This is a genomic window from Sandaracinus amylolyticus (genome assembly GCF_000737325.1).
GTDB lineage: Bacteria > Myxococcota_A > Polyangia > Polyangiales > Sandaracinaceae > Sandaracinus > Sandaracinus amylolyticus.
In genome coordinates this window covers 57,672-173,014 of sequence record NZ_CP011125.1, presented here as the reverse complement: position 1 = coordinate 173,014, position 115,343 = coordinate 57,672, and the positions used below count along the sequence as shown (strand labels likewise).

General features: G+C 72.4%; 95 protein-coding genes (2 of these 95 cut by a window edge). 43 read left to right on the top strand and 52 right to left on the bottom strand.

Annotation, left to right across the window (positions count from 1 at the left end; translation table 11 throughout):
- Positions 1-1,405, bottom strand: the 5' portion of a protein-coding gene (ltrA, locus tag DB32_RS00690) for a group II intron reverse transcriptase/maturase (protein WP_205627013.1). Its footprint begins 47 nt before the window's first position; only the first 1,405 of its 1,452 coding nucleotides appear in the window; its start codon is at positions 1,403-1,405; the stop codon falls past the left edge of the window.
- Positions 1,406-2,106: 701 nt separating this feature from the next.
- Here ltrA and DB32_RS00685 point away from each other — a divergent pair.
- Positions 2,107-5,358 carry a vWA domain-containing protein gene (locus tag DB32_RS00685; protein ID WP_053230473.1) on the top strand — a complete coding sequence of 1,084 codons (3,252 nt, stop codon included), beginning with the start codon at positions 2,107-2,109 and terminating at the stop codon, positions 5,356-5,358.
- Positions 5,355-7,760: a MopE-related protein gene (locus tag DB32_RS00680; protein ID WP_053230472.1), complete on the top strand. Its 2,406-nt coding sequence runs from the start codon at positions 5,355-5,357 to the stop codon at positions 7,758-7,760. Before DB32_RS00685 ends, DB32_RS00680 begins: the two co-directional genes overlap by 4 nt.
- A gap of 15 nt (positions 7,761-7,775) precedes the next feature.
- Here DB32_RS00680 and DB32_RS00675 read toward each other — a convergent pair whose 3' ends face one another.
- The 7 genes from DB32_RS00675 to DB32_RS00640 all read right to left on the bottom strand — a co-directional run bounded on the left by DB32_RS00675 (position 7,776) and on the right by DB32_RS00640 (position 19,409).
- Positions 7,776-8,369, bottom strand: coding sequence for a DUF1444 domain-containing protein (locus tag DB32_RS00675; protein WP_053230471.1), 594 nt, complete (start codon positions 8,367-8,369; stop codon positions 7,776-7,778).
- A gap of 52 nt (positions 8,370-8,421) precedes the next feature.
- Positions 8,422-13,035 carry a DUF7003 family protein gene (locus DB32_RS44875; protein ID WP_053230470.1) on the bottom strand — a complete coding sequence of 1,538 codons (4,614 nt, stop codon included), beginning with the start codon at positions 13,033-13,035 and terminating at the stop codon, positions 8,422-8,424.
- Positions 13,036-13,166: 131 nt separating this feature from the next.
- A complete protein-coding gene (locus DB32_RS00665; RefSeq protein WP_053230469.1) occupies positions 13,167-13,367 on the bottom strand; it encodes a hypothetical protein in 201 nt (66 codons plus the stop codon).
- Positions 13,368-13,807: 440 nt separating this feature from the next.
- Positions 13,808-16,627: a MopE-related protein gene (locus DB32_RS00655; RefSeq protein WP_053230467.1), complete on the bottom strand. Its 2,820-nt coding sequence runs from the start codon at positions 16,625-16,627 to the stop codon at positions 13,808-13,810.
- A gap of 45 nt (positions 16,628-16,672) precedes the next feature.
- Positions 16,673-17,854 (bottom strand): hypothetical protein, encoded by a 1,182-nt coding sequence (locus tag DB32_RS00650; RefSeq protein WP_053230466.1) that lies wholly within the window; start codon positions 17,852-17,854, stop codon positions 16,673-16,675.
- Positions 17,851-18,792 (bottom strand): hypothetical protein, encoded by a 942-nt coding sequence (locus tag DB32_RS00645; RefSeq protein WP_053230465.1) that lies wholly within the window; start codon positions 18,790-18,792, stop codon positions 17,851-17,853. Before DB32_RS00645 ends, DB32_RS00650 begins: the two co-directional genes overlap by 4 nt.
- Positions 18,789-19,409 carry an MYXO-CTERM sorting domain-containing protein gene (locus DB32_RS00640; RefSeq protein ID WP_157068556.1) on the bottom strand — a complete coding sequence of 207 codons (621 nt, stop codon included), beginning with the start codon at positions 19,407-19,409 and terminating at the stop codon, positions 18,789-18,791. Before DB32_RS00640 ends, DB32_RS00645 begins: the two co-directional genes overlap by 4 nt.
- A gap of 68 nt (positions 19,410-19,477) precedes the next feature.
- On the opposite strand from DB32_RS00640, the gene DB32_RS00635 reads away from it, so the two are divergent.
- On the top strand, positions 19,478-19,882 hold the full coding sequence (locus tag DB32_RS00635; RefSeq protein WP_053230463.1) for a hypothetical protein: 405 nt from the start codon (positions 19,478-19,480) through the stop codon (positions 19,880-19,882).
- Between the two features lie 211 nt (positions 19,883-20,093).
- Positions 20,094-21,053 carry a hypothetical protein gene (locus tag DB32_RS00630; RefSeq protein ID WP_053230462.1) on the top strand — a complete coding sequence of 320 codons (960 nt, stop codon included), beginning with the start codon at positions 20,094-20,096 and terminating at the stop codon, positions 21,051-21,053.
- Positions 21,054-21,066: 13 nt separating this feature from the next.
- Here DB32_RS00630 and DB32_RS00625 read toward each other — a convergent pair whose 3' ends face one another.
- Entirely contained in the window at positions 21,067-22,035 is a 969-nt protein-coding gene (locus DB32_RS00625; RefSeq protein ID WP_053230461.1) for an extracellular catalytic domain type 1 short-chain-length polyhydroxyalkanoate depolymerase, read from the bottom strand.
- A 57-nt stretch (positions 22,036-22,092) separates the two neighbouring features.
- Between DB32_RS00625 and DB32_RS00620 the strand changes: the two genes are divergently transcribed.
- A complete protein-coding gene (locus tag DB32_RS00620; protein ID WP_053230460.1) occupies positions 22,093-22,776 on the top strand; it encodes a hypothetical protein in 684 nt (227 codons plus the stop codon).
- A gap of 15 nt (positions 22,777-22,791) precedes the next feature.
- Here the strand turns inward: DB32_RS00620 and DB32_RS00615 are convergent, their stop codons facing one another.
- The 3 genes from DB32_RS00615 to DB32_RS00605 form a co-directional block, all read right to left on the bottom strand.
- A complete protein-coding gene (locus DB32_RS00615) occupies positions 22,792-24,108 on the bottom strand; it encodes an IS701 family transposase (protein WP_075097411.1) in 1,317 nt (438 codons plus the stop codon).
- Positions 24,109-24,255: 147 nt separating this feature from the next.
- Positions 24,256-26,160: a TolB-like translocation protein gene (locus DB32_RS00610; RefSeq protein WP_157068555.1), complete on the bottom strand. Its 1,905-nt coding sequence runs from the start codon at positions 26,158-26,160 to the stop codon at positions 24,256-24,258.
- A 329-nt stretch (positions 26,161-26,489) separates the two neighbouring features.
- A complete protein-coding gene (locus DB32_RS00605) occupies positions 26,490-28,070 on the bottom strand; it encodes a TolB family protein (RefSeq protein WP_053230458.1) in 1,581 nt (526 codons plus the stop codon).
- A gap of 91 nt (positions 28,071-28,161) precedes the next feature.
- Here DB32_RS00605 and DB32_RS00600 point away from each other — a divergent pair, with 91 nt between their 5' ends.
- Together DB32_RS00600 and DB32_RS00595 are read left to right on the top strand one after the other, a co-directional pair.
- On the top strand, positions 28,162-28,455 hold the full coding sequence (locus DB32_RS00600; RefSeq protein WP_053230457.1) for a hypothetical protein: 294 nt from the start codon (positions 28,162-28,164) through the stop codon (positions 28,453-28,455).
- Entirely contained in the window at positions 28,452-28,616 is a 165-nt protein-coding gene (locus DB32_RS00595; protein WP_169791281.1) for a hypothetical protein, read from the top strand. The genes DB32_RS00600 and DB32_RS00595 overlap by 4 nt, the downstream gene beginning before the upstream one ends.
- Here the strand turns inward: DB32_RS00595 and DB32_RS00590 are convergent, their stop codons facing one another.
- Positions 28,617-29,861 (bottom strand): alpha/beta hydrolase family protein, encoded by a 1,245-nt coding sequence (locus tag DB32_RS00590; RefSeq protein WP_169791280.1) that lies wholly within the window; start codon positions 29,859-29,861, stop codon positions 28,617-28,619.
- A gap of 55 nt (positions 29,862-29,916) precedes the next feature.
- On the opposite strand from DB32_RS00590, the gene DB32_RS00585 reads away from it, so the two are divergent.
- Complete coding sequence (locus DB32_RS00585) at positions 29,917-31,572, top strand: serine/threonine-protein kinase (protein WP_053230454.1); 1,656 nt, start codon at positions 29,917-29,919, stop codon at positions 31,570-31,572.
- Between the two features lie 63 nt (positions 31,573-31,635).
- On the opposite strand, the gene DB32_RS00580 is transcribed toward DB32_RS00585, so the two are convergent.
- Positions 31,636-32,559: a hypothetical protein gene (locus DB32_RS00580; protein ID WP_157068552.1), complete on the bottom strand. Its 924-nt coding sequence runs from the start codon at positions 32,557-32,559 to the stop codon at positions 31,636-31,638.
- A gap of 242 nt (positions 32,560-32,801) precedes the next feature.
- On the opposite strand from DB32_RS00580, the gene DB32_RS00575 reads away from it, so the two are divergent.
- Complete coding sequence (locus DB32_RS00575; RefSeq protein ID WP_053230452.1) at positions 32,802-34,589, top strand: tetratricopeptide repeat protein; 1,788 nt, start codon at positions 32,802-32,804, stop codon at positions 34,587-34,589.
- Positions 34,586-35,320, top strand: coding sequence for a glutathione S-transferase (locus DB32_RS00570; RefSeq protein ID WP_053230451.1), 735 nt, complete (start codon positions 34,586-34,588; stop codon positions 35,318-35,320). The genes DB32_RS00575 and DB32_RS00570 overlap by 4 nt, the downstream gene beginning before the upstream one ends.
- A 4-nt stretch (positions 35,321-35,324) precedes the next feature.
- On the opposite strand, the gene DB32_RS46195 is transcribed toward DB32_RS00570, so the two are convergent.
- Complete coding sequence (locus tag DB32_RS46195; protein ID WP_157068551.1) at positions 35,325-35,588, bottom strand: hypothetical protein; 264 nt, start codon at positions 35,586-35,588, stop codon at positions 35,325-35,327.
- Between the two features lie 154 nt (positions 35,589-35,742).
- On the opposite strand from DB32_RS46195, the gene DB32_RS00560 reads away from it, so the two are divergent.
- Positions 35,743-36,783, top strand: a complete 1,041-nt coding sequence (locus tag DB32_RS00560) for a D-alanine--D-alanine ligase family protein (RefSeq protein ID WP_083457049.1) — start codon at positions 35,743-35,745, stop codon at positions 36,781-36,783.
- A 219-nt stretch (positions 36,784-37,002) separates the two neighbouring features.
- Positions 37,003-37,488, top strand: coding sequence for a hypothetical protein (locus DB32_RS00555; protein WP_053230449.1), 486 nt, complete (start codon positions 37,003-37,005; stop codon positions 37,486-37,488).
- Here DB32_RS00555 and DB32_RS00550 read toward each other — a convergent pair.
- Genes DB32_RS00550 through DB32_RS00530 form a run of 5 tightly spaced genes read right to left on the bottom strand, consistent with a single transcriptional unit; the run spans position 37,469 to position 43,090 of the window.
- Positions 37,469-38,737 carry a dicarboxylate/amino acid:cation symporter gene (locus DB32_RS00550; protein WP_053230448.1) on the bottom strand — a complete coding sequence of 423 codons (1,269 nt, stop codon included), beginning with the start codon at positions 38,735-38,737 and terminating at the stop codon, positions 37,469-37,471. The two genes, DB32_RS00555 and DB32_RS00550, sit on opposite strands and share 20 nt — an antisense overlap.
- 6 nt (positions 38,738-38,743) lie before the next feature.
- Complete coding sequence (locus DB32_RS00545; RefSeq protein WP_053230447.1) at positions 38,744-39,742, bottom strand: hypothetical protein; 999 nt, start codon at positions 39,740-39,742, stop codon at positions 38,744-38,746.
- 40 nt (positions 39,743-39,782) lie between these two features.
- A complete protein-coding gene (locus DB32_RS00540) occupies positions 39,783-40,385 on the bottom strand; it encodes a YdeI/OmpD-associated family protein (protein WP_053230446.1) in 603 nt (200 codons plus the stop codon).
- 2 nt (positions 40,386-40,387) lie between these two features.
- Positions 40,388-42,250, bottom strand: a complete 1,863-nt coding sequence (locus DB32_RS44870) for a serine/threonine-protein kinase (RefSeq protein ID WP_053230445.1) — start codon at positions 42,248-42,250, stop codon at positions 40,388-40,390.
- Between the two features lie 36 nt (positions 42,251-42,286).
- Positions 42,287-43,090, bottom strand: coding sequence for a HugZ family pyridoxamine 5'-phosphate oxidase (locus DB32_RS00530; RefSeq protein WP_053230444.1), 804 nt, complete (start codon positions 43,088-43,090; stop codon positions 42,287-42,289).
- A 53-nt stretch (positions 43,091-43,143) separates the two neighbouring features.
- Here DB32_RS00530 and DB32_RS00525 point away from each other — a divergent pair, with 53 nt between their 5' ends.
- The gene (locus tag DB32_RS00525; RefSeq protein WP_053238644.1) at positions 43,144-44,256 is read left to right on the top strand and encodes a CapA family protein; all 1,113 of its coding nucleotides are present in this window, start codon (positions 43,144-43,146) and stop codon (positions 44,254-44,256) included.
- Here the strand turns inward: DB32_RS00525 and DB32_RS00520 are convergent.
- The 5 genes from DB32_RS00520 to DB32_RS00500 all read right to left on the bottom strand — a co-directional run bounded on the left by DB32_RS00520 (position 44,219) and on the right by DB32_RS00500 (position 51,544).
- The gene (locus DB32_RS00520) at positions 44,219-44,563 is read right to left on the bottom strand and encodes a hypothetical protein (RefSeq protein WP_075097417.1); all 345 of its coding nucleotides are present in this window, start codon (positions 44,561-44,563) and stop codon (positions 44,219-44,221) included. The genes DB32_RS00525 and DB32_RS00520 overlap by 38 nt on opposite strands.
- 65 nt (positions 44,564-44,628) lie before the next feature.
- The gene (locus DB32_RS00515) at positions 44,629-45,243 is read right to left on the bottom strand and encodes a bleomycin resistance protein (RefSeq protein WP_053230443.1); all 615 of its coding nucleotides are present in this window, start codon (positions 45,241-45,243) and stop codon (positions 44,629-44,631) included.
- 3 nt (positions 45,244-45,246) lie between these two features.
- A complete protein-coding gene (locus tag DB32_RS00510) occupies positions 45,247-45,693 on the bottom strand; it encodes a MarR family winged helix-turn-helix transcriptional regulator (protein WP_053230442.1) in 447 nt (148 codons plus the stop codon).
- 107 nt (positions 45,694-45,800) lie between these two features.
- Positions 45,801-50,084 carry a thrombospondin type 3 repeat-containing protein gene (locus DB32_RS00505; RefSeq protein WP_157068550.1) on the bottom strand — a complete coding sequence of 1,428 codons (4,284 nt, stop codon included), beginning with the start codon at positions 50,082-50,084 and terminating at the stop codon, positions 45,801-45,803.
- Between the two features lie 107 nt (positions 50,085-50,191).
- A complete protein-coding gene (locus DB32_RS00500; protein ID WP_169791279.1) occupies positions 50,192-51,544 on the bottom strand; it encodes a wax ester/triacylglycerol synthase family O-acyltransferase in 1,353 nt (450 codons plus the stop codon).
- Between the two features lie 156 nt (positions 51,545-51,700).
- On the opposite strand from DB32_RS00500, the gene DB32_RS00495 reads away from it, so the two are divergent.
- Genes DB32_RS00495 through DB32_RS47825 form a run of 5 tightly spaced genes read left to right on the top strand, consistent with a single transcriptional unit; the run spans position 51,701 to position 54,526 of the window.
- The gene (locus tag DB32_RS00495) at positions 51,701-52,930 is read left to right on the top strand and encodes an NAD(P)/FAD-dependent oxidoreductase (RefSeq protein ID WP_053230439.1); all 1,230 of its coding nucleotides are present in this window, start codon (positions 51,701-51,703) and stop codon (positions 52,928-52,930) included.
- A gap of 57 nt (positions 52,931-52,987) precedes the next feature.
- Complete coding sequence (locus tag DB32_RS00490) at positions 52,988-53,374, top strand: ArsR/SmtB family transcription factor (RefSeq protein WP_053230438.1); 387 nt, start codon at positions 52,988-52,990, stop codon at positions 53,372-53,374.
- A complete protein-coding gene (locus DB32_RS00485) occupies positions 53,371-53,808 on the top strand; it encodes an SRPBCC family protein (protein ID WP_053230437.1) in 438 nt (145 codons plus the stop codon). The genes DB32_RS00490 and DB32_RS00485 overlap by 4 nt, the downstream gene beginning before the upstream one ends.
- Entirely contained in the window at positions 53,805-54,164 is a 360-nt protein-coding gene (locus DB32_RS47830) for an MmcQ/YjbR family DNA-binding protein (RefSeq protein WP_053230436.1), read from the top strand. The genes DB32_RS00485 and DB32_RS47830 overlap by 4 nt, the downstream gene beginning before the upstream one ends.
- Positions 54,161-54,526: a nuclear transport factor 2 family protein gene (locus DB32_RS47825; RefSeq protein ID WP_053230435.1), complete on the top strand. Its 366-nt coding sequence runs from the start codon at positions 54,161-54,163 to the stop codon at positions 54,524-54,526. The genes DB32_RS47830 and DB32_RS47825 overlap by 4 nt, the downstream gene beginning before the upstream one ends.
- A 7-nt stretch (positions 54,527-54,533) precedes the next feature.
- Here DB32_RS47825 and DB32_RS00470 read toward each other — a convergent pair whose 3' ends face one another.
- Positions 54,534-56,708: an ATP-binding protein gene (locus tag DB32_RS00470; protein ID WP_169791278.1), complete on the bottom strand. Its 2,175-nt coding sequence runs from the start codon at positions 56,706-56,708 to the stop codon at positions 54,534-54,536.
- A gap of 131 nt (positions 56,709-56,839) precedes the next feature.
- On the opposite strand from DB32_RS00470, the gene DB32_RS00465 reads away from it, so the two are divergent.
- Positions 56,840-58,345 carry a gluconokinase gene (locus tag DB32_RS00465; protein ID WP_075097778.1) on the top strand — a complete coding sequence of 502 codons (1,506 nt, stop codon included), beginning with the start codon at positions 56,840-56,842 and terminating at the stop codon, positions 58,343-58,345.
- Complete coding sequence (gene gnd, locus DB32_RS00460; protein ID WP_053230432.1) at positions 58,345-59,247, top strand: phosphogluconate dehydrogenase (NAD(+)-dependent, decarboxylating); 903 nt, start codon at positions 58,345-58,347, stop codon at positions 59,245-59,247. The genes DB32_RS00465 and gnd overlap by 1 nt, the downstream gene beginning before the upstream one ends.
- A gap of 4 nt (positions 59,248-59,251) precedes the next feature.
- On the opposite strand, the gene DB32_RS00455 is transcribed toward gnd, so the two are convergent.
- The 4 genes from DB32_RS00455 to DB32_RS00440 all read right to left on the bottom strand — a co-directional run bounded on the left by DB32_RS00455 (position 59,252) and on the right by DB32_RS00440 (position 62,490).
- Positions 59,252-59,842: an HPF/RaiA family ribosome-associated protein gene (locus DB32_RS00455; protein WP_053230431.1), complete on the bottom strand. Its 591-nt coding sequence runs from the start codon at positions 59,840-59,842 to the stop codon at positions 59,252-59,254.
- A gap of 57 nt (positions 59,843-59,899) precedes the next feature.
- Positions 59,900-60,796: a phosphatase PAP2 family protein gene (locus DB32_RS00450; protein ID WP_169791277.1), complete on the bottom strand. Its 897-nt coding sequence runs from the start codon at positions 60,794-60,796 to the stop codon at positions 59,900-59,902.
- Between the two features lie 135 nt (positions 60,797-60,931).
- The gene (locus DB32_RS00445) at positions 60,932-61,186 is read right to left on the bottom strand and encodes a hypothetical protein (RefSeq protein WP_053230429.1); all 255 of its coding nucleotides are present in this window, start codon (positions 61,184-61,186) and stop codon (positions 60,932-60,934) included.
- Positions 61,186-62,490, bottom strand: coding sequence for an esterase/lipase family protein (locus tag DB32_RS00440; protein ID WP_053230428.1), 1,305 nt, complete (start codon positions 62,488-62,490; stop codon positions 61,186-61,188). The genes DB32_RS00445 and DB32_RS00440 overlap by 1 nt, the downstream gene beginning before the upstream one ends.
- 94 nt (positions 62,491-62,584) lie before the next feature.
- Between DB32_RS00440 and DB32_RS00435 the strand changes: the two genes are divergently transcribed.
- Complete coding sequence (locus tag DB32_RS00435; RefSeq protein WP_053230427.1) at positions 62,585-63,244, top strand: phosphoribosyltransferase; 660 nt, start codon at positions 62,585-62,587, stop codon at positions 63,242-63,244.
- Positions 63,245-63,306: 62 nt separating this feature from the next.
- Here the strand turns inward: DB32_RS00435 and DB32_RS00430 are convergent, their stop codons facing one another.
- On the bottom strand, positions 63,307-63,777 hold the full coding sequence (locus tag DB32_RS00430) for a CBS domain-containing protein (RefSeq protein WP_075097416.1): 471 nt from the start codon (positions 63,775-63,777) through the stop codon (positions 63,307-63,309).
- Between the two features lie 49 nt (positions 63,778-63,826).
- Positions 63,827-64,684, bottom strand: a complete 858-nt coding sequence (locus DB32_RS00425) for a hypothetical protein (protein ID WP_053230426.1) — start codon at positions 64,682-64,684, stop codon at positions 63,827-63,829.
- Positions 64,685-64,890: 206 nt separating this feature from the next.
- Here DB32_RS00425 and DB32_RS46185 point away from each other — a divergent pair, with 206 nt between their 5' ends.
- Entirely contained in the window at positions 64,891-65,049 is a 159-nt protein-coding gene (locus tag DB32_RS46185; protein WP_157068547.1) for a hypothetical protein, read from the top strand.
- 34 nt (positions 65,050-65,083) lie between these two features.
- Positions 65,084-65,998: a DUF1444 domain-containing protein gene (locus DB32_RS00420; protein WP_053230425.1), complete on the top strand. Its 915-nt coding sequence runs from the start codon at positions 65,084-65,086 to the stop codon at positions 65,996-65,998.
- Positions 65,999-66,104: 106 nt separating this feature from the next.
- Here the strand turns inward: DB32_RS00420 and DB32_RS43930 are convergent, their stop codons facing one another.
- Positions 66,105-67,142 carry a glutaminyl-peptide cyclotransferase gene (locus DB32_RS43930; RefSeq protein WP_075097415.1) on the bottom strand — a complete coding sequence of 346 codons (1,038 nt, stop codon included), beginning with the start codon at positions 67,140-67,142 and terminating at the stop codon, positions 66,105-66,107.
- Between the two features lie 68 nt (positions 67,143-67,210).
- On the opposite strand from DB32_RS43930, the gene DB32_RS00410 reads away from it, so the two are divergent.
- Entirely contained in the window at positions 67,211-68,527 is a 1,317-nt protein-coding gene (locus tag DB32_RS00410; protein ID WP_157068546.1) for a protein kinase domain-containing protein, read from the top strand.
- Between the two features lie 98 nt (positions 68,528-68,625).
- Here DB32_RS00410 and DB32_RS00405 read toward each other — a convergent pair whose 3' ends face one another.
- Positions 68,626-69,171 (bottom strand): DMT family transporter, encoded by a 546-nt coding sequence (locus DB32_RS00405; protein WP_053230423.1) that lies wholly within the window; start codon positions 69,169-69,171, stop codon positions 68,626-68,628.
- A gap of 171 nt (positions 69,172-69,342) precedes the next feature.
- On the opposite strand from DB32_RS00405, the gene DB32_RS00400 reads away from it, so the two are divergent.
- Genes DB32_RS00400 through DB32_RS00380 form a run of 5 tightly spaced genes read left to right on the top strand, consistent with a single transcriptional unit; the run spans position 69,343 to position 83,546 of the window.
- Entirely contained in the window at positions 69,343-72,429 is a 3,087-nt protein-coding gene (locus DB32_RS00400) for an NAD(P)-binding protein (RefSeq protein WP_053230422.1), read from the top strand.
- Between the two features lie 5 nt (positions 72,430-72,434).
- The gene (locus DB32_RS00395; RefSeq protein WP_053230421.1) at positions 72,435-77,813 is read left to right on the top strand and encodes an AAA family ATPase; all 5,379 of its coding nucleotides are present in this window, start codon (positions 72,435-72,437) and stop codon (positions 77,811-77,813) included.
- Complete coding sequence (locus DB32_RS00390) at positions 77,780-79,243, top strand: TolC family protein (RefSeq protein ID WP_157068545.1); 1,464 nt, start codon at positions 77,780-77,782, stop codon at positions 79,241-79,243. The genes DB32_RS00395 and DB32_RS00390 overlap by 34 nt, the downstream gene beginning before the upstream one ends.
- Positions 79,240-80,430, top strand: coding sequence for an efflux RND transporter periplasmic adaptor subunit (locus tag DB32_RS00385; RefSeq protein WP_053230419.1), 1,191 nt, complete (start codon positions 79,240-79,242; stop codon positions 80,428-80,430). The genes DB32_RS00390 and DB32_RS00385 overlap by 4 nt, the downstream gene beginning before the upstream one ends.
- An 11-nt stretch (positions 80,431-80,441) precedes the next feature.
- A complete protein-coding gene (locus DB32_RS00380; protein ID WP_053230418.1) occupies positions 80,442-83,546 on the top strand; it encodes an efflux RND transporter permease subunit in 3,105 nt (1,034 codons plus the stop codon).
- Positions 83,547-83,554: 8 nt separating this feature from the next.
- Here DB32_RS00380 and DB32_RS00375 read toward each other — a convergent pair whose 3' ends face one another.
- The 3 genes from DB32_RS00375 to DB32_RS00365 form a co-directional block, all read right to left on the bottom strand.
- Positions 83,555-84,385: a M48 family metallopeptidase gene (locus DB32_RS00375; RefSeq protein WP_053230417.1), complete on the bottom strand. Its 831-nt coding sequence runs from the start codon at positions 84,383-84,385 to the stop codon at positions 83,555-83,557.
- Positions 84,386-84,666: 281 nt separating this feature from the next.
- Positions 84,667-85,107: an ABA4-like family protein gene (locus DB32_RS47820; RefSeq protein WP_053230416.1), complete on the bottom strand. Its 441-nt coding sequence runs from the start codon at positions 85,105-85,107 to the stop codon at positions 84,667-84,669.
- Position 85,108: 1 nt separating this feature from the next.
- Entirely contained in the window at positions 85,109-85,918 is an 810-nt protein-coding gene (locus DB32_RS00365; RefSeq protein ID WP_205627012.1) for a DUF1295 domain-containing protein, read from the bottom strand.
- Between the two features lie 85 nt (positions 85,919-86,003).
- Here DB32_RS00365 and DB32_RS00360 point away from each other — a divergent pair, with 85 nt between their 5' ends.
- Positions 86,004-86,531 (top strand): GNAT family N-acetyltransferase, encoded by a 528-nt coding sequence (locus DB32_RS00360; protein WP_053230415.1) that lies wholly within the window; start codon positions 86,004-86,006, stop codon positions 86,529-86,531.
- Positions 86,532-86,544: 13 nt separating this feature from the next.
- Here the strand turns inward: DB32_RS00360 and DB32_RS00355 are convergent, their stop codons facing one another.
- The 6 genes from DB32_RS00355 to DB32_RS00330 all read right to left on the bottom strand — a co-directional run bounded on the left by DB32_RS00355 (position 86,545) and on the right by DB32_RS00330 (position 92,125).
- Complete coding sequence (locus DB32_RS00355; RefSeq protein ID WP_053230414.1) at positions 86,545-86,982, bottom strand: hypothetical protein; 438 nt, start codon at positions 86,980-86,982, stop codon at positions 86,545-86,547.
- Between the two features lie 18 nt (positions 86,983-87,000).
- On the bottom strand, positions 87,001-87,789 hold the full coding sequence (locus DB32_RS00350) for a tetratricopeptide repeat protein (protein WP_053230413.1): 789 nt from the start codon (positions 87,787-87,789) through the stop codon (positions 87,001-87,003).
- The gene (locus DB32_RS00345) at positions 87,789-88,997 is read right to left on the bottom strand and encodes a BMP family ABC transporter substrate-binding protein (RefSeq protein WP_053230412.1); all 1,209 of its coding nucleotides are present in this window, start codon (positions 88,995-88,997) and stop codon (positions 87,789-87,791) included. The genes DB32_RS00350 and DB32_RS00345 overlap by 1 nt, the downstream gene beginning before the upstream one ends.
- Before the next feature lie 70 nt (positions 88,998-89,067).
- Complete coding sequence (locus DB32_RS00340; RefSeq protein ID WP_053230411.1) at positions 89,068-90,813, bottom strand: serine/threonine-protein kinase; 1,746 nt, start codon at positions 90,811-90,813, stop codon at positions 89,068-89,070.
- A 92-nt stretch (positions 90,814-90,905) separates the two neighbouring features.
- The gene (locus tag DB32_RS00335) at positions 90,906-91,427 is read right to left on the bottom strand and encodes an FHA domain-containing protein (RefSeq protein ID WP_053230410.1); all 522 of its coding nucleotides are present in this window, start codon (positions 91,425-91,427) and stop codon (positions 90,906-90,908) included.
- Between the two features lie 59 nt (positions 91,428-91,486).
- On the bottom strand, positions 91,487-92,125 hold the full coding sequence (locus DB32_RS00330) for a hypothetical protein (protein WP_053230409.1): 639 nt from the start codon (positions 92,123-92,125) through the stop codon (positions 91,487-91,489).
- Positions 92,126-92,228: 103 nt separating this feature from the next.
- On the opposite strand from DB32_RS00330, the gene DB32_RS00325 reads away from it, so the two are divergent.
- Positions 92,229-92,855 carry a DNA-3-methyladenine glycosylase I gene (locus DB32_RS00325; RefSeq protein ID WP_275935449.1) on the top strand — a complete coding sequence of 209 codons (627 nt, stop codon included), beginning with the start codon at positions 92,229-92,231 and terminating at the stop codon, positions 92,853-92,855.
- Here DB32_RS00325 and DB32_RS00320 read toward each other — a convergent pair whose 3' ends face one another.
- Positions 92,856-94,217: a hypothetical protein gene (locus DB32_RS00320; protein WP_053230407.1), complete on the bottom strand. Its 1,362-nt coding sequence runs from the start codon at positions 94,215-94,217 to the stop codon at positions 92,856-92,858.
- 78 nt (positions 94,218-94,295) lie between these two features.
- On the opposite strand from DB32_RS00320, the gene DB32_RS00315 reads away from it, so the two are divergent.
- Genes DB32_RS00315 through DB32_RS00300 form a run of 4 tightly spaced genes read left to right on the top strand, consistent with a single transcriptional unit; the run spans position 94,296 to position 96,876 of the window.
- Entirely contained in the window at positions 94,296-94,844 is a 549-nt protein-coding gene (locus DB32_RS00315) for an NUDIX hydrolase (protein ID WP_053230406.1), read from the top strand.
- Positions 94,845-94,883: 39 nt separating this feature from the next.
- Entirely contained in the window at positions 94,884-95,477 is a 594-nt protein-coding gene (locus tag DB32_RS00310) for a TetR/AcrR family transcriptional regulator (RefSeq protein WP_053230405.1), read from the top strand.
- Positions 95,478-95,506: 29 nt separating this feature from the next.
- Entirely contained in the window at positions 95,507-96,427 is a 921-nt protein-coding gene (locus tag DB32_RS00305) for an alpha/beta hydrolase (RefSeq protein WP_053230404.1), read from the top strand.
- Between the two features lie 32 nt (positions 96,428-96,459).
- The gene (locus DB32_RS00300; protein ID WP_053238640.1) at positions 96,460-96,876 is read left to right on the top strand and encodes a VOC family protein; all 417 of its coding nucleotides are present in this window, start codon (positions 96,460-96,462) and stop codon (positions 96,874-96,876) included.
- 9 nt (positions 96,877-96,885) lie between these two features.
- On the opposite strand, the gene DB32_RS00295 is transcribed toward DB32_RS00300, so the two are convergent.
- The gene (locus tag DB32_RS00295; RefSeq protein ID WP_240481142.1) at positions 96,886-97,545 is read right to left on the bottom strand and encodes an RluA family pseudouridine synthase; all 660 of its coding nucleotides are present in this window, start codon (positions 97,543-97,545) and stop codon (positions 96,886-96,888) included.
- A 159-nt stretch (positions 97,546-97,704) separates the two neighbouring features.
- On the opposite strand from DB32_RS00295, the gene DB32_RS47815 reads away from it, so the two are divergent.
- Positions 97,705-98,127, top strand: a complete 423-nt coding sequence (locus tag DB32_RS47815; RefSeq protein WP_169791276.1) for a helix-turn-helix domain-containing protein — start codon at positions 97,705-97,707, stop codon at positions 98,125-98,127.
- Positions 98,128-98,147: 20 nt separating this feature from the next.
- Here the strand turns inward: DB32_RS47815 and DB32_RS00285 are convergent, their stop codons facing one another.
- Entirely contained in the window at positions 98,148-99,818 is a 1,671-nt protein-coding gene (locus DB32_RS00285) for an amidohydrolase family protein (protein ID WP_053230401.1), read from the bottom strand.
- A 104-nt stretch (positions 99,819-99,922) separates the two neighbouring features.
- Here DB32_RS00285 and DB32_RS00280 point away from each other — a divergent pair, with 104 nt between their 5' ends.
- Positions 99,923-100,708, top strand: a complete 786-nt coding sequence (locus tag DB32_RS00280) for a hypothetical protein (protein ID WP_053230400.1) — start codon at positions 99,923-99,925, stop codon at positions 100,706-100,708.
- Position 100,709: 1 nt separating this feature from the next.
- Here the strand turns inward: DB32_RS00280 and DB32_RS00275 are convergent, their stop codons facing one another.
- Positions 100,710-101,174: a SecDF P1 head subdomain-containing protein gene (locus DB32_RS00275; RefSeq protein WP_053230399.1), complete on the bottom strand. Its 465-nt coding sequence runs from the start codon at positions 101,172-101,174 to the stop codon at positions 100,710-100,712.
- Between the two features lie 62 nt (positions 101,175-101,236).
- Here DB32_RS00275 and DB32_RS00270 point away from each other — a divergent pair, with 62 nt between their 5' ends.
- Together DB32_RS00270 and DB32_RS00265 are read left to right on the top strand one after the other, a co-directional pair.
- Positions 101,237-101,956: an iron-containing redox enzyme family protein gene (locus DB32_RS00270; RefSeq protein ID WP_053230398.1), complete on the top strand. Its 720-nt coding sequence runs from the start codon at positions 101,237-101,239 to the stop codon at positions 101,954-101,956.
- 466 nt (positions 101,957-102,422) lie between these two features.
- On the top strand, positions 102,423-102,713 hold the full coding sequence (locus tag DB32_RS00265; RefSeq protein ID WP_157068541.1) for a hypothetical protein: 291 nt from the start codon (positions 102,423-102,425) through the stop codon (positions 102,711-102,713).
- A gap of 5 nt (positions 102,714-102,718) precedes the next feature.
- Here DB32_RS00265 and DB32_RS00260 read toward each other — a convergent pair whose 3' ends face one another.
- On the bottom strand, positions 102,719-104,995 hold the full coding sequence (locus DB32_RS00260) for a DUF3857 domain-containing transglutaminase family protein (protein ID WP_053230396.1): 2,277 nt from the start codon (positions 104,993-104,995) through the stop codon (positions 102,719-102,721).
- Positions 104,996-105,037: 42 nt separating this feature from the next.
- A complete protein-coding gene (locus DB32_RS00255) occupies positions 105,038-106,651 on the bottom strand; it encodes an APC family permease (RefSeq protein WP_075097414.1) in 1,614 nt (537 codons plus the stop codon).
- A gap of 155 nt (positions 106,652-106,806) precedes the next feature.
- Between DB32_RS00255 and kefF the strand changes: the two genes are divergently transcribed.
- The 4 genes from kefF (at position 106,807) to DB32_RS00235 (ending at position 111,197) form a co-directional block, all read left to right on the top strand.
- Positions 106,807-107,436, top strand: coding sequence for a glutathione-regulated potassium-efflux system oxidoreductase KefF (gene kefF / locus DB32_RS00250; RefSeq protein ID WP_053230395.1), 630 nt, complete (start codon positions 106,807-106,809; stop codon positions 107,434-107,436).
- Positions 107,433-109,298 carry a monovalent cation:proton antiporter-2 (CPA2) family protein gene (locus DB32_RS00245; protein WP_053230394.1) on the top strand — a complete coding sequence of 622 codons (1,866 nt, stop codon included), beginning with the start codon at positions 107,433-107,435 and terminating at the stop codon, positions 109,296-109,298. The genes kefF and DB32_RS00245 overlap by 4 nt, the downstream gene beginning before the upstream one ends.
- An 86-nt stretch (positions 109,299-109,384) precedes the next feature.
- Complete coding sequence (locus DB32_RS00240; protein WP_053230393.1) at positions 109,385-109,783, top strand: hypothetical protein; 399 nt, start codon at positions 109,385-109,387, stop codon at positions 109,781-109,783.
- A gap of 1 nt (position 109,784) precedes the next feature.
- Positions 109,785-111,197, top strand: coding sequence for a sigma 54-interacting transcriptional regulator (locus tag DB32_RS00235; RefSeq protein WP_053230392.1), 1,413 nt, complete (start codon positions 109,785-109,787; stop codon positions 111,195-111,197).
- Between the two features lie 4 nt (positions 111,198-111,201).
- On the opposite strand, the gene cglD is transcribed toward DB32_RS00235, so the two are convergent.
- The 3 genes from cglD to DB32_RS00220 all read right to left on the bottom strand — a co-directional run.
- The gene (gene cglD, locus DB32_RS00230) at positions 111,202-113,508 is read right to left on the bottom strand and encodes an adventurous gliding motility lipoprotein CglD (protein ID WP_157068540.1); all 2,307 of its coding nucleotides are present in this window, start codon (positions 113,506-113,508) and stop codon (positions 111,202-111,204) included.
- A gap of 65 nt (positions 113,509-113,573) precedes the next feature.
- On the bottom strand, positions 113,574-115,007 hold the full coding sequence (locus DB32_RS00225; RefSeq protein ID WP_053230390.1) for a proprotein convertase P-domain-containing protein: 1,434 nt from the start codon (positions 115,005-115,007) through the stop codon (positions 113,574-113,576).
- Positions 115,004-115,343, bottom strand: partial view of a VWA domain-containing protein gene (locus DB32_RS00220; RefSeq protein ID WP_053230389.1) — the final stretch only. It continues 2,234 nt past the right edge of the window; 340 of the gene's 2,574 nt are visible here — the last part of the coding sequence; its start codon lies off the right edge, out of view; it ends in the stop codon at positions 115,004-115,006. Before DB32_RS00220 ends, DB32_RS00225 begins: the two co-directional genes overlap by 4 nt.

Genomic DNA, 115,343 nt, shown 5'->3' with positions numbered 1-115,343 from the left:
CTCGCAGGCGATGAAGTCCGAGGCTCCAGAAGTACTCGCGCGTCCACCTGCTCGACTCCCCCGGCTTCAGATGCCGGCCCTTGCGCTCCACGCGCAGGTCCCGCAGCCGACGCCAGACGTAGCTGTCGAGTTGGTTGAATTTCTTGGCGGCATTTCCGGTGCGGAAGTAGTTGCCCCAGCCCCGCAGCACGGGGTTGAGATCGGCGATCACCTCGCGGAGATCCGCGTGGCACCGCCTCATCGGAGTCAGCTCCTTCACGCGCTGTCTCACCCGCTTCATCGCGCGCGCGGACGGCCAGCGATGCAGGAAATAGAGGCGTCTGCCTTTCTTCTCCCACAGCGCTCCGCTCATGCGTTTGTGCAGGTGATGTCCGAGAAGATCGAAGCCCTGCTTGCCGTCGTAGAGCTCGACTCGCCTCGTCTTGTCCGGATGCAGCTCGAGACCGAGGCGCCCGAGGATGACTCGAATGCGCCTCTCTGCCTCTTCGCACTCGCGCTTCGTCTTGCACATCACGACGAAGTCGTCCGCGTAGCGCACCAGCGTCCCGAGCGGGGCGCTCTTACGCATCCACGTCACGTCGAGCACGTGCAGGTAGATGTTCGAGAGCAGCGGAGAGATGACTCCGCCCTGCGGCGTTCCCGCGATGTTGCGAGTCACGACGCCCCCGTCCATCACGCCCGCTTCGAGCCACTGCCGCACCAGCTTGAGCATCCGCCGATCCGAGATGCGTCGAGCGACCAGCTTCATCAGCTTGTCGTGATCGATGCTCCCGAAGTAGTCGCGGATGTCGGCGTCGAGCACGTGGTGATGCCTCTTCGCGCCGAGCTTCCTCAGCGTCTCCAGCGCACCCAGCGCGCCCCGCTTCGGCCGGAAGCCCCACGAGCACGGAAGAAAGTCCGCCTCGAAGATCGGCTCCAGCACCAGCTTCGCCGCCATCTGGACCACTCGATCCCGGACCGTCGGAATCCCCAGCGGCCGCTTCCTTCCATCTGCCTTCGGGATGTACCGGCGCAGCACCACCTCGGGCCGGTACGTCTTGCTCCGCAGTGCCTCGCCGAGCTCTTCGAGGAAGCGCTCGACTCCGTACTGCTTCACCTCGGCGATCGTCTGGCCATCGACGCCCGCCGCGCCCTTGTTCGCCTCGACTCGCTTCCACGCTTCCCGAAGGACGTCACTCCTCCAGATGTGGTCATAAAGAGCGTGAAAACGTCTTCCAGGTGCTCGCTTGGCCGCGACCCACAGTCGCCTCTGCAGTTGTCGCACTTCTTCGCGCGGCCTACGGCCGCCGGGGTCGTTAGGTCCGGTCCTGCCGGCCATTCCCTCGCGCTTACCTGCTTCCTCGACGTGACTGCCCCAGGGACCCTTCCCTCCCGTCGCGTTGTTCTGCACGACGTTCGTCGACATCGCCGTGGCGATGCCGTGCGGTACTACGATCCCCTCGGACTCCCGCTGCGCGGCGGCCGATTTCGCCTTCGGCTTATACGGCGCGCTTCGCCCCGACGAGGGCTGCGCAGACGGGCCTCTCGTGTTCCGCGCTTCTCCGTGATCGCGTGCTGCGCCCCATACCCCGCCGAGACTCGATGCGCGCTCCGGAACAGACGCTTCGAGCGTGGCCTTCGCCGTGAAATGAGCGGCTCGGCTCTCGGATTGTTCATCTGACGAGGCTGCAGGCTTCACTTCATGTTGCGGCCCGCGATCTTGCTCCCCGCTGCACAGCTCTCGCTGCCTGACGGGCTTTCGACGCCCCGCTCGGGACGACGGGATCTCTCCCGACGCCCGGGGCCTGCTACTCGCCGCTCCGGTGCCTACCGAGGCGGGACTCTCACCCGCAGGAGAAGCGCAGCGCGCAGACGTCGGCCCTACGGCTCGACCTTCGTCTGCGTCACGACGCACCATCCCGCGAGCATACCCGCGCGCGGCATCTGCTCGGTGAGCCCGAGCACGCGACGCCGATGCGGTGTGCACGGCGATCGGACTTGGAGACGCACGGCGCGGCGCGGAGTTGAGGCGCGGGATCACGCCTCGCGTGCTGCGCGATGCGTCGTGTCGCGGCACCGGCAGGGGGGGTTGGCTGCATGCGCTTCGCGCGATGGGCTTGGCATTTCGTGGCGCTCGTCTCGGCTTGCGCGGTGTGGGCGACGGCGGACGTCGCCGAGGCGCAGGCCACGGTCTCGCCGTACTTCCTGGTGATCTTCGACACATCCGGCTCGATGGACGCGTCGACCGGAGGCGGCGACAACTCGTGCGGGCAGCCGCGCGTGCGCCTCAACGACGCGAAGTGCGTCCTCCAGCGCGTCGTCAACGGCTACGGCGACGTCACGTTCGGGCTCGAGCGGTTCGCGCAGAGCTGCAGCGGGCGATGCCGGAGCTGCGCCGGTGGCACGTGCAACTGCAGCTGCAGCGCGAGCTGCACCGCGACGGCGTCGAGCGGGCAGGTGATCGTGCCGGTCCGCGCGGACAACCAGCGCGACATCCTCGAGTGGGTCGACTTCTCGTGCGACCAGTGCAGCGCGATGGCGCCGGGCACCGACCCCGAGCTCGTCGCGAGCGGCAACACCCCGCTCGGCGGCGCGCTCCTCGCTGCGCGCGCGTACTACACGGGCGGTGCGAGCCCGCTCGTCGGCGACACCTTCGGCGCGTGTCGCCCGGTGAACGTGATCCTGCTGACCGACGGCGAGGAGACGTGCGGCGGTGACGCGCGCAGCGCCGCGTCGCTGCTGCGATCGACGACCGTCGGCGGCACGACGTACGACATCCGCACGTACGTGATCGGGTTCGGCGTGCCCGCGGGCGACGCGGCGATCGAGGCGATCGCGGCGGCGGGCGGCACCGACGCGCCGGGCGCGAGCCGCGGCTTCTACGCGACCGACGAGACGAGCCTCGCGCTCGCGTTCTCGCAGATCATCGCGGACTCGACGCGCTTCGAGACGTGCAACGGCGCCGACGACGACTGCGACACCCGGATCGACGAGGGCTTCACGCTCTACTGCGATCGCCCGGGCGGCGTGAGCGCGCCGAGACTGTGCGCCGATCCCGGCGAGCGCGTGTGCAACGGCACCGACGACAACTGCGACGGCGCGATCGACGAAGGGCTCGTGAACGCGTGCGGCTCGTGCGGGCCCGCGCCGTCCGAGGTGTGCAACGCCGCGGACGACGACTGCGACGGAGCGATCGACGAGCGCGCGTGCAGCTGCCCCGCGCCCGCGCCCGAGATCTGCGACGGGCTCGACAACGACTGCGACACCCGCGTCGACGAGGGACCGCTCACGCGGCCCTGCGGCACCGACGTCGGCGAGTGCACCGCCGGCACCCAGACGTGTGTCGTCGGAGGCAGCGGCGAGTGGGGCCTCTGCGTCGGCTCGACGGGGCCGCGCACCGAGACGTGCAACGGCCTCGACGACGACTGCGACGGCGCGGTCGACGGCTTCGTCGAGCCGTGCGGGAGCGACACCGGCGCGTGCCAGCGCGGCTCGCGCGCGTGCACCGCCGGCAGCTACGGCGCGTGCATCGGCGCGATCGATCCCACGACCGAGCGCTGCAACGCGAGCGACGACGACTGCGACACGCGCGTCGACGAGGGCGACCCGGGCAGCGGCGCGGCGTGCGGGAGCACCGTGGGCGCGTGTCGCGGCGGGACGCTGCGCTGCGTCGCGGGCACGCTCACCTGCACCGGCGGCGTCGGACCGATGAGCGAGGTCTGCGACGGCGACGACGACGACTGCGACGGTCGCGTCGACGAGGGCAACCCCGGCGGTGGCGCGTCGTGCGGCGAGAGCGACGTCGGCGAGTGCCACCTCGGGACGCTGCAGTGCACCGGCGGCGCGCTCGTGTGCAGCGGCGCGCGCGGTCCGCGCGGCGAGCTCTGCAACACGCTCGACGACGACTGCGACACCCGCGTCGACGAGGGCGATCCCGAGGCGGGCGCGCCCTGCGGCGACGACACCGGCGAGTGCTCCGCCGGGACCACGCGATGTCGCGGCGGCACGCTCGTCTGCGACGGCGGCGCGGGCCCGAGCGCCGAGGTGTGCAACGGCCTCGACGACGACTGCGACGGCGCGATCGACGACGAGATCCCGGTCGGCGCGGCGTGCGGGAGCGACGTCGGCGAGTGCGTCCCGGGCGTGAACGTGTGCGACGCGGAGAGCGGCACGCTCGTGTGCTCGGGCGCGATCGGCCCGACGGCCGAGGCGTGCAACCTGCTCGACGACGACTGCGACACCCGGATCGACGAAGCGCTCGCGGACGGCGCGACGTGCGGCGCCGACGAAGGGCTCTGCATGGCGGGCGCGCTGCGCTGCGTCGGTGGCGTCGAGATCTGCGTGGGCGAGGTCCCGCCCGACGTCGAGGTCTGCGACTGCGACGACAACGACTGCGACGGCGCGACCGACGAGCCGCCGCCCTCGGGCAGCCTCTGTCCGCCGGGGAGCGCGTGCGTCGACTGCCAGTGCGCGCGCCCGTGCGTCGACGGCGAGTTCGGGTACCAGTGCCCGACCGGTCGATCCCCGCGCGTCGAGGACGGCGTCTGTCACTGCGTCGCGGATCGCTGCGACGACGCGCGCTGCGCGACGGAGACGGTCGAGCTCGCAGGCGAGGTCGCGTGCGCGCCGGAGAGCGACGACGTCGCGCGCTGCGTGTGCCGCAACAACGAGTGCACGTTCGCGTGCGCGGGCGTGCAGTGCCCGCCGGGGCTCGCGTGCGACCCGCGCGACACCACCGGGCGCTGCGTCGAGGACGACTGCCGCGGGCTCGGCTGCGGTGACGGCGAGCTCTGCGATCGTGCGACCGGCGCGTGTGTGCCCGATCCCTGCGCCACGACCGACTGCGACGACGCGCTCGCGTGCCGCGCCGGCGTCTGCGAGACGAGCTGCGCCGACGTCGAGTGCCCGCCCGGCGCGCGCTGTCACGCGGGCGCGTGCGAGATCGATCGGTGCGCCGACGTCGAGTGCGCGGCGCGCGAGGTGTGCGATCCCGCGAGCGGCGACTGCGTCGAGGATCGCTGCGCCGGGCGCGTCTGCCCCGAAGGGACGGTGTGCGCGCCGGTGACCGGCGAGTGCGGCGTCGATCCGTGCGATGCGCTGCGCTGCCCCGCCGGGCAGATCTGCATCGACGGCGACTGCGCCCAGGAAGCGCGCGACGTCGACGCGGGCGTCGCGCGCGACGGCGGCCGCATCGACGCGGGCACGAGCGGCGACGACGACGTGCGCGTGGTCGCCGCGGGCGGTGGCGGCGCGATCTGCGCGGTCGGTGCTGCGCGAAGCGAGAGCGAGATGCCTGCGCTGCTCGGCCTCGTCGCGCTCGCGCTCGTGCTCGGCAGACGCGCGCGAAGGCGCCGCGCCGGCGAAGGAGGTGCGCGATGAGCCGCGTGGGGCGCGTCCTCGCGATCGCCGCGCTCGGCGGGTCGCTCACCGCGTGCGAGCTCGACCCGTACTGCTTCACGTGCGTGGGCGTCGCCGACGGCGGTGACGTCGACGCCGGCGATGCGGCGCCGCACGACGGCGGGCTCGATGCGTGGGTCGCGCTCGACGCCGCCATCGACGCCGGCGAGGAGCCGGACGGTTGCGTCGGCGGCGCGGTCGAGCGCTGCAACGAGCTCGACGACGACTGCGACGGGCGCACCGACGAGGGCGTCGACACCTCGACGAGCCTCGAGCACTGCGGTGCGTGCGGCGCTCGATGCGCTCCGATCGGTGCGTTCGGCGCGTGCGTCGCCGGCGCGTGCACGATCGAGTCGTGCGACGTCGGTCGAGTCGACCTCGACGGCGATCCCGCGAACGGCTGCGAGTACCGCTGCCTGCCGAGCGACGAGCGCGACGCGCGCTGCGATCGCCGCGACGACGACTGCGACGGCACGATCGACGAGGACTTCGACCTCGCCGCCGATCCCGCGAATTGCGGAGCATGCGGCCGCGTCTGCCGGGCCGCGCACGCCGCGGCGAGCTGCGTCGACGGCGCGTGCGCGCTCGGCGCGTGCGAGCCCGGGCATCACGACCTCGATCGTGTGAGCACCAACGGATGCGAGTACGCGTGCACGCCCGCGGTGCCCGCGACGGAGTCCTGCAACCTGCGCGACGACGACTGCGACGGTCGGGTCGACGAAGGCGATCCCGGCGGCGGCGGCGCGTGTGGGAGCGATGCCGGCGAGTGCGCATCGGGCACGCTGCGCTGCGTCTCGGGCGCGCTCACCTGCACCGGAGGCGTGTCGACCACGACGGAGGTGTGCAACGGCGACGACGACGACTGCGACGGAAGCACCGACGAGGGCAACCCCGAGGGCGGTCGTTACTGCGGCAGCGGCGAGGGCGCGTGCGAGCCGGGCCGCGAGCAGTGCACCTCGGGCGCGCTCGTCTGCGTCGGCGCGGTCGGCCCGAGCACCGAGCGCTGCAACGCGATCGACGACGACTGCGACGCGCGCCTCGACGAGGGCAATCCCGGCGGCGGCGCGTCGTGCGGCACCGACACCGGCGCGTGCACGGCAGGCGCGCTCTCGTGCGTGGGCGGCGCGCTCTCGTGCGCCGGCGCGACCGGCCCCGCGCTCGAGGTGTGCAACGGCGCGGACGACGACTGCAACGGCACCGTCGACGACGGCTTCGCGCTCGCGATCGATCCGCGCAACTGCGGCACCTGCGGTCGCGTGTGCACGTTCACGAACGCGGTCGCGACGTGCAGCGCGGGCAGCTGCGCGATCGGCCCGTGCCTGCCGGGCTACGTCGACGCCGATCGCAACCCGGCGAACGGGTGCGAGCTCGCGTGCAGCATCGCGGGCGCCGAGCTGTGCAACGGGCGCGACGACGACTGCGACACGCGCGTCGACGAGGGCGTCGCCGCGCCCGCCGCGCTCTGCAATCCGAACGGCGTCTGCGCCGGCACGACCGCGCGATGCGCGGGCGCTGCGGGCTGGACCTGCGACTACCCCGCGACCCACCAGGCGAGCGAGACGCGCTGCGACGGGCTCGACAACGACTGCAACGGGCGCGTCGACGATCCGTTCCCGCAGGTCGGCACGTCGTGCAGCAACGGCGAGCTCGGCGCGTGCCGGCGCACCGGCAGCTACGTGTGCAACGCGACGGGGAGCGCGGCAGTGTGCACCGCGCCCGCGGGCGGCGGAGGCAGCGCCGAGACGTGCAACGATCGCGACGACGACTGCGACGGTCGCCTCGACGAAGGCGCACCCGGCCAGTGGACGCCGATCTCCGGTGCGTTCGGCACGCGCTGGGTGATGGCGTACGAAGCGTCGCGCCCCGACGCGAGCGCGACGAGCGCGGGGTCGGCGAGCCATCGCGTGTGCTCCGAGCCGGGGCGGCGGCCGTGGGTGAACGTCACGTACGCGCAGGCGCAGGCGGCGTGCGCGAGCGTCGGCGCGCGGCTCTGCACCGAGGGCGAGTGGGAGCGCGCGTGCGAGACGAGCGCGGGCTCGGCGTGCACGTGGTCGTACGCGTCGGGGTGCTCGACGTTCTCGGCGAGCACGTGCAACGGCAACGAGAACGACACTGGCTCGGCGTCGGGCGATCAAGACGACGTGCTCGCGACCGGCGCCCGCGCGATGTGTTACGCGAGCTGGGGAAGCGCGCGCGTCTACGATCTCAGCGGCAACGTCGCCGAGTGGACCGAGCGTCGCGCCGCCGGCGTGAACCCGCTGCGCGGCGGGTCGAGCACGAGCCCGAGCGGCGGCACCACGTGCCAGTTCGACTTCGTCGTCGCAGGCGACGCGTACGCGACGCCGGGCGTCGGCTTCCGGTGCTGCCGGACGAGCGCGCCGTGAGAGCGGCGCGCGTGCTCACGCATCGGATTCGTCGAGGAGCTCCCAAGCGCCGGTCCAGAGCAGGAGATCCTCGGAGAGAACACGCCCGGACCGCTCGGCCTCGTCGGAGACGATCAGCGCGAGCGTCTCGACCGTCTCCGTGCTCTCCACCGAGCACGCGAGCACGTGATCGCGATCGATGACAGCCACCACGACGTCCGCCTCGAGCTCGTCGCGGAGGTCATCCCAGAACGCGTCGACGACGAGCGTGCTCGCGTCGAGATGATGCCCGACCCGCACCTCGAAGAGCGGTCCGGCCTGCACGCAATAGACGCGGTCTCCCAGCATGCGCAGCAGGTTGTCGGTCGCGACGCCGCGTAGCTCCGACGTCGCGATGCCGAGCCGCTCGAGATCGCGCAGCGCGACGCCCTGGTATCGGCGAGGCAGGTCGAAGCCGTACCCGATGACCAGCTCGCCCACGAGCGGCTCGAGGATCATCACGTCGCGCTCGCGCTCGAGCACGCCGACGAGCTCGTCCGCGAGGCGCGCGTCGTAGACGCGCGGGACGATGACGTCGCGCGGCGGCTCGGCGATCGATGGAGCGGTCTTGCCGCGGAGCCAGGACCACATGCGTCGCCCATGCTGCACGCGCGTGGGACGCGGCACCAGCGTGCGCGCGTGCTCACCCGCGCTCGGCGAGCGCCTGCGCGACGATGGGCCCGGTCTCCGGTCGCGCGACGGCGAGCGCCCGGAGCGCGGCGGTCGCGCGCGCGCCGCCGAACATCGCGAGCGTCGTCGCGAGGAACGTCGCGTCCTCGACGACGTCGACGTCCGCCATCCACACGTCGAGGAGCGCGTCGCCTGCGAGGGCGAGCAGCTGCGCGTCGGGTCCCGAGCGCGGGGTGCGCGGATCGAGGATCGCGGCGCGCGCCCGCGCGACGTCGTCGACCGCGTGCACCCAGTCCGCTTGCGATCGCGCGCTGCGCGCCGCGCCGCTCGCACCGTGCAGCACGAGGTCGAGCGCACGCCCCACGTCGTTCGGCCCTCCGCCCTGGCCGAGCGAAGCGAGCCGCGCGCGCGCCCACGCGACGTCGCGCTCCGCGCCCGATCGCGGCATGCGGCGCAGCACGAAGCCGAGCTCGCGCACCGCCGCGGCGAGCGCCGGACGATCGTCCTCCCACGCCCCGAGCGCCGCGAGCCCCTGCACCATTCCGTCGACCACCGCGGCCCCACCGACGAGCGCCTCCGCGAGCAGCACCACGTCCGCCGCGGCGTGCGGCGCGACGCGCTCGCTGTGCGCGACGAACCGACGCACGCACGCGCGTGCCTCCGCGGGATGCATCGCACGCTCGTCCTCGAGCGCGCGCGCGATGCCGAGATCGTTGGAGCTCCAACGATCTTCGACCGCGCCCGCCGCGCGCACGAGCATCGTCGCCGCGCCGCGCGGCCAGTGCACGCGCAGCACCGGCCCCACGGCGTCGATCACGTGGGCCGCGGTCGCGCGTGACGCGCCCGGCGCGTGGTGCGCCGCGTCGTGCAGCAGCTGCACGCCGTGCGGCCAGCCGCGCTCGAGCAGCAGGCTTGCGTAGGGCGTCACCCCCGGGCCGCGCTCGATCGGTGCGCGATCCACCGGATCGTCGCCCTCGGGCCACGCATCACCCCCCGCGAACGAGCGCAGCCTCGCCGCGCTCGCGATCCACGGCGCGGCACCGCCGCTCGGCGGTCCTGGCAGGCGCCGGATCGCGCGCCTCGTGCGCAGTGCCTCGCAGATCGCGACGAGGTCGAGCGAGGTGCTCGCGCGCTCTCCCGCCGCGGGCCATCGCACGTCGTCGAACGCGAAGAGACGGCGCGCGCCGCGCGGAATTCCTGCCGTCTCGCGAAGCTTCGCGTCGCTCGCGAAGAGCAGCGGCCGATGGTGCTCGCAGAGCTGCAGCAGGATCCCTTCGTGGGGCGTCACGCGCCGTAGCTCGGCGAGGTCGGCGTCCGCGAAGCGCCGCGGCAGGCGATTCGTGACGTGCACGTCGGTGCCGTCGACCGCGACGACGTGGTGCTCGGGCGGCATCGGGATCGGCACCATGCGCGAGGCCCACGGCGCGCTCTCGATCGACGCGCCCGACTCGTCGCGCTCGCCCGAGAGCACGAGCATGCTCGACGCGCCGTCGACGCGCGTGCCCGAGTCGATCTCGATCGGGTCGAGGTCCGATGCCGGCACCAGCGCGTCGCTCGCCAGCCGCGCGCCGCGCGCGCCCGCGCCGAACGCGCGCGTCGAGCGCGCGACCCACTCGCCCGCGCCGGGCCAGCACACGATGCTCTCGATCACCAGCGCGTCGCCCTCGGGCGACGCGTAGCCGGTCACGCGCATCGCGCCCGTCGTGTAGTTCGCGTTGTCCCACAGCGGCAGATCGAAGCGCGCCGCGGCCTCGTCGAGCGTCGCGATGCCGAACACCGGACCGCGCGCGATCGGCTCGGGCGCGACCTCCGCGAGCACCGCCTCGACCGGCGCGGGCAGGCGCGTGTCGGGCAGGCGGAGCCGGCGCGCCAGCGCGAGCGCGTCCGTCGTGCCGAGCGCGGTCTCGACCGCTTCGCGCACCGCGGGCCCGATGCGCGACCACTCCTCGCGCAGCAGCGCCTCGGCGCGACGGTTGCCCGACGCGGCGAGGAACGCGAGCGTCGCGTATCCCTCCCGCTGCGCCGCGATCCACGCGCGCGCCAGCGCGAACGGCGCGGGACGCGGCGCCGGCCCGTCGCGCTCGGAGACGCGCGGATCGACGACCTCCGTGCGCAGCGCGATCTCGAGCGCGCGCGGGCGCGCGATCGCGAGCAGGCTCGGCACCACGCACCACGGCACGTTGCGCATCACGCCGCGCTCGAGGCGGCTCTCGAGCCAGGGCAGCACGCCGTCGCCGTAGCGCTCCACGAGCGCGGTGTTCTCGCGGCCCCGCACGTGGAACCGGAGCTCGATGCGCTTCGCGGTGCGCACGAATTCCTCGGCGCTCTCGAGCGAGAGCAGCGCGGCCCAGACGCGATCGCTGCACAGCACCGACTTGCCGTCGATCGTCTCGTCGTCACCGCGCTCGTACACGCTCGTGCCCTCGAGCAGCGCGCGCGCCTCGCCGAGCGGCATCAGCCCGCGCTCGTCGAGCGACGACACCGCCGCGTCGCGCAGCGCGGACGCGACCTGCGAGCGCGACGGCAGCAGCACGAGCGCGCGCTCGAAGACGTCGCGCCGCGGCAGCGATCGATCGCCGATCGCGCGCGAGAGGACCGGCGCCACCGAGTGACCGAGCGCAGCGAGCGCCTCGGCGTGACGATCGATCTCGGCGTCGAGGTCGTCCTTGCGCCAGCGGCTCTGCTCGTCGATCGACGTGGCGATGCGCGGGACGAGCGCCGCGAGCAGCGGTGCCGCGCGCGGCCCGCGCAGATGGGGCAGCACGTCGAGCGGCGCGATCGACGCGACGTACGTCGCGAGCTGCGCCGGCTCGAGCCAACCGAGCGCGCGCGCGAGCAGGAGATCGCGCGGCGCGTGGGGGAAGTCGTAGCCGCGCCACCCGAGCTTCCATGCGCGCTCCGCGTGCGCGAGCAGGAAGCGCTGGCGTCGCTCCGCGGGCACGACGTCGAGGTACGCGACGAGCTCGGGCCAGAACGCGTCGCTGGGGATCGCCGCGCGCGCGATCGCGTCGAGCTCGGGCGGCGGCTCCTGCGCGAGCATCGTCGCGGCGTGGCGCGCGGCGGTGAGCGCGACGACGAGCGCGGGGAAGCCGATCTGCGTGCCCTGCTTCGTCGTCCGGCGCGGCGGGCCGACCTCGGCGTGACGCGCGGCGAGCACGCGCGCCTCCTCGAGCGCGCCCGCGGGCTCGTGCGGCACCGCGCGATCGATCAGCGCGCGCAGCGGCGCGAACGGCACGCCTTCCTCGGCGGCGAGCGCGAACGCCACCGGGATCGCGCGTCGGCCGAGCGCAGCGAGGGCGTCGATCGCAGCATCGCGCGCGCGCGATTCCTCGGGCGACGCGGGCGCGCCGGGCCCGGGCGTCATCGAGACCTTCATCCCGCCGAAGCCACCGAGCAGCGTGGTCGCGCCGCCCCCGCCGGTGAGCACCTTCGCGAGCGCGCGCGCCGGCGTCACCACGCCGCCGACGATCACCTCGACGTCGAGCGCGCCGCTCGGCCGCGCGATGCCGAGCCGCTCGCGCAACACATCGAGATCACCGGGCAATCCGTCACCCGGCAGCGCGTCGAAGAGCGCGGGCTCCGCGAGGAACGGGCGCGTCACGATCGCGGTCGCGAAGCGGCGCAGGCGCGGCGGGATCGTGCTCGCCGTCCACCCGCCGTCGGGCGGCGCGTGATCGGTGACCATCCAGTACAGCGGCCGCAGCGCACGGCGCGCGAGCGACGTCGCGGTCTCGTCCGAGAGCTCGTCCGCCGGTCGCTCCACGATCGCGAACAGCGAGCCCTCGACGCGGCGATCCCGCGTGCCCTTCGCCGCGCCGAGCGCGTCGATCGCGAGCACGCCGAGGTCGCCGCCACGCCACGGCAGCCCGGCCCACGCGCGCAGGTCGAGCCCGCGCGCGACGATCGCCGCGATGCGCTCGATCGCGCTCGACGCGCTCGGACCGTCGTCGTAGTGCGCGATCCGCGCGTGCGCCGCGACCAGCGCGACGCGCTCGTCGCTCGACGAGATCGCGTCGTCGAGGCGAGGCAAGCACACGCGCTCGGCGAGGTAACGATCCTGCAGCGCGGCGCACTGGAGCAGGCTCGCGCGCACCGTGGCGTCCTGCTCGAGCGCGAGCGCAGCGAGGCACGCCTCACGCACGTCGCGCGCGCGCGGCGCGAACCACGCGATCGCGTAGGGCACCGCGGCGCGCACGCCGGCGTCGTCGTCGCCGAGGAGCGCGATCAGCGTCGGGATCTCGCGATCCACCGCGTCGTATGCGGCGCGGAAGGTCGCGCCCTCGTCGCCGTCGAAGTAGCTCCCCCAACGCGGCGAGGTCACGTCGAAGCCGGTCGCGATCCACGCGTCGGGATCGCTCACCGCGAGGCGCGGGAGATACGTGACGATCCACGCGCGATCGGGAGTCGAGCGATCGCGCGCGAGCCGCGCCACGAACGGCACCGCGGGCGCCGTCGCGGAGTAGAGCGTGCCTTGGTGGACGATCGTCCCGCCGAGCCAGTAGCGCGCACGCTCGCGCGTCACTGGATCGTCGCTGCGGAGATCGAGCAGGAGCTGCGGGACGTCGTCGGCGCGTCCGTACGCGTGCTCCAGCGCGGCCCAGTCGATCGCGTCCAGCTCGTCCCGCATCTCGATCGCTCCTTCGAGGCGCGGGCGGGCGGTGCAAGCTGCGTGACCGGGCGCGAAACGCCGTGTTCACGAGGGAATTCGCGCGATCTGCGGCGGGCATCGACGCACGCCCGCGCAACCCTTGCTCGGGCTCAGTGCGCGCGGCGGATCGAGAACGGGAAGCGCGGGAGCGCGTCGCTCTTCTTGCGCGACGCGGGCTTCATGCGCGTCTGCGTGGTCCGCGACGGAGGCGCGCTGGAGGGCGCGAGCAGACGATGGATGAGCGAGTCGCCCTCGCGCGAGGTGGTCGAAGGAGCCGAGCTCGAAGGACGAAGGACTGTGCGACGTTCCATGTCGGGTCGACCGCATAGCAGGCGGCGCGCCACAGCGAATTCTCGTTCGTTCTTGCGCGGACGTCGCACGCTGGCAGCGAGCGGGCGTGACGTTCCGCGACACGGCCGGTGCGCGCCGCCACGGGTGCTCGCACGATCGCCTCGATCGCGCCGAGGTGTCGCGCCCACGACGAGGTGCTCGCGCGCGCGGCGTCACGGTCGCGGCGCCCGACCGCGCGGTCGATCTCGCTCGACCCACACGGCGATCCGCGTCGCCGCGACGGCGCGCACACGGTCGTGGCGGCGCGCGACGCCGCGCGCCTCGTGAGCTCGCGGCGCGCGCGCTCGGAACGCATCGTGCTGATGCCCGGTGCGAGCCCGGCGAGTCGAGCAACTCCCCGCCGCGTGCGCACCTCCGGGTGCGCCGGCTCGCCCTTCACGCGTCGGGGCGCGTGCTGCGCTCAACGCTCGTAGACCGCGATCCATCCGTCGGGCGAGACACTGTTCAGCGCGTCGTACGCGGGGAGCGCGCCTCCTCCGACGTCCATGCTGCGCCCGAACGAGCCGCCGACGTGGAGCCGCGATGCGCTCGGCGCGATCGACGCGAGCGATCCGTCGCCGCTCATCGCGCGCACGAAGCGGTACGCCCCGGTCGAGCTCAGCCCGAGCAGGAACGGTGACCCCGACGCGCTGCCGCTCGTGCCGGTGACCACGCCGCCGCCGAAGTCGACCACGCCGTCGAAGCTCCCGCCGACGAAGATCTCGCCGCTCGCGTCGACCGCGACCGCGTGCACGATCTCGCTCTCGACGTCGCCGAAGCGACGCGCCCACTCGGTCGCGCCGGTCGCAGCGTCGAGACGCGCGACGAACACGTCGCGCCAGGTCGCGCCGCGCGCCGAGAGCGAGCCGGTGCCGAAGTCGACGGTGTCGTCGAACTCGCCCGCGACGATCACGTCGCCGCCGGGCTCGATCGCGATCGCGCGCCCGAGGTCGACGCCGCTGCTCCCGATGTGCCGCACCCACCGCGTCGCGCCCGCGGGCGAGAGCGAGACGACGAAGACGTCGTTGCCGATCGGCGTGAGCGTCCCGGTGCCGAAGTCGGTCGCGTTGCTGAAGTAGCCGACCGCATGGACGTTGCCGCTCGCGTCGGTGGTGAGGCGCTCGGGCTGCACGCCGTTCGTGCTCGCGGGCGTGATCGCGCGCGCCCACTGGTACGCGCCGCTCGCGTTGCTCAGCGAGAGCACGACCATCGAGCTGCGCGTCGCGGTGCCCATCGGCCCGCCGCCGACGTCGAAGACGCCGTTGATCAGCGCCGCGACGATCACGTTGCCCGCGGGATCGACCGCGATCGACTTCGCGAGCTCGCCGCCCGCTCCGCCGAAGCGGCGCGACCAGCGATGCGCTCCACCCGCCGTGTAGCTCGCGACGACGACGTCGGTGCCGCCGACCGACGCGAGCGTGCCGCTCCCGGCGCTGATCGCCATGTCGAAGTGCCCGACCACGAACACGTTTCCGGCGGCGTCGCGCGCGATCTCGGTGAGCATCGAGGTCGCGCCCGCGCCGCCGACGCGCTGCGACCAGCGGATCGCGCCCGCGGGCGTGTAGCTCACGACGTATCCGTCCTGCATGCCCAGCGTCGTGACCGACGTCGGCCCGTAGCTCGCGGCGCCCGCGAAGAGACCGACCGCCGTCACGTTGCCCGCGCCGTCGATCACCATCGAGTCGACGACGTCGAAGCCCGACCCGCTGCCGCCGACCGTGTACGACCAGACGTGGCGCGGACGGCACGCGCTCGCCGCGCAATAGAGACCGGTCGTGCACTCGTTGCCGCACGCGCCGCAGTGCGAGCGCGAGGTCGACGTGTCGGACTCGCATCCGTTGTCGACCGTCGTGTCGCAGTCGTCGCGCGGCGCGGCGCACGCGGTGATCTCGCACGTGCCCGCGCTGCACCCGAACGTGGTGCCCGCGACCGATCCGCAGCCGATCGCCGCGGCCGGCAGCTCGTCGACCGCGCCGTCGCAGTCGTCGTCGCGCGTTCCGTCGCAGAGCTCCTGCGCGCCGGGCCGCACCGACGCGCGCGTGTCGTCGCAGTCGCTCGCGTTCGGCGAGTGGCCCGCGGGCGCGCTGCACGCGATCACCGCGGTCGACCCCGAGCGGCCGAAGCCGTCGCCGTCGCCGTCGGGATGGAACGGCGTGCCGCCCTCGTCGGTGCGCGTGTCGCAGTCGTCGTCGATCGTGTTGCCGCACACCTCGACGGCGCCGGGGTACACCGCGGCGCGCGCATCGTCGCAGTCGTCGACGCCGAGGGCCCATCGCGCGCTCGGCGCGCTCCCGCAGCTCGCAGGGAGCACGGGCGGCGGCGTGCATCCCGCGGACGTTTCGCCGCCCGCCGCGCCGTGCCCGTCGCCGTCGCAGTCGGGGTGGTAGCTCGCGTCCTCGAAGCCTTCGTCCGTCCGGAGGTCGCAGTCGTCGTCGATGCCGTTGCAGACCTCGGGGTTCCCGGGGTTGCGACCGGCGCGCGCGTCGTCGCAGTCGTCGTCGTTGTCCGACCATCGCGCGAGCGGCGCGCTCCCGCAGCTCGCAGGGACGACCGGCGGCGGCGCGCAGCCGAGCACCATCTCGCCGGTCGCTCCGCCGAACATGTCGCCGTCGCAGTCCGCGTGGAACGCCCCCGAGAGCATCTCGTCGACGCGCGTGTCGCAGTCGTCGTCGCGCGGGCCGCACACCTCGGGCGCGTCGGGGCTCACCTCGCGGTTCGCGTCGTCGCAGTCGTCGCCGCAGCGCAGCGAGCCGTCGCGCTGGAGGTTGCAGCACGTCGCGCGCACGAAGCCGTCGACGTCACCGTCGGGGCCCAGCGTCGTGGGATCGCAGTCCTCGTCGAGGCCCTCGGGATCGCAGAGCTCGACGTTGCCGGGGAACGCGCGGCGCTCGGCGTCGTCGCAGTCGTCGCCGCCGCACTCGATCGCCTCGGCGCCGTCTCCGTCGGCGTCGGGCGCGACGGCGCAGTCGCTGCGGCACGCGTCGTCGTCCTCGTCGCAGGCCTGCGTCTCCTCGCAGCGCTCGCTCGTCGCGGGCGCGCAGCCCCGCTCGTCGGCGTCGGGATCGTCGGGCGCACAGCGCTCCGCGCCGTTGCAGAAGAGGTCGTCGGCGCAGTCGAGATCGCGCTCGCACGTGCGCTGCGACCCGCCGTCGTCACCCGGGGGATCGGCTGGATCGGAGCAAGCGAGGAGCACGAAGGCGAAGCAGAGCGGCGCGCAGGCGGCGCGCGGGCGGTGCAGCATGCCGGTACGCTACGCCGACGGCGCGTCGTTCTCGCCCTCCGGTGATCACGGGCACACGAGCGCGCCGCGCGGGCGCGTCTCACCGGCGGGCTCGAGCGCGGAGATCACGGTCGCGAGCGGGATCGTCTCCTCGCTGCCGTCCTCCCACTGCACCTGCACCGTGGCGCCCTCGATCGCGCTCACGGTCGCGACGTAGTCGCCCGAGCCGCGCCACGTCGCGTCGATCGTGTCGCCCGGCGCGAGCGTCAGCGGCGCGAGCTCGGTGCGCGCGCGCCGCTCGCGCGTGCCGTCGGGGAGCGCGAGCGTGGCGTGGGTCTCGTCGCACGACTCGACCACGCCCGCGATGCGCGTGCGCCCGACGTGCACCAACACCGGCGCAGCGCGCGCGCTGCACGCGGGAGGACGACGCGCTCGTCCGGACCGCGGCACGGCCGCACGCAGCACGCGGCGCACGTCGCTCGCGGGCATCCACGCGTCGGTGCCGTCCTCCCAGCGCAGGTGCACCACCTCGCCGCGCGTCTCGATCACGAGCGCGCGATACGACGTGCCCTGCCACGGCGCCCACACCCGATCGCCGGCGTCGATCGCCAGCGGCGCGATGCGCTCGAACGGCACGCTCAGAGGCTCGCTGCGATCCGCGGCGATCACGGTCGCGTCGCTCGCGCCGCACGCGGCGAGGCGCGCGACGAGCCAGACCTCGAGCCCGTCGTACGCGACCACGCGCGCGGGGTCGATCGGCGGCGCAGTGGCTTCTTCCGTGTCCTCGTCGTCGTCCTCGGTCGGCTCGGGCGCGTCGACGACGTCGCTGCGCCGCAGCACCGCGATCAGCTCGCCGATCGTGACGAGCCGCGGCGCGTCCCCATCGGCGATCCACGCCATACGATCGATGCGCTCGACGAGGGTCGTCACCGCCAGCGCGCCCTCGCGTCGCACCACCACGCGCGCGCCCGCGGGCAGATCGAGATCGCGCACCCTCCAGTCCTCGACCCACGCTCGCGCGCCGTCGTGGAACGCGACCTCGACGACCGCGCGCGACGCATCGCGCGCCTGCTCGATGCCGATCGCGTCGGACTTCTCACCGACCACCATCACGAGCCGCTCGGGGCGCGTCGGCACCTCGGGGCGGGGCGCGCTCGACGCGCACCCGGCGAGACAGACCGCGAGCAGCACGAGCACGCGTGGCATCCACATGCGGCGCATCGTGTATCGCGCTCGCGCGATCGTCACCGCGCGCGCACCAGCACGTGACCGCCCTCTTCGATCAGCACGTGCCGCGACGTCGCGCAGATGCGCCCGTACCCGCGGCCGAACCCGCTGCGATGCGTCGCGTCGAGCACCGTCTCCCAGCGCGCGCCCGTCCAATGCAGCACGCGATCCGTCGTGCTCACGTACACGTGATCCGGCGACGCGCCGCCGAGGCGCGCGGAGTGTCCATGACGGCGCGGCGGCAACATCGACGCGTCGAGCCCGTCGCTCGCGCGCACCCATCGATCGCCGTCGAAGTGCGCCGCGCCGTCGGCCCCGAGCGCCCACACGTCGTCCGGCCCGCTCGCGAGCAGGTCGAAGACCTCGCCCTCGATGTGCGGGTGGTCCTGGCTCCATGCGACTCCGTCCCAGTGCATCAAGCCGCCCGCGTGCGCGACGAGCAGGTCGTCGGTCCCGAGCACCACGAAGTCGATCAGCTCGCTCCACGTCTGCGCCACCTCGAACGGGCGCACCGTGCCGTCGATCGCCACGCCGATCGCGCCACGGCCCAGCACCCACGGCACGGTGGCCCCGCCGAGCGCGCCGATGTCGAGCCCGCCGTGCCGCCCGCGGAACCACGGATCCACCGCGATGGTCGACCACGCGCGACCGTCCCAGCGCGCCAGCGACTCGTTCGCCTCGATCACGACGGCGCCGTCGGCCGCGACCCAGATCGCCTGTCCGCGCGGCTCGCTCGCGGGCGGCGGCAGCGCGGTCCACGCGGTGCCGTTCCACTCCATCACCTCGCCCTGCCAGTCGCGCACGTACGCGCGGTCGCGACCGCACGCGAGCCCGATCGCCTGGAAGAGCGGCGCCGGACGGATCTGCACGCGCGTGAAGCCGGCCGGGAGCGGAACGTCCTGCGCGCGCGCGGGCGCGGCCACCGCGACGCACGCCATCACGATCGCGATGCGCCTCATCGCGACCTCCGCCGCACGACGAGCGCGGCGAGCACGATCACGAGCGCGATCAGCGACGCGCCGTCGTGCGATCGATCCTGCACCCGGCACGCGCATCCACGCGCCGGCGGTGCGCTCGGTGGGTTCTGCGGCGGCGGCTCCGCGCTCGTCGCGGGCGGAGGCGGCGCGCTGCCGACGCCGGGATCGATCGTCGAGAGATCGCGCGGCAACGACGGCAGGTCCGGTCGCACGCACGCCCGCATCACGCGGCACTGCACGGCCCCGACCGCGCGTCCCGCGGTCGGCGCGCGCGGCAGCTCTTCCCCGGTGCACTCGAGCGACGGATCGCACGACTGCACGACCTGCTCCTCGCGCGTCGGCGGAGGGGGCGGATCGCGGTACGCGCCGCGCCCGCCGGGCATCACCTCGTGGGTCTGGGTGCACACGCGCCAGGGCCGACACACCAGGCCCTGATCGCATTGCGCGTCGCTCTCGCAGGACCACGGCTCGCAGCGCGGCCCCGAGTGCGACGTGCGCTCGCGCGCGCCCCATGGACATCGCTCGGTCCACACGACGTCGGCGCGCGCCGGCCACGCGACCGACGCCACGACGAGCGCGGCGATCCATCCGATCCGCATCGCGCGAGCGTGCCACGGCGCGCACGCGGGCACGACGGCTGCACTCGGTCGCGCCGGAGGAACGAACGATGAAGCGATGGCGATGGTGGCTCCTCGCCGCCGGGATCCCGTGCGTGATCGCGTGCGGCGGCAGTGGAACCTACGAAGCGCGCGGCACCGCGACGTCGCCGGCGAGCGCGGCGCGGATCTCCGTGGGCAAGGCGGAGGGCGCGAACGCGGTCGACGTCGACGTCCGGCACCTCGCGCTGCCCGAGCACGTCGGCGACGGATACTCGCAGTACGCCGTGTGGATCGTGCCCGAAGGACGGCTCCCGATCCTCGCGGGCACGCTCGATCTCGATCGCGACAGCCAGCGCGGCGTGCTGCGCGCGACGACGCCGTACGATCGCTTCGAGGTGCTCGTCACCGCGGAGCGCGACGACCTCGCGCGCGGGCCGACCGGGCCGATCGTGCTCCACCGCTCGATCCCGTGAGCGAGCCGGTCGAGCGACGAGCGTGTGACGCAGGACGTGGACACGCGTGGCGCGTTTGTCGCTCGACGCGGGCTCCCGCACGGAGACCCGGTTAATCGGCGCGTTAACTCTGTCGTCGTGAGCGCGAGAATCGTCGCGGCCCATCTGGATTCGACGCAGCGCGGCGAAGATACTTGCGCGCGTGAAGCTTGTCAGTGCAACGATCGGGTCGGTGGCGCTCCTGCTCGCAGCGGCGCTTCCAGGGTGCGCGGCCTCGAACGGCGGGACATCGCGAGACGCATCGCGCGGCGACGCGGGCGCGAACGACGACGTCGACGCCGGCGCGACCGAAGAGGTCGATGCCGCGCGCACGGTCCGGTGCGGCGATCTCTTCTGTGATCGACCGACCGAGACCTGCGAGACGTGCCCGCTCGACTGCAACGAGTGCCCGACGTGCGACATGGCGCCGACGTGCACCGGCGCGCTCGCGGTGCCGACCTCGACCGAGCCGCTCGCGGTCTGCGACAACACGCTCGAGGGCACGCAGCGCACGAACTACGCGTGCGGCGAGGATCTCGGCGTCGCGCCCAACGAGACGACGTGCGCCGATCCCCAGCTGCGCATCCGCATCCGCGAGATCTCGATCGAGCGCGGCTTCTTCGACGTCGAGCGCAACCTCTTCTGCGTGATCAGCGCGGAGGACGGCGCGCACTCCGAGCTCCTGCTGACCACGCCGCGCCCCGTCGCCGGCAACCGCAACACCACGACGCTCAACCTGCGTCCCGGCGAGGGCACGCTGTGGGGCCAGGGCGATCTCTTCCGATCGATCTCGAACCTCACGATCACGTACGCGTGCTTCCTCACGTCGGACACCGAGAGCGCGCAGGGCATCCTCGACGCGATCGCCGATCGCGCCGCGGAGGCGAGCGAGCACGCGGGCGAGTACGGCTACGTGTTCGGCGCGGTCGCGGTGCTCGGCACGATCATCGGCAGCTCGCTCGGCGCGGTGTCGGACGATCAGATCCTCGACGTGCAGCAGACGATCGACGCGGGCGCGCTGCTCGAGATGACGAACGGGCGCACCTGGGAGATCCGCCAGCAGATCGGCAACCTCTCGCTCTCGGGCGCGTCGGACCTGCGGCTCGTCGTCGAGAGCTGGGGCTGCGCGGAGCCGCGCGCGATCTTCGAGTGACGATGACGCGCGCTCAGCGCATCGGGTGATCGGCGAAGAAGCGCCAGATCGCCTCGCTCGCGCGGAACGTCGTGCTCTGCTCGCCGTCGGCAGGGCACTCGACGACGTCGGCGCTCCGCCCGCCACCAGGCCAGCTGTGCCCGGCGCCCTCGATCGTGCAGAGCGCGACGTCGGCGCCGGTGCAGTCGGCGCTGCGCGCGCAGTGGCCGTCGCCCTCCTCGAAGAAGCGGGCGAGCGATGCGCCGCATCCGCTGCGCGCCTGCCAGCGCGCGATCGTCTCGGGCACCGACGTGAACGGCACGCCCGCGGGACCGCACCCCATCCCGCCGTCCCACGGGACGTGTCCGTCCTCCGTTCCGTGCACCTGCAGCACCGCGACCGGTCGCGCGGGCGTGCACGCGCGGGTCATGTCGGTGCCCGCGACCGGCGCGATCGCCGCGATGCGATCCGCGAGCTCGCAGGCGAGCCGATGCGACATGATCCCGCCGTTCGACATGCCGGTGGCGTACACGCGCGACGTTTCGACGCACAGCGAGGCCTCGAGATGATCGAGCAGCGCGGCGAAGAAGCCCACGTCGTCGACGTCGTCGGTCACGGCGCTGCCACAGCAGCCGCCGCCGTTCCAGGTCCGGATGTGCCCGGTGCCGTCGGGATACACCGCGACGAAGCCCTCGCGATCCGCGATCGCGTTCATCCGCGAGCCGATCTCGATCTGCCGACCGCTGCCGCCGCCTCCGTGCAGCACGAGCACGAGCGGGAGCCGCGACGCGCCGTCGCCGGCGGGCGGCACGTGCACGCGGAACGTGCGGGTCGCTCCGTCGTGCACCAGCGAGCCCTCGGTCGTCGCGCCCGCTGGGTAGGTGGACGCGCCGCACGTCGCTGCGTCGCTCGCCGGCGCCGCGTCGGGCTCACCACGTTCGGTCGAGCAGGCGGAGACGATGACGAGCAGCGACGAGACGAGCGCGCGTGTGGTGTCGTTCATGGGCAGGCGAGCCTAACGGGCGCATCTTGAGCAAACCTTACGGACGGAGGAGCGCAGATGGACGGATCCCGGATCTCGAAGTGTGCCGCGCTGTTCGCGATGATCGCCGCCGCGATGCCAGCGGGCGCCGCGGCGCAGTACGAGGAGTACGACACGATGGCCCCGCGCATCTACGCGATGGGCCAGGTCGCGTTCATCGGCGACCTCCACGTCCAGATCGAGGACGACGACGAGGCCACCGACGGGATGCAGGTGTCGGGCGGCGGCGCGCTCGGCTTCGAGCTGCCGGTGGTCGAGCTCTTCTCGATCGGCGGTGAGGTCTCGGCGCTGGTATGGAACCACGACGACGCGGCCGATCAGGAGATCGGACCGAACGTGCTCGGAGAGCTCTCGGTCGTGCCGCGCTTCCGCATCCCGTGGGCGAGCGCGAACCGTGGCGGCGCGCACGGCGCGTTCACGCTCGGCGGCGTCTTCGGCCTGACGCTCAATTTCCCGAACGACGACTGGTCCGACGCGGTCGGCGTGCTCGGCGGCGACATCGACATCGGCGTGGGCGCGCACGCCGGTGGGCTCGTCGGCGCGCAGTTCTTCTTCACCCACAGCTTCGGCGTGATCGTCGAGGGCGGCTACGTGCACCACTTCGCGTGGCACCGCCTCTCGTTCCCGATCATCGGCGAGCGCGAGCTCGCGCTCGACTTCGGTCAGATCACGATCCGCGCCGGTCTCGCGCTCGCGTTCTGACTCGCCTTTCGCGCTTCATGCAGCTGCAAACGAGCGCGACCGGTCGCTCACCGGCGAGTTTCTCGCGAGCTGCGTGCGCGCGGCTGGATCCAAAAGGTCCGTCCGCGCGATGTGAAGCAGGTCGGCGAAGCTCAAGCCGACCTTGTCGCGGTACCACGGTCGTCGGATCTGTGGAGCGCGTTCGGGCCGTCGCAGCGACAGTCGTGCCCACATCACGACGATCGAGTAGACGAAGCCAGCGAAGGGCGTCACACGCTCGACTGCTCGCCGCGACCATGCCGGCGACGCGCCGAATCCGAGGTGCTGCTTCAGGTCGCGGAAGCAGACCTCGATCTGCCATCGAGCGGTGTACCGCTCGACGATGTCGGCGGGAGTCCGAGTCGGATCGGTGCAGAAGTAGACGCGGTGCTTGAGCTTACCGGCGCTCAGGCGCACGACGACCACGCGCATCAGCTCGGGACCACGGCCCTGGTACCACTGCGCATCCATCTGCTTGAACGCGAGCGCTCGAGTGCGTCCGTAGAGCGCCGCGCGTGTGGACCGCCACCGCGACGGATCAGCCGCGAGCTGCGCAGGCGTCGGCATCCGCTCTCCGCGAACGCGCGGACGACCGGTGCAACCGCGACGCGCAATCGGGGCGGCGGTCAACACTGCGTTGTCTCGCAACGTGCCGTACACCACGACGTTCTTCGGCAGACCGCGAAGCACGGTCTCGCAGCAGTACGCGGCATCCGCAGAGACGTGCATGGTGAGTTCTGGCGCGACGCGCGCAGCGAGATCTATCAGCTCGCGCGCGAGAGAAGTGCGCTTCGCGTAGGGATCGTTGGTGCGCGTGCAGTCGCGCTCCTGGCGGTAGAGCCGGAAGAAGATCGGGACGGCCCAGCGCCGCTTCGAGAACGGAACTTCCACGATCGCGACGAGCACGACCCAGAGGTGACCGAACACGAAGTTCCGCACGCGTCGACTCGACCGCACCGGGTCGAGATACGTGCCGAGGCCGAACACCATCGGGCCCTTCTTCCGAACGACGGTGTCGTCGATCGCGAGCTGCAGCGATCTGCGCGTCGCGCACGTCCGCACGATCCACTTCAGCAGCTCGGTGCCGACCTCGTCGACGTCCCAAGCGGCTTCCGCGAACAAGCGATGGAACGCAGCGTGATGCGCCCTGCCCGCGAGACCGGCGCCGAGCAGAGCGCTGGTCACCGCGCCCGCTTGCTGGGTGAGCAGCCACCCGCGCATGAGCGCAACGAAGCGCTCGAACGTCGGACGCGTGAACGCTGGACGGACGACTTCCAGAACCTCGGCAAGTGTGCGAAGCCTGCTTTCGGCCACGTGGCCCTCCCTCGGTTGCTGCAACAACCAAGAACTCGGGCCACGTGGCTACTCGATCTCGCCGACGATTAAAAGCGCGAAAGGCGAGTCTGAGAGAGAGCCGAGCCGCTGAGGAGAGCAGGAATTCCTGCTCTCCTCGGTGGCGCGTCAGATCAGCGGCGGGACCGAATAACAGCGACCGTCGACACAGAACTCACCACCACAGTCCGTGTCGTCGTCGCACGTCAATCGCTCGACCCGGGTCACCCACTGTCCGATGTGATTGGCGCTCTCGATGTTCTGGAACGGCAGTCGGAACGCGGGATATCCACCGTCGCGCCCCGCCGCCGCGGCCTCGGGATCGAACGCCGCCATCCACAGCTGCGATCGCGCGTTCTCCGCGAGACGCAGGCCGAACGCGCGGCGGCTCGTCCACGTCAGCCAGAAGAGCGGGCGACCGCGATCGCGATATTCGGTGGGATCCCACTTCGCCCACGAGTCCGCGAGGCCCGCGAGGCGCGACAAGCGCGTCGCGACGCCGCTCCCGCTGCTCGGCACGATCCACAACGTCGCATCGAGCGTGGGCATGGGATTCATCGCGTCTCCCATGCCCGCGGAGTTGCTGTTCGACTCCGACCGATTGAAGACGATCCACTCGCCGTCGGGCGAATACGCAGGGTAGTAGTTGTTGCCACTGCCCGCGACGAGCGTGGGGCCCACGGTCCAGCTCGAGCCGCTGCGATCGAGCCGCACGATCTCGCCGCCGGTCACGCCGTTCACGTCGACCAGCGGGAAGCCGGGGATCGACGGAGGTGCGTCGTAGCGCACGAACGCGATGTGGTTCCCGTCGGGCGACCAGTCGGGCATCGACACCGCGCCGCCGCCGAGGCGCTCCGCGATCACGTCGCCGGTCGTGCCGTCGAGGATGCTCAGCCCCGCGATCGCGCTCGCCGCGATCTGCAGGTGATCGGGCGAGAACGACGCGAAGTTGGGCTGGGTCGGCGTCCCGCCGCCCGGGAGACCGCCGCCGCTCGAGCCGCGCGAGAAGATGCGGTTGCGCGTCGCGACGTCGAACACCTGGAACGTCGTGGTCGGCATGTCGGTGCCCACCGCGATGCGCTGACCGTCGCGCGAGACGGTGTGACAGCCCACGCAGAAGGTCGCGCCGGTGCGCGCCGAGTCGATGAACGGCTCGGCCTGCGCGCCGCGCACACCGAACTCGAAGCGCTCGACGCGGCCCGCGCCCGCGTTCCAGTAGTAGATGCCGCCGGTGATCGGCTCTTCGGAGACGGTGAGCGTGCGCTCCGCGGTCTCGCCGAGCTGCCCCGCGTCGTTCACGCCGCGCAGGCGATAGGTGATCGGTCCCTGCCCCGCGGCCGCGGTCGCGATCGACTCCCACACGTCGCGATCGGGCGTGTAGATGCAGCCACCGCCGACGCTCTCCGGACAGCCGAAGTAGATGCGCAGATCGAGCACGCCCGCCTGCACGTGCAGCTCGAAGAGCGTCGAGCCCGCGGTGCGGTAGTGGAATTCGAGCTCGCCGAGGTTCGACGGAACCATCGTCGCGTCGTCGGGATAGACGAGCTCGGGCGCGCGCGAGGGATCGGCGGTGCCCCCGAAGCGCGTGGGCGCGTCGGCGGGCGTTCCGTCGGTGATCACGATGCGCTCGAGCGAGATCGTCAGCGAGGTGAGCGCCTCGGTGGAGCCCATCGTCGCGCGGATGTCGGTGCGACCGCCGCGGTCGGGCGTCGACGTGAAGCGCGCGCCCGAGAAGCTGCCGAGCGTCGGCACCGTCGCGAGCCACGTGACCTCGCTCGTGACCTCGCGCTCGCTGCCGTCGCTCTGGCGGAGGAACGCGCGGTAGTCGACGTTCACCGACGCGCCGCTCGTGACCGCGACCCGGTGATCCGCGGGCTCGATGCGCAGCGGGCTGCTCGTCGTCGCGCCGTCCTGACCACCGGCGCCGCCGTCACCGCCGCCGCCGGGTGGGCGCGTGCCGCCTTCGGTGCAGGCCGAGAGGACGATCCCCACCGCGAGCGCCGCGACGGAGAAGGAAGTCGCACGAGACAGCATGGACACCTCGATCGCGAAAAAGCACGACCCGGCCCGCGCGAGCTCCCGACGCGCGAGCGACCCCAATCCGCTCGCGACGCTATCAAACGCATCCGTGCGCGTTCCGCCCACACCGTGCGGTCCTTCACACGCGGCCGATCCGGACGAGACTCCGGCCGCTCGAGACATGGTTGCAGACGCAACCGTCACGGTTGCGCACGCAACCGTCCGCGCGAGGTCGCGTCCGATTCTCGCGCGCTCGCGCGACGCGCGGTGCTACCCGCGAGCGCCCGGGCCGCGGCGAAGCGCGGACCGGCCGCGAGCCATCGATCACTCGATCGAGCGAGACGTCAGATGATCTCCGGCACGCAGATCCCGTCCGTGCACATCTCGCCGCGCCGACAGTCGCCGTTGTCGTCGCACGGCATCCGCTGCACGCGCGTCGTCCACTGCGGGATGAAGTTCGAGCCCGTCGTCGGCTGGAACGGCAGGCGGAACGCGGGGTACGACGGATCGCCGTCCTCCGCGCCGGGGTCGAACGCCGCCATCCAGATCGTGCGCCGCCGATCCGAGGGCTCGACGCCGAACTGCATGTTGCTGGTGAACGTGATCCAGAAGAGGCGACGCCCCGTTCCTTCACCAGGGCGACGGTGGAGGAAGATCGACGGGTTCCATCGCGGCATCGAGTCGAGCGTGCCCGTCGACGCGCGCATCAGCTGCTGCTCGGTGCCGCCGCCCTCGCGGCCGACGACGTACACGTGCGACTCGATCCCGCCCGGCAGGTGGCTCGGGGTGATGCGCGAGAACGCGATCCACTCCGAGTCGGGCGCGAACGCTCCGAACTCGTCGCGGGCGCCGGTCCGCGCGAGCGGCGCGGTGCGCAGCGTCCACGTGCCCGCGTCGTCGCGCTCGGTGATCCGCAGCGCCTCGGCGGGATCGGTGAACACGATCGCGCGCCCATCGGGCGCCCAGTCGGGGGCCGCGCCTTCGCCGAGCACGAGCGGCTCGCCGGTGCCGTCGGTGCGCACGATCTGCAGCGGGCGCACGTCGGAGCCGGGGATGCCGCCGGTCACGAGCTCCATCCCGTCGGGCGAGAACGACGACATCTCCGCGTCGAGCTGGCGCGACTCGGTGCGCGTCGCGACGTCGACCATCGCGATCGGTCCCGTCGTGCCGTAGCCGATCGCGATCGTCTGCCCGTCGCGCGAGAGCGCGTGACACCCGACGCAGTGACCGCCCGAGTCCGCCGAGTCGAAGAAGAGCTCCGACGTGCGGTGGCCGCGATCGAAGTCGTAGCGGTGGATTGCTGCGGGATCCGTCGACCAGAAGTAGAGCCCGCCGGTCACCGCCTCGGTCGCGAGCTCGATCGTGATCGGCTCGGACTCGCCGATGAGCGCGCCCTCGCCGCCGACGCCGCGCACCCGCACCTCGTAGCTGCCGCGCGCGCGATCTTCGGCGAGCTCGTCCCACATCAGATCGCCGAGCTCGAGCGCGCAGCCCTCGCCGCGCACCGAGCACGGCGCGTAGACGAGCAGCACCGTCTCGTCGTCCTGATCGAAGCGCAGCTCGAAGAGCGTGTGCCCGTTGGGCTCCCAGTGGATCTCGAGGCCGCTGAGGTTCGGCGGCACCATCGTGCCGTCGACCGGATAACGAACGACGGGCAGCTGCGCGCTGCGGCCATCGCCCGCGAAGCGATCGGGCGCGTCGCTCGGCGCGCCCGACGCGATGAAGACCACGGGCTCGCGCGGCACGTACGCGTCGAGCGAGGCATCCGAGCCCCCGGCGTCGAGCACCGTGTCGGCGTCGATGTCGAAGATGGTGGGCCCCGAGTCCGCACCGTCGCCTGGAGAGCGCTCGGTGCACGCGGTGACGAGCGGAGCGAACAGCGCGAGGAGGATCGCGACGCGGTCGCGAGACGTGCTCGTGGTCACGAGATCGGTATTGGCCGGATCCGTGTCCGCCCGTCACGAACGCGGTGGACTTTCCGTATACGGCCGTATTCGCGTGCTACATGGGCCGCGCGTGGCGCTGTTGCTCGCGAAGCTCACGATCGCGCCCGCGTTCGTCGCCGCGGTGAGCCTGCTGGGCCGGCGGTTCGGCCCGGCGCTCGCGGGCTTCCTCGCGGCGCTCCCGGTCGTCGGCGGTCCGATCCTCGCGCTGCTGATCGCCGAGCAGGGCGTCGCGTTCGGCGCGCGCGCCGCGTACGGCTGTGCGATCGGCGCCGCGCCCACGATGGTGTTCGCGCTCGCCTACGCGTCGTTCGCGACGCGGGTGCGATGGTCGCGCGCGATCACGTTCGGGTGCTCTCGCTCGTGACGACGGCGGTGGGGATCGCGGGCGCACTGCTGGCGAGCCCGGACGTGCGACCCGCGTTCGGCATCACCGCGGGAGTCGCGGGGAGCTTCGTGTTCGGCCTCGGGATGCCCTTCGCGTTCGTGAACGACTCGCTGCGCGTCGACGTCGACCGAAGCTTCTGATCACTCCGGCACGCACTCGGGGAGCGCGTCGTTCGCGCAGCCGGGCGCCGGATCGCCGCGCAGCGCGGACTCCACGATCGCGATCGTGTGGCCCACCCCGCGCGGGACGATCGAGAGGTGATCCGCGTCCATCACGCACACGTGCGGCTCGATCGCGCTCGCGCGCAGATGATCGACGATGCACCGCGTGCGCGCCGGCGTCGTGATCCCGTCGTGATCGCCCTGGAGCACGTGGATCGGCGCGCCCTCGGGATCGCCGCGCATCACGTTCGCGCGCGACCACTCGAGGATCGCGCGCGCGCGATCGTCGCACTCGCCCGCGTCGGTGCACGCGACCAGCGCGGCGCGGAGCTCGTCGTCGACGAGCGCGCCGAGCGTCGGCGCGAGGCGCGGGACGGTCGTGAGCAACGAGCCCACGCAGCCGCGCTCGAGCGCGTGCACCAGCGCGTCGCGGCTCGCGAGTGGAAACCCTTCCCCGGCGCGCGTCTCGCCGTAGGCGCGCGCGTGCCACGCGTAGAGGAACATCGCGCCGACCACCGCGCTCAGCTCGTCACCGCCGCGCAGCCGTCGCGCGGGATCACGCAACGTCTCGAGCCGATCGCGCACCGGCCATCCCGGCGCGATCGCGATCACCGCCGCGATCGCCGTGTCCTCACCGGCGTAGCGCCGCGCGATCGACTGCGCCGAGAGCACCGCGCCGCCGCCCTGGCTGTGGCCCGCGAGCACGACCGGCGCGCGCTCCCCGAGCAACGTCGCGAGCGCGCGCGCCGCATCGAGCACCGAGCGCGCGGTGTCGTCGTTGTCGCCGTAGCCCTGCACGCCCGCGCTCCCGAGCCCCGCGTAGTCCGGCGCGATCACCGGCCAGCCGCGCGACGCGAAGGCGCGCACCAGCTCGTCGGGCGCGGCGAGCGAGGGCGCGCACGCATCCGCGAGCCCCACGGTGCCGTGCGCGACCACCACGTGCGGCGCGCCTTCGTGCGCGCTCGCGGGCACGATCACGCGCGCCGTCGCGATCGCGGGCACGTCGCCGCTGCGCGTGGTGCGGTACGCGATGCGCAGGCCGTGCACGTCGCGCGCACACCGCACGATCGCGCCCGGCGCCACCGCGGGATCGGCGTCGGGCAGCGTCGCGAGCTCGTCGTCGCACGACACCGCGAGCCCGCGCGGAGCGACCGGCGCGATCGGCGGCGCGCCCGCACATCCGCACATCACGATCAGCGCGAGCGCTGCCGTCCCACCTCGCATCACCACCATCGTAGTCGGACCCCTACCGAAGGGACGGATCGATCGCGCCGGCCGGATGGAGCATGCTGCGACCGTGGTGACGGCGCGCGGCACCCACGGCACGAGCACGGGCAGCACCGGCGGCAGCACCGGCAGCGACGTGCACGGTGCCGTGACGACGTGGGAGCACCTCGGCAACCTCCGTCGCGCCAAGGCACCGCTGCTCTTCGGCCTCTTCGTGTGGCCGCTCTTCGCGCTGATGGACGTCGCGTTCATCGCGACCGGCGGCGAGGGCGACGTCGGGACGCTCGTCGCGATCCGCGCGCTGCCGCTGCCGTGGTTCGCGGTCGCGACGGTCCGCGTCTCGCGCCGACCACCGATCACGCGCCGCGAGTTCTACTTCCTCGTGTACGGCGCGATCTACGTGATGATGGCTGCCATCACGCTGCAGTCCGCGATGACCGGCGGCTTCCGCAGCCTCTACGCGGAGGCGGGGCTCGCGGTCCTCGCCGCGACGACGGTCGTGCCGCGACCGTGGCGCGAGCACGCTGCGCCGATGTCGGGCGCGGCGCTGATCTATCCGATCGGCATGCTCGTCGGCGAGATGTTCTTCTCGCGCATGCAGGGTCAGATCACCGACCCGCAGGCGGTGAACTCGCTCGGCGTGCACGTCGTCATGCTGTGGACGACGGCGCTGATCGTGATCATCGCGTCGCACCGCCTCTGGTCGCTGCGCAAAGAGGTCTACGAGGCGCGGAGCATCGGCAAGTACGAGCTGCGCCGCCGCATCGGCAAGGGCGGCATGGGCGAGGTCTGGGCCGCGTGGCACCGCGGGCTCGAGCGCGAGGTGGCGCTGAAGATCCTCAAGATGCTGGAGGACGACGAAGAGGGCGCGATGCTGCGCTTCGAGCGCGAGGTGCGCCTCTCGTCGGGCCTCACGCACCCGCACACCGTGCGCGTGTTCGACTACGGCACGACCGAGGACGGGCTCCTCTACTACGCGATGGAGCTGCTGAACGGCGTGAGCCTCGCCGAGCTCGTGAAGCGCGACGGCGCGCTGCCCGCGCCGCGCGCCGTGCACCTCGTGACCCAGGCCGCGCGCGCCCTCGCCGAAGCGCACGATCGCGGGATCGTCCACCGCGACGTGAAGCCCGAGAACCTCTTCGTCACCGCGGCCGGCGGCGAGAACGACTTCGTGAAGGTGCTCGACTTCGGCATCGCGCGCGTCGAGGCCGACGGAGGCCACCTGACGCGCACCGGCGCCGTCGCGGGCACTCCGTCGACGATGAGCCCCGAGGTGATCACCGGTGATCGCGCGACCTCCGCGAGCGACGTCTACGGCCTCGGCGCGGTGCTCTACTACGCGCTCACCGGTCGTCCGCCGTTCGTCGGCGAGGTCGCGGCGAGCACGCTGATCGCGCACCTGCACGAGGCCGTGGTGCCGCCGAGCGCGCGGGCGCCGCACGACGTGCCCGAAGATCTCGAAGCGATCGTCCTGCGCTGCCTCGAGAAGAAGCCGGGCGATCGGTACCCCGACGGCCGCGCGCTCGCCGAGGCGCTCGCGCGGAGCAGCGTCGCGGGCACGTGGGTCCCCGCGCCCGCGCCGCCGTCGATCGCCCCGCCGCCGCCGAGCAGCCCGTCGATCGCGCAGCTCGCGACCACGCAGGACGCCGTCGAGCTGCCGTCGACCGCGAACGAGCAGCCGACGACGATCGCCGTGCCGCGCCGCTGACGGACGCGCGCGAGCACGGCGCGTGATGCACCGTGCTCGCTCGTCGCGATCGACGATCGACGATCAGAACCGGGCGCCGAGCGCGAGCTGCAGACGGATGTCCTGCACCGAGTTCGTCGTCGGCTGCGCCGCGCCGTCGCCGAACCGCGTCTCGCCGGTCACCACGGTCGGCGGCGTGGTGGTGTAGTCGGTCACGTAGTTGTTCAAGATGCGCCGCTCGCCCGAGTTCTCGCTCTCGAACATGCGCAGCTTCACGTTGAGCGACGTGTAGAACACGTCGCCGATGGGCAGCATGTAGCCGAAGAGCGCGTGCCCGCCGAAGCCGACGCTGTACTCGTCGATGCGCGAGCCGCGCTCGCCGATGAGCTGCGCGAGCGCGCCCGTGTACTGCACCTCGACCTCGGTCTGGAACGGCAAGAGGACGCCGAGCGCGAGCTCCGCCTGGATCGCGCCGTAAGGCAGCGGCACGTAGAAGCGCGCGCCGCCCACGATGGAGTGGTTGTCGATCGAGCCCTGCACCGACTCGACCGCGCCATCGATCGAGCCCTCGCGCGACTCGGAGCGCGCGTACTCGTAGTTCGCGATCAGCGCGACGCCGGGCACCAGCGAGATGCCCGCGGTGGCGCCGAACGCGTAGCCGAGGACGATCGGGTGCATCCAGTCCGCGGGCGCGCCGGCCGGCAGATAGTCGGTCCTGCCGAAGTTCACGCCGTACGCGCCGGTCGCCTCGACGAAGCCGATGCGCGGTCTCGCGTCGTGCGGCTGCTCCGCGGGCTCCACCTCGACCGGCTCCGCCGGCGCGGTGCGCACGGTCTCGGTCTCGGTGACGACCACGTCGGTCTCGTCCGCGCCGGTGGTCACGATGACGTCGTCGTCGGCACCGGTGTCGGTGACCACGACATCCGTCTCGTCGTCGACCACGACCGCCTGCGCGCTCGCGCTCGCCGCGCCCGAGAGCGCGAAGACGCATGCGAGCCAACCCACCATCCATCGCTGTCTCGTCTGCATGGACGGCGCGCGGTGCATCCAGAGTGCCGCGCCAGCGCGCGATCATTCGACGCAGCGCGTCGTGGGGGCCCGGATCTCCGAACGATCTCGCGGACAATCCCACGTCGTGACGCGCACTTCGCCGCCGTCCGCGGCGTGAGCACACCGAAGGCGAATCGTCACGCGGGCTCGGATCCCACGCGGCAGAACGCGTCGCAGGCCGCCGCGTGTAGAGTCGACGCGTGACCTCGGTCAGGCAGGAGATCGCGCTCGCCCAGCGCGCGCTGGAGCACGGCGACACGCGACACGCCGCGCACCACGCCGCGGCGGCGATCGCGCTCGATCCACTCGACGCCGGCGCGCTCGCGCTCGTCGATCACCTGAACGCGCTCCCCGCGCCCGGGCTCGGCGCGGCGATCGCGCGCTTCTTCGGCAAGCGTGACGGAGATCCCGCGCCGCACTTCGCGAAGGACGGGTTCGCGGGCGACGTCGCCGCGCGCGCGCGCGCATCGTGGACGAGCGGCGATCTCGCGGCCGCGTTCCCACGCGCCGTCGACCTCGCGGCGCAGGTCTCCGATCGGCCCTTCGTGTCGTGGGCGCTCGACATCGCGCGCGCCGCCGCGCAGCGCGGGATCGCGCTCGACGCCGCGCCCTACTTCCGCGCGTACGCCGAGCTCGGCGCGAGCACGATGGGCCTGCTCCACCTGCGCCCGACCGAGCAGCGCTTCTTCGCGCCGTGGGGCGAGCTCGGCGAGATCCTGATCGCGTGCCAGGCGCCGGGCGATGATCGCACCGCGCTGCTGCGCATGGCGACGAGCGCGCTCCTGCGGCGCGCCGGCGCGTACCAGCGCGCGCTCGACGTGATGGCGCCGGTGCACGCGGAGGCGAGCGCGCACCTGCTCACCGCGCGCGGCTTCGCGCTGCGCGCGCTCGGCCGCTGGGACGAGGCCGCGCGCGTGTTCGAGGCCTCGATGCGCGCGCCCGGCGGTCGCGTCGAGAACGCGTACGAGGTCGGGCGCACGTGGTGGGACGCCGGCAGGCTCGACGACGCGCGCGTGTGGTTCGAGCGCGCCGGCAACCCGACGCGCGAAGAGGCGATCGCGATGGAGGTGCTCGACGAGCGGCTCGATCCCACCGCGCCGCCGCGATGGTCGAAGGTCGTCGGTGAGCGCGCGAGCTACGACGCGGTGCGTCGCCTCGCGCTCGGTCACGCGCTCGCCGCGCCGATGGGCGACGCATCGACGAACGTGCTCGCGAGCCTGCGCCAGCCCCCGCCGATGACGCTGCAGCTCGCGGCCACCTGCCTCGAGGCGCCGAGCGCGATCGTCACGCTCGCGCTGCGCACGCTCGGCACCGCCGACGCGCGCGCGCTCGAGTACTCCGCGGGCACGGTGCCGGCGCCGCATCCGTTCGAGCCGCTCGATCGCACGCTCGGCGCGTCGCTGTGGAGCGCCGACGGGGCGCGCGCGATCCAGACCATCCCCGCGCCGAGCGCCGCGGTCTCCGCGACGATCGACGGCGTGGTGCGCGCGCTCTGGGGGCGGATCCGCGACGGCGCGCCTCCGCTGCTCGGGATCGCCGAGGCGTGGCGCGCCGCGCGCCACACCCCCGAGCTCGACGCGATCGATCCGCACGAGCTGATCGCCGCGATGGTGCACCCGACGGCGCCCGACGCGTGGTCGGACGTGGTGCCCTGGGTCTTCGATCGCCAGGTCGTCGCCGCGCTGATGCTCGGCGCGCAGGATCGCGGCCGCCCTTGGCTCGCGTCGCGCCGCCGCGAGAGCCTCCGCGCGCTCGTGCTCGGCCCCGCGGACTGGACGCGCGCTGCCGCGCTGGTCGCGCTGCGCGAGGTGCTGCTCGACGAGCCCGACGCGCTCGACGACGCGCGCACCTGGTGCGAGCGCGTGCTCGACGCGCAGCCCGATCACGGCCACGTCGCGTGGGCCGACGCCTTGCGTTCGATCCTCCGCGTGCCCGGCATGCCCGCGCGCGCCGCCGGCCCGTCGGACGCGAACGAGCAGCCCGCATGACGTACCGGCTCTACTACTGGCCCGAGATCCCGGGGCGCGGCGAATTCGTGCGGCTCGCGCTCGAGGATGCCGGCGCGGAGTACGTCGACGTGGCGCGCACCCCGGCGAAGAAGGGCGGCGGCGTGCCCGCGATCCTGCGCGTGCTCGACGGCGAGCTCGGCGCGCTGCCTCCCTTCGCGCCGCCGGTGCTCTTCGATCCCGACGGCGAGCTCGTCATCGCGCAGACCGCAGCCATCCTCGATCACCTCGCGTCGCGACATCGCGCGCTCGCGGGCGGCGGCGACCACGCGCGGCGCGTCGGCGCGCTGCAGCTCCAGCTCACGATCGCCGACCTCGTCAGCGAGGCCCACGACACGCACCACCCGATCTCGGTCGCGCTCACCTACGAGGAGCAGAAGGCGGAGTCCGCGCGCCGCGCCGCGTCGTTCGTGCGCGAGCGCGCGCCGAAGTTCCTCGCGTACTTCGAGGACGTGCTCGCGCGCGGCGGCGGCGAGCACCTCGTCGGCGCGCGCTTCGGCTACGTCGAGCTCTCGATCGCGCACGTGCTCGACGGGCTCGCCTACGCGTTCCCGCGCGGCTTCGCGTCGTGGCGCGCGTCGATCCCCGGCCTCCTCGCGCTGCGCGATCGCACCTGGGCGCGACCGCGCATCGCCGCGTACCTCGCGTCACCGCGACGGCTCGCGTTCTCCGAGGCCGGGATCTTCCGCCACTATCCCGAGCTCGATCGCTGATCGATCACGGCGTCGGCTCGAGCGGGAAGGCGCCGATGCCGGCGTCGGGCATCGGGAGCACGACGCCTGCGTCGAGGCTGAAGGGCTGCTTCGCGCCCTCCGGCGCGGGCGCGTCGCCGCCGCCCGACGCCGCGACGTAGGTCGTCGACGAGCTGGTCGCGCCGGCGTCGGCGCGCGCGCCGCATCCCGCCACGATGCCGCTCACGAGCGCGACGACGCTCACCACACCACCGAGCGCGATCGTGATCGCGGGGAGAGAGATCTTCATGACTTCCTCGGACCTCCTGGCGCGAGCAAGGCGATCGACGTGCCACGCGGTGACCCTCGACCGCGCGACCCGATCGACGCGACGCGCCACAGCCGTGACCGCCGCGCGAGGCGCGCGCGGCGCGCCGCCACTCGCTGCGTGGTGATCCGGCGCGATGCGACGCGGCATCGACGTTGCAGCCGCGCACCGCGACATGCGCGTCACGATCCTCACGTACGTCGAGCACGCGGGCGAAGCACCGGACGTCGTCGTCCCGCAGGTCGAGGACGCGCTGCGCAGCAAGGGCCACGAGGTCGCCGTGCTGCCGGTGCACGACGAGCTCGAGCGCTTCATCGGCGAGCTGCGCGATCACCGCCCAGACCTCGTCTTCAACCTGCTCGAGATGTTCGCCGACGACCTCCTGCTCGAGGTGCCGGCGGCCGGCGTCTACGACCTGCTGCACGTGCCGCACACCGGCGGCGGGCCCGGCGAGTTCTATCTCGCGCAGGACAAGGCGCTCGCGAAGAAGCTGCTCGCGTACGAGCAGATCCTCTACCCGCGCTTCGCGGTGTTCCCGAAGCACGCCGGGCTCGAGACCGGCGGCAACCTGCGCATGCCGCTCTTCGTGAAGCCGCTCTGCGCCGACGCGTCGATCGGCATCGACTCGCACGCGCTGGTGCACGACGCGAACGAGCTGATGCGGCGCGTGCTGAAGATCCACGACGAGGTCAACGACGCCGCGCTCGCCGAGGAGTACATCGAGGGGCGCGAGGTCTACGTCGGCGTGATCGGCAACGCGGAGCCGATCGCGCTGCCGCCGATCGAGGTGGACTTCTCGGGCATGCCCGAGGGCGCGCTCCACGTGCTCGACCGCGCGGCGAAGTGGGAGACCGAGAGCGCCGCCTACAAGGGCACGAAGTCGGTGGTGGCGAAGCTCGAGCCCGAGCTCGAGGCGCGCGTGAAGAAGGTCGCGGTGGACGCGTACCGCGCGCTGCGGGTGCGCGACTACGGGCGCGTCGATCTGCGGCTCGCGCCGACCGGCGAGATCTACGTGATCGAGGTGAACCCGAGCTGCTACCTCGAGCGCTCGAGCGAGCTCGCGATGGCCGCGAAGGCCGCGGGCATCGAGTACGAGGACCTCGTGCAGAAGATCGTGGACCTCGCGATCGAGCGTCATCACCCGCGCGCGAAGGAGCGCCGCCGCGCCGGGAAGTGAGCGCGCACCGCCGGGGTGAGCGCGCGCGACCGTTCGAGCGGCTCTCCGCGCCGCTCGTCCGGCAGGTCGCACCGCACGAGCTCGAGGGGTCGACCGCTCGAGCGGTGCGAGGCGACCGCTCGAACGGTCGGTGGTGACCGTTCGCGAAAACGGGCCAGTTCTCCTTGAGAAACGCGCGATCTCGCGGGTAGGATCGCGCCTCGGGAGGGCAATTTCGTCATGGCGACCCGCAAGAAGACACCGGCGACGCGCAAGAAGGCCGCGAAGAAGACCGTCGCGAAGGCGACCAAGAAGACGATCACGAAGACGAGCAAGAAGAGCGCGAGCAAGCGCGAGCCGATCGTGCTCTCGGCCGACGCGCGACAGCGCGTGCCGAAGCCGCGCGAGGGCTGGGAGCAGGTGCTCGAGCGCGCGCTCGACACCTGGGAGGCCACGCCGAGGCTCAAGGTGCCCGGCCTCACGCTCGCGAAGCTCACGCGCCTCGGCACCCAGGCCGGCAAGGCCGCGGAGCGCGAGCGCGAGCTCGCCGCGAAGCAGGCGCGCTCGCTGCGTCCGCTCTCCGACGCGCGCCTGGTGCGCGAGGGCGAGGCGTGGAGCGCGCTGCTCGAGCTCCACGCGGCGGTGAAGTACCACGCGCGCCAGGATCCCGCGCTGCTCGATCAGTTCTCGTTCCTCGCGGACGTGCTCAAGAACGAGCGGGAGTGATCGCGGGCGGCTCGCCGCGCGAGACCACGACCGCGGCGACGAGATCGCCGGTCACGTTGAGCGTCGTCCGGCACATGTCGAGCAGCCGGTCGACGCCGAGCACGATGCCGACACCCTCGGCGGGCACGCCGATCATCCCGCAGAGCATCACGATCACGGGGAGGGATCCCGCGGGCACGCCCGCGGTCCCGATCCCGCCGAGGATGCACACCAGCACGACGATCACCTGCTGTCCCACGCTCAGCTCGACGCCGTAGAGCTGCGCGAGGAACAGCACGGTGATCCCCTCGAACAGCGCGGTGCCGTTCTGGTTCGCGGTCGCGCCGACCGTGAGCACGAAGCGGCTCACGTGCGGGGGCAGCGCGAGCTCGCGCTCCGCGACGAGCAGCGACGTGGGCAACGTCGCGCTGCTCGACGCGGTCGCGAACGCGGTGAGCATCGCGTCGCGCGCCCCGCGGAAGAACGCGCGCGGGCTCGTCCCACCGATCACCCGGACGACCAGCGGGTAGACGACGAGCTGCTGGATCGCGAGCGCGCCGAGCACGGTGCCGACGTAGCCCGCGAGCTGTCCGAGCAGCGCCCAGCCGAGCTGCGCGGTCTTCGTGAAGAGCAGGCACGCGACCCCGAGCGGCGCGGCGCGCAGCACGAGCTGGAGGAGGCGCAGCAGCACGTCGTTGAGGCCGCGCAGCGCGTCCTCGAAGCGCCGCGCGTCGTCGGTGCGCGTGAGCACGAGCCCGACGCCGAGCAGCGCCGCGAACACGATGATCGGCAGCATGTCGCCCGCCGCCATCGCGGCGAACGGGTTCGACGGGACCAGCTCGACGAAGAGATCACCGGGCGAGCGCTCGGCCGCCGCGTCGACCGGCGGGCTCGTCGCCGACGCGACGAGCTGCTCGCGCGCCGCGCTCGACAGGCCGTCACCGGGACGCAGCACGTTCACCATCACGATGCCGAGCAGCACCGCGATCGACGACACCACGACGGTGAAGCCGAGCGTGCGCAGCCCGACGCGGCCGAGCGCGCGCAGATCGCGCAGCCCCGCGATCCCGGTCGCGAGCGACGAGACCACGACCGGGATCACGAGCATGAACAAGAGGCGCAGGAACACGTCGCCGATCGGCTCGGTCACGTAGCGAACGACGCCATCGAGCACCGGATGTCCCGCGAAGAGCGCGTGCGCGAGCGCGCCGAGCCCCGCGCCGATCACGAGCCCGACGAGGATCCCGATCGCGTGCCGGTCTCCCCGCATCGTCGCTCAAGGAAGATAGGTGCCGTGGCGCACCCAGCTCTCGGCGAGCGCGGTGACGAGCGCGGTGAGCGCGATCGTGCAGCGCGCCTCGTCGCCGGCGCGCACGCGGAGATCGAGGTGCTGCGCGATGCGCTCCATCGCGCGCAGCAGCGCGTGCGTGCGCTCGGGGAAGTGCCCGGTCCAGCGGTACACCTCGGCGGGCAGGTGCCGCTCGAGCGCGCGCATGAACGTCGCGGCGCTCTGCTCGCCGCGCGGCGCGCTCGAGTCGTTGCCGAGATCGTCGAACACCGCCTTGAGCGCGCCCTCGATGCCGGGCGGCAGCGACTCGTCGTCGAGCGGCCGGTACACCTCGTCGAGCGTCGCGTCGACCTCGCTCACCGGCAGATCGAGCGCGTCCTCGAGCACGATCGGCGGGCGCCCGCGCAGCGAGCGCATCGTCTGATCGCAGTGCTCGAGCTTGGCGAGCGCGACGGGCCACCCCGCGTACTCGCGACGCCAGTCGAGGCCCGGCGTCATCCACACCGCGAACGTCTCGGACCAGTCCTCGTCGGGATGTTTCTGCGCGTACCAGCCCGGCAGGTGCCGCACGAACGCGCGGCTGAACGGCTCGGGCCGGTAGTCTTCGACGTAGGGGCGCGTGATCGAGCCGTAGCGCTCGACGAAGTCCTCGCGCTCGTAGAGCCGGTACGCGTAGCTGACGACGTGCCCCATCTCGTGGCGCAGGTAGCGGAGCACGTCGTACTCGGCGTAGCCCTCGACGTGACCGAAGCGCTCGAGCTGCAGCCGCTCGAGCTCGGGGTGCGCGAGATAGAACGGGATCGCGATCGCGATCGTGCCGAACGGGACGCCCCACTCCGTCGAGAGATACAGCCGTGGCCGGAAGGGGAGCCCCAGCGCGTCGCACTCGGCGAGGAAGCGCTGGCACACCCGCTCGAGGCGCGTGCCCTCGATCGTCAGGCCGAGATCGCGGATCCGAGTCGCTCCGTGAGGCGCGCTCGCAGACATCCGCGATCCAGATGGTCCCCGCGGCGGCGGGCGTCATCCGTCAGCGCGCGCGCAGGTTCTTCGCGGCCAGCGTCGCGGTCTGCTCGATCCGCGCCGCGCGCGTCTCGGGCTTCTTCGCGGTGCGGATCCACTCGAGGATCATGTGCTTGGTGGACTTCGGGAACGCCTCGAAGTGCGCGCGCGCGTTCGGGAGCGCGTCGAGGCGCGCCGCGAGATCGTCGGGGACCTTCAGCGCGTCGCTGTCGTTCAGCGCGTCCCAGGCGCCGGTCCGCTTCGCGAGCTCGATCGCGTCGAGCCCGCGCGGCTCGACGCGTCCCGCCGCGAGCAGCCGCGCGACCCGCTCCTTGTTGGGCTTGGACCACACGCTCTTCGGCTTGCGCGGCGTGTAGAGCAGCATCGTGCGCTCGTCGTCGAGCTTCGAGGCCTTGCTGTCGATCCATCCGAAGCAGAGCGCCTCTTCGATCGCTTGCTCGTAGTCGAACGTCTGCTTGCCGCTCGATTTCTTGTAGGTGACGAGCCACACGCCGCGCGAGGTCTCGTGGTGCTTGGCGAGCCACGCGCGCCACGCGGCGCGATCCTCGGGCTGCAGGCGCTCGAGCTGGTCGAGCGCGCTCGCGGTCTTCGTCGTCTTCTTGGTCGCCATGATCACTCCGAGGCCGCGCGGCGGCCCTGCTCGCGGTAGAGCCACTGCGCGTTCACGAGCAGCACGAAGAGCGCGGCCGACATCGCGAAGTACCGCACCTCGGGCCAGCGCGCGGAGACGAGCAACGCGACGAGGTTCGCGAGCGGGATGAGCGCGAGCCGCACGTCGAGCGCGACCACCGCCATCCCCGAGACGCCGAGCCACACGGCGATCGAGAGCACCTCGGACGTGCTCGGCTCGAGCCCCACGAGGTACGCGGCGGCGTGGAGCGCGCTGGTCGCGACGACCGCGACGCAGAACGAGAGGTGCGCGACGCGGTTGAACACCGTGGCGACGATCCAGTCGCGTCCCAGCACCACCGCGACGATCGCGCTGACCGCGAGGACGAGATGGAGGCCGGCGAGCCCGCTCCAGGTGCCCGCGCCGATGCGCTCGCCGAAGAGCCCGAGGAGCGGGAGCGCGACCCACACGCTGCCGAACGCGAGGTTCAGGCGTGCGCGCGCGCGATGGTGGATCGCGGGGTCGGCCTCGCGTCCTCGCGCGGCGAGCGCTTCGATCTCCTCGCGCGCTCGCGACGCGCGGGAGAGCGCCTCGTCGACGCGCTGCGCGAGCTCCGCGGGCGGCGTGGCGATCGTCGCGAGGATCTCCCGTGCCCGCTCCGGCGCTTGCGAGGCGAGCGCGTGCTCGACCATCGCGAGCTGGGCCTCGCGCAGCGCGCGCTGCGCGACGGGGCTCTCGGGCCAGCGCGCGAGCGCGTGCTCGAGCGCGAAGCGACACTCGCTGAAGAGCGCGGCGACGCGCACCCGGTGCTCGGCGTCCGGTGGGGCCGCGATCGCCTCGCGCAGCGCGACGAGCCGCGCTTCCGCGTCGCGCGCGAGCAGCGACGAGCCGCGGTGCTCGAGGTACGCGGTGAGCGCCTTCTTGAGCGCGTCGGCGGACGCACAGCGCGCGGAGCGATCGCGCGCCATCGCGTGCCGCACGATCGACGCGAGCTCGTCGTCGACGTCGGCGGGGATCTCGGGCGCGGAGCGCGCGGCCTGCAGCAACACGGCGAGCGGTGTCTCCGCGAGGTGCGGCGCCGAGCCCGCGATGATCTCGAACAGGATCGCGCCGAGCAGGTAGACGTCGGTGCGCTCGTCGAGCCCGGAGGGCGGCGCGAGCACCATCTCGGGCGCCATGTACACCGGCGTGCCTGCCATCTCGGTCGCGTCGGTCGCGCGGAGGATGCGCCCGCCGTGATCGTGGGTGAGCGAGAGCGCGATGCCCCAGTCGAGCACGTACACCTCGCCGAACTCGCCGATCATCACGTTCTCGGGCTTCAGATCGCGGTGGATGATCCCCTTGGTGTGCGCGTAGTGCACCGCGTTGCAGACCTGCACGAGGATGCCGACGTGCCACGCGAGCACGTCGGCGACGCCGAAGCGGCGCGTGACCTCGGCGGGATCGCGCAAGAGCGCGCTCCACTCGGTGCCGTCGATGCGCTTCAGCACGATCAGCGGCGCGCCCTGATCGAGCACGATGTCGTAGACCGGGACGATGTTCGGGTGCTCGAGGTAGCCCGTGACCCACGCCTCGCGGAGAAGGCGCGCCGCGTGCTCGGGCCCCGTGGCCTTCACCGACTTCACCGCGACCTGACGCGAGAGCGAGCGCTGGGTGCCGAGCCGCACGACCCCCATGCCGCCCTCGCCGAGCACGCGACCGAGATCGACCTGCGCCGGCGGTCCGACCAGGTCGCGCAGGTCGCCCTCGAACGAGCGCTCGGCGCCGTCCTCGGAGCGCGTCACGGGCAGCCGGCGATCGATCGCGGCGATCGTCTGCGCCTTGTCGGCGAGCGTGTGCGCCCAGGAGATCGACTCGTCGGACATCCGGAGCGCGACGTTAGTCGGTTTCGCGCGCCCGCGTCAGCCACCCGCCGCACGCGCGCGGGCGACCAGCGCGACCATCGCCTTGCGCACCTCGTTCGACGTCGCGACCGGCGCGTCGAACGCGATGCGCGCCGCCTTCGGGCCCGCGGGCGTGATCGCGGCGAGCTCGAAGCCGTAACGATCGACCGCGGTCATCGTCGCGGCGCTCGCCTCGGCGATCCCGGCGAGCGCGCGCGCGTACGCGAGCACCGCGTCGGCGTGATCGTCGTTCATGTGCTCGAGGATCCCGGCGGCCGCGTCGGCGAGCGGATCGGGCTCCGCCGCCGCGTAGTCCTCCGCGCTCACCCACGACATGCGGCCGAACCCACCGACGTAGCGCAGCGCGATCGGGTCGAGGCGGTAGAACGCGAAGTCGCCGAAGTCGACGTACGACGCGGCCTCGGGCTGGATCGCGAGGAACGCGGCGCGCGCCGCGGCGCGCTCGGGCTCGGGCACGACGCGGCAGGGCCCGAGCAGCGTGACGCGGCCGAGCGCGAGGCGCTGCGCGTGACGGTCCGCGGGCTCGCTCAGCAGGATCGACGCGTCGGCGCGCGCGTCGAGGTTCTGGGTGTGCTCGGCGAGCCTCGAGAGGAGCAGGAGCGGCCTGCCGCGCGCGTCGATCGCGACTGCGACCAGCGATCCGTAGGGGTACCCCTCGGGGTCGCGCGCGATCGTGCACAGGGTGCCCGAGCGCACCTGCGCGGCGAGGGTGCGGCAGCGCTCGGCGTGGCTCGGCGCGCGAGCGCCCGCGCGGGGTGTCGCGCTCGCGGTGGGCTTGGGACCGGCGTGATCGCTCGACATGCGATCCCAGTAGCACGGTCCCGCAGGACTCGATCGTGCACGCCCTCCGCGCGATGCAGAGCGACACCACGACGGTCTTCCTCGGCGGTGACGTGATGACCGGGCGCGGCATCGATCAGATCCTGCGCGCGCCCGCGTCGCCCGAGCTCCACGAGGAGTGGGTGCGCGACGCGCGCGACTACGTGCGGCTCGCCGAGGACGCCAACGGTCCGATCCCGCGTGAGGTCGAGGACGGGTATGTGTGGGGCGAGCTCGCGGACGAGCTCGCGCGCGTGGCGCCGTCGGCGCGCGTGGTGAACCTCGAGACGAGCCTCACCGCGCGGGGTGAGCCCTGGCCGGACAAGCCGGTGTGCTACCGGATGAGCCCGTCGAACGTCGGGTGCCTGCGCGCGGCGCGCATCGACGTGTGCACGCTCGCGAACAACCACGTGCTCGACTACGGCGAAGTGGGGCTCGCGGACACGCTCGACACGCTCGCGCGCGCACACATCGCGGTCGCGGGCGCGGGCATCGACGGCCCGCACGCGCAGCGCCCGGCGCGCGTGCCGCTCGCAGGCGGTGGCGATCTCGTGGTGCTCGCGGTGGGCTGCGAGGACGCGGGGATCCCGAGCGAGTGGGCCGCGAGCGCGGAGCGGGCCGGGGTCGACCTGCTGCCGGATCTCACGTCGCAGTCGATCGCGCGTCTCTGCGACCGCGTGCGCGCGATCGATCGCGCGGGCGATCTCGTCGTGGTGTCGATCCACTGGGGCAGCAACTGGGGCGACGACGTGACGCTCTCGCACGTCGAGCTCGCGCACCGCGTGATCGACGCGGGCGGCGACGTGGTGCACGGGCACTCGTCGCACCATCCGCGCGCGATCGAGGTGCACGGCGGGCGCCCGATCTTCTACGGCTGCGGCGATCTGCTGAACGACTACGAGGGCATCCACGGCCACGAGGCGCACCGTCCCGATCTCGCGCTCGCGTACTTCGCGGAGCTCGAGCGATCGAGCGGCGCGCTGGTGTCGCTCGTCATGCAGCCGCTGCGGATGCGCAAGCTGCGGCTCGAGCGCGCGTCGCGCGAGGACGCGGAGTGGCTCGCGGCACGGCTCGATCGGGTGTGCGAGCGCTTCGGCAGTCGCGTCGTGCTCACGGACGACGATCGTCTCGCGCTGCGTTGGTCGTGAGCTCGCCGCGGCTCTGGCCCGATGCATGCGCGAGCACCTCGCCGGCGATGACCTCCGGCTTCTCGGGGAGGAACTCGGCGAGCTGCTGCTCGACGAACCGCGAGGCCGCGCGCACCGACTCCTCCGCGCCGCGCTCGTCCCGGTAGACGCTCACCGAGATCAGCGAGCCATCCTCGGCAATGAAGCAGTAGTAGTCGACGAATCCGTCGATTCGCGAGATCAGCGGGACGAAGCCGCGCTGGATGCGCGCCATCAGCTCCTTCTCGTCGCCTTCCACCTTCCGGTACTTGCGGACGGCCAGGTACATCCTCTCGCTCCTCTCGCGCCGCGGTCGATGCATCACCCGAGCCGAGCGGCCAGCTCGCATCGTGCTCACGGGCGCGGATCGTCCGGCGCATCGCGGGTCCCGAGCTCGTCGTGGTACGCCGTCGCCGCGGCGCGCTCGGCCTCGCTCCCTCCGCCGCGGCGCAGCGCGACCTCGAGCACGCGCAGCGCGGCCTCGACATCACCCTTCGACTCGGCGAGACGGGTGGCGATGCGGAGCGCACGCGCGAGCTCGCTCTCGCTCGCCAGCGCCACCGGATCGTCCTCGATCGAGCGCGCGTTCGGCTTGCCGATGCGCAGCCAATTGCCGCTGGGATCGACCGCGCCGAACTGCCGCGTGCCGTACGACGTGTCGATCGGCTTGGTGAGGCGCGGCATGCCGCGGATGGGCACGCGACCGAGCGCGCGCTTCAGCCCCGCCGCGAACGACGCGTGCAGCGCGTCGGGATCGGGCACCCGGATGTAACAGGTGCTGTACGACGTCGCCGGGTCGTAGCGAGGCATCGCGAAGAAGTGCAGCTCGATGTCCTCGCGCCGGACCACGACGTACCCGTTGGGCCGTACCTGCCGGTGCGTGACCGCGAACCCCAGCGCCTCGTAGAACGCGATCGTCTCGTCGATCGAGCGCACGGGCAGGATCGGGATCGTCACCTCGCCGGCCATCGCTCACGCCTCCTTCCGCTCGAGGTGCTCCGCGATGCATCGCAGCATCCGCGCAGCTTCCTCGAGCTCGGTCGTCCCGAGCGCGCGCCCGAGCGCGTTCGCCCACCGCGCGTGGGCCTGGTGCACCCGCGCGAGCGCTCGCGCGCCCTTCGCAGTGACGACCATGAGCTTCGCGCGCGCGTGCCCCGGGTTGTCCTTCCAGCGCACCAGACCCTCGCGCGCGAGCGCGTCGGCGGTCTGCTGCACCGTCTGCCGGCGCAAGCCCATCGCGCGCGCGACGTCGGCGACGCTCGCCGGCTCGTGCTCGACGACGCCGAGCACCTGCCAGCGCGCGCTCGTGAGCCCCGCGGGCGCGGTGAGGCGATCACCTGCCTCGAGCAGAAGCCCGTTCAGCCGGAACACCTCGACCGCGAGCCCCGAGAGCGCCGTCCCGGCGCGTGTGAGCGTCATCGCGCGACGATGGGCGGATGACAGGTGCCTGTCAAATTGGATCACGAACGCGAAGGGCCGCGCTCCGGCTCGGGAGCGCGGCCCTTCGTCGGTCGTGCGCGATCCGCTCAGGCGCGGCGGCGGCGCATCACGATGGCCATCGCGAGCGCCGCGAGCGCCGCGAGCGCGCCCGTGGTCGAGCCGCTCGCGCTGCGGCCGAGCACGACGCAGCCACAGCCCGAGCCCGAGGCCGCGACCATCGTGCCCGCGTCCGTGCCCACGCCGGCGTCGCGATTCGCCGTGCCGGCATCGCCCATCGGCATGCCGCCGTCGGGCGTGCTCGGCTCGTCGTCGTCGTCGCACGCGGCGCCGACCCCGTCGCCGTCGGCGTCGAGCTGGTCGGCGTTCGCGACGAGCGCGCAGTTGTCGGCGCCGTCGTCGACCCCGTCCGCGTCGTCGTCGCCGTCGCACACGTCGCCGGCGTCGTCGGAGTCGGTGTCGAGCTGATCGGGGTTGGCGATCGACGCGCAGTTGTCGTCGACGTCGTCGACGCCGTCGCCGTCCTCGTCGCCGTCGCACGCGTCGCCCTCGCCGTCCGAGTCGGTGTCGGTCTGGGCGGCGTTGTCGACGAGGCGGCAGTTGTCCTCGCCGTCGTCCACGCCGTCGGCGTCGGAGTCGTCGTCGAGGTGGTCCGGCGTCTCGTCGCCGTCGGTGTCGACCGGATCGGTCGCGGGATCGTCGTCGCCGACCTCGACCGCGTCGTCGATGCCGTCGCCGTCGCTGTCGTCGTCGAGCGCGTCGATGATCTCGTCGCCGTCGGTGTCGAGCGGCGCGCTCGTGTCGTCGCCGACCTCGAGCGCGTCGCCGATCGTGTCGCCGTCGCTGTCGACCTCGAGCGGGTCGGTGCCGAGCGTCTCCTCGTCCTCGTCGGAGAGGCCGTCCTCGTCGTCGTCGGCGTCGCACGCGTCGCCCGCGTCGTCGCCGTCGGTATCGAGCTGGTCGGCGTTCGCGGCGAGCGCGCAGTTGTCGGCGCCGTCGAGCACCGAGTCGCCGTCGTCGTCGGTGTCGCACGCGTCGCCCGCGTCGTCGGCGTCGGTGTCGAGCTGGTCGCCGTTGGCGACCGCAGGGCAGTTGTCGGCATCGTCGGCGACCGAGTCGCCGTCGAGATCGCCGTCGCACGCGTCGCCGATCGTGTCGCCGTCGGCGTCCGCCTGGTCGGGGTTCGCGACGAGCGCGCAGTTGTCGGCGCCGTCGAGCAGGCCGTCGCCGTCGTCGTCGGTGTCGCACGCGTCGCCCTCGGCGTCACCGTCGGCGTTCGCCTGATCGGTGTTCGCCATCAGCGCGCAGTTGTCGGTGGTGTCCGCGACCGTGTCGTCGTCGTCGTCGAGGTCGCAGGCGTCGCCCTCGGCGTCGGCGTCGTTGTTCGACTGCGACGTGTTCGCGATCAGCGCGCAGTTGTCGCTCGTGTCCGCGACGGTGTCGTTGTCGTCGTCCGCGTCGCAGGCGTCGCCTTCGGCGTCAGCGTCGTTGTTCGACTGCGACGTGTTCGCGATCAGCGCGCAGTTGTCGGTCGTGTCGGCGACGGTGTCGTCGTCGTCGTCGGCGTCGCAGGCGTCGCCTTCGGCGTCAGCGTCGTTGTTCGACTGAGACGTGTTCGCGATCAGCGCGCAGTTGTCGGTGGTGTCCGCGACGGTGTCGTTGTCGTCGTCGAGGTCGCACGCGTCGCCCTCGGCGTCGGCGTCGTTGTTCGACTGAGACGTGTTCGCGATCAGCGCGCAGTTGTCGGTGGTGTCCGCCACCGTGTCGTTGTCGTCGTCGAGGTCGCAGGCGTCACCCTCGGCGTCGGAGTCGTTGTTCGACTGCGACGTGTTCGCGAGCAGCGCGCAGTTGTCGGTCGTGTCCGCGACCGTGTCGTTGTCGTCGTCGAGGTCGCAGGCGTCGCCCTCGGCGTCACCGTCGTTGTTCGACTGAGACGTGTTCGCGATCAGCGCGCAGTTGTCAGTGGTGTCCGCGACGCTGTCGTTGTCGTCGTCGGCGTCGCAGGCGTCGCCCTCGGCGTCGGAGTCGTTGTTCGACTGAGACGTGTTCGCGATCAGCGCGCAGTTGTCGCCCGTGTCCGCGACCGTGTCGTTGTCGTCGTCGAGGTCGCAGGCGTCGCCCTCGGCGTCGGAGTCGTTGTTCGACTGAGACGTGTTCGCGATCAGCGCGCAGTTGTCGCTCGTGTCCGCGACGCTGTCGTTGTCGTCGTCGAGGTCGCAGGCGTCGCCCTCGGCGTCGGAGTCGTTGTTCGACTGAGACGTGTTCGCGATCAGCGCGCAGTTGTCAGTGGTGTCAGCGACGCTGTCGTTGTCGTCGTCGAGGTCGCACGCGTCGCCCTCGGCGTCACCGTCATTGTTCGACTGAGACGTGTTCGCGATGAGCGCGCAGTTGTCAGTGGTGTCCGCGACGGTGTCGTTGTCGTCGTCGAGATCGCACGCGTCGCCCTCGGCGTCACCGTCGTTGTTCTCCTGCGCCGAGTTCACGATCAGCACGCAGTTGTCGAGCACGTCGACCACCGCGTCGCCGTCGTCGTCGAGGTCGCACGCGTCGCCCATCGTGTCGCCGTCGGTGTTCACCTGATCGGCGTTGGCGATCAGCGGGCAGTTGTCGCTCGCGTCCGCGATCGCGTCCGCGTCGTCGTCGCCGTCGCACGCGTCGAACACGCCGTCGCCGTCGGCGTCGGCGCCCGATGGGTCGAAGCAGTAGTCGACCCGCACCGCGCTCATCGCGGGCGTGCTCGCGCCCGAGGATCCCATGTCGAGCCGGTAGAAGAACGTCGCTCCGCGCCACGCGAGCGCCGCGAGCGAGACCGTGCCCGCGCCCGCGCTCAGCACGTCGTGCCCGCCGTCGGTGCCGGCGCTGCTGAGCCACGCCGCGCCGTCGCGGCTGAACTGCACGCGCGCCGTCGTGCCCGAGGGCAGCGCCGAGAGGTCGTACGCGAACTGATCGATCGAGCCGACGAACGTCGCGCCATCGAGCAGGTTGCGCGACTGCACGCGACCGCTCGTCGCATAGAGCGCGGACGACACGTCGGCGGCCGGCGCGGTCGTGCCCACCAGCGCGCTCGTCGAGTCGACGTGGATGCGTCCGCTGCCGCCCGCGCCGCCGCTGTTCTCGGGACGCCCGAGCGACGTGCCCTGCGCACCGCCGGTCGCGGTCACGCGCGACGTGCCGATGCTCGCGCTCTCGGCCTGGAGGAGGATCGATCCGCCCGCGCCGCCCGCGCCGCCGCCGGTCTCGCTGATCCCGTCGCTGCCGTTCGCGCCGTTCGCGCTGATCACGCCGGCCACGCTGATCGTGCGCGCCGCGATCCACACGATGCCGCCGCCGTGGCCGCCCGCGCCGCCGCCGTCGGGGTTGTCGCCGTCCTGACCGCCCGCGCCGCCGCCGGGGCCCATGAACAACGTCGCGAGGCTCGCGACGCCGAACGCGGCGCCGCCCTGCGCGATCGTGCGCCCGCCGGCCCAGCCGCTGCCGCACTCGTAGAACACGCCGAGGCCGTTCGCGCCGCTGGTGCCGTAGCCGCCGCCACCGCCGCCCTGGCCCGAGTGGCACCACTCCGCGTCGCCGCCGCCGCCACCGCCGAACGCCGCGGTCGTCGTGCGCGTCGTGTTGTTGCGAGTCGGGCTCTCGCCCGCGATGCCGACGCTCCACGTCGCGCTCGGCGATCCACCGCCGCGGAAGCCGCGGCCCGTCATCGTGATCGTGCCGTTCACGGTGAGCGCGCCGCTCGCGCGCAGCGCGAGCACGCCGCCGCGCGTTCCGTCCCACGCCGCCGCGGTGAGGGTCGCGCCCGCGGCGACCGTGACCGTCGTGTAGCTCGGGATGCGCTGCACCACGACGCGTCGCCCGCCGCCGATCGTGAGCCCTGCCGCCACGGGCGACGCGAGCGTGAGCGTCGTCCCCGAGATCGCCGCGATGGTGAACGCCTGGTAGCGCCCGGTCTCGCTGCCGGTGCCGCCCACGTCCTGCATCGCGATCACGACGATGTCGTCGCCGACCGCGAGGCCGGCCGCCGAGGCGACCGTGATCGAGCTCGCGCCGGCGCTGGCGGTCGCGGTCAGCGTCGTCGCGATCGCGTCCGCGGTCGCGCGGCCCGAGCACGACTGCGTCGAGAGATCGATCGTGCCCGATGCGACGTTGCACGGGCCGTCGGCGCCATCGCCGAACGAGACGGACTGCAGCGCGAGCCGCGCGCGCCCGCCGCTCAGGTCGTATGCGGTGGAGGCTCCGGCGTCGACGCGGGTCGCGTCGTCGTAGGAGTCCGACACCGAGCCCAGGTCCGCGAGCGCGACCTGGGTCGGGGCGAGCATCGCGAGCATCAGCAGCGCGACTCGTGGCGCGCTCAGGAACCGTCTTCGTGTCTTCGTCACCGATCCCCTCCGTCGGCGACGACGATACAGTATCGGAAGACGGATTCACTAGTCGCGGAATTTCTCGTCTGCGATCTGTCGGATCCGCGACAAATTCTGCATGCCGCTCAGCCATGCGCGTCCGTGCTCGCGGCCACCGGACGCGCTGCGATCCGCTGCGGGCGGACGCCGCGCTCGCGCGCCATGCGGTCGAGCTCGCCCTCGAACAGCGCGACGAGGCGACGCGGATCGGGCACCACGGCGGAGTCGGCGCGCACGCCGACGTGCACCTGGCCCGCGTAGCTCAGCAGGCTCACCCCGAGCGACAGGCGCGGGTGCGGCACCCAGAACACGATCTCGCGCAGCGGCACGCCTGCGATCGCGATGCGCTCCCGCGGCCCGGGCACGTTCGTGACGACGAGGGACGCCTTGCGCACGAAGACCTCCTCGAGCAAGCGCGCGACGCGCAGCGGCACGCGGCCCATCAGCTCGAGGATGCCGAGCGAGATCAGCGCGTCGGAGCCGCGCTTCGCGCGCGCGATGGTCGCGTGGAGCGCGCGCTCGCGCACCGCGTGATCCATCACGTCGATCGGCAGGTCGACGTAGACCAGCCCGAACCAGTTGCCGTGCTCGAGATCGATCGGCGCGTGAGGCGGGCGCAGGTTCACCGGCACGAACGCGCGCACCGGCGGGCAGCGCTCGCCGCGCTCCTGGAGATAGAGCCGCAGCGCGCCGGTGAGCGCGCCGAGCAGCGCGTCGTTGACGGTCTCGCGGCCGCGATGTGCGGTGTCCTTGATGCGGTCGAGCGGGAGCCCGCGCGACCAGCTCGCGACGCGATGTCCGGTGGGATGACGTCGCAGCGCGCTGGGCGGATCGAACGACAGCCGCGCGAGCTGCGCGACCGAGCGCGCGCCGGCGAGCACGAGGCGCGGCACGTCGCGCACCCGCGGCGATCCCGCGAACGGCCAGGCCGAGGCGCGCGCGCGCGCCACGCGCGCGTCGGGGTCCTCGTCGGCGAGCGAGAGCAGGATCTCCATCAACGCGAAGCCGTCGCCCATGCAGTGGTGGACCTGCACGACGAGCGCGGTGCCCTCGGCGAGCCCTTCGATCATCACGACCCGCCACGGCGAGCGCGACCAGTCGAACGGATCGCTCATCAACCCGCTGACGAGCGCCTCGAGCTCGACGCGACCGGCGGGCGGCGTCAGGCGCGTGCGCGACACGTGGCGCGCGATCGAGAAGTCGGGCTCGTCCTCCCAGCGGGGCGCGGCGTCCCAGCGCGCGACGACGCGCTGGCGGAAGCGCGGGTGCTCGAGCAAGCGCTCCTCGAGCCGCGCGCACAGCACGTCGACGGCGAGCGTTCCGTCGAACGAGAGCACGCTCGTGACGTCGACCGGATTGCCGCGATGCTCGAGCCGGTACCACGCCGCATCGGTGGCGGTGAGCGGACGTGCCGGGGTGTGTCGCGCACGTTTCGACATCACGTCGTCGTTAGCTACGTACCGTGCGAGCGCGTGCAATCGCACCACGGTCGGCGGCGCGTCGGGCCCCGCTGCGCGATGCCACGATCGCGCACGACGCATCTGGAACGCGCCGCGCGAACTCGGTACACATCGCGGCGTCGCTGGGGGCAATCGATGAGCACGAACCGGATCGTCGTGGTGGGCGCGAGCCTCGCGGGTGGCAGAGCGGCGGAGACGCTGCGTCGTCAGGGCTGGGAAGGCGAGATCGTGCTCGTCGGAGAGGAGCCGCACCGGCCCTACGATCGCCCGCCGCTCTCGAAGAAGTTCCTGCGGGGACAGGTCGCGGAGGAGAAGCTCGCGCTGCGGCCGCTCGCGCACTACGAGCGGCTGAAGATCGAGCTCGAGCTCGGCGCGCGCGCGACGTCGCTCGATCCATCGGCGCGCACGATCACGCTCGAGAGCGGGCGGCGCATCGGCTGGGACCAGCTGATCATCGCGACCGGCGGGCACGTGCGGCGGCTGACGTGCCCGGGCGCGACGCTCGAGGGCGTGCACTACGTGCGCACGATCGAGGACGCGCGGACGCTGCGCGAGGAGCTGCGCGCCGGCCGCCGCGCGGTGGTGATCGGCGCGGGCGTGATCGGGTGCGAGGTCGCGGCGTCGTGCCGCGAGGAGGGCGTCGCGGTCACGATGATCGAAGCGGCGCCGCTGCCGCTCCTGCGCGCGTTCGGGCCCGAGGTCGGGCGGATCTACGCCGACGTGCACCGCGGCCACGGCGTCGATCTGCGTTGCGGCACGGGCGTCGAGCGGCTGGTCGGCGAGCGCCGCGTCGAGGCGGTGATCACGAGCGCGGGCGAGCGCGTCGAGTGCGACTTCGTGGTGGTCGGCATCGGCATCACGCCCGCGGTGCAGTGGCTCGAGGGCGCGGGGATCGCGCTCGACGGGCACGTGGTGGTCGACGAGCACATGCAGACGTCGATCGCGGGCGTGTACGCGGTGGGCGACGTCGCGCGCGCGTGGGATCGACGGCTCGGACGCCGGGTGTGCGTGGAGTCGATCGACAACGCGCAGACGCAGGCCGTGGTCGCCGCGACGCGCGCGGTGGGCAAGGACGCGGCGCACGCGACGGTGCCGTTCTTCTGGTCGGATCAGTACGACCTGAAGCTGCAGAGCGTGGGGCACGTCGGCGACTTCGATCGCGTGGTGGTGCGCGGCTCGATCGAGGAGCGCGCGTTCGTCGCGTTCCACCTCGAGCAGGGCGTGCTGCGGTTCGCGATCGGCGTGAACCGTCTGCAGGAGCTCGGCGCGACGAAGAAGCTGATCGCGGCGGGCGCGTCGGTGCCGGACGCGGTGCTGGCGGACGCCGACGCGTCGCTCGCGGAGTGGGTACCGAAGGCGACGTGACCGTTTCTCAACCATCTGGTTGACGAACGAGGGTGGGGCGCGCTATCGCTCAACCACATGGTTGAGAACGACGTCGCCCAGCTCGATCGCGTGTTCCACGCGCTCGCGAGCGCGCCCCGCCGGGAGATCCTCCGTCGCACCGCGCACGAGCGCTGCACCGTCGGACAGCTCGCAGCGCACTTCGACATGTCGCTCGCCGCGGTCGCGAAGCACGTGAAGGTGCTCGAGGACGCGGCGCTGCTGCGCGCCACGCGCGAGGGTCGCCTGCACTGGTGCGAGCTCGATCCCGCCGCGCTCGAGCCTGCGCGCGCGTCGATCGAGGAGCTGCGCGCGCACTGGAACGGCAAGCTCGATCGCCTCGAGGCCATGCTCATCGCGGAGCTCGCGCCGGGGCCGCGGACCCCGCGACGAACGACGAAGCGCGCGAAGGGACGGCGGCGATGAGCGACGCCTCGCGCCTCGTCGTCACGCGCGTGCTGCCCGCGCCGATCGCGCGCGTGTTCGACGCGTGGACGCGCAGCGAGACGCTCGCGCGCTGGTTCACCTGCACGCCGGCGTGGGACGCGACCGCGGAGAGCGATCTGCGCGTCGGCGGGCGATATCGCGTGGTGATGCACGAGGGCTCGCGCGTGGCGGGCGTCGCGTACGGCGAGTACCTCGAGATCGATCGGCCGCGACGCCTGGTGTTCACGTGGAGCGCGGAGGGCAACGCGCCGGTGCAGGGCAGCGTGGTCACCGTCGAGCTCGAGGCGATCGGCGCGCGCACGCGCCTGACGCTCACGCACGATCTCGATCCCGGCTCGGAGGTCGGGCGCGCGCATGCGCGAGGCTGGGACGGGACGCTCGCGCGGCTGTGCGGGTGGCTGGAGGGCGCGTGAGCGCGACGTTCGAGGCGCTGCTCGACGTGCTCGCCGCGAACCCGCGGACGGCGGCGTGCGTCGCCGAGCATCGCGCGCGGAGCGGAGGCCGCGCGCGGTTCGGCGCGCGCACGCTGAAGGTCGACGGGCGCATGTTCGCGATGCCGTTCGAGGGCGCGCTCGTGGTGAAGCTGACCGAGGCGCGCGTCGCGGAGCTCGTCGCCGCGCGCGTCGGCGCGCCGTTCGATCCCGGTCACGGCAGGAAGATGAAGGCGTGGCTGGCAGTGCCACCGCGCGATGCGGCACCGACGTGGCTGGAGCTCGTGCTCGAAGCGCACACGCTCGCGGCCGCCGACACGAAGAGGAGAACGAGATGAGCGCTGCGAACGACTCGCTCGCGATCGCGCGGGCCTACCATCGAGGGTGGACGACGAAGCACTTCGAAGACGCGGTGCGCCTGCTCGCGCGCGACCTGATCGTCGAGGTCCCGATCAACGCGTACCCCGACGCCGAGTCGTTCGCGAGAGCGCTCGTCGCGTTCGGTGGGATGACGACGCGCGTCGAGCTGCTCTCCGAGCTCGCCGGCGACGATCAGGCGATGCTGCTCTACGACATGGATGTGACGGGCCTCGGACGGCTGCGCGTCGCCGAGCACTTCACGGTGCGCGACGGCGCGATCACGCGCATCCGTCAGATCCACGACACCGCCGCGCTGCGCGCCGCGGGGTTCGCCGGCTGACGCGCGCTCATCGCGTCGCGCTCGGGCTCTCGTGCGCGGCGAGCTGCGCGCTGCGCGGGAGCAGCAAGCGGAACGTGGTGCCCTGCCCGACCACGCTCCACACGTCGAGCGTGCCGCCGTGGGCCTCGGCGATCCCGTGCGCGATCGCGAGCCCGAGCCCGGCGCCTCCGCGCCGGGCGCGTGCGCTCTGCCAGAAGCGATCGAACACGTGCGGCAGATCTTCGGGCGCGATGCCGCACCCGGTGTCGTGCACCTGCACCTCGATCGCGCCGGGCACGAGCCGCACGTCGACGTCGATGCGGCCGCCCTCGTGGGTGAACTTCAGCGCGTTCGCGACGAGGTTCGAGAGCAGCTGGAGCACGCGGTGGCGGTCGATCGAGAGCGGCTCGAGCGCATCGGGCACGTGCGCGTCGAGCGCGATCCCGCGCGCCTCGGCGAGCGGCCGGTGCAGCTCGATCAGCTCGCCGATCACCGTTGCGATCGAGGTCGGGCGCCGCTCCAGCGGGATGGTTCCGCTCTCGACGACCGCGACGGTGAGCAGATCCTCGACGAGCTGCGTCGCCTGACGGATCGACCGGCGGATCACGTCGGCGGCGACGCTCGATCCCTGCGGCGTCGAGAGCATGCCCGCGCTCATCGCGATCGCCTGGAGCGGCGTGCGGAGGTCGTGGGCGACGAACGCGAGCACGTCGTCGCGCAGGCGCTTGGCGTCGAGCGCCGCGCGGTGCTGGCGTGCGGCCTCGATCGCGAGAGCGGCTCGCTCGGCGAGCGCGCGCGCCAGCACGAGCATGCTGCCGTCGAAGCGGCGCGCGTCGTCGACGTGCGCCATCAGCAGCGCGCCCATCGCGCGGCCGCGCGCGACGAGCGGGACGATCACGAGAGACGTGGGCGCGAGCGCGCGCGCCTCCGCGAGCGCTGCGGGCCGCTCCGACGCCGCGACGAGCCAGGCGTCGTCGACGTGCTCGACGAGACGAGCGCGACAGTCCGCGACGACTCGATCGATCGCGGCGCCGAACGGGCGCACGCGCGCGCTCCACGGGCCGTGCTGCGGGTCGCGATGCGCGAACGCGACGCAGGACACCTCGTCGACGAGCTCGATCGCGCACAGGTCGGCGATGCGCGGCGCGACGAAGTGCACGAAGCGGTCGAGCGTGGTCGTGAGGTCGAGCGACGCGCCGAGCACCGGGCCGAGATCGGCGAGGCAGGCGAGCGCTTCCTCGGCGCGGCGGCGCTCGGTGACGTCGTAGAAGGTGAGCGTCGTGCGCTCCTGGCCCTTCGCGTCGCGGTAGAGCGTCGACGAGATCATCGCCGGGAAGCGCGTGCCGTCGCCGCGCACCATCGTCATCTCGGCGATCACCCAGCCGTGTCGACGGCGGTGCTCGAGCGCGGGCTCGAGCCGCGGATCGTGGGTGTCGACGATGCCGGCGCGTCCGACGCGCAGGATCTCTTCCTCGGAGCGGGCCAGCATGCGACAGGCCGCGGGGTTCGCCGCGAGCACGGGCCCCTCGGGCGCGGTGAGCAGCCAGCCCGTGAGGCTGTGCTCGAACATCGCGCGGTGTCGCTCCTCGCTCTCGCGCAGCGCCTCGCGCATGCGGTGCTCGTCGTCGACGTCGCGGAAGAAGAACGCGAGCCCGTCCTCGTAGGGCGCGACGCGGTACTGCATCCACCGGCCGAACTGCGGCGAGACGATCTCGAGCTCGACCGGCGCGCGGGTGCGCTCGGCCTCGCGCATGCGCCGCTCGAGCTCGCTGCCGAGCGCGCGCGGGAAGAGATCCCACAGCACGCGCCCGAGCATCTCGCCGCGCGGTCGGCCGTAGAAGCGCTCGGCCGCGCGGTTGAGGAACACGTAGCGCCACTCGCGATCGAACACCGCGAACCCGTCGCTCACGTGGTCGAGCACCGCCGCGAGCCGCTCCTCCACGGCGGGCGCGGCGAACTGCTCGAACGCGATCACCGCGCCTCGATCGCGCTCGAGCGGCACGACCTCGATCGTCGTCGCGACCATCGTGCCGTGCGCGACGACGAGCGACACCGAGAGCCGCGAAGGTGAGGCTGCGCGCACCGCGCGGCGCAGCGCGGTACCCGCGCCCGGGAGGAACCGGTCGATCGGCGTCCCCGCGAGCGCCACGCGAGCGCCGCCGAGCGCGCGCGCGAGCTCTTCGCTCGCTCGCGAGATCCGCAACTCGCGGTCGACGATCGCGATCATCCTCCGGGAGCGATCTCGTGCCCGAGGCGTCGCCGACCAGAGGGGCGATCGATCACAGCCATCGGGTCGTGCTCACGACGGCGCCTGCGCGTGCCTACGATCCGGAGGTGGCCACGGACGGGCCCGCTCCCCGCGCACCCTTCGTGCTCACGATCGACGTGGGCACGTCGTCGGCGCGTTGCGCGCTCTACGACGCGAGCGCGCGGCCGGTGCCGGGCACCACGGCGCGGCGCGCGCACGAGGTCGCGACGAGCGCGGGCGGGGGCGCCGAGCTCGACCCCGACGCGCTGATCGCGAGCGTGGTGGCGCTGATCGACCAGACGTTGTCGCGCGCCGGAGCGCTCGCGCGAGAGATCGTGTGCGTCGCGCCGGGCGGGTTCCTCCACACGCTCGTCGGGCTCGACGCGAAGGGTCGCGCGCTCACGCCGGTGCACCTCTGGATGGACGCGCGGAGCGACGCGGACGCAGCGCAGCTCCGGCGCGAGCTCGACGAGCGCGAGGTGCACGCGCGCACCGGGTGCATGCTGCACTGGAGCTACCTGCCCGCGAAGCTGCGCTGGATGCGGCGCACCGATCCCGCGCGTTTCGCGCGCGTCGCGCGCTTCGTCTCGTTCCCGGATCATCTCGTGGCGCAGCTGCTCGGTCCGGGGCCGACGAGCATCTCGCTCGGCGCGGCGAGCGGGCTCTTCGATCAGCATCGGCTCGACTGGGACGACGAGATGCTGCGCGCGGTCGGGATCACCCGCGCGCAGCTGCTCGAGATCGCGCGCGACGATCGGCGTCTCTCACCCTCGCGCGGTGCGATCGCGCAGCGCTGGCCCGCGCTCGCGCGCGTGCCGTGGCTCGTGCCCCAGGGCGATGCCGCGCTCAGCAGCATCGGCGCGGGCTGCGCGACGCGCGAGCGCGCTGCGCTGATGGTCGGGACGTCGGTCGCGCTGCGCGTGCTGTTCCGCGCGCGCGAGGTCGCGATCCCCGACGGCGTGTGGGGCTACCGCGCCGACGAGACGCGCATGTTGCTCGGCGGCGCGCTGAACGACGGGGGCAGCCTCGTCGCGTGGCTCCAACGCACGCTGCGGCTGCCCGAGCACGACGCGCTCGAGGCCGCGCTGCGCGAGCCCTTCGACGATCGGCTGCTCGTGCTCCCGCTCTGGGCGGGCGAGCGCAGCCCGGGATGGGCGGGCCGCGCGCACGGCGCGATCACCGGGCTCGCGCTGCACACGCGCGCGGTCGACGTCTATCGCGCGGCGCTCGAGGGGATCGCGCTGCGCTGCGCCGAGCTCGACGCACGGGTGCGTGATGCGGTGCCCGAGGTGCGCGAGGTGGTCGCGACGGGCGCCGGGCTGCTCGCGTCGACGGCGTGGCAGCGCATCGTCGCGGACGCGCTCGGTCGTCCTCTCGTCGTCTCGAGCGAGGGCGAGGCGTCGAGCCGCGGCGCTGCGCTCGTCGCGCTCGATCGGCTCGGCATCGTGCCGGGCGTGATCGACGGGATCGCGCCGAGCGGTCCGGTGATCGCGCCCGATCCCGCGCGCCACGCGCGGTACCGTGCGCTCGGCGAGCGACAGCGCGCGCTCTACCGCGCGGTCGTCGATCACGACGAGACGGGAGGATCGTGATGCAGATCGGATTCGTGGGGCTCGGGAAGATGGGCGCGAACATGGTGCGCCGGCTGATCGAGCGAGGAGGCCACGAGGTCGTGGTGTGGGATCGCGACCCGCGCGCGATCGCCGAGCTCGCGCGCGCCGGCGCGCGGGGCGCGGAGAGCCCCGAGGATCTCGCGCGGACGCTCGCCCCGCCGCGCGTGATCTGGCTGATGGTCCCGGCCGGCGCGCCCGTCGACGAGGCGCTCGACGCGCTCGCCGGCAACACGACCCGCGGTGACGTGTTCGTCGACGGCGGCAACTCGTTCTACAAGGACTCGATGCGCCGCGCCGGCGCGCTCGCGGCGCGCGGCCAGCACCTGCTCGACGCGGGCACGAGCGGGGGCGTGTGGGGACGCGAGCTCGGCTACTGCCTGATGATCGGCGGCGCGCCCGAGGCGTTCGCGCACGCGCGGCCCGTGCTCGAGACGCTCGCCCCGCCCGACGGCTTCGCGCACGTCGGCGCGAGCGGCGCCGGGCACTTCTGCAAGATGGTGCACAACGGCATCGAGTACGGCCTCATGCAGGCGTACGCCGAGGGCTTCGCGCTGATGGAGGCTTCGCCCTTCGAGTTCGATCTCGCGAAGGTCGCGACGCTCTGGAACCAGGGGAGCGTCGTGCGCTCGTGGCTGCTCGAGCTCGCGCAGCGCGCGTTCCAGGACGATCCGCGACTCGAGAAGGTCGCGGCGTGGGTCGACGACACCGGCGAGGGCCGATGGACGGTGCAGGCCGCGGTCGAGCACGCCGTGCCCACGCCCGCGATCGCGGCGGCGCTCTTCGCGCGCTTCCGATCGCGCCAGGAGCAGAGCTTCGCCGATCGCGTGCTCGCGACGCTGCGCAAGCAGTTCGGCGGTCACGCGACCAAGCCGCGCGCGTGAGCGCTCAGCGCGCCGGCGAGACCTCGCGCGGTCCGCGCGGGTGCCGCTCGAGCACCACGGTGCTCGCCTGCGGGCCCTTCTCGCCCTCGCCCTCCGCGAGGACGAAGCGCACCTCGTCGCCGAGCTGCAGCTCGCCGAAGCGGCCGCGCGCGACGGCGTGCTCGTGGAAGTAGACCTGCAGCGCGTCGTCGGTCTCGAGGAAGCCGTACTGATCTTCGGGCACGAGGCGGATGACGCGCCCGCGCGACGGCTCCTCGTGGGTCTTCACGTCGCCGCGCATCCGGCGCGCGTGGTCCTCGAGCTTGCGGCGCGCCGCGTCGAACGCGTCGCGGATCGACACGTACGGATCGTCGTGCGCGTGGTTCACCTCGGGCTCGCGCGAGATGACGACGTCCTCGCCCGGCACCGCGACCTCGACGCGCACGCCGTAGATGTTGCCCTTGTGATGGTGGTGGTGCGTCTCGCTCACCGTGACGTGGCACCCGACGACGTTCGGATGGAAGCGCTCGAGCTTGTCCACCTCGCGACGGATCCGATCCTCGATCGCCGGGGACGGCTCGAGCTCGTGGAAGCTGATGCGCAGCGGGCTCTGCATCGATCGCTCTGCTCCTTCCGAGAGCGACGTAGCCGCGTCGCGAGCTGATCCCGCGTTTCAGAACGTGCCGCTCACGAAGAGGCTCTGCTCGTTCGCGTCGACCTGCGGCGTCACCCGGAACGTGAACGCCGGCGGCACGCTCGCGCGATCACCGCCACGTCGGATCGGGTGGGCATAGTGCAGCGCCCACGGCAGCACGAACCCGAGCAGGCCGCCGATCGCCGCGCCCGCGAAGACGTCGCTCGCCCAGTGGAGGTCGGTCATCAAGCGATACGCCGCGACCGTGCTCGCGAGCGCGAGGCTCCCGCCGCACATCAACGTCGCGCCCTCGCTCGAGCCGGTCAGCCACGGGTTGTTCAGGTGGTGCGAGCACACGAGCCCGGCGCTCGCGAGCACGACGAGCGTGTGCCCGCTGACGAAGCTCGCGTGTGGCCCGACTCCGTCGTCGCCGCAGTCGCGCTCGGCGTTCGGATCGCCGTTGCACTCTCGCGCGCTCGGGCGCTCTCGACCGACGAAGCGGGTCGTGAGCGCCGAGATCCCGTAGGCGATCGAGAGCACCTCCGCGTCGATCAACGCCATCTGCGCCATCGCATCCCAGTCCTGGTGGACCAGCCCGGCGAGCACGAACGCGTCGACCGCGATGGGCCACGCGGTCATCACGAAGAACACGGTGTCGCTCACGCTCGCCGCGAGCCGGCGCGCTTCGGGCGTGCGCAGGCGCATCACGTCGCGCACCTCTTCGTCGAGCGGCAGCGGGCCGCGCCATCGCGTGCCCACGTCGGGCTGTGCGAACGTCACGATGTGCCCGGTCGCCTGGCCGAGCACGAGCGCGATCACCTCTTCGGGCATGAAGCGCTGCCAGCGCCAGTGCTCGCGTGGCTCGCGCTCCTCCTCGACGGGCTCTCCGAGCTCGCGCGCTTGCGCGTGCGCGGTGCTCGACGTGAGCGACGACATCGCGACGAAGCAGGCGACGGCGAAGCAACGACGGCAGACCACGAGGAGCTACCTAGCCGCACGGGTCCCGATTCGTTGTCCCTCGCGAGGTGACGCGTCGATGCCCCGCGGTGCGCGCCGTCGCGCCACGCGGCGTCAATGCCCCAGTCGATCACACGCCGCGGTCGATCCCGCGAAGCACGCGCTCTCCAGCCCGGCGCGATCCATCGCGTCGAGCTCGGCGTCGCCGAAGCTCGGCGGTGGCGCGGGCTCGTCGGGCGCTTCCTCGGGCTCGTCGGGCGCGGCGGGCACCGGCTCGACGTGCACCGCGGACGGGCGCGCCTCGGGCGTCGACGCGCTCGGACCGCATGCGATCGCGAAGAGCGTGATCGCGATCCCGATCGCGCGCATCACGCGTCTCCCGCACAGACGCGGCGCACCTGCTCGTAGACCGCGGGGTGGTTCTGGAGCTGGTGGTGCAGCACGCCCCCGAAGTGCTGCACGTCGATCGGGAACGTGCGGTGCGTGAGCCGCTCGCCGCACGCGCTCGGCGAGAGCACGAGCAGATCGCCGATCACCTTCGCGACGAGGTGATCGCGATCGGCGGTGATGGTCGCGGACAGGAAGTGATAGGCCGCGTGATCGAGCAGCGGGATCTCGCGGCACGCGTCGTCGCGCAGCGCGTCGGGATCGCGACCGAGCCAGTCCTCGTCGACCAGCTTGCCGCGCCCGAGGTCCTTGATGCCCGCGCTGCGCGCCTCGATGAGGCGCGCGGGGATGCGCGTGCCCGGCGTGTCGATCGCGCCGAGCACGCGCGCGGCGACGAGCCCCACGCGCTCGAGCGGCGCTCCGTGGTGCGGTGATCCGAGGCTGATCACGCGCTTCACCTTCGCGGTCCACAGCAGGCCTTCTTCGCTCGCGTAGTGACACGCGCTGCGCACCACGAGGCCGCCCATGCTGTGCCCGATGAGGACGATCTCCTCGATGGGCACCGGGTACGCGTCGACGAGCCGCGCGATCTCGCCCGCGAGGCGCCGGCCGTTCTCCGACACGTGCCGGCCGGTGTTGTAGCGCGCGAAGATCGGCGTGTACCCGAGGTCGCGCGCGAGCAGCGTGCCGAAGCTCGCCGCGGGATCGCCCCAGTACGCCTCGGACTCGAGGCACCACGACCACTCGGTCGCCATCAGGCCGTGCACCAGCACCGCGACCTTCGGGGTCGCGCCCTCGAGCACGCGCGCGACCGCGTCGCGATCCACCGGCGCATCGAGCGGCAGGTAGGCGTCGGCGTGGCGCAGCTGCATCCCGAGATCGAGCCCGTTCGAGCGCGCGTGGAGGCGATCGCCGATCGCGCCGTTCACGACGCCCATCGCCGCGTCGCCGATGCCGCGCATCGTGCGCAGCGCGTCGGAGCGCATCGGCACCGCGGGATCTTCGAGCGGCAGCCCCTTCATCCGCACCGCGTGCTCCGCCGCGTCGAGCCCGACGTCGGTCACGACCTCGACCGCGCGGTTCACCGCGCGGATCGTCGCGAGCACGCCGTGCGTCGTCACCCGTCGCACCTCGTCGACGGCGCGCGCCGGCTCCGCGAGCGGCTCGATCGCGCCGAGCACGCGCATCACCGTTCGCGACGTGGACTCGTGCCCTTCCTCGACCAGCTCGGTCGTCGCGTCCACCGCGTCGTGCACCAGCGCCTTGAGCCCTCGCCAGCGTCGCATCGTCGCGCCCTCCCGGGCGCAGTGTAGCGCCGCGACGTGAGCACGACGTGAGCGTCACGATCCGGGGCGTAGATCCGAGCGAGGGAGGTGCGACGTGCGATTCGAGGATCGGATCGATGCAGGTCGGCAGCTCGCGCGACGGCTGCAGCACCATCGCGCGGGCGCGCCCGTCGTGGTGGGCCTCACGCGCGGCGGCGTGCCGGTCGCCGCCGAGGTCGCGCGCGCGCTCGGCGCGGAGCTCGACGCGCTCGTCGTGCGCAAGCTGGGCGCGCCGATCCAGCCGGAGCTCGGGATGGGCGCGATCGCGGAGGGCGGAGGCCGGTGGGTCGATCCGTCGATCGTCGCGATCACCGGCACCACCGAGGACGAGCTCGTCGACGTCGAGACCCGCGAGCGCGCGCTCATGCAGCGACGCATCACCCAGTACCGCGCGGCGAAGCCGCGGGTGCCGCTGCGCGATCGCACGGTGATCCTGGTCGACGACGGCATCGCGACCGGCGGCACGGTGCGCGCCGCGCTGCAGTCGATCCGCAACGAGAGCCCGCGCGCGATCGTGCTCGCGGTCCCCGTCGCGGCGGTGTCGACGCTCGAAGCGCTCGAGCGCAGCGCCGACGAGGTCGTGTGCGTCGAGCCCCGGCACGACCTGCACGCAATCGGGCTGTGGTACCGAGACTTCTCGCAGGTCGACGACGGCGAGGTCGTCGCGGCGCTGCGGGCGGCGCGCGCCGTGCGCGAGACCACGACGTCGCCGTGATCACCGCGCGCGGGTGATCACGAGCCGTCCGCACAGCACGGAATGCGGGCGCGTGATCGCGATCAGGGCGCGGGCCGCTCGGCGCGAGGCTGCGAGATCGCGGCGAGCGTGCGCGCGACGTCTGCGAAGAGGTGCTCGACCGTGCGCCGGATCGGGCTCCGCCGTCGCGAGCGCGCGAGGTCTCCGAGCGAGACGACGCCGATCACGCGGCCACGATCGTCGACCACCGCGAGGCGACGCACCTGCGCGTTCGCCATCACGCGCTCGGCGCTCCCGATCGGGTCGCTCGCGCGGCAGGTCCGCACGTCGCGCGACATCACCGTCTCGATCGACATGTCGCTCAGCTTCGCGCCCCGGGTGTACGCGGCCATGCAGATGTCGCGATCCGTGATCATCCCGACCGGCGCGCCCTCGTCGTCGACCACGGGCACGACGCCACAGTCCTGCTCCCACATGATCCGTGCCGCGGTGGAGACGTCGTCCTGGGGCGCGCAGCAACGCGGATCGCGCGTCATGATCTCTTCGACTCGCATGGCTCGAGAACCTCCGCCTCGGCAGAGCACGTAGCTCCCCCGAGGTGCGTCACGAGCGTCGCTCGTCGTCCGCTTCACCACGCTTCGGCGTGAGGGCGCCCTCGAGCAGCGCGATCGCGTCGATCGACGCGTCGTCGGCGTGCCACTCGAGCTCGCGGTCGTAGCGCACCAGCAGCTCGTCGATCCGACGGAGCTTCTCCACCGCGCGCTCCTGTCGCGCGATCAGCGAGCGCTCGCTCGGATGACGCTGCGCGAGCAGCGCGGAGATGATCGCGATCGTCTGCACCGGCGTGTTCGCGAGATGGCGGATCGCGAGCACGGTGCGCGCGAGGTGCTGCGCGGCGGCCGCTTCGGTCTGGGCGCGCAGCAGCTCCTGCTCGAGCGACTCACGCCGGAGGCGATGCGCGAGCACGGCCGCGGTGAGCACGCCGAAGCCGATCGTGACCCAGGGCTCGCCGAACGCGACGTCCTCGCGGATCGCCGCCGGGAGCAGCTCGAACGCGAGCACCGAGCTGCCCGCGTGCAGCAGCGTCGCGAGCACGCCCGCCCAGAGCCGCGGCGCGAGCACCGCGACGATCACGCAGCACAGCTTGCTCCCCTGGAACGGGATCCAGTGCTCGGCGTACGCCGCGTAGTAGGGGTCGCGCACGAACAGCGCGAGCGCGATCGCCGCGCTGTTCAGCACGAAGAGCGACGACGCGAGCTGCGCGCTCCAGTGCGGCCGGCGCACCAGGGCGACGACCAAGAGCATCGCGCCGACGACGCCCGAGACCAGCGCCGGCCACGTCGGGATCCCGGGCAGGCCGCGGCCCGTCAGCATCTCGAGCACGATGCCGACGACGTTCAGGGCAGAGGCAGTGCGCAGCGCGGCCCAGGCGCGCCGACGTCGCAGCTCGTCACCGACCACGCGCGGCCCTCCCGGGCGCGCTCCTCGGCGCGAGGCACGGCGTCGCACCCGCGTGCGAGAGGTGGCGATCAGCGTCCACGATGCTCGGCGCCACGGGCACGGAGACCTCCTTCGTGGATGTCGGTCCGCGCTGCCGCTCGGGCAAGCAACCGCCGCTCGTTCGAGCAAGCCGGTGCCACACCGCGCGTGCTCACGGAAAGCTGCGCGTGTCGAGCGGTCCGCTGCGAGATCACGGGCGAGCTCGTCCGGTCGTCTTCTGCCACTGCGGCGACTGCCCCAAGGCGCAGGGCGGCGCGTCGAGGGCGCCGTGGTTCGCGATCACCGACCAGCTCCCGCAGCACGCGGAGGACGAGCCGGCGCGCTGAGCGCGCTCGTCGTCGCGTGCTAGAGACGCCCGAAATGCACGCCGCGCGTCTCGTCCCAACGCTCCTCGCTTCGTTGCTCGTGATCGCCTGCGGGAGCGCGCCTCCCACGCCACCGAGCACGACGCCCGAGGACGACGTGACCGCGACCTACGCCGAGGCGGCGCGCAGCGGTGACGAGCTCGGCTACACGCGTCGCGCCGCGCACGAGCTGGGTCGCGCATCGGGGCTCGCGGTGCACGTCGCGGCACCGCGCGTGCTGACGGTGCGCACGGCGCAGGGCGACTCCGAGATCTCGCTCGCGCGGCCCTACGCGTCGTGTGTGCGAGAGCCCGCGGACTGCGACGCGATCACGTCGGAGTACCTCGCGTCGGTCGCGGCGATGGTGCGGCGCTCCGCGGAAGACGGGGCGGCGCGACCGGAGCGACTGCGGCTCGCGCTGCGCCACGAGGAGACGATCGCGGCGTACCGCGCACAGCTCGGCGACGAGCTCATCGCGCGGCCGTTCGTCGCCGATCTGCACGTCGTGGTGCTCGTCGACTTCCCGGAGTCCGCGCGTCCGCTCCTGCGCTCCGAGCTCCCGTCGATCACGCTCGACGAGGAGCAGGCGTACGAGCTCGCCCGCCGCAACGTGCTGGAAGAGCTCGGCCCGATGCCGGTCGACGCGAGCGCGCTGCAGCCGGGGACGGCGGCGGGGCTCTCGGAGGGCCGCTTCTACGAGTCGAGCCGACTGCTCGACGTCGACGCGCTGAGCGCGCTCGAGCGCGGCACCGGCGCGGCGATCCTGCTGGTCGTCCCCACGAACGACATCGTCATCCTCGCGTCGGCCGCCGATCCCACCGCGCTCCTCGCGCTCACGGAGATCGGCGCGCAGGTCGCGTCTCGCGCGAGCCGCACGCTGAGCACGGTGGTGCTGCGCTTCACCGGAGGCCGCATCGAGGTCGCGAGCTGAGCGATCGTCTGCGCGCTGGGCTCCGACATCGAGCACGTGCGCACGCTCGAGCGGCACGATCACTGGCTCGCGCGAAACGCGTTCGCCGCGCTCGGGCTCTGATCGATCAGCGCGGGACCATCTCGACCTCGAACATGCGCGGCCAGTACTTCCCCGTGATCACGAAGTGGCCGCGCTCGGGGATCCACGCGATGCCGTTGAGCACGTCGGCGTCCTCGCGCTCCTCGTCGTCGAGCAGCCCGCGCGCGTCGACCACCGCGGTGACGTGACCGCTGCGCGGATCGATCCGCACGATGCGCTCGGTCTGCCACACGTTCGCCCACACCACGCCGTCGACGCACTCGAGCTCGTTCAGCTGATCGAGCGGACGACCGCGCTCGCGCACCTGCACCCGCCGCACGATCTCGAACGTCTCGGGGTCACGGAAGAACAGCTCGTCGCTGCCGTCGCTCATCACGAGGTGCGTGCCGTCGTGGCAGAGGCCCCAGCCCTCACCGTCGTACTCGAACGTGCGCACCGGCTCGAACGCGGGCAGCGACCAGACGAACGCCTGCCCCTCCTGCCAGCTCAGCTGGTACAGGCGGTCCCCCACGCGCGCGAGGCCCTCGGCGAAGATGCGCGGCTCGAGGTCGCGCCGCTCGAGCACCTCGCCGCTCTCCAGCGCGACGCGTCGCAGCGACGAGCGACGATATTGCCCGGTGCTCTCGTAGAGATGCCCCTCGTGCCACAGGAGGCCCTGGGTGAACGCGCGCGAGTCGTGCGGGAACGAGCGGATCACGTTCACGCGCAGCCGCTCGGGCACCGGCGTGCCGGGCTCCGCCGTCCCGGGCTCCGTCGTCCCGGGCTCGGGCGTCTCGCGCTCGTCGTCGCGGCGCTCGCCGTCGCGCCCCGTGATCACGAGCTCCTCGCCGACCGCCTCCTCCTGCCGTCGCGCGCGCGCCACGAGCACGATCGCGATCACCGCCGCGATCGCGCCGAACAACCACACGACGCTCGGCGGCTGGCGGGTGGGCGCCGCGGCCGGCCTCGTCTCGGTCGGCGCGCTCGCCTCGGGCTCCGCGCGCTCGGTCGTCTCGTTCGTCGGCGCATCGCGCTTCGCAGACTTCTTCGTCGTGGCGGGGCGGCGGCGGGGCTCGTCGGCCATGCGGCGCGTACTACCACGGCGCGCCGCGAACGTGGCGCGCCCCTGCGCGACCGGCGTACGATGCGCGCGTGGAGACGCGGAACGGCAGGCCTCGCGCGCCGCGCGCGCCCGACGCGCCGGCGACGCGCGCGAGCATGGAGACGCTCGACGGCGACGTGCCCTCGATCGTCGCGGCGCTGCGCGATGCGCTCACCTCGCGGCTGCTGCCGGCGGGCGACATCGGCGCCGGCGGCATGGCGTCGGTCGAGGTCGTGCTCGACAAGGCGCTCGAGCGCCGCACCGTGCTCAAGCGCATCCACGACCACCTCGCGAAGGACCCGCAGACACTGCGCATGTTCGTGCGCGAGGCGCAGATCACGGGGCAGCTCGAGCACCCGAACATCGTCCCGGTGCACGAGCTCGGCGTCGAGGGCGAGCGCTCGCTCTTCTTCACGATGAAGCTCGTCGAGGGCCGCACGCTCGCGGAGATCGTGCGCGCGCTGCCCGAAGGACCGATCGCGCACGACACGCTGCTCGATCTCCTGGACGTCGTGATCAAGTGCTGCGACGCGCTCGCGTTCGCGCACAGCCGCGGCGTCATCCACTGCGACGTGAAGCCGGCGAACGTGATGGTCGGCGACTTCGGTCAGGTCTACCTGATGGACTGGGGCATCGCGCGTCGCCTCGGTCCCGTCGCGACGCCGGTGGCGCCCGAGGAGCGCAGCGGCTCGAGCGTTCGTCTCGTCGGCACCGCGACCCACATGGCGCCCGAGCAGGCCCGCGGCCTCAACGACGAGCTCGACGAGCGCACCGACGTGTTCGCGGTGGGCGCGCTGCTCTATCACGTGCTCGCGCGCCGCGCGCCGTACGCGGCCGACACGTTCTGGGCGATCGTCGTGCGCGCCCAGACCGGGCAGTGCGATCCGATCGAGCAGATCGCGCCGCACACCCCGCGCGCGCTCGCGCGCATCGTGACGCGCGCGATGTCGGTCGCGCCCGGCGATCGTTATCCGTCGGTCGCCGCGATGCGGCACGACCTCGTGCAGTTCGTGCGCGGCGGTGGGCTCTTCCCGGTGATCACGGTCGCGCCCGGCGAGCACGTCGTGCGCGAGGGCGAGGCGGGCGAGACCGCGTACATCATCGAGAGCGGCCGCCTCGAGGTGTTCCAGGGCCCGTCGGGGCATCGCCGCGTGCTGCGCGTGATGGGCCCCGGCGAGGTGTTCGGCGAGATGGCGATCCTCGCGCCCGGCCCGCGCACCGCGAGCGTCGTCGCGCTCGAGTCGAGCACGCTGCGCGTGGTGACCGCGGAGACGCTGGAGCGCGAGGTGGAGTCGCTCAAGCCGTGGATGGGCGCGTTCGTGCGCACGCTCGCGGCGCGATTCCGAGAGCGCGAGTCGAAGCGCTAGCGGAAATCCACCGCAGAGATCGCAGAGGGCCACGGAGATCAGGGCCAATTCCTCTGCGGCCCTCTGCGGCCCTCCGTGGTGAATTCTTCTCCCACGCTTCAGTGCGAGTGCCGATGGTGCAGATCCGGCTCGTGCGGATGCACGTGCTCGATCGCGTCGTGATCGTGCTCGTGGAAGTGCCATCCGAAGCGCGGCAGTCGCTCGTGCGCGTGCGTGTGGTGCGCGTCGTCGTGACGATGCCAGTGCGCGTGCCGCGTCCGCTCGTGTCGATGCGCGTGTGCGTGGCGATCGCGCGGCAGCATCAGCAGCGCGACCGCGAGGAGCCCGGTCGCGACGATCGACACCGTCGTCAGCGGCTCGCGCACCGACACGCTCGCCGCGCGCAGCCCGAGCATCAGCAGCGCCGGCCCGATCACCCCGCCGAAGAGCACCGCGCCGCCGAGGCGCCATCGCGTCGCGCCTTCCCGCAGCGCGGCGCGCGGCCACGCTCGCGCGCTCGGCGCCACCGCGAGCGCCGCGCCGAGGTAGAGCAGCCCCGCGAGCGTGAAGGGCCCGATCGCGCCGAGCAGCGCCTTCGCCGCCGGCGTCGACGCCCCGAAGAGCGCGGCGGCCACCAGCGCCCAGAGCCACGGTCCCGTCGCCATGACCTCTAGATTGTCGAAGAATCGGCTCGCCCGCCGGTCCCTACCGTCCGCGCGCTTCACGCTCGCCTCCGCGCTTGCGCGCGATCCGGAGATCTCGTCGCGCTGTAACGACCGATCGACACCGCATCGTCGTTGAGAACGGCGCGTCACCGTGAGTACGCTGACCGAACGATGCCGGGGGAGATCACCTACGAAGAGCTGTGCAAGCGCGCCCGCGCGACCGTCGACTCCGTCGCCGACGATCCGCAGGGACGCCTCGCACTGCGACAGCGCTACTACGAGCGATGGGGCGGCGATCCGAAGCCGTACGGGCTCGGACGCTCCGAGCTCGACTTCATGCGCTGGGAGATCGAGCGCGGTGTGCTCGCGCCCGTCGAGAAGGGCGGCTCTCCGTGGTGGCGCGCGGTCAATGGCGCGCTCCTCTATCACGCCGAGCTCGCGTCGCTGATCGCCGACAACCTCCCCGAGCTCTCGCCGGGATCGGCGCCAGTCCGATTCTGGCTCGCGTTCCAGCGCGAGAAGACGCCGCAGAGCTGGTACCGCGCCCACAACAGCAGCATCGTCGCCGGATATCTCGAGTCCGTCGCGCTCGCGCACGCCGAGCCGTGGTCGGAGCGCGTGTTCATGAACATCGTGCTCTATCGACTGCTCTACGCGCAGAGCATGGTCGAAGGCATGGAATTCGGAGAGCTCGGCCAGATCCTCGCGAATCCCGCGCTCCCCAGCGTCGCGATCATGGTCGAGATCCCGGCGTTCTATCCGCGGCATTACCCGCTCACCGAGCGCGACGTCCGGAACATCCTGCAGAAGGGCCACTCCGTCGGCGACGATCTCGAGCAGACGTTCGACGATCTCTTCGTCATCCCCCAGCTGACCTCGCTCTACGAGCACGCGTCGGGCTGGATCGGACAGCCCGGGCTCAAGCGCCTGATCAACATGGGATTGCCCGATTATCCGGGTGGCGCGCCGACCGACGAGAAGCCGGTCCCGCTGCCTCCGCCGCGCCCCGGCGCGAAGCGGAAGGTGGCCATTCTCGGCGGCGGCCTCGCATCGCTCTCGGCGGCGTACGAGCTCACCAGCTATCCGAATTGGCGCGATCACTACGAGGTCACGCTCTATCAGATCGGGTGGCGCGTCGGCGGCAAGACCGCCAATGGGTTCGGCCCCGGCGATCGCATCGAAGAGCGCGGAATCCACATCTTCCAGGGCTGGTACAACAACGCATTCCGCATGGTGCGAGACGCCTACGACGAGATGGCCAAATACCATCTCGCGCCGGGCTCTCCGCTGCCGAAGTGGACCGACGCGTTCGTGCCCGACGATGCGACGCTGTTCACGCAGCAGAACGCGAAGACCGGTGAGTGGACCAACTGGCCCATTCTCTTCCCGTACAACGAAGAGCTCCCCGGCGAAGGCGGTCCGCCGCCGATCTACGAAGTGATCGGCGAGGCGCTCGGACTGCTCGCGGAGCTCGTGCTCGGCTCGCCGTACGCCGAGGACCAATCGTGGATCCAGAAGCTGCTCTCTCCGATCGTGATCCACACGTGGTTCACGCCGCCCTGGGAGAAGAGCGAGCCGCACTGGTGGAAGGACGTCGCGAAGAGCGCGCTCGGCCTCTCCGATCATCACCGCCCCGAGCTGCAGTGGGTCGCGTACGCGCGCGATCTCGCGAAGGATTTCGCGAAGAAGCCGACCGTCGAGATCAACGGCCTCGAGGTCTCGGTGCTGCGCGTGATCGCGGGGCTGCTCGGCGGGTTCGTCACGCTTCTGCGTCACCTCGCGCCCGCCGATCGCACGAAGGACGATCGCCTCGAGCACATCTACATCCTCGCGGAGTACGGCCTGGCGAACCTCCGCGGGTTCCTCGAGGACGTGTACGACGAGCGGACTCACCAGCTCGACTTCGGTCGCATCAACGATCGCGACTATCGCGAGTGGCTGCTCTCGCACGGGCTGCCCGAGGATCTGAAGGACTGCGCGCCGGTGCGGTTCATCTACTGCGGGTGTTTCCACAACATGTACCAGGGCGAGCCGGGACGGCTCGCGGCGGACCTCGGCCTGCGCAGCTTGCTCGCGTCGGTGACGTATCGTGGCTCGCTGGTGTGGAAGCTCGTCGCGGGCACCGGTGGCTCGCTGACTGCGCCCCTCTACAAGATGCTCGCGCACCGTGGCGTCGAGTTCGCGTTCTTCCGCGACGTCGAGGAAGTGCACTGGTCGCCGACCGACGAGATCGAGTCGATCACCGTCGGAGTCCAGGTCGATCTCGCGCCCGGCGTGCAGCGCTATTCGCCGCTCAAGAAGGTGAAGGACGTCGACGGCTGGCCCTCTCACCCGCACTACGACCAGCTCGATCCCGAGCAGGTGCGCGTGCTGCGCGAGAAGAACGTCGATCTCGAGTCGCCGTGGGCCGACTGGACCTCGGTGCGCACCGAGGTCCTCCGCCGCGGCGTCGACTTCGACGACGTGATCCTCGGCATCCCGGTGCGCGCGACGGAGCAGATCTGCGCGGAGATCGTGAATCACTCCGACGCGTGGAAGAAGATGGTCGGACACGTGCGCACGACTCCGACGCTCGGAGTCCAGCTCTGGCTCCGTCCGACGCTCTCCGAGCTCGGGATGAAGATGAGCGAGTGGGGCATGGACGAGGGCGACGAGCCCAATTCGGTCATCTACGCCGATCTGCTCTATTCGTGGACCGACATGGGCAGTGTGCTGACGTTCGAGGGCTGGCGCCCCGACGAGATGCCCGGTGAGCTCAGCTATTACTGCGGGACCTGGGACACCGGCCCTCTGCCGCCGCCGAGCGATCACGGGTTCCCCGAGCGCGAGACGAGGCGCCTGATCGAGTACACGCGCGGCTGGCTCGATCAGAACATGGGGTGGTTTTTCCCGAACGCGGTGAAGAACGGGACGTTCGATCTCTCGCTGCTCGTCGATCCCCGCGACCCGAGCTGCACCGAGAAGATCCCCGGCGACGTCCGGCTCGCGCGCCAGTGGTTCACCGTCAATGCGGCGCCGAGCGAGCAATACACGCTCGCCTGGCCCGGCAGCGACAAATACCGTCTCGCCGCCGATGAGTCGGGGTTCCGCAATCTCTTCCTCTGCGGCGACTGGACGAATTTCGGGCTGAACATCGGCCACGTCGAGGGCGCCGTCACGTCGGGGCTCGTCGCGGCACAAGCGTTCTTGCGCCTGCGCATGAACCAGAACGGGCTGCGCGAGATCTACCCCGACGTCGGCATTCCCGGAGCTTCGTAGTCCCCATGAGAAGGCTGCACGCGGCGCGAGGCGCGACGTACTTCCTCGACGAATCCGGCCTCGGCGACTCCAGCCTCGACGACTCCAGCCTCGGCGGATCCAGCCTCGGCGACTCGAGCGCCGAGAGCGGCCCTCTCCTCGTGAAGGTGCTCGACGCGCCCGCGACCACGCAGGCGCAGCTCGAGCTCGAGAACGAGCTGCGCCTCACGCGCGAGCTCGCGATCCCCGGGGTGCGCCGCGCGATCCGCCGCGGCGAGGTCGACGGTCGGCCCGCGCTGTGGACCACGTTCTTCGCGGGCGACACGCTCGAGCGCGCGTTCTCCGATGCGCGACAGCCGCTCGAGCGCGTGCTCGAGGTCGGTGTGCGCCTCGCCGACGTGCTCGGCGCGCTGCACGCCGCGCGCATCGTGCACGGGCACCTCTCGCCGCGCGCGATCCGCGTCGACGCGACGTTCCGCGACATCGAGCTCTCGCGCCTCGGGCTCGCGAGCCGCCTCGACGTGGTCGCGGAGCCCGAGGGCCTCGCGGTCGCGGCGAGCGATCGCGCTGCGTACGCCGCGCCCGAGGAGACCGGGCGCATGAACCGTCCGGTCGACTGGCGCGCCGATCTCTACTCGCTCGGCGCGATCCTCTACGAGATGCTCACCGGGGCACCCGCGCTCTCGGCCCCGAGCGCGCTCGAGCTGGTGCATCGACTGATCGCGACGGCGCCGACTCCGCCGCATGAGCGCGATCCGCAGATTCCCGCGCAGGTCTCGGCGATCGTCCTCAAGCTGCTCGCGAAGAACGCCGAGGATCGATATCAGTCGGCAGAAGGACTGCGTGTCGATCTCGCGCGCTGTCTCGATCACGTGCGGCGCGGCGACGCGATTCCTACCTTCGCGCTCGCCGAGCGAGACGTCTCCGCGCGATTCCGGCTCACCCGGCGTCTTTATGGTCGCGACGCCGAGCTCGCCGCGCTGCGCGACGCGATCGATCGCATCGCCGCGCCGGAGGGCGGCGTCGAGCTGGTGCTGCTCGCCGGGCGCGCCGGCACCGGGAAGTCGATGCTGGTGCGCGAGATCGAGCGCCCGCTCACCGCGCGCCACGGCCGCTTCATCGAGGGCAAGTTCGATCAGTACCAGCGCGAAGTGCCGTTCTCCGCGCTGTCGCGCGCGTTCGAGCAGTGGGTGCACCTCGTGCTCGCGGAGGACGACGCGGAGCTCGCGCGACAGCGCGCGCGCATCCTCGATGCGGCCTCGGATCTCGGCGGGCTGCTCACGCGACTGGTGCCGGATCTCGAGCTCGTCATCGGCACGCAGCCCGCGGTGCCCGAGGTCGGCCCGAGCGAGGCGCTGCATCGATTCCAGTACGTGCTCCGTCGATTCCTCGCGTCGGTCGCCGACTCGACGCGTCCGCTGGTGCTCTTCGTCGACGATCTGCAGTGGGCCGACTCGGCGTCGCTCGAATTGCTGGGCACGCTCGCGACCAGCGGAGATGCGCGACACCTGCTCATCGTGGGTGCCTATCGCGACGACGAAGTGCCGACCGGACATCCGCTCACGCTGCTGCTCGACTCGCTCGGTCGATCGAGCGCGCGGGTGACGCGGATCGCGATCGGACCGCTCGCCCACGACGCCATCGAGCAGCTCGTCGCGGACACGCTCTCCGACACGCCGGCGCAGGTGCGCCCGCTCGCGACCCACGTCGCGGGCGAGACCGCGGGCAACGCGCTCTTCGTGGGCCAGCTGCTGCGCGCGATGGTCGACGAGGGCACGCTCGCATGGAGCCACGCGGCGGCGCGCTGGGAGTGGAGCCTCGATGGTCGCGAAGGCACACGGCGCGACGTGCTCGACCTCATCGTCGCGAAGGTGCGGCGTCTGCCCGACGCGACGCGCGAGCTCCTCGTGACGTGCGCATGCCTCGGCACCCGCGTCGACGCGAGCGTGCTGGCGCAGCTCACCGATCGCACGGCGATCGCGGTCGCGACGCTGCTCGAGCCCGCGCTGCGCGAAGGCGTGCTCCTCGCGACGGGCGCGGGCCATCGTTTCCTCGAGGCGGGGCTGGAGATCGCGGGTGATCTCGAGGCGGGATACGTCTTCCCGCACGACCGCGTGCAGCAGGCCGTGTACTCGCTGGTGCCCGAAGGCGAGCGCGAAGCGCTGCACCTCGGGCTCGGTCGGCGCCTCGCCGGCGCGCTCGGCGCGACCGACGCCGACGATCGCATCTTCGACGTCGTCCACCAGCTCAACCGCGGCCGCGCGCGCCTGCTCGATCGCGCGGAGCGTCGTGATCTCGCGCGGCTCGATCTCCACGCGGGGCTCGTCGCGAAGCGCAGCGCAGCGTACGCGGCCGCGCTCGAGTACCTGACGATCGGGATCGAGCTGCTCGGCGGTGTCGGCGGTGACGTCGCGTGGTCGACCGATCGCCCGCTCGCGCTGCAGCTCCACACCGAGGCCGCGGAGTGCGCGTATCTCTCGAGCGCGATCGATCGCATGGAGCAGCACATCGACGCGGTGCTGGCGCAAGCGGCGGGCGCGTCGATCCTCGAGACGATCCGCGTCTACAACCTGCGCGTCGACGCGTACACGTCGCAGAACCGTCTGAACGACGCGATGAAGGTCGGGCTCGAGGCGCTCGCGCAGCTCGGCGTGCGCTTCCCGCGCGAGCCCAAGCTCCCGCACGTGCTCGCGGGCCTCGCGCGCACGAAGCTCACGCTCGTTGGCAAGGACGTCCCGAAGCTCGCGACGCAACGTCGCATGACGGACCCGCACAAGCTCGAGGCGATGTTGCTGCTCGAGCGCATGGTGCCGCCGGCGTACATGAGCGGCAGTCCGCTGTTTCCGCTGCTCGTGTTCGCGATGGTCGACCTGAGCGTGAAGTACGGCAATTCGCCGCTCTCTCCGTTCGGATATGGCTCCTTCGCGATCACGCTCTCCGGCGTGCTCGGCGACATCCGCTCGGGCGAGGTGTTCGGCCGCACCGCGCTCACGACGATGCGCGAGCTCGGCGCCGAGACCTATCTCGCGAAGGTCTATTTCGTCCTCTACGTGTTCATCACGCACTGGACGCAGCACCTGTCGACGTGCGTCGACCCGCTGCTCGACGCCTATCACTCGGGCATGAAGGCCGGCAATCTCGTCGGCGCGACGTGGTCTGCCTATTACCGACTCTTGTGGATGCACTACTGCGGTCGTCCGCTCGCCGAGCTCGAGCGCGAGGCCGCGACGTACAGCACGATCTTCGCGCAGCTCGAGCAGAACGCCGCGTTCCGCCGCTGCGACATGCTTCGTCAGACGCTGCTCAACCTGATGGGCCGCAGCGCGCATCCGATCGAGTTCCGCGGCGAGACCTACGACGACGGAGAGATCGAGACGCTCACCGCGAAGGGCGACGACGCGACGTCGCGCTTCTTCTTCCACTCGAACAAGGTGATGCTCGGGTACCTGTTCGATCGCGCGGATCTCGCGGTGCAGCACGGCGATCGGGCCAAGACGCTGCTCGAGTCCGCGACCGGCCTGCCCGACACGCCGTACTGGACGTTCTGGGACGCGCTCGCGCGCGCCCGCGCGAGCGAGAGCGCGCGCGGCAAGCGCAGCAAGACGCTGCTCGCCGAGGCGCGCGCGCACGCGGCGAAGCTCGCGAAGTGGGGCCGCTTCGCGCCGATGAACTACCAGCACAAGCACGACCTCGTCGCCGCGGAGATCGCGCGCATCGAGAGCGACCACACGCGGGCGCGCGAGCTCTACGATCAGGCGATCGAAGGCGCGACCACGCACGGCTACGTGCAAGAGGCCGCGCTCGCCTGCGAGCTCGCCGCGCGCTTCCATCGCGGCCGCGCGCGGCGCGAGCTCGCGACGTGGTATCTCCGCCGCGCGCACGAGGGCTATCTGCGCTGGGGCGCGATCGCGAAGGCCGATGCGCTCGAGGCAGCGTTCCCGGAGCTCGCGGCGCACGGGCACGAGGCGACGCACGACGAGCCGCAGCACGTCTCGGCGGACATCGACCTCGCGTCGGTCGTGAAGGCGACCACGGCGATCAGCGGTGAGATCGTGCTCGATCGGCTCGCCGCGACGCTGCTCGAGATCGCGGTGGAGAACGCAGGCGCGCAGCGCGGCGCGCTCGTGCTCTGGGAAGACAACGAGGGGCGCGTCGTCGCGCGCAAGGACGCGACGGGCGCGGTGTCGACCGGCCTCGACCTCGCGATCGCGTCGGCCGAGCTCCCCGAGACGGCGATCGCGTACGTCGCGCGCAGCAAGCGCGCGCTGGTCGTCGGTGACGCGCTCACCGAGACGCGCTTCGCGCGCGATCCGCACGTGCTGGGCCACAGCGTGCGCTCGATGCTGTGCATGCCGATCGTGCACCAGGGCGCGCTGCGCGCGATCGTGTACCTTGAGAACAACCTCGCGCCCGACGCGTTCACGCCCGAGCGATTGACGCTGCTCGGCGTCCTCGGCGGACAGATCGCGATCTCGCTCGACAACGCGAAGCTCTACCGGAACCTCGAGACCGCGCTCGACAAGCAGACGCAGCTCACGCAGGCCTACTCGCGCTTCACGCCCAAGGCGTTCCTCGACTTCCTCGGCGCGGAGTCGATCCTCGACGTGCGGCTCGGCGATCAGCGACACGGCGACATGACCGTGCTCTTCGCCGACATCCGCTCGTACACGTCGCTGTCGGAGTCGATGTCGCCCGACGACAATTTCCGCTTCATCAACGGGTTCCTCTCGCGGATGACGCCGGTGATCGGCGAGCACGGCGGCGTGGTGAGCGACTTCCTCGGCGACGGAGTGATGGCGTTCTTCCCGCGCGAGCCCGAGGACGCGCTGCGCGCCGCGATCGCGATGCAGCGCGCGCTGCGCGGCTACAACGAAGAGCGCCGCGCGAAGGCGCGCATGCCGATCACGATGGGCATCGGCATGCACACCGGGCCGCTGATGATCGGCGTGATCGGCGACCGCGATCGCATGGACGCGGCGCTGGTCTCGGACACCGTGAACACCGCCGCGCGCATGGAGGGGCTCACCAAGGAGCTGCGCGTGTCGATCGCGGCGAGCGAGAGCACGATCGCGCGCGTCGATCGCGCATTCGAGCGCTTCGGGCTGCGCCGCGTCGGCGACATCCGTCCCAAGGGCAAGTCGCAGGTGGTGCGCGTCTACGAGTGCTTCGACGGCGACGTCGACGCGGGCGCGCGCGCGAAGCGCGACCACGTCGCGGAGTTCGAGGCCGCGCTCGCCGCGTTCCAGCGCGCGGAGTTCGCGGACGCGAGCGACTCGTTCGAGAAGCTCCTCGCGGCGTACGAGCACGACGCGACGGCGCATCGTTATCTCGAGCGCGCGAAGGAGTACCGCGCGCGCGGCGTGCCCGAGGGGTGGAGCGGAGTCGAGGCGATGGAGCGCAAGTAGCGGATCGACCGATTGGCACCCATCGGTTTTCCCGATATTGCGCGCTCGGAGTTCTCGGTTATCAATCCGCCTCGATGACGAGCCATGACGCGGGCGACGTGTTGCCCGTGCCCTCCTCGCCCTCGCCTCGCGATCGATCGCTGCGCGCCACGGTGTTGGCGCTCGGCGTGAGCGTCGCGGCGATCGCGGCACCGATCGACGCCGCGGCACAGGCCCGCGTCGTCGCCGAGATCGACGACGAGAGCAGCGATCGCCGTCGCGCGCGCTGGTCGCTCCGCGCCGCAGCGGCGCGCGCGATCACCGGTGCGCCGCGCGTGCAGGCCGCGCGCGCACAGGTCGACGCGGCGCGCGCGCACCTCGCGCACCGGAGCGTGCCAGTCGTGGGCAATCCCTACGTCAGCGTGCGCGCGCTCTTCGGCATGCCCGATCAGTCCGCCGCGACGTATGGCGTCGTGCTCGGGCTGCCCTTCGATCTCTCGGGCCGACAGAGCGCGTGGTCGCACGAGATCGATCAGCTCGTCGAAGAGTCCGAAGAGATCGCCGAGGCTGCGGCGAACGAGGCGCGCGCCGAGGTCGCGAGCGCATACGTCGACCTCGCGATCGCGCAGGAGCGCCTCGCGGTCGCCGAGGATCGACTGCGCGTCGCCGGCGCCTCCCACGCGAGCGTGCGCGCCCGCGCCGAGGCCAGCGACGCGACGGTGCTCGACGTGTCGCTCGCCGCGTCCGAGCTCGGCATCGCGCGCGCCGAGGTCGCCGATCGCCGCCGCGCGCTCCTCGCGGCGCAGGCCGCGTTCCGCGCCGCGCTCGACCTCGATCCCGACGTGAGCCCCGAGGTCGAGCCGCTCGCGGGGGCTGGCCCCCCAGGCGACGTGGATCTCGCCACCGCGATCACGCTCGCGAGCGAACGCCGCGCCGAGCCCCGAGCCCACCAGGCCGCCGCGCGTCGCTACCGCCTCAGCGAAGATCGTTTGTTCGCAGAGTCGATCGATCTCCTCCTCGTCGGGCTCGAGTGGGAGTCGCAAGGGAACCAGCGCACCGCGCACTCGTGGGGCGTGAGCGCGACGATGGGGCTCCCGCTGATCCGCACCGCGCAGGGAGAGCGCGCGGTCGCGCGCGGGCAGTCCGACCTCGAGCTCGAGCTGAGCGTGCTCGCCGAGCGCAGCGTGGAGCGCGAAGCCGCGGCGGCATGGGCCGCGCTGCAGACGTCGCTCGATCACCTGCGCGTGATCGACGACGAAGCGCTCGCCGCGGCGGAGCGCGCGCTCGCGATGAGCGAGGAGCTGCTCGCTGCGGGCGCGGTCGATCTCTTCCGCGTGCTGAACGCGCGACGCGAGGTCTACGCGCTGCGGGCGCAGCGCCTCGATGCGCTGCGCGACGCCTGGAACGCACGGATCGCGCTGGAGCGCGCCATCGGAGGAACGTGGGAATGATCAGGCTTTCGCGATGGCGCGAGCGCGCGACGCTGCTCGCGATCGGCGCGGCGCTCGGAGGCGGTGCAGGCGCGCTGGCGAGCGCATCGCTGCGCGCCGAGGCGAGCGGACAGTCGCCTCCGACGACGACCGTCGCGAGCGCGCCGACGCGCGAGCGCGTGCGCCTCGGACAGCACCTCGCCGAGCGCGCGGGCATCCGCGTCGCCGCGGTCGAGGAGTCGTCGATCGCGCCGGGCATCGAGGTCGTCGGCGCGATCGCGCTCGATCCCGCGCGCGTCTCCGACGTCGGCGGGCGCGTGGTCGGTCGGGTCGCCGAGTACTTCGTGGAGCACGGAGATCGCGTCGAGGCGGGCGCGCCGCTGGTGCGCATCGAGACCGCGGAGCTCGGCGATGCCATCGCCGAGTGGCTCGCCGCGCTCGCCGAGCTCGAGGCCGCGAGCGCACGGCTCACGCGCGAGCGCGGGCTCGCGACGCGACAGCTCGCGACCGCGGGATCGCTCGAGCGCGCCGAGGCCGAAGAGGGCGCGCTCTCCGCGCGTGCGCGCGGCGCCGAGCACCGCCTGCTCGCGATGGGCCTGACCCGCGGCGAGCTCGAGCGCATCGCGCGCGGCGGGCGCGTCTCCGGGATCACGCTGCGCGCGCCGATCGCGGGCGAGATCATCGAGCGCACGGCGATGCTCGGCGAGGTGGTCGAGCCCACCGATCCGATCCTGCGCGTCGCGGCGCTCGACACGGTGTGGGTGCTGCTCGACGTGTACGAGCGCGACCTCGCGCGGGTGCGCGAAGGCGACGACGTCGAGGTGCGCACCGAGACCGCGCAGGACGCGGCGATCCGCGGCCACGTCGAGCACGTCGACGCGATCGTCGATCCCGAGACGCGCACCGGTCGTGTGCGCGTCTCGATCGACAACACCGAGCGTCTCCTTCGTCCCGGTCAGTACGTCTACGCGCGGCTCTCGCGCGACGCCGGTGCCCACCGCGGCGTGCTCGCGCCGCGCAGCGCGATCCTCCAGCTCGGCGGCGAGCCCGCGTCGTTCGTCGCGCTCGGCGGCGACGAGTACGAGGTGCGCCCGCTGCGCCTCGGCGCATCGCTCGGCGAGCTCGTCGAGGTCGAGGCCGGGCTCGAGGTCGGTGATCAGCTCGTCGTCGAGGGCGCGTTCGCGCTCAAGAGCGAGCTCCAGCGCTGAGGCCCACGACGATGCTCGAGCGCATCACGGATCTCTCGGTCAAGCAGCGCGCGCTGATGGTCGTGCTCGGCGTCGCGGTGTTGATCAGCGGCTTCTGGGCGGTGCCGCGTCTTCCCGTCGACGCAGTGCCGGACGTGACGAACGTGCAGGTCGTCGTGCTCACCGAGGCGGGTGGTCTGTCCGCCGAGGAGATGGAGCGCTTCGTCACGTTCCCGGTCGAGATGGCGATGACCGGCCTGCCCGGCCTCACCGAGCTGCGCTCGGTCACGCGCGGTGGGCTCTCCGCGGTCACGATCGTGTTCGAAGAGGGCGTCGACGTGTGGTTCGCGCGGCAGCTCGTCACCGAGCGCGTGCGCGAAGTGGAGGCCGACATTCCGCCGGAATTCGGGCGCCCGCAGCTCGCGCCCGTCTCGACCGGCCTCGGCGAGATCTACCAGTTCGTGCTGCGCAGCGAGCAGCGGAGCTCGATGGAGCTGCGCTCGATGCTGCAGTGGGAGATCTCTCCGCGCCTGCGCAGCGTGCCCGGCGTGATCGAGGTCAACGCGATGGGCGGCGCGGCCAAGGAGTTCCAGGTCGTGCTCGACCCGCGTCGCCTCGCGGCGTACGGGCTCACGCTCGGCCAGGTGCTCGAGTCGCTCGAGCGCGGCAACGCGAGCGTCGGCGGCGGATGGATCGAGCGCGGCCCCGAGCAGTACGTGATCCGCGGCGAGGGCCTCCTGCGCGACGTCGCGGAGATCGGCTCGGTCGTGGTCTCCGCCGACGACGACGGAACGCCGATCCTCGTGCGCCAGCTCGGCGAGGTGCGCGAGGGCGCCGCCCTGCCCTACGGCGTCGTCACCCAGAACGGCGAAGGCGAGGCCGTCACCGGCATCGTGCTGATGCTGATCGGCCAGAACTCGCGCGAGGTCGTGTCGCGCGTGCACGAGGAAATGGCGCGCATCCGCGCCGAGCTCCCCGACGACGTCGAGGTCGACGTCGTCTACGACCGCGCGAGCTTCATCGAGCGCACGCTCGAGACCGTCGCGACGAACCTGGTCGAGGGCCTCGTCCTCGTCGCGATCGTCATCCTCGTGTTCCTGCGCTCGTGGCGCGCCGCGCTGCTCGTCACGCTCGGCATCCCCTTCGCGATGATCCTCGCGGTGTGGGGCATGATCGCGCTCGGCGTCGACGGCAGCCTCATGTCGCTCGGCGCGATCGACTTCGGCCTGCTCGTCGACGGACCGATCGTGATGGTCGAGGCCGTGATGGCGCGCCTCGCGATCGAGGATCTCTCGAAGCGCTCGCGCACCGAGACGATCGGCGACGCGATCCGCCAGGTCGCGCGCCCGGTCGCGTTCTCGGTGCTGATCATCCTGCTCGTCTACGTGCCGCTGCTCAGCCTCGAGGGCACCGAGGGCAAGATGTTCCGGCCGATGGCGACCACGATGGCGCTCGCGCTCGGCGGCTCGGTCGTGTTCGCGCTGCTCGTGTTCCCCGCGGGCGCCGCGCTCTTCCTGAAGGGCGGAGGGCACCACCACGGCGGCTTCCTCGGCTGGCTCGAGGGCCGCTACACGACGCTGGTGGACCGCGCGATCCGCGCGCGTGGTCCGCTCGTCGGGCTCGCGGTGGTCCTCTTGGTCTGTACCATCCCGATCGGCGGCTCGCTGGGCGCCGACTTCGTCCCGCGCATCGACGAGGGCGACATCGTCGTCGCGATCCGTCGGATCCCGAGCCTCGGCCTGAGCGAAGCGCGACGGCTCGATCTCGAAGTGGAGCGCGTGCTCGCGCGCTTCCCCGAGGTGGTCAGTCAGATCGGCATGACCGGCCGCTCCGAGGTCGCGACCGATCCCGTCGGCATGGACAACACCGACATCCTCGTGCGGCTGCGCCCCAAGGACGAGTGGACCACCGCGCACGATCTCGACTCGCTCGGCGAGGCGATGAAGACCGCGATCGAGTCCGAGGTGCCCTCGACGTTCGTCTCGATCTCGCAGCCGATCGAGGATCGCACCAACGAGATGATCTCGGGCTCGCGCGCCGACGTCGCGATCCTGCTCTTCGGCGACGATCTCGAGCGCATGAGCTCGATCGGACGCCGCATCGGCGCGGTGCTGCGCAGCGTGCCGGGCGCGGGCGACGTGCGCGTCGAGCGCGCGCTCGGGATGCCGATGCTGCTCGTGCGCCCGGATCGCACGCGCCTCGCGCGCTACGGCATGCGCAGCGAGGAGGTGCTCGCGGCGGTCGAGGCGTCGCGCCAGGGGCGTCGCGTGGGCCACGTGTTCGAGGGCCAGCGCCGCATGGAGCTGCGCGTGCTGCTGCCGCCGATCGAGCAGTCGCTCGAGGGGTTCCGCGCGCTCCCCGTCGGCACGTCCGACGGAGCGCTGGTGCCGATCGGTCAGGTCGCGAGCGTGGTCGAGGCCGACGGTCCTTCGCAGATCAGTCGACAGAGCCTGCGACGCCGGCTGCGCATCGAGGTGAACATCCGCGGCCGCGATCTGATCAGCTTCGTCGACGACGCGCGCGCCGCGGTCGCGCGCGACATCGAGCTGCCCGACGGATACGACCTCGAGTGGGGCGGGCAATTCGAGAACTTCCAGCGCGCGAGCGCGCGCCTCGGGATGGTCGTGCCGATCGCGCTCGCGATCATCTTCGCGATGCTGTTCTTCGCGTTCGGCGACGTGCGCTACGCGCTCGCGGTGTTCTCGGGCGTGCCCTTCGCGCTGATCGGCGGCGTCGCGGCGCTCGCGGCGCGCGGCATGCCGTTCAGCATCCCCGCGGCGGTCGGGTTCATCGCGCTCTGCGGCATCGCCGTGCTCAACGGCGTGGTGATGGCGAGCGAGGTGAAGCGACGCATCGAGGGCGGCGCGAGCGTGGAGGACGCGATCCGCAGCGGCGCGATCGCGGTGCTGCGCGCGGTGCTGCTCACCGCGACGGTCGCGGCGATCGGCTTCTTGCCGATGGCGATCTCGGGATCGGCGGGCAGCGAGGTGCAGCGCCCGCTCGCGACCGCGGTGATGGGCGGCGTCGTGTCGAGCACGCTGCTCGGGCTCTTCGTGCTGCCGGCGCTGCTCTCGTACGCGCTGCGCAGCACGTCGGAGAGCGCGACGAGCGAGGGACCGTACCGCGATCCCTCGTGATTGATGGTTCATTGTGTGTCTTCGCCGCCCGCGGTCTCGGCGGGCGGCGGCGGCAGCGATTCGAGCCGCGCCTTGATCCGTTGGAACGCGGGGTCGTCGACCTGCAGCTCGGCGGTGGGCTTCGCCGCGATCGCGGCCTCGGTCGCTTCGAGACGATCCTCGGTCATCGGGTGCGTCGCGAACCACCGCTCGAGCACGCCGCGCTCTTCTTCCTCGGCGGCGAGCGTCGCGAAGAAGCGGGTGAGCCCCGAGGGATCGATCCCCGCGCTCGTCGTGTACTCGATCGCCGAGGCGTCGGCCTCGCGCTCGTCGTCGCGGCTGTAGCTCGCGAACACCGCACCCGCGCCGACACCGAGCGCGGCCTGCTCGAGGTCGCCGGGCTCGCGACCGAGCAGCACGTACGCGAGCGTCGCGCCGAGCGCGGTGCTCTGCATGCGCGACATCTGCTCGACGCCGTGGCGGTGCTCCACATGCGCGATCTCGTGCGCCAGCGGACCCGCGAGCTCCGACATCGTGTCGGCCTCCTCGATCAGCCCGCGCGTCACGTAGATGAAGCCGCCGGGCAGCGCGAACGCGTTGATCTGATCGGTGTCGACGACGCGGAACTGCCACGGCACGTCGCGCGAGCTGCCCGCCGCGCCGACCAGGCGACGACCGAGCTCGGTCACGTACGTCGTGATCTCGGCGTCGTCGAGGATCGGGAGCTCCTGCTCGATCTCCTCCGAGGCCTGCATCCCCATCGCGACCTCGCGCTGGGTCGACACCGCGCTCGCGCACGCGGGCACCGCGACCGCGGCGACGATCGCGAGCGCGAGCCGACCATCTCGCTTCGTGCGCATCCGTGCATCCTCCTGCGCGATGCGCGCAGCAAGCGATGCGCCACGACCAGCTGGAGTGCTCGCTCGTGCGGGGCCCGCACGGGAGCGTGCGGAGCACGTGGACGGGAGGGCCCCGCGCGCGCGAGCCGATGTTGCTCACGCCAGCTGGAGTGCTCGCTCGTGCGGGGCCCGCACGGGAGCGTGCGGAGCACGTGGACGGAAGGGCCCGGCGCGGGCGAGCCGATGTTGCTCACGCCAGCGGGAGTGCTCGCTCGCGGGGGGCCCTGAGCGAGGCGGCTTTCTCAGGTCTCCACGAGCGAGAAGCGCCGTCGCATCACGCCGCGCACCGCGATCCACGACATCAGACCGACCGGCCCGAACATCAGCGTGAGCACGAGCGAGGGCACCACCGCGAGGTGCGGGATCCCGAGGCGCCGCGCATCGCGCACCTCCCACGCACCCACGAACAGATCGAAGATCAGGTAGTGCACCCAACACGCGATCACGGTCTGTCGCGTGGTGAAGATCCGCATCACGCCGTCGAGCGTGAAGAAGTGCGAGCCCTGCGGGCCGGGCCGATCGCCGAAGAGCAGGATCGTGTACGCGATGCCGAGCAGCACCGGCACGAGCCCCGAGAACACGATCCGCTCGGTGCCTCGCCATCGCGGCGCGAAGACGAGCAAGAGCCACGCGGGCACCACCGCGTAGTTCAGCGCGAGGAAGACGTAGTCGAGCGTGTCCACGCTACGCGCGCGGCGGCATGGGCAGGAGGCGCGACGTGGTCTTCTGGTACTCGCGATATGCGGGGTACTTCGAGACCGTGATCTGCTCGGTGAACGTGGTCGAGCCCTGGAACAGCAGCGAGAGCAGCACCGCGCCCACGATGGTCCAGTTGGCCCATCCTGCGCCCGCCGCGACGGAGAACAGGTAGATCGCCCACCACATCCCCTGCTCGCAGAAGAAGTTCGGGTGGCGCGAGAAGCGGAAGAGCCCGTTCGTGAGGAACTCGTGCTCGACGCGCTCACCGCGCGCCTTCCGCGCGTGTTTGTCCTGGTGGAAGCGCCACTGCTGCTCGTCCGCGATCGTCTCGCCCGCGAGGAACGCGAGGAAGAGCAGCGCCGCGACGACGTCGATCGCGTTCAGCGGCGTGCCCGCGCCGTGCTCGAGCGCGGCCCACGCGGGCAGCGTGATCAGCAGCAAGAGCACGTTCTGGTACAGCGCGATGAACCCGAAGTTGAACAGTTGGAACATCGCCGGGCTCATGCGCTTGCGCAGCACTTCCCAGCGATAGTCCTCGCCGCCCGGCGCGTACCCGCCCTTCCGCGCGAAGTTGAACGTGAGCCGCGCGCCCCACGCCGTGACGAGCACCGTCATCAGCACGAGCCGCGCGTCGGCGAAGTCCGCGCACCACGCGAACCACCCGACGTAGAGCGCGGGCACGATCGACCAGATGCGATCGACCCACGAGCACTCGCGCGTGAAGAGCGAGAGGATCCAGCAGAGGGCGGCGACCGCGAGGGCACCGTAGACCGCGAACAGCAGCGAGGTAGGCACGCGGCGCGAGATTCTCGTCGCCCGCGATCGCCGAGTAAAGAGCGCGGATGCACCCGCGGCGCGCACGGATCACGATGCGCCCTCCGTGACGACGAACCTGCGATTCCGAGCTGCGCGCGCCGAGGACGTGCCCGCGATCGTCGCGCTGGTCGAGAGCGCCTATCGCGGCGATGCGAGCCGCGCCGGGTGGACCACCGAGGCCGACCTGCTCGACGGGCAGCGCACCGACGCGCGAGAGATCGCGGAGCTGCTCGCGACCCCGCGCGCGCGCCTGGTGCTCGCGGAGCGCGACGACGCGCTGCTCGGGTGCGTGGTCGTGAAGGACGAGGGCGAGAGCGCGTACCTCGGCATGCTCTCGGTGCGGCCCACGCTGCAGGGCGGCGGCGTGGGGCGCGCGCTGGTCGCGGAGGCCGAGCGCGTCGCGCGCGACGAGCTCGGTCGCGGCGCGATGCGCATGACCGTGATCACGCAGCGCGCCGAGCTGATCGCGTGGTACGCGCGGCTCGGCTACGCGCCGACCGGCGAGACCGAGCCCTTCCCCTACGGCGATGCGCGCTTCGGCCTGCCGCGGCGCGACGATCTCGTGTTCGTCGTGCTGAAGAAGGCGCTCTAGCTCGAGCTCGAGCTCAGGTGCTGCCGATCCACTCGAGGCAGTCGTCGAGGCTCTCGAGCACCGCGATCTGCAGCGTCTGTCCGGGCCCGACCGTGATCGTCTCGCCGATGCCCGAGACCATGCGCTTCACGCTCGTCTGGGTGACCGTCGCGCCCGGCATGATCGCGGGGTTGCGCTTCACGCCGAGCTTCGCGATCGCGGGCCAGAAGCGTGTCTGGATCGCGCGCTGGAAGTCGGCGTTGAGCACCTTCATGTTGCGCGGGTCGGCGATCATCCCGACGGGCGCGTGGGTCTTCGCGGCGTCGAGCAGATCGTCGATGAACGGGTCGACGTGATCGGTCGCGATGTACCCGTCGAGCTCGTAGAGGATCGTGCGGTGCTTCGGGAGCAGGTACACGTCCGCGCGGAGCTTCCCGTAGGACTTCGTGTAGAGCGACTTCTTCGGAACCATTCCACCCCTCGCGAGAGATCAGAATCGACCCGACACACCCACGCCCGCGACCTCCGGGCTGACCAGCGGGATCACGCGCGTCGCATCGGCGCGCTCGCTCCCGCTCGACTCGCTCGCGCCGACGATCGCGAGCACGATCCCCGTCGCCGCGATCACGCCGCCGCCGATCAGCAGCACGTCGGTCACGAGCGCGTACGTGCGGACCTCGTCGCGCAGCGCGATCTGCTCGCTGCGCAGGGTCGCGTCCTCGAACGCCGCGTTGCGATCGAACGCGATGACGCCGGTGATCACGCCCGCGACGACCGCGGCGCCGCCGATGCCGGTGAGCACCCAGCCCGCGGTGCCGACGCCGCTCGACCCGCCCTGCTGCGGCTCGGCGCGCGTCTCGCTCGGCGGCGCGGTCGACGCGCTCGCCGTCGCCGACGGAGGCGGCGTCGCAGCGGCGCGCGAAGCAGCCTCGAGCCGCGCTTCCTCGCGCAGCGCGGCGATCGATCCCAGCGCGCGCGTGCGCAGCTCCGCGGTCGTGCCGGGCAGCGCGACGAAGCGCTCGTACTCGCGGATCGCGTCGTCACGCCGCGCGAGGCGCTCGTAGGAGCGCGCGATGTTGTAGACGAGCTCGGGCTCGCCGCGCATCGCGAACGCTTGCTGGAAGAGCTCGATCGCCTGCTCGTACTCGCGCGCGGCGTAGTGCTGCATCCCGCGATCGACGAGCCCCTGGAACTCGGGCGGCTCCTCCTGCGCCGACGCGGACGCAGCGCTCCCGAGCGCCAGCGCGAGCGCGAGAGCCATCGAGACGATCCAGCGCATCAGCGCACCCCCGGGCAGACCGCGGGCACCACCGCGGGCGTCGTTCCGTCGAGCTCGTAGATGCCCTCGACGAACCAGCACATGTTCAGGAGGTCGGCGTCCGTGGGCACCGCGCCCGACTGGACGCGCGTCGTGCCGCGGTTGTCCTCGACGGGCCCGCGGAACGCGTGGTGACGGCTCTCCTCGCTGTCCGCGGTGAGCTCGCCGACGAGCCCCTCGATCTCGAGGCGCACCGAGGTCGGCACCGGGCCCGTGGGATCGAACGGCGCGAGGTACACGACGCTCTCGGAGGGATCGGGCTTCATCTGCTCGTAGATCGGCGTCGCGGGCTCCCACGTGCCGTCGCGCATCTCGGTCACGATGCGCGTGATCATCGGGCCCCAGTTCCAGTACGCGCTCGTGAGGCAGCGCGACGGAGCGAACTGGCAGCTGTCGGGATTGTCGTAGCCGATCGAGTAGACCGGCCCGCCGTCCATCGCGCTCAGCTCCGCCGAGACCTGGATCGGCACGGGCGTGTCGGTCTGCCCGAAGATCACGTCGGCGCCGGCCGCGACGAGCTCCTCGGTCGCCGCGGTCTCCTCTTCGGGATCGAACCACGCGTAGGTCCAGCGCACGAGCACGCGCGCGTCGGGGTTCACCGAGCGCACGCCGCGCGTGAACGCGTTCATGTGACGCACCGACTCCGGGATCACGACGGGCCCGACGAGCCCGATGCGATCGCCGCGCGTCATGCGCCCCGCGAGCACGCCGGCCTGGTAGAGCGCGAGCTCCATGCGGCCGAAGTACGAGCCGAGGTTCGGCCCGGTCTGGAACCCCGAGCAGATCAGGAAGCGACGATCCGGATAGCGCAGCGCCGCGGCCTGGATCGGGACGAGGAAGTCGTAGCTCGTACCGACGATCACGTCGTCGCCGCGCGCGACGAACTCGTCGATCACGCGCGCCGCGTCGGAGACCGCGACGGTCGGCGCGTAGTGCGTCGCCACGTCGGACACGTTCTCCTCGAGGTAGAGTCGCGCGTCGTCGTGGGTCTTGGTCCAGCCGTGATCACCGACGGGACCGACGTAGAGGAAGCCCACGTCGATCGTTCCTTCGATCGGCGGCGGGCCGTTTCCCTCGTCGATCTGCGGATCGAGGATCAACGAGCACCCAGGCGTCGCGAGCGCGAGGAGCGCGCCGGTCGCGGCGATGACGGAAGACGTTCGGCTCATCCTGCCTCTCGAGGGCTCGATGCCCGGTACGGAGCGGCTCCTTCGAAGAAGAAAAGGTGCGTGCGCGGCATCAGTCGACGACCGGCACCGATCGCGCGCGCGCGTCGTCGACCACGCCGCGACGAGGAGCCTCGGGCGCGACGGAGCTCGTGGTGGTCGCGGGCGGAGGCGACGAAGGCGGAGGAGGCGTCGCGATCGCAGCGGCCGCGGTCTCGCTGCGCGAGCGTCGCGTGCGCGAGGGCGAGCTGGTCGCGGCCGGAGGCGGCTCGGCGATCGGCGCCGCGATCTCGACGGGGGGCGGCGGCGGCGCGACGGGCGCGAGCTCCTGGAGCTCGACGTGCACCGCGACCGAGTCGCCCTGGAGCACCGCCGGCACGCGCGCCGCACGATGGCCCTCGAGCGCCAGCTCGAGCTCCACGCGCTCGCCGCGCTCGCCCGGGATCTCCTGCTCGAGCGGCGTCGTCCCGATCACCTCGCCGCGCGCGCGCACCTCGGCGCCCGCGGGATCCGACGTGACGACGACGCGCGTCGCGCGCGGCGGCTCGGCCGCGACGACCGGCGTCGGCGCAGGCTCGGGGCTCGCGCCGCCGCCCCACGCGAGCAGCCCCGCGACCGCCGCGGCGCCCAGGACGACCGCGACCATCGCGCCGGTGCGCGCGCGCGACGGCTTGAGCTCCGCCGGCATCGGCTGCGGCGTCGGCGTGGTCCCCGGCAGCTCGCTCGGCGCGCGCAGCCCACCGAGCATCGGGCCCGACGCGCTGATCTCGACGCTCTGATCGTGCGCGCTGCGCATGCTCGTCGCCGCGCCGTCGATCCTCGCGAGCGCCTGCATGATCTCGGCGACGGTCTGGAACCGATCGCTCGGGCGCTTCTCCATGCAGCGCTTGATGATCGCCTCGAGCCCCGCGGGCAGCTCGGGCGCGCGCGTCTCGCCGGGGCGCAGCACGATCTTCTCGCGCAGGCTCGGCACCGGCGCGTTGAGGTGCTGCTGGAGGATCGCCACCGCGCTCTTGCCGCCGAACGGGACCTGCCCGGTGACGAGCGAGAACAGCACCACGCCGAGCGCGTAGATGTCGGTCCGGTTGTCGACCGGATCGCAGACGATCTGCTCGGGCGCCATGTACCGGGGCGAGCCGAGCATCGTCTCGCCGCGCGTGAGATCGCGCTCGAGCGGGGCGATCTCCTGCTTCTCCTGGAAGACCTTCACGAGGCCGAAGTCGAGCACCTTCACGTGCTCCGACTCGTCCTCCTCGCCCCGCGTGATCATCACGTTGCCGGGCTTCAGATCGCGATGCGCGAGCGACTCGCGGTGCGCCGCGCGCAGCGCGCGACAGATCTCCATCGCGATGCGGCACGCACGCGCCGGCTCGATGCGCACCTCGCGCGCGAGGACCTCCGTGAGCGGCTCGCCGTCGAGCAGCTCCATGACCATGAAGAGCCCGCCGTCGGCCGTCTCGCCGTAGTCGTGGACCGTGACGATGTTCGGGTGCTTCAGCCTCGAGCTGATCGACGCCTCGAGGAAGAAGCGCTTCCGGAAGTCGTCGGCGCCCTTCTGGATCGCGAGCAGCTTGATCGCGACCTTGCGGTCGAGCGGGAGCTGGGTCGCGCGATACACGCGTCCCATGCCGCCGATCGCGATCAGCGAGTCGAGCCGGTACTTCGAGGTGAGCTCGCGGGGGAGGGTCTCCCCCGGCGGAGGCAGCGAGGCTGGCGCTCGCTGCGCCCGCGCTTCACCGCTCTGCTCGACGTCGCGTATCGCACCCGCGCCCGTCTCGTCCGGGCTCTCGGTACCGCTGGGTGCCTTCTCTCCGACCACGCGCCGCGCCCCCCTCCCCAGTTCCCAAACGACGATGTCGCCTGGTCAGACGGGAAAAGTCAACCCTTACAGGATCGCAGGCGTGGAGCAGATCACGACGACTTGAGCAGCGCGAGGGTCTCGGGGAGGCGCTCGAAGCGGAGCGTCCAGTCGCCGAGGCGCACCGACGCGCCGGGCACCAGCGGCACTTCCTGAGCGCCCACCGGCTTGCCGTCGATCGCGGTGCCGTTCCGCGATCCGGCGTCCTGCAGCGTGTACGTGCCGTCGGGCGCGCGGCGGATGCGCGCGTGGAGCTTGGAGATGCTCGGGTGGTCGATCAGGACGTCGCCCGAGCTCGCGCGGCCGACCAGCATCGTGCCCGGGAACGTCTTCGTGACCTTCCGCACCGGGAACACGACCGCGCGCCAGAGATCGATCCCGAGCCGCATGCTCGCCGCGCCGTGCGACATCGCGCGCGTCTGGAAGGACCAGTCCGCGTCCTCGGCGCCCTCGGGCGGCGTGCCGATCAGCTGCGCAGCGCCGAGCACCGGCTCGAGCGTCGCCTCGGTCCCGCCGCGCGCCTGCTCCGCGGCGCGGACGAAGGCGATGCCGCTCCCGAAGACCAGCTCGCTCATGCGATCGACCGTACCACGATGCAGGAACGCACGACCTGAGGCGTCCTGCTCACTCCGGGTCAGGCCCGCAGCGCGCGGCTCGGGACGTGCGACGCGCGGTCGGCGTCGCGCACCCGGCGCCACGACTCACGGATGACGTGGCGCTCGAAGCCGGACAGCACGATCGCGGTGGTCGCGAGGATCGCGAGGAGCCCGTCGTACGCGAGCCCGAGCAGCGCGAGCAGGAGCATCGTGCCGAAGTGCAGCCAGCGACCCTCGAGCCCGGCGCGCGGCTCGAGTTCCTCGGGGTCGCAGCGCGCGAGGCGCTCTCCGTCGCGGAAGAGCGCGCGCGCACCGAGCGCGCCCGCGATCGTCGCGGGCACCAGCACCAGCATCGCCCCGAGCGCGCGAGGTCCACGCGGCGCGAGCGCCTCGAGCGCGACGACCGGCGCGAGCGCGATCGCGAGCACGTCGAGCACCGCCGCGATGGTGCCGAGCGCGGCGCCGCGCCGGAGCAGCTGGGGCACGCCGCGCGCGATCCACATCGTGGCGCGCGAGGCGCGGTATCCATCGCCGATGCGCGGCCGGCGCAGGTCCACCCGCGCGCTCCAGCGCGACTCGTGCGCAGCCTCGACGCGGCGCACGCGCGCGAGCGACGCGAGCGCGAGCAGCGCGCCGAGCGAGAGCACCACGATGCGGATCGCAGCCTCGGAGCTCATGAGCGTTCACCTAGGCGCGAGCCACTCACGGTCAGCGCGGCGCGTGGCCACGCCTCGCGGATCGGCGCGGCACGATGCCACCCGGTGAGACAAGATCCGCCGCGTGGACGGGCTGATCCGAGGGACCGACGGACGCGCGCGCTGCGCGTGGCCGGGCGACGACGCGCTCTACCTCGACTACCACGATCGCGAGTGGGGTCGCCCGATCGCCGACGATCGACGGCTGTTCGAGAAGATCGTGCTCGAGGGCTTCCAGTCCGGGCTCTCGTGGCGGACGATCCTCCACAAGCGCGCGCGCTTCCGCGCGGTGTTCCACGACTTCGATCCCGCGCGCGTCGCGCGCTACGGCGAGCGCGACGTCGCGCGGTTGCTCGCCGATCCCGGGATCATCCGACATCGCGGGAAGATCGAGGCCGCGATCGCGAACGCGCGCGCCGCGGTCGCGCTGATCGAGCACGAGGGCTCGCTCGCGCGGGTGATCTGGTCGTTCGAGCCGCCCGCGCACGAGCGTCCTTCCCACGTCGATCTCGCGACCGTGAAGGCGATGCCGACGACCGCCGCGAGCGAGCGCCTCGCGAAGGCGCTCAAGGCGCGCGGCTTCCGCTTCTTCGGGCCGACGACCGCGTACGCGATGATGCAGGCGGTCGGTCTGGTGAACGATCACTTCGAGGGCTGCGCGATGCGCGACGAGGTCGAGACCGCGCGCGCGGCGTTCGTGCGTCCGCGGTGATCACGGCAGCGGCTGCGTCATCCCGAGCGCGGCCATGCGCGCCGCGCACTCGGCGCGGTGCTCGACGTCGCACACGAGGTAGAGCCCGTGCGCGCGATCGACGAGCACCGGCACGCGATAGCAGCCGATCGCGTGCTCGCAGTCGTAGGTCCACGAGATGTGCGGGCCCGAGATGCGCCACGACTCCACGCGCTGCTCGCGCTCGTACGCGCTCTCGTCGGGGCGCGGCGCGATCGGCCGCGCGCGCGGCGGCGGAGGCGGCGGTCCGAGCGTCGAGGCGAGCGGAGGAGAAGGAGGTCGCGGCGCGGGGACGATCACCGCGAGCATCGCGATCGAGCCCGCGGTGCCGAGCAGCTGAAGCACCGCCAGCGCGAGCCGTCGCCGGCGCGCCGCGCGCTCCCCTCGGGTCTCGATCGCGCGCGCCACGACCTGCCCCGCATCGCGATACCCGCTCGCTCCGGTGCTCGCCTCGAGCACGAGGTGCACGTCCTCGTCGCGCGATCCCAGTCGCGCGTCCGCGACGAACGCGTCGACCTTCAGCGCCGTCCACGTCCCGTCCGGCAACCGCGCGCGCAGCCCGCGCCCCTCGCTCTCGACGCGCATCGACCGCGCCCCGCGCATCGCGCGCGAACGCTGGACCGCGAGCAACACGTCGCGCAGCGCGCTCCACGACGTCGCGCCCACCACCGTCACGGCCAGCGTCGCGATCGCGAGCGCGCGATGCCCGAGCTGCAGCGCGGCGACGAGCGCGACGGCGAGCACGATCGCCGCCCCGAGCGCGAGCCCGGTGCCCGCGCGCGCGCTCGCGCCGATGTCGATCGCGTCGGGATCGTGGGGCAGCCCACGGAGCGCGTCGAGCAGCGGCCGGAGATCGTCGGCGCACCGCGGCGTGCCCCGAGGCGCGTCGGCGCACGACGGGACCGCGACCGCGATCTCGCGGCCCTCGTCGTCGCGGAGCCGCACGACCGGCGCGGCGCCCGGCGCGTCCGAGCGCCATCGCGCGGCGGCCCACGCGATCGCCGTGCGCGCGCCGCCCTCGTCGAGCGTCACGCCCCATCCGTCCCAGCGGACGCGCGCGCTCCGCGGCCCGCGCGCCCGCACCACGAGCAGCCACCCGAGCGCGACGACCACGATCCACGCCGCGTGCACCGACGTCGGGGCGAACCCGCGCGCGACCGCGAGCGCGAGCACCACGATCGTCGCGGTCGCCGCGACGATGCCCGCCTGCGCGAGCCACCAGAGCTCGGTGTAGAACGACGGCTTCAGGTGGATCGCGCCGTCGGCGCGTGGCCGCTCCTCGCTGCGCGGCGGCATCACGAAGCGCGACGTCTCCCGCTCGATCGGCTCGCCTCCGCTCGACACAGCTCCTCCGGCGCTCGACTATCCTGTGCGTATGCCGCTCGCCCTGTCCACGCGCGCCCGAGCCGGAGCCCCGGCGCGATGAAGCTCCCGATCACGCGTGGGCCGCGCGAGCGTCGTGTGCCCGAGGGCGACGACAAGCCGCGCCTCGTGTGCCCCGAGTGCTCGTACGTCGCGTACGAGAACCCGAAGATCGTCGTCGGCTCGGTCGTGACGTCGGACGACGGACGCGTGCTGCTCGTGCGCCGCGCGATCGAGCCGCGGCGCGGGTTCTGGACGCTGCCCGCGGGCTACCTCGAGCTCGGCGAGTCGCCGGAGCACGGCGCGATGCGCGAGGCGCGCGAGGAGGCGTGCGCGGAGATCGCGCTCGACGGTCTGCTCGCGGTCTACTCGATCACGCACATCTCGCAGGTGCAGCTCTTCTATCGCGCGCGGATGGTGCGCGAGGAGTGCGCGCCCGGCATCGAGTCGCTCGAGGTGCGGCTCTTCGCGTGGGACGAGATCCCCTGGGCGGAGCTCGCGTTCCCGACCGTGCACTGGGCGCTCGGGCACTTCGACGCGGCGCGCGGACGCGCGCTCGGCCAGCCGTTCGGGAACGTCGAGGGCGGGCCGCCCGATCCCGTGGGTTGAGTTGCGCACACGAACGGTCGTGCTAATCCGAGGTTCGTCATGGTCACGAAGGGCGAAGAGACGCGAGCTGCCGTGCTCGGCCACGCGATCGCGCTGGCGAGCGAGCTCGGGCTCGAGGGCGTGACCATCGGCCTGCTCGCGGATCGCGCGGGCATGAGCAAGAGCGGGCTCTTCGCGCACTTCAAGTCGAAGGAGTCGCTGCAGCTCGCGATCCTCGAGGAGACGCTCTCGCGGTTCGTGCAGAGCGTCGTGCTGCCCGCGCTGAAGAAGCCGCGCGGCGAGCCGCGGGTGCGCGCGCTGTTCGAGCGCTGGCTCGACTTCGCGTGCGACATGCCGGGCGGCTGCATCGTGGTGCAGGCGATGGCCGAGCTCGACGATCGCCCCGGTCCGGTGCGCGATCGCCTCGAGGCCGCGCAGCGCGACTGGCTCGACACGCTCGCGACCGCGATCCGCATCGCGAAGGAAGAAGGGCACTTCGAGGCCCGGATCGCGCCCGAGCAGCTCGCGTACGAGATCGCGGCGCTCGCCCACGGGCACCACCTCATCTCGCGCATGCTGCGCGACCCCGAGGCCGACGCGCGGGTGCGCCGCGGCTTCGACCGATTGCTGCGACAGGCTCGCGCGGCGGACTGAGCGCCGCCCCGACCCGAAGGAGGCTCGTCATGACCGAGATCGACGGTTCGCTCGATGTGTCGTCAGAAAATAGCACGAACGTTCGACCGCGAGATCGCGGCGACGTCATCCCGCCGGCGCTGAAGGCCGCACGCACCGCGCTCCAGGTGGCGGCCGCTGCGTCCCCCGACGTCGCGGCGCGGCTCGCGGAGCGCTTCTTCACCACCGCGCGTCGTGCGCCGCGCCCGGCGCGCGAGCTCGAGGCGCTCTCTCGTGCGCGGCACTTCCTGATCCCGTCCGAGGGCTCGCCGCTCGCCGCGTGGGAGTGGGGCGAGGCCGGGCCGCGCGTGCTGCTGGTGCACGGATGGGAAGGACGCGGCGCGCAGCTCGCGCCGGTCGCGGAGCGGCTCGCCGCGCTCGGGTTCCGCGCGGTCGCGTTCGACGCGCCGGCCCACGGCGACACGCCGGGCACGACGTGCACGTTCTTCGACGTCGCGCGCGCGATCGAGCACGCGGCGCGCGCGCTCGGCCCGCTGCACGCGATCGTCGCGCACTCGATGGGCGGCGCCGCGCTGACCTGGGCGGTGCGCAGCCACGGTCTCGCGAAGCGCTACGTGGTGATCGCGCCGCCCGCGGATCTGCGCGACTTCTCGCGCGGGTTCGCGCGGATGATGGGCCTCTCCGACGAGCTCCGGGTGCGCATGGAGCGCCGCATCGAGGAGCGCTACGACGTGTCGCTCGACGACGTCGTCACCGAGAAGACCGCGGCGAAGCAGTACGCGCCGCTGCTCGTGGTGCACGACGTCGGCGATCAGGAGGTGCCGTTCGACAAGGGACGTCGCCTCGCGGACGCGTGGCCGGGCGCGACGCTGATGCGCACCGAGGGCCTCGGTCACCGCCGCATCCTGCGCGAGCGCGAGGTGGTGCGCGCCGTGGAGCGCTTCGTCGCGTGGGGGCTCGCGCCGTCTTGATCGCGCGGGGCGCGCGCGCGATCACTCGCGCGATGGCGATCCCGTTCCACCTCGCGTTCCCGGTGCACGATCTCGAAGCGGCGCGGGCGTTCTACGCCGGGCTCCTCGGCTGCCCCGTGGGGCGCGAGGACGCGCGCTGGATCGACTTCGACTTCTTCGGGCACCAGATCACCGCGCACCTCGTCGACGCGAGCGGCAAGGGCGCGAGCGCGAACGAGGTCGACGGCGACGACGTGCCGGTGCGGCACTTCGGCGCGATCCTGCCGTGGGAGCAGTGGCACGCGACGCGGGACGCGCTGCGCGAGAGGGGCGTGCGCTTCGCGATCGAGCCGCGCATCCGCTTCGCGGGTCAGGTCGGCGAGCAAGCGACGATGTTCTTCGAGGACCCGTCGGGGAACGCGATCGAGCTCAAGAGCTTCCGCGATCCGTCGCGCATCTTCGCGAGATAGCGCGCTCGCTCATCCGATCGCGTCGAGCACGTCCGGCGCGAACCCGAGGCGCTCCAGCGGCGCGCGCAGATCGTCCGGGAGCGACGCGCGCGCTTCGAGCGTGCGGGTCGTGTCATCGGGATCGGGGAGCACGATGCGCGTCGCATGGAGCGCCAGGCGATGCAGCGCGATCTCGTCGCGCATCTTCCGGTTCTCCTTGCCGTCGCCGTACGTCGTGTCGCCGAGCAGCGGGCGGCTCAGGTGCTTCATGTGCCGGCGGATCTGGTGCTGCCGCCCGGTGCGCGGACGACAGCGCACGAGCGTGTAGCGATCGCGCACGATCGCGATCGGCGCGTAGTCGGTGATCGCCGGCACACGCTCGCCGCCCTCCCGCGCGGGAATGGGGTGATCGACGACACCGGCCTCCGCGATCGCGCCACGCACGAGCGCGACGTACTCCTTCTCGACGCGGCCTTCCTGGAACGACGCGGAGAGCACGCGCGCGGTGTCGGGATCGAGCGCGACCACGAGCACGCCGCTCGTCGCGCGATCGAGCCGGTGCACCGGATACACCCAGGTCCCGAGCGCATCGCGCAGCCGATGCATCACGGTGTCGCGCGAGTCGTCCCAGCCGCGATGCACCGACACACCCGAGGGTTTGTCGGCGATCACGAGACGGGGGGTCGACACGAGGATTCTCACGAGGCGAATATGGCGATCGGCACCGAACGGCCGAAGGAACGTAGAACGGTAACCGACCGCGGAGCGCGGTACCGTATTGCAGATACGCCCACCATGACGCGGTGTCCCTTGGCGGGCGCCGATTTCCCTAGTACTCACGAGACCCTAGTGACTCCCGTCGCCAAGAGCGTGTCGCATCGCATCCGCGAGCGCCGCCACGCCCTCGGGCTCTCGCAGAGCGGCCTGGCCGAGCTCGCGGGCGTCTCGCCCGAGCTCGTGAGCCGCATCGAGCGTGGTCGCTGTCTCCCATCGCTACCGACGCTCGTGACGTTCGCCAACGTGTTGCGAACCACACCGAACGACTTGCTCGGGTTCGAGCAACCGCTCGCGGACGAAGAGCTGAGGCCTCTGCTCGACGCCGTGAACGCGCTCGGTCCCGCGCAACGCGCGGAGATTCGTCGCATCGCGGAGGCGCTCGCGAAGTACCAGAGCGACGTGCCGCCCGCGTCCGACGGACGGCAGCGCCGCGAGAGCGGGTTCACGCAGCGCGCGTCGAGCCCGCCGGGCAAGCGGCCCGGCGAGATCAGCTGAGCGTCGCGCCCGCCGTTCGATCAGAGCGAGCAGTCGATCAGCGGCGCGAGATCGTCCCCGTCGAGCACGAACGCGCGCGGCTCGGGCGCGAGCGGACCGCTGCCGTCGGGATCTTCGAGCCAGCCGGTCTCGAGGTAGTTGCGCAGCAGCGCCTCGATCTCGTCGACGGTCTCGGCGCCCGGCGTCGCTGCGTCGGTCGTGCCCGCCGCGCAGAGGAACTTGGACGTGCCGCACGCGTCGACGGTGTCGCACGAGCCGTTGAACGCGGTCGCTCCCTCGAGCGGGAGATCGCCGTAGTACGCGCGACCGTCGATCATCACGAGCCGCACGTCGGCGGCGCGGCTGTCGGTGACCGCGAGGTACGGATCGCTGCTCGCGACACGACCGAACACGACGACGTCGGCGCGCAGGTCCGGCGCGAGACGGCCGATCGATGCGTCGAGATCGACCGCGTCTGCGCCGCCGATCGTGGCCATCTCGACGAGCGACTCCGGCGTGACCTGCGAGACGCCTTCGGCCGCGGCCCAGTCGAGCGCGAAGCGCATCTCGGAGAGCAGCTCGTCGGAGCCCGACACGGTCCAGTCGGGCCCGAGCGCGACCGGCAGGCCGAGCTCGAGCATGCGCCCGATCGGCGCGGTGCGGCCGTAGAGAAGGATGTTGCTCGAGGGCGACCACACGAAGTGCGCGCCGGCGCCCATCGCCTCGACGAGATCGTCGTCGTCGAACGGGACCGCGTGGATGAAGAGCGCGGCGCCGAACGGCGTGCCGTCGGTGTCCGAGAGGAGCGAGGTCGTGTAGCGATGACGGCCCGCGTAGCAGTCGAGCTCGCGCGTCGGATCGGTCGCGACGCCGCCGCCGGTGTAGCCCTCGCCCATGTGCACCGCGTGACGCGTGGTCTCGCCGCTGCGGAACGCGTTCACGATCGACGTGCGCGCGGTGTCGTTCAGCGCGCTCTCGCACGCGCCGGAGATCGTGGTGCGCATGCGGTTGGTGCCGAGGCCGTGGGCGTGCTCGGCGCTGCGGACCAGGCCCTGCGCGCACTCGCGGTTCGGCGCCTGGCCCATCATCGTCGTCGTGCCGTGGATCACCGAGCGCAGCTCCGCGTAGCGAAGCGCGGCGCACATGTGCTGGCGGTTGCGGGGGTCGCCGCTGCCCCACGACTCGAGGCGCGCCTCGGGCTCGACGTGCGCGCGATAGTCGGCGTCGGCGCGCCACTCGTAGCGATTGCCGAAGAGGCGCATGTCCGCGGGCACCCACTCGGGCAGGAAGTCGTAGGTCGCGTGGTTGTGCGCGTCGATCAGGCCCGCCGAGATCGTCGCGTGGGTGTCGATGATCATCACGGTGTCGGCCGACGGCGACGCGCTGCAGTCCTCGGCGACGCAGGTGATCGAGTCACCGACGATCAGCACCTCGCCATCGACGATCGGTCCGTCGGGCGCGAGCACCGTGCCGCGCAGGAGGAAGCCGCCGGTGCCGGTGCGCACGATCTCGGCGGGCGGCGCGGCGGCGGAGCCGGTCGGCGCGCCGCCGTCGGGATCGGAGGCGTCGATCGGCGGCTGCGCGTCGTCGGGCACGGCGGCGTCGATCGGCATCGCGGCGTCGTCGTCGCCGGACGTCGTCGCGTCGGGTGGGCCGGCGTCGGCGGGCGAGGTACCACCGGGACAACCGGCGAGCGCGAGCGAGAGCGACACGGCAAGAACGACTCGACGCAAGCAGGCCTCCGCTGGGATCGAGCATACGCGCGAGCGGCACGCGGTGGACAGCGCGTCACGCGCACGACACGGGAGACACGAGGATGAGCAAGTCGGGCGGCACTGCGTTGCGCGTGATCGGGTGCTTCGCGCTGTTCGCGGTCGTGTCGGCGTGCGTAGGCGGCATCGGTCTGGTCGTCGGGCGTCACGCGATCGCCACCGCGATCGCGCGCGGGCAGCTCGCGGAGCGCGGCGTCGAGTGCGACGAGCGGTTCGCGGTGGAGCTCGCGATCTCGCTCGACGCGCTGGTGGTCGCGCCGACGCGGTGCACGCTCGCGAGCGGCGTGGTGACGTCGGTCGAGGTCGTGGAGCCGGTCACGGTGGGGATCGCGAGCGGCGCGCCGACGCGCGTCGAGGGCGGGGTCGCGCGCATCGATCTTCGCGGCGACGTGGGCGCGGGGATGCGCGGGAGCGGATGGGGCGCGATGCTCGACGCGCTCGCGATCCCCGAGCGCATCGGCACGATGATCGCTGGCTTCGGTCAGCTCGCGGCGGCGGGCGCGCCGCCGATCACGATGCGCAGCGTGGAGATCACGCGCGCGGGCACGCCGATGATCACGATGAGCGACCTGCGCACCGACGGCGCGCAGCCGCTCGCCGTGACCGTGTCGCGCGCGGAGCTGCCGGTGATCGCGGGGCCGATGGGCGTGCGCGCGCAGGTCGCGCTCGATGCAGTGCGCAGCTCGGCGACGCGCGCGTCGGCGACGATGGACGCGACGCTCGACGTGGACGCGTCGCTGCCGCTGGTCGGAACCGTCGACGAGCAGCGCGCCGTGAGCGTGATGGTCGAGGGGCTCGACACCGACGTGCCGCGGTGGTCGCTGCGCTGACTCAGTTCCGCGTGCTCAGGACCTCGAACGCGCGCTCGAGATCGGGCTCGGGCACCGCGACGTAGGCCTCGCCCTCGGTGAGCGGGGTGCGGATGATCGGCGCCGCGACGATGCGCCCGTCGACGACGATCGCGAGGCGACGTCCGACGTGCAGCGTCGAGGCCTCGTGCAGGCGCGACCTTCCGGTGTCGTCGAGGTCGAGGACCAAGATCCGCGAGCCGTCGGCCGCTTCGAGCAGGCGCACGTGACGGATGTTGCGCGACTCGACGACGACGCCGTGCTCCACCGCGAGGAGCTCGTCGGTCTCGCCCGACCATCGCGGGAGGACCTCGCCCTCGGCGCCCTCGACGGCGACCATGCGGATCGCGAGCGACGGAGCCGGTGGACGCTCGCGGTACTGCTCGACGCCGAACGCGCACGACGCGAGCAGGGCGAAGGTGACGATCGAGGCGCGCGCGGTCTGCATCGGCGCGCAGCATCGCACACGAAAGTGGGCGACGAGAGACACGGGGCCTACGATCCGACGCGATGGATCGCGACGGGTTCCGCGAGGCGCTCCTCCGCGCGATGGAGCGCAAGGTCCACTGGGCTTGGCCGTCGTTCACGTCGGGGCGCGTCGCGAAGACGCGCCTGCACGTGCACCTCGAGCAGGAGTGGGAGGTCTACGTGCGTGACTTCCCGGTGCTGGTCGGGCGCGCGTACGTGCAGTGCCCGATCGCGGCGGTGCGTCGCGAGCTCGCGGAGAACCTCTACGAAGAGGAGACGGGCGGGCTGCACGCGGGCAAGCCGCACCCCGAGCTCTTCCTCGAGTACCCGCGCGGGCTCGGCTTCGATCTCTCGCGCTTCGATCGCGTGGAGCTGCTGCCCGGCGCGGCGCGGTATCGCGCGTTCCTCGACGACGCGACGACCCAGCGCGGGTGGGCGGTCGCGACCGCGATCGTGACGATCTTCGTCGAGGGCACGCCGCACGAGCGCGCGCTCTTCGACGCGCACGCGCCGGCGCGGCCCGAGCCTCCGCTCGAGCAGCATCCGCTGGTCGTGCACTACGGGCTGCCGGTCGCGTCGCTCGCGCTGACCAAGGCGCATCGCGGCGTCGAAGGCGATCATCGCCTCGCGGCGTGGCGCGTGATGCTGGACCACGTCGCGGAGAGTGATCGCGTGCGCGTCGTGAGCGCGATGGACGAGGCCGTCGAGCGCTGGCTCGCGTACCGCGACGACGTCGCGCACGCGGTCGGCCTCGAGCGCTGAGGCCCGGAGCCATTTTGTAGTTATCAGGAACGATGCGTTCACACGCCCGGTGGCGCTGGTAGGGCCTCGGTCGGGCTGGTGGGACGGCTCGTTGGGCGGGTGGGACGGCTCGTTGCTCCGGTCGCAGGGCTCGTTGGCGTGGTTGGAGGGCTCGCTGCTCTGGTGGGAGGGCTCGTTGCTCCGGTCGGAGGGCTCGTTGCTCCGGTCGCGAGCGTCGTTGCCCCGGTCGGCTGGCTCGTTGCGCCGGTGGGACGGCTGGTCGGCGCGGTCTCAGGGCTCGTTGGCGCGATCGGGAGCGTCGTGGGCAGGGTCGGAGGGCTCGTCGGGTCCACGACAGGCCTCACTCGTCGACGACTTCGCGTCAGGCGAGGCGCATCGCCGCAGATCGTGATCGGCGACCGGTGGACAGGACCTGCGTCGCGGGTGATGGCACGCCCGATGCGGTGAGCGCTGCGAGGAGCAAGCGATGGAAATCAGTCTGGTCGGTCTCCTGGTGTTGCTCGTGCTCTCGCTGATCGTCGGCCTGATCGCGCAGGCGATCGTGCGCTATCCCGGCGGTCTTCTCGCGGCGACGGGGACGGGCTTCGTCGGCGGTCTCATCGGCATCATGCTCGCGCGCGCGACGGGGCTCCCCGAGCTGCTCGCGGTGAACGTCGGTGGGATGCGCTTCCCGATCGCGTGGGCGATCCTCGGATCGATCCTGCTGCTCGCGGTGGTGTCGCTCGTCGCGCGCGGACGCACCTACCGCTACGGCTGACCCGGTCAGGCCGCGTCGCGCTGTCGGTAGTAGCGGCGATGGGCGCGGCCACAGCTCGCGCACGTCGCCGCGTGCACGAAGAGGCGCGCACCGCCGAGCTGCGCCTGCGACCACTGGCCGCCCTCGACGCGCGCGCCGCAGCAACGCGCGGTGCGGTGCTCGCGCTCGGCCTCGTCGCGATCGCGGACCTCGATCGCCGCCTGCGCCGACTCGCCGCCCGCGAAGCTCTGCATGCGTCGGAACGCGCGGCTCCTGCGGGTTCCCAGACGCCGGCGCAGCGCGCCCAGCGCGATCACGCCGAGGACGACGAGCACCGGAATTCCCAGCACGATCCACGGGATGGCGCGGCTCCACGAGCTCGGCTCGGCGTGCTCGATCACCGAGTACCGCGCGAGCGCGTCGGCGGCGAGCGCGCGCTCTCGATACACCTCGACTCGATCCGCCGGCACGTGATCGGCGAGCGTCTGGAGGCGCACCTCGATCTCGAGCTCGCGCCCGCGCACCGTCACGCGGCGCGACACCCGCAGCTCCTCGGTCTCGACGACCTCGTGCTCGTTCTGGATCTGCCAGCCGCGATCGTTCGCGACCGAGACGCGGTGCACGACGTGGACGGGGTGCGGCAGCGCGAGCGGGCCCGGCGGGCGCGACTCGCTCGGGACCGGCAGGTGGTCGATCACCGCCCACGCGTCGAGCCCGCGCTCCTCGACGGCCCAGAACTCGTCGAGCGAGTAGTGCTCGTGGACCGTCACCGTGCCCCGTCGCGCGTCGTCTTCGATGCGCAGCGGCTCGCGCACGCGCACGTCGAGCCCCAGCTCGCGATAGAAGTCGAGCGCGCTCTCGCCGATCGACTCGGTCCGGCGTGCGTCGGCGAAGGAACGAAGCCGCGCGGCGTGCGGGCCGCGATAGAGCGTCGTCGCGCGCAGCGAGCTCTGGGCGCCTGCCACGACGTATCGCTCGTCGACGATCTGCGTGGGCTCTGCCGCGATCGGCAGCGGCACCTCGACGAGCGTCTGCTCCGGTCCGCCGATCGGCAGCGCGCGGCGCACCGTGAGCGCGGGCCGGTCGCGCAGCGGGCCTCGCTCGAACGTGCGCGTCGCGTCGACCCACACCGGGCCGCCGTCGAGGTGGATGCGCACCACCACGTGATCGAACGCGTAGGGCGAGGGCAGCGCGTCGTCGAGCGACGCCCCCGACGTCGTGCTCGCGAGCGCGGGCTCCGCCTGGACGCCGAGCCCACGGAGGATCGCGACGAGCAGCAGCGCCTTGTCCTTGCAGTCGCCGTAGCGACGGCGCGCGACCTCGGCGGGCGCGTGCGGCACGATCGCGTTGTGCGCGACCTCGACGCCGAGATAGCGCACCTCGTCCTGCACGAACTGGAGCGCGGCCTCGATCTGCGCGTCGCGAGCACCCGCCGCGCGCAGCCGATCCATGGGCACGTTCGCGAGCACCGCGTCGAGATCGTCGATCGCATAGAGGGGCCGCGCCCAGCGCTCCACGTCGGACCACGCGGCGAACTCGGAGATCTCGACCCAGGGCGCCCCGACGATCCACGCGGGCGCATCGTCCGCGAGCTCCGCGAGCGGCACGTCGAGCGCGTCGACGCGGAGCGCGCCGTCGCTCTCCACGACGTGGTAGTCGCGCGGGAGCTCGTGCAGCCGCGTCCGGACCGCGCGATCGCGCGGCCAGCGCGCGGCGAAGCGCACGCGACGCGCGCCGGGCCACCCGATCGGGATGCGCGACGCGTTGCGCCCGCCCAGCAGCGACGAGTCCTCGCGCAGCGAGTACGCGTAGTCGATCACGTCGCCGACGCGCACGTCCTCGACGAAGAGGAGCGCGGAGCGGCGCTCGTCGTAGAGCCCGTCGTCGAGGCGCGCTTCGGGCTGGATCACCCGGACGCGGTCCTGCGCGAGCACGTCCGTCGCGACGCCGTCGCGCACGCGGCGCGCCCAGTGCCACACGAGCTCCTCGCGCGAGCTCACCTCGATCGAGATCTGCGATCCCGACGCGAGGCCCGCGGTCGTCGCGACGCGGTACGCGACACGATGGAAGTCGACCTGCGCCTCGGGCGAGAGCTGCGACTGCTGATCGAAGAGCAGCTGCTCGAGGGCTCCCACGTGCTCCGCGCGCGGCGGCGGCGGATCGATCACCTCCGCCCACGACGGCGCAGGCGCGCCGACGGTGATCCCCGGCGTCTGGGCCGAGCCGCGCGCCGACGGCGCGGCGACGAGCAGCGCGAGCAGCGCGACAAGAAGACGAGAGCGCGCTGGGGACGGCGAGCGCATGGCGCGCGAGCATGCCGGCCCGCGCGCGCGCCGTCGAGCGTTTCAGGCGGCGTCTTTCGCGCCGTCTCCGCCCGCCGCGAGGCGCTTCTGCAGGTGCGAGTTCTTGCGGCCGTACGTGAAGTAGATCGCGAAGCCGAGCGCGAGCCACACGATCAGGCGCAGCCAGGTGTCGGGCGGCAGGCCGATCATCACGAAGAGGCACGAGGCCGCGCCGAGCCCGCCGATCAGCCACGGCGCGGGGACCTTGAACGGGCGCGGCGTGTTCGGGTTGGTGCGGCGCAGGATCGGAACGCCGAGGCACACCAGCACGAACGCGAGCAGCGTCCCGATCGAGACGAGCTCGCCGACGAGGTGCATCGGCATGCTCCCGCCGGCGATCGCCACGAACACGCCGGTCAGCACCGTGGCCACGTGCGGGGTGTGGAACTTCCGGTGCGTCTCGTGGAACCAGGGCAACAGGCCGTCGCCCGCCATCGCGTAGAACACGCGCGTCTGTCCGAGCATCATCACGAGGATCACGCTGGTGAGCCCGGCGAGCGCGCCGAGCTTGATCACGGCGCTGAAAGTGTGCGCCGCGCCTTCGCTCCACCCGCGCAGCTCGACGATGCGATCGATGCCCACGGCGATCGGCGCGGACACGTCGAGGTCGGTGTAGTTCACGACGCCGGTCATCGTGATCGCGACGAGGATGTAGAGCGCCGTGCAGATCACGAGCGACGCGAGGATCCCGATCGGAAGATCGCTCTGCGGCCTCCGCGCCTCCTGCGCGGTCGTGCTCACCGCGTCGAACCCGATGTACGCGAAGAACACGACGCCGGCGCCGGTGAGCACGCCGCCCCAGCCCCAGCCGTAGCGGCTCGGGTGGTAGCCGAAGAGATCGTGCAGGAGCCGATCGACGGCCGACCAGTCGGCCTCGGCGAGATCGACCGGCGCGGGCACCAGCGAGCCGAGCCCGCTCGCGGCGGGGTTCACGAACAGGTTGTCGCCGCTGACGAGCGTGATGCCGAGCAGGATGAAGACGCAGACGATCGTCGTCTTGAGGACAACGATCAGGTTGTTCACCCACGCGCTCTCGCGGATGCCGCGATAGAGCACCGACGCGCAGAGCAGCGCGACGACCGACGCGGGCACGTTCCACAAGCCCGTCGTGGTCGCTCCGCTCGCGAGCGTGATCTCCTCGAAGGGCCCCTTGGTCCAGTAGAGCAGGTGGTCGGGCAGCGTGATGCCGAGCGAGCCGAGCAGCTCGACGAAGTAGCCGGACCACGCGATCGACACGACCACCGCGCCGAACGCGTACTCGAGGACGAGGTCCCATCCGATGATCCACGCGACGAGCTCGCCCATCGTCGTGTACGCGTACGCGTAGGCCGAGCCCGCGACCGGGATCATCGCGGCGAGCTCCGCGTAGCAGAGCCCCGCGAACGTGCAGAGGAGCCCGCCGAGCACGAACGAGAACGCGATGCCGGGGCCCGCGTACTGGGCGGCCGCGGTGCCCGTCAGGGAGAAGATGCCCGCGCCGATGATCGCGCCGATCCCGAGCATCGTGAGGTTGAACGCGCCGAGGGTCCGCTTGAGCCCGCCGTGGCCCTCCGCGAGGTTCGGGTCGTGCGCCTCGCGCACCACGGTGTCGAGATCCTTCTTCGCGAAGAGCTTCATCGAGTCGGGCCTTCCCCCAGGATTGCCGCGCATCCTAGTGAAATCGAATCGCCGTTGCACCCTGCGATCTCACGCCGGGCGGCCCGACGTTTCGTGCGCATTTCGTCGATCGGAACAGGCGCGCACGCACGAGATGGCCCTAGACTGCCGGCCCCATGCCCCCGCGTCGTGTCCTCGTCGTCTTCGCGCATCCGGCGCTCGAGCGCTCGCGCGTGAACCGGCGCCTCTTCGAAGCCGCGCAGGGCGTCGAAGGCGTCACGACCCACGACCTCTACGAGAGCTATCCGAGCTTCGCCATCGACGTGCAGCGCGAGCAGGCGCTGCTCGTCGAGCACGACGTGATCGTGCTGCAGCACCCGTTCTACTGGTACAGCGCGCCGTCGATCGTGAAGGAGTGGCTCGACGTCGTGCTCGAGCACGGCTGGGCCTACGGCGTCGGCGGCACTGCGCTGCGCGGCAAGACGCTCATGAACGCCACGACCACCGGCGGCGCCCAGGCCGCGTACCACCCCGAAGGGCGCAATCGCTTCACGATGCGGCACCTGCTCTCGCCGTTCGATCAGAGCGCGTACCTCTGCGGGATGCGCTACCTCGCGCCCTTCGTGGTGCACGGCGCGCTCGCGCTCTCGCAGCACCACGAGGTCGCGCCGCACGCGCAGCGCTACGCGCGACTGCTCGCGATGCTGCGCGACGATCGGCTCGACCTCGAGCGCGCGGCGCGCGCCGACATCGTGAACGCACTGATCGACGACGCGCACGAGCACGAGACGGAGGCGGCGCGATGAGCGGGGATCTCTTCACGCAAGCGTTCGTGTACCTGACCGCGGCGCTGATCGCGGTGCCGATCGCGAACCGCCTCGGGCTCGGCTCGGTGCTCGGCTATCTCTTCGCGGGCGTCGTGATCGGGCCGTTCGCGCTCGGGCTCGTCGGGCGCGAGGGGCAGGAGGTCATGCACTTCGCCGAGTTCGGCGTCGTGATGATGCTCTTCCTGATCGGGCTCGAGCTGCGGCCTTCGCTGCTCTGGGAGATGCGGCGCACGATCCTCGGGCTCGGCGGACTGCAGGTCGTGGGCACGGCGGTCGCGGTCGCGCTGATCGCGTGGGCGCTCGGCCTCGCGCCGGGCGCGGCGGTCACGACCGGCATGATCCTGTCGCTCAGCTCGACCGCGATCGTGCTGCAGAGCCTCACCGAGAAGAACCTGCTGCGCACCGCGGGAGGACAAGCGAGCTTCTCGGTCCTGCTCTTCCAGGACATCGCGGTGATCCCGATGATCGCCGTCATCCCGCTGCTCGCCGCGCGCGCGCCCGAGGCGGTCGCGGACGCGCACGGCGCAGGCGCCACCGATCGCCCGGCGTGGCTCCAGGCGCTGCTCGTGCTCGCGGCGATCGGCGGGATCATCGTCGCGGGCCGGTTCCTCGTGCGCCCGATGTTCCGCTATCTCGCGGCGACGCGTCAGCGCGAGGTGTTCACCGCGGCCGCGCTCTTCCTCGTCATCGCGATCACGCTCCTGATGCAGCGCGTCGGGCTCTCGGCCGCGCTCGGCACCTTCCTCGCAGGGCTCGTGCTCGCGGAGAGCGAGTACCGCCACGAGCTCGAGGGCGACCTCGAGCCGTTCAAGGGGCTCTTGCTCGGGCTCTTCTTCATCTCGGTCGGCGCGAGCATCGACTTCGCGCTCTTGATGGACCAGCCGCTGCTCATCGCGGCGCTCGTGCTCGGCCTCGTCCTCGTGAAGCTCGGGGTGCTCTACGTCGTCGCGCGCGTGTTCGGCCTGGTCCGCCCGGCGCGCTGGCTCTTCGCGTTCGCGCTCGCGCAGGGCGGCGAGTTCGCGTTCGTGCTCGCGTCGTTCGCGCAGCAGAGCGGCGTGCTCACGCGCGAGCAGGCCGGGCCGATCGTCGCGGTGGTCGCGCTCTCGATGCTCGCGACGCCGCTGCTCCTGATCGTCGTCGAGCGCTTCGTCCTGCCGCGCGTGACCGACGCGAAGGCCGAGCGCCCCGACGACGAGATCCCGCAGCACGACAATCCCGTGGTGATCGCGGGCTTCGGTCGCTTCGGTCAGATCGTCGGTCGTCTGCTGCGCGCTGCCGGGTACGAGACGACCGTGCTCGATCACGACGCCGAGACCGTCGAGGGCGTGCAGCGCGCCGGCCTGAAGGTCTACTACGGCGACGCGTCGCGCCTCGAGCTCCTGCACGCGGCGGGCTGCGCGCGCGCGAAGGTGCTCGTGCTGGCGATCGACGACCGCGAGAAGTCGCTCCAGATCGCGCGAGCGGTGCGCACGCACTTCCCGAACCTGCACGTGGTCGCGCGCGCCTGGGACCGCCTGCACTACTACGAGCTGCGCAAGCTCGGCATCACCCACGTGTTCCGCGAGACGTTCGGCAGCGCGATGGAGGCGGGCACCGCCACGCTGCAGGCGCTCGGGCTCCGCGCGCACCAGGCGCACCGCGCGGCGCAGGCGTACCGCGCGCAGGACGCGCGCGCGCTGCACGAGCTCGAGGAGCTCTGGGGCGGCGACGAGGACGTGTACTTCGCCGCGGTGCGACGCGCGAACGAAGAGGCCGAGCGGCTCCTCAAAGCGAGCGCGAAGCAGCGCGAAGTCGTGTCGGACGGCGCGTTCGACAACGAGGTGCTGCGGCCCGACGCGTGAGGGGGCTGGGCGGTCGCAGCTCGAAAAGTCCCGCGCCGCTCAGATTTCGGGGTCTCCCGCCCCCATCGCGTGGTACCCTGCCGTCCGTGCTGGAGCGGCTCCACCAGGGCTGGGAGTGGATGCGCACCCATCGGCGACGGTGGGCGCCCGCCCTCGCGATCGTCGCGGCGCTGGTCGTGGGGCGCGAGGTCCTGGGCAGCGCGCCCCGCGAGGTCGACGTCGAGCTCCCGCTCGGCGCGCAGCACGCCGAGATCACGCGCGTGGACGTCGCGTTCCTCGAGTCGGACGAGCTCGTCCACCACGTGTCGCTGCGCTATCCGAGCGGCGCGCCGGAGTCGGTGCGTCACACGGTGGAGCTCGCGCCGGGACGCTACGTGGTGGCGGTCGATCTGGTGCACGAAGACGGCGCGACGGAGTCGCGCGAGGGCAGGCTCGACGCACCCGCCGAAGGGCGTGTGCGCGTGAGCTTGCGGGAGGGTTCGTAGCGTGAGCACCGTGTCACCCGGCACGCTGGCCGCGGCCGGCGCGCGTTACCTCGATCTGCCGCGCTGCTCGCTCGTCATCCTGAGCGGCGGGCAGCGCGGCGAAGAGCGCGTGGTCGAGGGCGACGTGTTCCGCATCGGCAAGAGCGAGGGCAACGACCTCGTGCTCGCCGACGAGACGGTCTCGCGCGTGCACTGCGAGATCGCGCGCGAGCGCAAGGGCTACCTGCTGCGCGATCTCGGATCGACGAACGGCACGCTGCTCGACGGCGCCGAGATCAAGGAAGCCTGGCTCAAGCCGGGCGCGGTGATCACGGTCGGCAAGGTCGAGCTCAAGGTGCGCCCGTTCCAGGAGCGCATCGAGCTGCTGCCGAGCGAGAAGGATCGCTTCGGCGAGGTCTACGGCACGTCGATCGCGATGCGGCAGATCTTCGGTCTGCTCGAGCGGCTCGGGCCGACCGACGCGACCGTGCTGATCGGCGGCGAGACCGGCACCGGCAAGGACGTGCTCGCGCGGTCGATCCACCAGAGCTCGCCGCGCAAGGCGAAGCCGTTCGTCGTGGTCGACTGCGGCGCGGTGGTCTCGACGCTGATCGAGAGCGAGCTCTTCGGCCACGAGAAGGGCGCGTTCACCGGGGCGAGCGCGTCACGCCAGGGCGCGTTCGAGCTCGCGCACGGCGGCACGCTCTTCCTCGACGAGATCGGCGAGCTGCCGCTCGACCTGCAGCCGAAGCTGCTGCGCGCGCTCGAGCAGCGCGCGTTCCGGCGCGTCGGCGGCAACAAGGAGATCCGGGTCGACATCCGGGTGATCGCGGCGAGCAAGCGCAACCTGCGGATGGAGGTCGAGCGCGGGAAGTTCCGCGAGGATCTGTTCTTCCGGCTCGCGGTGGTGCCGGTCGAGCTGCCCTCGCTGCGCGATCGACGCGAGGACATCCCGGTGCTCGTCGAGCGTCTGCTCGCGCAGATGGGCGAGGCGGGCACCGGCGCGCCGCGCGCGGTGAGCAAGGAGGCGATGGACGCGCTGCGCGCCCACGACTGGCCGGGCAACGTGCGCGAGCTGCGCAACGTGCTCGAGCGCGCGGCGTACCTCGCGCGCGCGACGGGCGATCGCGAGATCCGACTGACCGGCGTGCCGCTGTCGATCTCGGGGACGAGCGCGCCGAGCGCGGTGAGCGTCGGCGGCGGGAGCGCGCTCGAGCCCGCGCGCTTCGATCCGAGCAAGAGCTATCGCGACACGCGCTCGGACTGGGAAGCGAAGTTCGAGCGCGCGTACGTGGGTTGGTTGCTCGATCGCCACTCGTTCAACATCTCCGCGGCGGCGCGCGCCGCGGACATGGATCGCAAGTACCTCTATCGCCTCGCGAAGAAGCACGGCCTGCACCCGACGCAGGCGGGCGAGGGCGACGAGGAGAGCTGATCGGTCAGTGCGCCCAGCGCTGGAACGAGACCGCGGCGGTCTCGCTCTCGGTCGCCGGGCGACACGCGCCGTAGAACGCGAGCGAGCGACGCTGCGGATCGTAGCGATAGCCGTCGACCGTGCTGCGCGGCAGGTCGGCGGCGTCGCACGCGGCGGGATCGCGCACCGCGCTGAGCGCGACGCGGAGCGACGCCGCGACGAGCGGCGCGTCGAGCGCATGACCGGTGCGCGCGATCGTGTCGCGGGTGATGGCGTCCATCGCGCGTCGAACCGCGGCGACGTCGCGGATCGAGCCGAGCACGCCACCGGTCGCGGCGACGACCGCGGCGTGCCGCTGCTGGGGCACGCCGCCGATCGGCTGGGGATTGAACTCGCGCCCCGAGTTCGCGAGATCGCAGGAGCCGGAGGTGCAGCCGCACGCGGCGCCCGACGGGCAGACGATGCCGTGCACCGGGATCGGCGCGCCGGTGGGGTTGGTGGGCAGCGTGGCGCTGCCGGCCTCGCCGAAGAAGCTCACGAAGTCGGCGACCGCCACGCACGCGGTGCCCGCCGCGTCGACGCTGCCGCCGGGGCCGCAATTCGCGCTGGTCGTCGTGTCACCGGTCGTCTGATCGTCGGCGTCGCCGACGAGGATGACGACGAGCCGTGCGCCCTGGCGGGCTCGCACCGGGGACTCGTCGTCGCCCGGCGCGGTGCCGGGCGCGATCGCGGCGATCGCGGCGCGCGCCGAGCCCAGGACCGCCTCGGTCCCCGCGCCCGTGAGCCCGATCCAGCAGCCGCCGTTCGCGCCCTGGGAGGGATCGCCCGGGCACGTCGCGGGCTCGGGCGTGATGGGGACCTGCGAGCACGTGCCCGCGACGCACGTGCTGTTCTCGGTGAGCCACCCGCGCACGAGGTTCGCGTTGCGCGAGAAGCGACGGAAGCGCAGCGCGTTCGGCGCCGCGGTCGCGATGTAGCTCGAGGTGACGAGGCCCATGCGCCAGTCGAGCTGCGCGCTCTCGAACGCGAGCGCCATCGCGTGCGCGGCTTCGGCGAGCGCGAGCTGCGACGCTTGCATCGAGCCGCTGTCGTCGACGACCAAGAGCACGTCGACCTGCGGCGTGGCGAGCGGCGTCAGCAGGCGGCACGTCGGCGCGAGCGCGTCGCCCGCGGTGCCGAGCGCCGCGCCCGCGACGAAGTCGTGCGCGACGAACGCGGTCGCGCTCTCGGCGGCCGGGCCGCTCGCGCTCGCGCGCTGCGCGACCGAGAGGAGCACGACGGCCTCGGTCGCGCTGCGGAGCACGTAGAGCGCGCGCAGCTGCATCGCGCCGGTCGGGCCGGTCGCGGCGGGCAGGCGTCCGGTGCTCTCGGGCGCGAGCGCGCCGGCGAGCGCGTTCGCGTGGTCGTCGGCGTCGAGCGTGCTCGCCTGCGTGTAGGACGCGACGACGGCAGGCGCGCCGTCCCAGGTCGTCGTGGAGATCGCCTCGCGCTCGCTCAGCGCGCCCGCGGTCGCGAGCGCGGGGCGGAGCGACTCCTCGAGACCGAGCGGTCCGACGAGTCCGTCGGCCGGCGTGACGCGCAGCGCGACGAACGCGACCGACGTCGTCACGTCGTGGCCGAGCGCGCCGATCGCCGTGCCCGCCGAGACGACCTCGACGCTCGTCGACGCGCGCGGCAGGACGAGCGCGAGGTCCGCCGGTGCGACGGTCGTGAGCGCGACCTCGGTGCGGCCCGTCGCGGTGCAGACCGCGCTGATCGGCGCGGGCGGCGAGGTTCCGTCGCCGGGATCGGTCTCGCCCTCGTCGCGCTGTCCGTCGCGGTCCTCGTCCTCCACGCCGTCCTCGATGCCGTCCGCGTCGGTGTCGGCGCGCGCCGGATCGGTGGTGGTCGTCGGGTCCTCGTCGGGCACGAAGACGTCGGCGCACGTCGCGAACGGCGTGACGACGCCGCGCTCGACTCCGTCCGAGAGCCCGTCACCGTCGGTGTCGAAGAGGTCGGGATCGGTCTCGCCCTCGTCGAGCTCGCCGTCGTCATCGAGGTCCTCGCCCAGCCAGCCCTCGCGGCTCGGACCGTCGACGAGCCCGTCGCAGTCGGAGTCGACCGGCGGGACGTACGCGTCGGATCCGCCGTCCTGGCCCGCATCGGCGGGCGGATCGCCGCCGGCATCGGCGAGGCCGGCGTCGGGCGCGGCCGCGTCGGGCGTGGCGGCATCGATCACCGGCGCGGCGTCCGGGAGAGCGTGACCTCCTGCGTCGTCGCTCGAGGTCGTCTCGCCGTCACACCCGGCGAGGAGAGCGAGGGTCACCGCGAGGAACAGTGTTGCGCGAGTCATCCGCCGCGGACGTTATCAGACCCGCGATCACGGAGGAGGCTCGTCCACGACATATTCCGTGAGCGTCATCCCATCGGTGCGACGATCACGCGGCCTCCCGCGCCGCCGTTGCTGCGCGAGCCCGGCGGCGGCGTCTGCTGCCACGGCTGAGGGGGAGGCGGAGGCTGCGGCGGAGGAGGACGACGCCACGGATCGAGCACCGGGGCCTGGGTCGGCGGAGGCGTCGCGACGCGCGGCCGCGCGCGTCGCACCTGCGGGCGCGTCGGAGGAGGCGGCGGGGTCTGCGTGCCGAAGCCGATCGTTCCGTCACCGCGACCGCCCGAGCCACCGGTGCCGGTGAGACCGAGGTCGCCGATCGACGCGCCCGACTCGACGCACGCGAGGCGCAGCGTGAACGAGCGGAACGTGCCGGTGTCGGCGCCCGCGTCGTCGTGCACCGCCATCGTCCAGCGACCGCGCGCGCTCTGTCCCGCGAGGCGCTGCAGCGCGCCGCGGCGGGCGTTCCAGTCGTAGCTCGTCACCAGGTTCGCGCGGCCCGCGCCGCCGTGGTCGTGCAGCGTGACCTCGGTGCCGCTCGGCGCGCGGAGCACGACGCGCAGATCGCCGATGAACGAGTGGCGGATGTCGACGTCCACGGTGGCGCGCGCAACCGTGCACTCCGCGCTCACGTCGACGGCCTGACGCGCGACCTGGTAGTCGCGGATCGGCTGCGCGCTCGACGCGGTCGCGACGAGCTCGTCGCCCTGCAGCGTCGCGCCGGCGGACGCGATCCCGCCGAGGCTCGCGATCTGCGGCGCGGGCCCGCCGGGCAACGTCGCGTGCATCACCACCGCGCCGCCGATCAGGCGCCCGCTGACCTCGGTGCTCGGACGACCGGGCATGTCGAGCACGAAGCGGCGCTCGCTGCCGATCTCGCTCGCGCTCACGTGGAGGACGAACATCGCGGGCGTGGTGCCGAGCACCTCGCCCTCGGTCGTGCGCACCGTCGCGCCGGGAGGATCGCTGGTGACCGTCACGCTGACCGCCTGACGCTCGCTGCCGGGCGCGGGCGGCGCGCTCGCGGGGTCGCTGCCCGCGGGCGCGATCACGAGCTCGTACTGCAGGTCTTCCGCCTGCTGCAGCGACGCGACGTGCACCGCGTAGTCCCCGGCTTGATCGACGGTGACGTGCGGCGCGTGGCCGGCGCCTCCATCGCTGTCGCAGCGCACCTCGCCGCCGCCCGAGACCGCGAGCGCGAGCGGGCCGCGGCTCGAGCGCGCGGTGATCGTGATCGCGGTCGCGTCGTCGAGGTGCACGACGTGCTCGGGCGCAGCGGGGTCGAGATAGCCGGGGCATCCGGGGCTCAGCTCGATCGCGGGCGCGACGGCGCGCGTGCTGCCCGAGAGCGTCGCGCTCGGCGCGGCGCTCGAGATCGTGACCTCGGCGAAGCGGGGCTCACCGGGCCCACCGCACGCGACGAGCAGCGCGGTGATGCAGAGAAGAATGCGCGGGCGCGTCACGCGGCCTCCTTGTCGTTCTGGCGGGGCGCGGGCGAGTCGGTCAGCGAGGGACGACCACGCGCCGGCACCGGGATGCGCGAAGGACGCTCCACCGAGAGCCCGCTCGCGAGGCGGCGATCGGGCAGGCGCAGGAGGAGCAACGAGAGCACGTAGAGCACGAGCGCGAGCGCGAGGATCGCGGTGCGCAGCGGGCGCATCACCTCCGCCTCGCCGGGCGCCTCGAGCACCGCGAGCGGCGCGTCGACGACGCGTCCTCCGCCGATCGTCGCGAGGCGATCGAGCGCGGCGCGATCGGGACCGAACGCGCGCAGCGACTCGGGGTACGGCGCTTCGTCA

What these genes read in the sequence shown, in the direction of transcription:
- DB32_RS00585 (WP_053230454.1), top strand. Translation starts at nt 29,917, where the DNA reads ATGGAGCATGCTGCGACCGTGGTGACGGCGCGCGGCACCCACGGCACG.
- DB32_RS00345 (WP_053230412.1), bottom strand. Translation starts at nt 88,997, where the DNA reads ATGAGCCGAACGTCTTCCGTCATCGCCGCGACCGGCGCGCTCCTCGCG.
- DB32_RS00245 (WP_053230394.1), top strand. Translation starts at nt 107,433, where the DNA reads ATGAGCGGGGATCTCTTCACGCAAGCGTTCGTGTACCTGACCGCGGCG.
- DB32_RS00315 (WP_053230406.1), top strand. Translation starts at nt 94,296, where the DNA reads ATGAAGCTCCCGATCACGCGTGGGCCGCGCGAGCGTCGTGTGCCCGAG.
- DB32_RS00500 (WP_169791279.1), bottom strand. Translation starts at nt 51,544, where the DNA reads ATGTCGAAACGTGCGCGACACACCCCGGCACGTCCGCTCACCGCCACC.
- DB32_RS00255 (WP_075097414.1), bottom strand. Translation starts at nt 106,651, where the DNA reads ATGAAGCTCTTCGCGAAGAAGGATCTCGACACCGTGGTGCGCGAGGCG.
- DB32_RS00620 (WP_053230460.1), top strand. Translation starts at nt 22,093, where the DNA reads ATGGACGGATCCCGGATCTCGAAGTGTGCCGCGCTGTTCGCGATGATC.
- DB32_RS00405 (WP_053230423.1), bottom strand. Translation starts at nt 69,171, where the DNA reads ATGGCGACGGGACCGTGGCTCTGGGCGCTGGTGGCCGCCGCGCTCTTC.
- DB32_RS00655 (WP_053230467.1), bottom strand. Translation starts at nt 16,627, where the DNA reads ATGCTGCACCGCCCGCGCGCCGCCTGCGCGCCGCTCTGCTTCGCCTTC.
- DB32_RS00280 (WP_053230400.1), top strand. Translation starts at nt 99,923, where the DNA reads ATGAGCAAGTCGGGCGGCACTGCGTTGCGCGTGATCGGGTGCTTCGCG.
- DB32_RS00550 (WP_053230448.1), bottom strand. Translation starts at nt 38,737, where the DNA reads ATGCGGGGAGACCGGCACGCGATCGGGATCCTCGTCGGGCTCGTGATC.
- kefF (WP_053230395.1), top strand. Translation starts at nt 106,807, where the DNA reads ATGCCCCCGCGTCGTGTCCTCGTCGTCTTCGCGCATCCGGCGCTCGAG.
- DB32_RS00305 (WP_053230404.1), top strand. Translation starts at nt 95,507, where the DNA reads ATGACCGAGATCGACGGTTCGCTCGATGTGTCGTCAGAAAATAGCACG.
- DB32_RS00330 (WP_053230409.1), bottom strand. Translation starts at nt 92,125, where the DNA reads ATGAGCTCCGAGGCTGCGATCCGCATCGTGGTGCTCTCGCTCGGCGCG.
- DB32_RS00455 (WP_053230431.1), bottom strand. Translation starts at nt 59,842, where the DNA reads ATGCAGAGCCCGCTGCGCATCAGCTTCCACGAGCTCGAGCCGTCCCCG.
- DB32_RS00355 (WP_053230414.1), bottom strand. Translation starts at nt 86,982, where the DNA reads ATGGTTCCGAAGAAGTCGCTCTACACGAAGTCCTACGGGAAGCTCCGC.
- DB32_RS00645 (WP_053230465.1), bottom strand. Translation starts at nt 18,792, where the DNA reads ATGAGGCGCATCGCGATCGTGATGGCGTGCGTCGCGGTGGCCGCGCCC.
- DB32_RS44875 (WP_053230470.1), bottom strand. Translation starts at nt 13,035, where the DNA reads ATGCGGGACGAGCTGGACGCGATCGACTGGGCCGCGCTGGAGCACGCG.
- DB32_RS00580 (WP_157068552.1), bottom strand. Translation starts at nt 32,559, where the DNA reads ATGGTGGGTTGGCTCGCATGCGTCTTCGCGCTCTCGGGCGCGGCGAGC.
- DB32_RS00560 (WP_083457049.1), top strand. Translation starts at nt 35,743, where the DNA reads ATGCGACGCGGCATCGACGTTGCAGCCGCGCACCGCGACATGCGCGTC.
- DB32_RS00400 (WP_053230422.1), top strand. Translation starts at nt 69,343, where the DNA reads ATGCCGGGGGAGATCACCTACGAAGAGCTGTGCAAGCGCGCCCGCGCG.
- DB32_RS00525 (WP_053238644.1), top strand. Translation starts at nt 43,144, where the DNA reads ATGCAGAGCGACACCACGACGGTCTTCCTCGGCGGTGACGTGATGACC.
- DB32_RS00675 (WP_053230471.1), bottom strand. Translation starts at nt 8,369, where the DNA reads ATGTGGTCCTGGCTCCGCGGCAAGACCGCTCCATCGATCGCCGAGCCG.
- DB32_RS00610 (WP_157068555.1), bottom strand. Translation starts at nt 26,160, where the DNA reads ATGCTGTCTCGTGCGACTTCCTTCTCCGTCGCGGCGCTCGCGGTGGGG.
- DB32_RS00590 (WP_169791280.1), bottom strand. Translation starts at nt 29,861, where the DNA reads ATGCGAGGTGGGACGGCAGCGCTCGCGCTGATCGTGATGTGCGGATGT.
- DB32_RS00445 (WP_053230429.1), bottom strand. Translation starts at nt 61,186, where the DNA reads ATGCGCGCGATCGGGATCGCGATCACGCTCTTCGCGATCGCATGCGGT.
- DB32_RS00635 (WP_053230463.1), top strand. Translation starts at nt 19,478, where the DNA reads ATGAAGCGATGGCGATGGTGGCTCCTCGCCGCCGGGATCCCGTGCGTG.
- DB32_RS00270 (WP_053230398.1), top strand. Translation starts at nt 101,237, where the DNA reads ATGGATCGCGACGGGTTCCGCGAGGCGCTCCTCCGCGCGATGGAGCGC.
- DB32_RS00350 (WP_053230413.1), bottom strand. Translation starts at nt 87,789, where the DNA reads ATGCGCTGGATCGTCTCGATGGCTCTCGCGCTCGCGCTGGCGCTCGGG.
- DB32_RS00485 (WP_053230437.1), top strand. Translation starts at nt 53,371, where the DNA reads ATGAGCGACGCCTCGCGCCTCGTCGTCACGCGCGTGCTGCCCGCGCCG.
- DB32_RS00555 (WP_053230449.1), top strand. Translation starts at nt 37,003, where the DNA reads ATGGCGACCCGCAAGAAGACACCGGCGACGCGCAAGAAGGCCGCGAAG.
- DB32_RS00440 (WP_053230428.1), bottom strand. Translation starts at nt 62,490, where the DNA reads ATGCGACGCTGGCGAGGGCTCAAGGCGCTGGTGCACGACGCGGTGGAC.
- DB32_RS00450 (WP_169791277.1), bottom strand. Translation starts at nt 60,796, where the DNA reads ATGTCGTCGCTCACGTCGAGCACCGCGCACGCGCAAGCGCGCGAGCTC.
- DB32_RS00395 (WP_053230421.1), top strand. Translation starts at nt 72,435, where the DNA reads ATGAGAAGGCTGCACGCGGCGCGAGGCGCGACGTACTTCCTCGACGAA.
- DB32_RS00510 (WP_053230442.1), bottom strand. Translation starts at nt 45,693, where the DNA reads ATGACGCTCACACGCGCCGGGACGGCGCTCTCGGGGCTCGCGGTCGAG.
- cglD (WP_157068540.1), bottom strand. Translation starts at nt 113,508, where the DNA reads ATGACTCGCGCAACACTGTTCCTCGCGGTGACCCTCGCTCTCCTCGCC.
- DB32_RS00625 (WP_053230461.1), bottom strand. Translation starts at nt 22,035, where the DNA reads ATGAACGACACCACACGCGCGCTCGTCTCGTCGCTGCTCGTCATCGTC.
- DB32_RS00380 (WP_053230418.1), top strand. Translation starts at nt 80,442, where the DNA reads ATGCTCGAGCGCATCACGGATCTCTCGGTCAAGCAGCGCGCGCTGATG.
- DB32_RS00665 (WP_053230469.1), bottom strand. Translation starts at nt 13,367, where the DNA reads ATGGAACGTCGCACAGTCCTTCGTCCTTCGAGCTCGGCTCCTTCGACC.
- DB32_RS00375 (WP_053230417.1), bottom strand. Translation starts at nt 84,385, where the DNA reads ATGCGCACGAAGCGAGATGGTCGGCTCGCGCTCGCGATCGTCGCCGCG.
- DB32_RS00430 (WP_075097416.1), bottom strand. Translation starts at nt 63,777, where the DNA reads ATGCGAGTCGAAGAGATCATGACGCGCGATCCGCGTTGCTGCGCGCCC.
- DB32_RS00640 (WP_157068556.1), bottom strand. Translation starts at nt 19,409, where the DNA reads ATGCGGATCGGATGGATCGCCGCGCTCGTCGTGGCGTCGGTCGCGTGG.
- DB32_RS00275 (WP_053230399.1), bottom strand. Translation starts at nt 101,174, where the DNA reads ATGCAGACCGCGCGCGCCTCGATCGTCACCTTCGCCCTGCTCGCGTCG.
- DB32_RS00570 (WP_053230451.1), top strand. Translation starts at nt 34,586, where the DNA reads ATGACGTACCGGCTCTACTACTGGCCCGAGATCCCGGGGCGCGGCGAA.
- DB32_RS00495 (WP_053230439.1), top strand. Translation starts at nt 51,701, where the DNA reads ATGAGCACGAACCGGATCGTCGTGGTGGGCGCGAGCCTCGCGGGTGGC.
- DB32_RS44870 (WP_053230445.1), bottom strand. Translation starts at nt 42,250, where the DNA reads ATGTCCGACGAGTCGATCTCCTGGGCGCACACGCTCGCCGACAAGGCG.
- DB32_RS00310 (WP_053230405.1), top strand. Translation starts at nt 94,884, where the DNA reads ATGGTCACGAAGGGCGAAGAGACGCGAGCTGCCGTGCTCGGCCACGCG.
- DB32_RS00530 (WP_053230444.1), bottom strand. Translation starts at nt 43,090, where the DNA reads ATGTCGAGCGATCACGCCGGTCCCAAGCCCACCGCGAGCGCGACACCC.
- DB32_RS00490 (WP_053230438.1), top strand. Translation starts at nt 52,988, where the DNA reads ATGGTTGAGAACGACGTCGCCCAGCTCGATCGCGTGTTCCACGCGCTC.
- DB32_RS47825 (WP_053230435.1), top strand. Translation starts at nt 54,161, where the DNA reads ATGAGCGCTGCGAACGACTCGCTCGCGATCGCGCGGGCCTACCATCGA.
- DB32_RS00540 (WP_053230446.1), bottom strand. Translation starts at nt 40,385, where the DNA reads ATGGCGACCAAGAAGACGACGAAGACCGCGAGCGCGCTCGACCAGCTC.
- DB32_RS00260 (WP_053230396.1), bottom strand. Translation starts at nt 104,995, where the DNA reads ATGCGCTCGCCGTCCCCAGCGCGCTCTCGTCTTCTTGTCGCGCTGCTC.
- DB32_RS00385 (WP_053230419.1), top strand. Translation starts at nt 79,240, where the DNA reads ATGATCAGGCTTTCGCGATGGCGCGAGCGCGCGACGCTGCTCGCGATC.
- DB32_RS00265 (WP_157068541.1), top strand. Translation starts at nt 102,423, where the DNA reads ATGGAAATCAGTCTGGTCGGTCTCCTGGTGTTGCTCGTGCTCTCGCTG.
- DB32_RS46195 (WP_157068551.1), bottom strand. Translation starts at nt 35,588, where the DNA reads ATGAAGATCTCTCTCCCCGCGATCACGATCGCGCTCGGTGGTGTGGTG.
- DB32_RS00515 (WP_053230443.1), bottom strand. Translation starts at nt 45,243, where the DNA reads ATGGCCGGCGAGGTGACGATCCCGATCCTGCCCGTGCGCTCGATCGAC.
- DB32_RS00545 (WP_053230447.1), bottom strand. Translation starts at nt 39,742, where the DNA reads ATGTCTGCGAGCGCGCCTCACGGAGCGACTCGGATCCGCGATCTCGGC.
- DB32_RS00335 (WP_053230410.1), bottom strand. Translation starts at nt 91,427, where the DNA reads ATGAGCGAGCTGGTCTTCGGGAGCGGCATCGCCTTCGTCCGCGCCGCG.
- DB32_RS00300 (WP_053238640.1), top strand. Translation starts at nt 96,460, where the DNA reads ATGGCGATCCCGTTCCACCTCGCGTTCCCGGTGCACGATCTCGAAGCG.
- gnd (WP_053230432.1), top strand. Translation starts at nt 58,345, where the DNA reads ATGCAGATCGGATTCGTGGGGCTCGGGAAGATGGGCGCGAACATGGTG.
- DB32_RS00420 (WP_053230425.1), top strand. Translation starts at nt 65,084, where the DNA reads ATGCACGCCGCGCGTCTCGTCCCAACGCTCCTCGCTTCGTTGCTCGTG.
- DB32_RS00520 (WP_075097417.1), bottom strand. Translation starts at nt 44,563, where the DNA reads ATGTACCTGGCCGTCCGCAAGTACCGGAAGGTGGAAGGCGACGAGAAG.
- DB32_RS43930 (WP_075097415.1), bottom strand. Translation starts at nt 67,142, where the DNA reads ATGGCCGACGAGCCCCGCCGCCGCCCCGCCACGACGAAGAAGTCTGCG.
- DB32_RS00680 (WP_053230472.1), top strand. Translation starts at nt 5,355, where the DNA reads ATGAGCCGCGTGGGGCGCGTCCTCGCGATCGCCGCGCTCGGCGGGTCG.